Source organism: Streptomyces sp. NPDC046909 (assembly GCF_040644695.1).
GTDB lineage: Bacteria > Actinomycetota > Actinomycetes > Streptomycetales > Streptomycetaceae > Streptomyces.
Genome location: NZ_JBEYXC010000002.1, coordinates 258,889 through 371,768, shown reverse-complemented (window position 1 = coordinate 371,768; position 112,880 = coordinate 258,889). Strand labels below are relative to the sequence as shown.

Annotated in this window: 107 protein-coding genes (2 of these 107 only partly in view); 58 read left to right on the top strand and 49 right to left on the bottom strand. The window is 71.4% G+C overall.

What is annotated here, in order from left to right; genetic code table 11:
- From ABZ928_RS05890 to ABZ928_RS05865, 6 genes are all read left to right on the top strand, one after another.
- Positions 1-1,584: the 3' portion of a fumarate reductase/succinate dehydrogenase flavoprotein subunit gene (locus ABZ928_RS05890; protein WP_361515270.1), read on the top strand. It extends 366 nt beyond the left edge of the window; the window shows 1,584 of its 1,950 coding nt (coding positions 367-1,950); the start codon falls outside the window, past its left edge; the stop codon is at positions 1,582-1,584.
- Complete coding sequence (locus ABZ928_RS05885) at positions 1,581-2,330, top strand: succinate dehydrogenase/fumarate reductase iron-sulfur subunit (protein ID WP_361515269.1); 750 nt, start codon at positions 1,581-1,583, stop codon at positions 2,328-2,330. The genes ABZ928_RS05890 and ABZ928_RS05885 overlap by 4 nt, the downstream gene beginning before the upstream one ends.
- Positions 2,331-2,653: 323 nt before the next feature.
- Positions 2,654-3,421 carry a GNAT family N-acyltransferase gene (locus ABZ928_RS05880; protein WP_361515268.1) on the top strand — a complete coding sequence of 256 codons (768 nt, stop codon included), beginning with the start codon at positions 2,654-2,656 and terminating at the stop codon, positions 3,419-3,421.
- Positions 3,421-4,290, top strand: coding sequence for a lysophospholipid acyltransferase family protein (locus ABZ928_RS05875; RefSeq protein WP_361515267.1), 870 nt, complete (start codon positions 3,421-3,423; stop codon positions 4,288-4,290). The genes ABZ928_RS05880 and ABZ928_RS05875 overlap by 1 nt, the downstream gene beginning before the upstream one ends.
- Positions 4,287-4,688 (top strand): AraC family transcriptional regulator, encoded by a 402-nt coding sequence (locus tag ABZ928_RS05870; protein WP_361515266.1) that lies wholly within the window; start codon positions 4,287-4,289, stop codon positions 4,686-4,688. The genes ABZ928_RS05875 and ABZ928_RS05870 overlap by 4 nt, the downstream gene beginning before the upstream one ends.
- Before the next feature lie 48 nt (positions 4,689-4,736).
- Positions 4,737-5,147 (top strand): VOC family protein, encoded by a 411-nt coding sequence (locus ABZ928_RS05865; RefSeq protein ID WP_361515265.1) that lies wholly within the window; start codon positions 4,737-4,739, stop codon positions 5,145-5,147.
- 36 nt (positions 5,148-5,183) lie between these two features.
- On the opposite strand, the gene ABZ928_RS05860 is transcribed toward ABZ928_RS05865, so the two are convergent.
- The gene (locus ABZ928_RS05860) at positions 5,184-7,514 is read right to left on the bottom strand and encodes an excinuclease ABC subunit UvrA (protein ID WP_361516129.1); all 2,331 of its coding nucleotides are present in this window, start codon (positions 7,512-7,514) and stop codon (positions 5,184-5,186) included.
- 473 nt (positions 7,515-7,987) lie between these two features.
- Between ABZ928_RS05860 and ABZ928_RS05855 the strand changes: the two genes are divergently transcribed.
- On the top strand, positions 7,988-9,553 hold the full coding sequence (locus tag ABZ928_RS05855; RefSeq protein ID WP_361515264.1) for a hypothetical protein: 1,566 nt from the start codon (positions 7,988-7,990) through the stop codon (positions 9,551-9,553).
- On the top strand, positions 9,550-9,960 hold the full coding sequence (locus ABZ928_RS05850; protein ID WP_361515263.1) for a hypothetical protein: 411 nt from the start codon (positions 9,550-9,552) through the stop codon (positions 9,958-9,960). Before ABZ928_RS05855 ends, ABZ928_RS05850 begins: the two co-directional genes overlap by 4 nt.
- Before the next feature lie 18 nt (positions 9,961-9,978).
- On the opposite strand, the gene ABZ928_RS05845 is transcribed toward ABZ928_RS05850, so the two are convergent.
- Positions 9,979-11,019, bottom strand: coding sequence for an LLM class flavin-dependent oxidoreductase (locus ABZ928_RS05845; RefSeq protein WP_361515262.1), 1,041 nt, complete (start codon positions 11,017-11,019; stop codon positions 9,979-9,981).
- A gap of 213 nt (positions 11,020-11,232) precedes the next feature.
- Between ABZ928_RS05845 and ABZ928_RS05840 the strand changes: the two genes are divergently transcribed.
- Together ABZ928_RS05840 and ABZ928_RS05835 are read left to right on the top strand one after the other, a co-directional pair.
- On the top strand, positions 11,233-11,607 hold the full coding sequence (locus tag ABZ928_RS05840; protein WP_361515261.1) for a hypothetical protein: 375 nt from the start codon (positions 11,233-11,235) through the stop codon (positions 11,605-11,607).
- 209 nt (positions 11,608-11,816) lie between these two features.
- Positions 11,817-12,179: a metalloregulator ArsR/SmtB family transcription factor gene (locus tag ABZ928_RS05835; RefSeq protein ID WP_361515260.1), complete on the top strand. Its 363-nt coding sequence runs from the start codon at positions 11,817-11,819 to the stop codon at positions 12,177-12,179.
- A 2-nt stretch (positions 12,180-12,181) separates the two neighbouring features.
- Here ABZ928_RS05835 and ABZ928_RS05830 read toward each other — a convergent pair whose 3' ends face one another.
- Both ABZ928_RS05830 and rpmF read right to left on the bottom strand, forming a co-directional pair.
- On the bottom strand, positions 12,182-13,351 hold the full coding sequence (locus tag ABZ928_RS05830) for a GTP-binding protein (protein WP_361515259.1): 1,170 nt from the start codon (positions 13,349-13,351) through the stop codon (positions 12,182-12,184).
- 4 nt (positions 13,352-13,355) lie between these two features.
- Positions 13,356-13,526 carry a 50S ribosomal protein L32 gene (gene rpmF / locus ABZ928_RS05825; RefSeq protein WP_361515258.1) on the bottom strand — a complete coding sequence of 57 codons (171 nt, stop codon included), beginning with the start codon at positions 13,524-13,526 and terminating at the stop codon, positions 13,356-13,358.
- A gap of 112 nt (positions 13,527-13,638) precedes the next feature.
- Here rpmF and ABZ928_RS05820 point away from each other — a divergent pair, with 112 nt between their 5' ends.
- Positions 13,639-14,154 carry a hypothetical protein gene (locus tag ABZ928_RS05820; RefSeq protein WP_361515257.1) on the top strand — a complete coding sequence of 172 codons (516 nt, stop codon included), beginning with the start codon at positions 13,639-13,641 and terminating at the stop codon, positions 14,152-14,154.
- A 23-nt stretch (positions 14,155-14,177) separates the two neighbouring features.
- On the opposite strand, the gene ABZ928_RS05815 is transcribed toward ABZ928_RS05820, so the two are convergent.
- Genes ABZ928_RS05815 through egtA form a run of 5 tightly spaced genes read right to left on the bottom strand, consistent with a single transcriptional unit; the run spans position 14,178 to position 18,768 of the window.
- Complete coding sequence (locus ABZ928_RS05815; protein ID WP_289925238.1) at positions 14,178-14,393, bottom strand: dodecin; 216 nt, start codon at positions 14,391-14,393, stop codon at positions 14,178-14,180.
- Positions 14,394-14,436: 43 nt separating this feature from the next.
- Positions 14,437-15,399, bottom strand: a complete 963-nt coding sequence (gene egtD, locus ABZ928_RS05810) for an L-histidine N(alpha)-methyltransferase (protein WP_361515256.1) — start codon at positions 15,397-15,399, stop codon at positions 14,437-14,439.
- Positions 15,396-16,172, bottom strand: coding sequence for an ergothioneine biosynthesis protein EgtC (gene egtC, locus ABZ928_RS05805; protein WP_361515255.1), 777 nt, complete (start codon positions 16,170-16,172; stop codon positions 15,396-15,398). Before egtC ends, egtD begins: the two co-directional genes overlap by 4 nt.
- A complete protein-coding gene (gene egtB / locus ABZ928_RS05800) occupies positions 16,172-17,482 on the bottom strand; it encodes an ergothioneine biosynthesis protein EgtB (RefSeq protein ID WP_361515254.1) in 1,311 nt (436 codons plus the stop codon). Before egtB ends, egtC begins: the two co-directional genes overlap by 1 nt.
- Positions 17,479-18,768: an ergothioneine biosynthesis glutamate--cysteine ligase EgtA gene (gene egtA / locus ABZ928_RS05795; protein ID WP_361515253.1), complete on the bottom strand. Its 1,290-nt coding sequence runs from the start codon at positions 18,766-18,768 to the stop codon at positions 17,479-17,481. Before egtA ends, egtB begins: the two co-directional genes overlap by 4 nt.
- A gap of 276 nt (positions 18,769-19,044) precedes the next feature.
- Here egtA and ABZ928_RS05790 point away from each other — a divergent pair, with 276 nt between their 5' ends.
- The gene (locus ABZ928_RS05790; RefSeq protein WP_361515252.1) at positions 19,045-19,860 is read left to right on the top strand and encodes a TIGR02452 family protein; all 816 of its coding nucleotides are present in this window, start codon (positions 19,045-19,047) and stop codon (positions 19,858-19,860) included.
- Here the strand turns inward: ABZ928_RS05790 and ABZ928_RS05785 are convergent.
- The 4 genes from ABZ928_RS05785 to ABZ928_RS05770 form a co-directional block, all read right to left on the bottom strand.
- A complete protein-coding gene (locus tag ABZ928_RS05785; RefSeq protein ID WP_361515251.1) occupies positions 19,845-20,291 on the bottom strand; it encodes a type II toxin-antitoxin system PemK/MazF family toxin in 447 nt (148 codons plus the stop codon). The genes ABZ928_RS05790 and ABZ928_RS05785 overlap by 16 nt on opposite strands.
- Before the next feature lie 38 nt (positions 20,292-20,329).
- The gene (locus ABZ928_RS05780) at positions 20,330-21,814 is read right to left on the bottom strand and encodes an SPFH domain-containing protein (RefSeq protein ID WP_361515250.1); all 1,485 of its coding nucleotides are present in this window, start codon (positions 21,812-21,814) and stop codon (positions 20,330-20,332) included.
- Positions 21,815-21,947: 133 nt separating this feature from the next.
- Entirely contained in the window at positions 21,948-22,166 is a 219-nt protein-coding gene (locus tag ABZ928_RS05775; RefSeq protein WP_361515249.1) for a hypothetical protein, read from the bottom strand.
- Between the two features lie 26 nt (positions 22,167-22,192).
- Complete coding sequence (locus ABZ928_RS05770; protein WP_361515248.1) at positions 22,193-23,617, bottom strand: amidase; 1,425 nt, start codon at positions 23,615-23,617, stop codon at positions 22,193-22,195.
- 248 nt (positions 23,618-23,865) lie between these two features.
- On the opposite strand from ABZ928_RS05770, the gene ABZ928_RS05765 reads away from it, so the two are divergent.
- Positions 23,866-25,245, top strand: coding sequence for a glycoside hydrolase family 43 protein (locus ABZ928_RS05765; RefSeq protein WP_361515247.1), 1,380 nt, complete (start codon positions 23,866-23,868; stop codon positions 25,243-25,245).
- Between the two features lie 19 nt (positions 25,246-25,264).
- On the opposite strand, the gene ABZ928_RS05760 is transcribed toward ABZ928_RS05765, so the two are convergent.
- From ABZ928_RS05760 to glyA, 6 genes are read right to left on the bottom strand one after another with little or no spacing between them, the layout of a single operon-like run.
- Positions 25,265-26,644: an L-serine ammonia-lyase gene (locus ABZ928_RS05760; protein WP_361515246.1), complete on the bottom strand. Its 1,380-nt coding sequence runs from the start codon at positions 26,642-26,644 to the stop codon at positions 25,265-25,267.
- Positions 26,641-27,234 carry a sarcosine oxidase subunit gamma family protein gene (locus tag ABZ928_RS05755; RefSeq protein WP_361515245.1) on the bottom strand — a complete coding sequence of 198 codons (594 nt, stop codon included), beginning with the start codon at positions 27,232-27,234 and terminating at the stop codon, positions 26,641-26,643. The genes ABZ928_RS05760 and ABZ928_RS05755 overlap by 4 nt, the downstream gene beginning before the upstream one ends.
- Positions 27,224-30,085 carry a 2Fe-2S iron-sulfur cluster-binding protein gene (locus tag ABZ928_RS05750; protein ID WP_361515244.1) on the bottom strand — a complete coding sequence of 954 codons (2,862 nt, stop codon included), beginning with the start codon at positions 30,083-30,085 and terminating at the stop codon, positions 27,224-27,226. Before ABZ928_RS05750 ends, ABZ928_RS05755 begins: the two co-directional genes overlap by 11 nt.
- Positions 30,082-30,408: a sarcosine oxidase subunit delta gene (locus ABZ928_RS05745; RefSeq protein WP_361515243.1), complete on the bottom strand. Its 327-nt coding sequence runs from the start codon at positions 30,406-30,408 to the stop codon at positions 30,082-30,084. Before ABZ928_RS05745 ends, ABZ928_RS05750 begins: the two co-directional genes overlap by 4 nt.
- Positions 30,409-30,423: 15 nt before the next feature.
- Complete coding sequence (locus tag ABZ928_RS05740) at positions 30,424-31,674, bottom strand: sarcosine oxidase subunit beta family protein (protein WP_361515242.1); 1,251 nt, start codon at positions 31,672-31,674, stop codon at positions 30,424-30,426.
- Complete coding sequence (glyA, locus tag ABZ928_RS05735) at positions 31,671-32,972, bottom strand: serine hydroxymethyltransferase (protein WP_361515241.1); 1,302 nt, start codon at positions 32,970-32,972, stop codon at positions 31,671-31,673. The genes ABZ928_RS05740 and glyA overlap by 4 nt, the downstream gene beginning before the upstream one ends.
- A gap of 114 nt (positions 32,973-33,086) precedes the next feature.
- Here glyA and ABZ928_RS05730 point away from each other — a divergent pair, with 114 nt between their 5' ends.
- The gene (locus ABZ928_RS05730; RefSeq protein WP_361515240.1) at positions 33,087-33,740 is read left to right on the top strand and encodes a GntR family transcriptional regulator; all 654 of its coding nucleotides are present in this window, start codon (positions 33,087-33,089) and stop codon (positions 33,738-33,740) included.
- Positions 33,741-33,764: 24 nt separating this feature from the next.
- On the opposite strand, the gene ABZ928_RS05725 is transcribed toward ABZ928_RS05730, so the two are convergent.
- Positions 33,765-34,265 (bottom strand): PaaI family thioesterase, encoded by a 501-nt coding sequence (locus tag ABZ928_RS05725; protein WP_361515239.1) that lies wholly within the window; start codon positions 34,263-34,265, stop codon positions 33,765-33,767.
- Positions 34,266-34,358: 93 nt separating this feature from the next.
- Between ABZ928_RS05725 and ABZ928_RS05720 the strand changes: the two genes are divergently transcribed.
- Positions 34,359-34,826 (top strand): helix-turn-helix domain-containing protein, encoded by a 468-nt coding sequence (locus ABZ928_RS05720; RefSeq protein ID WP_361515238.1) that lies wholly within the window; start codon positions 34,359-34,361, stop codon positions 34,824-34,826.
- An 18-nt stretch (positions 34,827-34,844) separates the two neighbouring features.
- Here the strand turns inward: ABZ928_RS05720 and ABZ928_RS05715 are convergent, their stop codons facing one another.
- The 3 genes from ABZ928_RS05715 to ABZ928_RS05705 form a co-directional block, all read right to left on the bottom strand.
- The gene (locus ABZ928_RS05715; protein ID WP_361515237.1) at positions 34,845-35,867 is read right to left on the bottom strand and encodes a TolB-like translocation protein; all 1,023 of its coding nucleotides are present in this window, start codon (positions 35,865-35,867) and stop codon (positions 34,845-34,847) included.
- Positions 35,868-35,960: 93 nt separating this feature from the next.
- The gene (locus ABZ928_RS05710; protein ID WP_361515236.1) at positions 35,961-37,223 is read right to left on the bottom strand and encodes an MFS transporter; all 1,263 of its coding nucleotides are present in this window, start codon (positions 37,221-37,223) and stop codon (positions 35,961-35,963) included.
- 25 nt (positions 37,224-37,248) lie between these two features.
- Positions 37,249-38,103 (bottom strand): glycosyltransferase family 2 protein, encoded by an 855-nt coding sequence (locus ABZ928_RS05705; RefSeq protein ID WP_361515235.1) that lies wholly within the window; start codon positions 38,101-38,103, stop codon positions 37,249-37,251.
- A gap of 333 nt (positions 38,104-38,436) precedes the next feature.
- On the opposite strand from ABZ928_RS05705, the gene ABZ928_RS05700 reads away from it, so the two are divergent.
- The 8 genes from ABZ928_RS05700 to ABZ928_RS05665 all read left to right on the top strand — a co-directional run bounded on the left by ABZ928_RS05700 (position 38,437) and on the right by ABZ928_RS05665 (position 49,616).
- Complete coding sequence (locus tag ABZ928_RS05700) at positions 38,437-39,789, top strand: exopolysaccharide biosynthesis polyprenyl glycosylphosphotransferase (protein ID WP_361515234.1); 1,353 nt, start codon at positions 38,437-38,439, stop codon at positions 39,787-39,789.
- Between the two features lie 23 nt (positions 39,790-39,812).
- A complete protein-coding gene (locus ABZ928_RS05695) occupies positions 39,813-40,868 on the top strand; it encodes a Gfo/Idh/MocA family oxidoreductase (protein WP_361515233.1) in 1,056 nt (351 codons plus the stop codon).
- 36 nt (positions 40,869-40,904) lie between these two features.
- The gene (locus tag ABZ928_RS05690) at positions 40,905-41,885 is read left to right on the top strand and encodes an NAD-dependent epimerase/dehydratase family protein (protein WP_361515232.1); all 981 of its coding nucleotides are present in this window, start codon (positions 40,905-40,907) and stop codon (positions 41,883-41,885) included.
- A complete protein-coding gene (locus ABZ928_RS05685) occupies positions 41,882-43,024 on the top strand; it encodes a DegT/DnrJ/EryC1/StrS family aminotransferase (protein WP_361515231.1) in 1,143 nt (380 codons plus the stop codon). Before ABZ928_RS05690 ends, ABZ928_RS05685 begins: the two co-directional genes overlap by 4 nt.
- Entirely contained in the window at positions 43,021-43,710 is a 690-nt protein-coding gene (locus tag ABZ928_RS05680; protein WP_361515230.1) for a NeuD/PglB/VioB family sugar acetyltransferase, read from the top strand. The genes ABZ928_RS05685 and ABZ928_RS05680 overlap by 4 nt, the downstream gene beginning before the upstream one ends.
- On the top strand, positions 43,707-44,825 hold the full coding sequence (locus ABZ928_RS05675; RefSeq protein WP_361515229.1) for a DegT/DnrJ/EryC1/StrS family aminotransferase: 1,119 nt from the start codon (positions 43,707-43,709) through the stop codon (positions 44,823-44,825). Before ABZ928_RS05680 ends, ABZ928_RS05675 begins: the two co-directional genes overlap by 4 nt.
- A gap of 97 nt (positions 44,826-44,922) precedes the next feature.
- Complete coding sequence (locus ABZ928_RS05670; RefSeq protein WP_361515228.1) at positions 44,923-48,495, top strand: DUF4082 domain-containing protein; 3,573 nt, start codon at positions 44,923-44,925, stop codon at positions 48,493-48,495.
- 74 nt (positions 48,496-48,569) lie between these two features.
- Positions 48,570-49,616: a glycosyltransferase gene (locus ABZ928_RS05665; RefSeq protein ID WP_361515227.1), complete on the top strand. Its 1,047-nt coding sequence runs from the start codon at positions 48,570-48,572 to the stop codon at positions 49,614-49,616.
- Between the two features lie 17 nt (positions 49,617-49,633).
- Here the strand turns inward: ABZ928_RS05665 and ABZ928_RS05660 are convergent, their stop codons facing one another.
- The gene (locus ABZ928_RS05660; protein WP_361515226.1) at positions 49,634-50,299 is read right to left on the bottom strand and encodes a hypothetical protein; all 666 of its coding nucleotides are present in this window, start codon (positions 50,297-50,299) and stop codon (positions 49,634-49,636) included.
- A gap of 119 nt (positions 50,300-50,418) precedes the next feature.
- Between ABZ928_RS05660 and ABZ928_RS05655 the strand changes: the two genes are divergently transcribed.
- Both ABZ928_RS05655 and ABZ928_RS05650 read left to right on the top strand, forming a co-directional pair.
- Positions 50,419-52,395 carry an O-antigen ligase family protein gene (locus ABZ928_RS05655; RefSeq protein ID WP_361515225.1) on the top strand — a complete coding sequence of 659 codons (1,977 nt, stop codon included), beginning with the start codon at positions 50,419-50,421 and terminating at the stop codon, positions 52,393-52,395.
- Entirely contained in the window at positions 52,392-53,309 is a 918-nt protein-coding gene (locus tag ABZ928_RS05650; RefSeq protein ID WP_361515224.1) for a glycosyltransferase family 2 protein, read from the top strand. The genes ABZ928_RS05655 and ABZ928_RS05650 overlap by 4 nt, the downstream gene beginning before the upstream one ends.
- Here the strand turns inward: ABZ928_RS05650 and ABZ928_RS05645 are convergent.
- From ABZ928_RS05645 to ABZ928_RS05605, 9 genes are all read right to left on the bottom strand, one after another.
- A complete protein-coding gene (locus ABZ928_RS05645; protein WP_361515223.1) occupies positions 53,288-54,079 on the bottom strand; it encodes a glycosyltransferase family 2 protein in 792 nt (263 codons plus the stop codon). The genes ABZ928_RS05650 and ABZ928_RS05645 overlap by 22 nt on opposite strands.
- Before the next feature lie 11 nt (positions 54,080-54,090).
- Complete coding sequence (locus ABZ928_RS05640; protein ID WP_361515222.1) at positions 54,091-55,149, bottom strand: hypothetical protein; 1,059 nt, start codon at positions 55,147-55,149, stop codon at positions 54,091-54,093.
- Positions 55,146-56,633, bottom strand: coding sequence for an oligosaccharide flippase family protein (locus ABZ928_RS05635; protein ID WP_361515221.1), 1,488 nt, complete (start codon positions 56,631-56,633; stop codon positions 55,146-55,148). The genes ABZ928_RS05640 and ABZ928_RS05635 overlap by 4 nt, the downstream gene beginning before the upstream one ends.
- Positions 56,596-57,465 carry a chain length determinant protein gene (locus ABZ928_RS05630; RefSeq protein WP_361515220.1) on the bottom strand — a complete coding sequence of 290 codons (870 nt, stop codon included), beginning with the start codon at positions 57,463-57,465 and terminating at the stop codon, positions 56,596-56,598. The genes ABZ928_RS05635 and ABZ928_RS05630 overlap by 38 nt, the downstream gene beginning before the upstream one ends.
- Before the next feature lie 51 nt (positions 57,466-57,516).
- Positions 57,517-58,650: a UDP-N-acetylglucosamine 2-epimerase (non-hydrolyzing) gene (wecB, locus tag ABZ928_RS05625; protein WP_361515219.1), complete on the bottom strand. Its 1,134-nt coding sequence runs from the start codon at positions 58,648-58,650 to the stop codon at positions 57,517-57,519.
- Positions 58,651-58,653: 3 nt separating this feature from the next.
- Positions 58,654-59,913 carry a nucleotide sugar dehydrogenase gene (locus ABZ928_RS05620; RefSeq protein ID WP_361515218.1) on the bottom strand — a complete coding sequence of 420 codons (1,260 nt, stop codon included), beginning with the start codon at positions 59,911-59,913 and terminating at the stop codon, positions 58,654-58,656.
- Positions 59,913-60,683, bottom strand: a complete 771-nt coding sequence (locus ABZ928_RS05615; RefSeq protein WP_361515217.1) for a WecB/TagA/CpsF family glycosyltransferase — start codon at positions 60,681-60,683, stop codon at positions 59,913-59,915. Before ABZ928_RS05615 ends, ABZ928_RS05620 begins: the two co-directional genes overlap by 1 nt.
- Positions 60,680-61,840 carry a hypothetical protein gene (locus tag ABZ928_RS05610; RefSeq protein WP_361515216.1) on the bottom strand — a complete coding sequence of 387 codons (1,161 nt, stop codon included), beginning with the start codon at positions 61,838-61,840 and terminating at the stop codon, positions 60,680-60,682. Before ABZ928_RS05610 ends, ABZ928_RS05615 begins: the two co-directional genes overlap by 4 nt.
- Positions 61,841-62,109: 269 nt before the next feature.
- Entirely contained in the window at positions 62,110-62,709 is a 600-nt protein-coding gene (locus ABZ928_RS05605; RefSeq protein WP_361515215.1) for an acyltransferase, read from the bottom strand.
- A 233-nt stretch (positions 62,710-62,942) separates the two neighbouring features.
- On the opposite strand from ABZ928_RS05605, the gene ABZ928_RS05600 reads away from it, so the two are divergent.
- The 3 genes from ABZ928_RS05600 to ABZ928_RS05590 all read left to right on the top strand — a co-directional run bounded on the left by ABZ928_RS05600 (position 62,943) and on the right by ABZ928_RS05590 (position 67,255).
- Positions 62,943-65,276, top strand: coding sequence for an MMPL family transporter (locus ABZ928_RS05600; protein ID WP_361515214.1), 2,334 nt, complete (start codon positions 62,943-62,945; stop codon positions 65,274-65,276).
- Positions 65,277-65,381: 105 nt separating this feature from the next.
- Complete coding sequence (locus ABZ928_RS05595) at positions 65,382-66,578, top strand: sensor histidine kinase (protein WP_361515213.1); 1,197 nt, start codon at positions 65,382-65,384, stop codon at positions 66,576-66,578.
- Entirely contained in the window at positions 66,575-67,255 is a 681-nt protein-coding gene (locus ABZ928_RS05590; protein WP_361515212.1) for a response regulator transcription factor, read from the top strand. The genes ABZ928_RS05595 and ABZ928_RS05590 overlap by 4 nt, the downstream gene beginning before the upstream one ends.
- Positions 67,256-67,283: 28 nt before the next feature.
- Here the strand turns inward: ABZ928_RS05590 and ABZ928_RS05585 are convergent, their stop codons facing one another.
- Positions 67,284-68,198, bottom strand: coding sequence for an amidohydrolase family protein (locus tag ABZ928_RS05585; RefSeq protein WP_361515211.1), 915 nt, complete (start codon positions 68,196-68,198; stop codon positions 67,284-67,286).
- A gap of 133 nt (positions 68,199-68,331) precedes the next feature.
- Here ABZ928_RS05585 and ABZ928_RS05580 point away from each other — a divergent pair, with 133 nt between their 5' ends.
- The gene (locus ABZ928_RS05580) at positions 68,332-68,814 is read left to right on the top strand and encodes an SRPBCC family protein (protein WP_361515210.1); all 483 of its coding nucleotides are present in this window, start codon (positions 68,332-68,334) and stop codon (positions 68,812-68,814) included.
- An 88-nt stretch (positions 68,815-68,902) separates the two neighbouring features.
- On the opposite strand, the gene ABZ928_RS05575 is transcribed toward ABZ928_RS05580, so the two are convergent.
- On the bottom strand, positions 68,903-69,196 hold the full coding sequence (locus ABZ928_RS05575) for a hypothetical protein (RefSeq protein WP_361515209.1): 294 nt from the start codon (positions 69,194-69,196) through the stop codon (positions 68,903-68,905).
- A gap of 83 nt (positions 69,197-69,279) precedes the next feature.
- Positions 69,280-70,299: an alcohol dehydrogenase catalytic domain-containing protein gene (locus tag ABZ928_RS05570; protein ID WP_361515208.1), complete on the bottom strand. Its 1,020-nt coding sequence runs from the start codon at positions 70,297-70,299 to the stop codon at positions 69,280-69,282.
- A 174-nt stretch (positions 70,300-70,473) separates the two neighbouring features.
- Here ABZ928_RS05570 and ABZ928_RS05565 point away from each other — a divergent pair, with 174 nt between their 5' ends.
- From ABZ928_RS05565 to ABZ928_RS05520, 10 genes are all read left to right on the top strand, one after another.
- On the top strand, positions 70,474-72,189 hold the full coding sequence (locus tag ABZ928_RS05565) for an IlvD/Edd family dehydratase (protein ID WP_361515207.1): 1,716 nt from the start codon (positions 70,474-70,476) through the stop codon (positions 72,187-72,189).
- Between the two features lie 95 nt (positions 72,190-72,284).
- Positions 72,285-73,076 (top strand): SAM-dependent methyltransferase, encoded by a 792-nt coding sequence (locus ABZ928_RS05560; protein ID WP_361515206.1) that lies wholly within the window; start codon positions 72,285-72,287, stop codon positions 73,074-73,076.
- 282 nt (positions 73,077-73,358) lie between these two features.
- Positions 73,359-74,405 (top strand): LacI family DNA-binding transcriptional regulator, encoded by a 1,047-nt coding sequence (locus tag ABZ928_RS05555; protein WP_361515205.1) that lies wholly within the window; start codon positions 73,359-73,361, stop codon positions 74,403-74,405.
- Between the two features lie 67 nt (positions 74,406-74,472).
- A complete protein-coding gene (locus tag ABZ928_RS05550; protein WP_361515204.1) occupies positions 74,473-75,810 on the top strand; it encodes an ABC transporter substrate-binding protein in 1,338 nt (445 codons plus the stop codon).
- Positions 75,811-75,821: 11 nt separating this feature from the next.
- Entirely contained in the window at positions 75,822-76,763 is a 942-nt protein-coding gene (locus tag ABZ928_RS05545) for a sugar ABC transporter permease (protein ID WP_361515203.1), read from the top strand.
- Complete coding sequence (locus ABZ928_RS05540) at positions 76,760-77,578, top strand: carbohydrate ABC transporter permease (RefSeq protein ID WP_361515202.1); 819 nt, start codon at positions 76,760-76,762, stop codon at positions 77,576-77,578. Before ABZ928_RS05545 ends, ABZ928_RS05540 begins: the two co-directional genes overlap by 4 nt.
- A 42-nt stretch (positions 77,579-77,620) precedes the next feature.
- Positions 77,621-79,672: a beta-galactosidase gene (locus ABZ928_RS05535; RefSeq protein WP_361515201.1), complete on the top strand. Its 2,052-nt coding sequence runs from the start codon at positions 77,621-77,623 to the stop codon at positions 79,670-79,672.
- Positions 79,673-79,719: 47 nt separating this feature from the next.
- Positions 79,720-80,517 (top strand): SGNH/GDSL hydrolase family protein, encoded by a 798-nt coding sequence (locus ABZ928_RS05530; protein ID WP_361515200.1) that lies wholly within the window; start codon positions 79,720-79,722, stop codon positions 80,515-80,517.
- 17 nt (positions 80,518-80,534) lie between these two features.
- Positions 80,535-81,089: a PadR family transcriptional regulator gene (locus ABZ928_RS05525; protein ID WP_361515199.1), complete on the top strand. Its 555-nt coding sequence runs from the start codon at positions 80,535-80,537 to the stop codon at positions 81,087-81,089.
- Between the two features lie 17 nt (positions 81,090-81,106).
- The gene (locus ABZ928_RS05520) at positions 81,107-82,396 is read left to right on the top strand and encodes a CoA transferase (protein WP_361515198.1); all 1,290 of its coding nucleotides are present in this window, start codon (positions 81,107-81,109) and stop codon (positions 82,394-82,396) included.
- Here the strand turns inward: ABZ928_RS05520 and ABZ928_RS05515 are convergent.
- Together ABZ928_RS05515 and ABZ928_RS05510 are read right to left on the bottom strand one after the other, a co-directional pair.
- Positions 82,368-83,759 (bottom strand): amidohydrolase family protein, encoded by a 1,392-nt coding sequence (locus ABZ928_RS05515; RefSeq protein ID WP_361515197.1) that lies wholly within the window; start codon positions 83,757-83,759, stop codon positions 82,368-82,370. The two genes, ABZ928_RS05520 and ABZ928_RS05515, sit on opposite strands and share 29 nt — an antisense overlap.
- On the bottom strand, positions 83,756-84,739 hold the full coding sequence (locus ABZ928_RS05510; protein WP_361515196.1) for an enoyl-CoA hydratase/isomerase family protein: 984 nt from the start codon (positions 84,737-84,739) through the stop codon (positions 83,756-83,758). Before ABZ928_RS05510 ends, ABZ928_RS05515 begins: the two co-directional genes overlap by 4 nt.
- Before the next feature lie 78 nt (positions 84,740-84,817).
- On the opposite strand from ABZ928_RS05510, the gene ABZ928_RS05505 reads away from it, so the two are divergent.
- Genes ABZ928_RS05505 through ABZ928_RS05490 form a run of 4 tightly spaced genes read left to right on the top strand, consistent with a single transcriptional unit; the run spans position 84,818 to position 88,857 of the window.
- Entirely contained in the window at positions 84,818-86,398 is a 1,581-nt protein-coding gene (locus ABZ928_RS05505; protein WP_361515195.1) for a methylmalonyl-CoA mutase family protein, read from the top strand.
- Positions 86,398-86,802: a cobalamin B12-binding domain-containing protein gene (locus tag ABZ928_RS05500; RefSeq protein ID WP_361515194.1), complete on the top strand. Its 405-nt coding sequence runs from the start codon at positions 86,398-86,400 to the stop codon at positions 86,800-86,802. Before ABZ928_RS05505 ends, ABZ928_RS05500 begins: the two co-directional genes overlap by 1 nt.
- A 55-nt stretch (positions 86,803-86,857) precedes the next feature.
- A complete protein-coding gene (locus ABZ928_RS05495; RefSeq protein WP_361515193.1) occupies positions 86,858-87,814 on the top strand; it encodes an LLM class F420-dependent oxidoreductase in 957 nt (318 codons plus the stop codon).
- Positions 87,811-88,857 carry a CoA transferase gene (locus ABZ928_RS05490; protein ID WP_361515192.1) on the top strand — a complete coding sequence of 349 codons (1,047 nt, stop codon included), beginning with the start codon at positions 87,811-87,813 and terminating at the stop codon, positions 88,855-88,857. Before ABZ928_RS05495 ends, ABZ928_RS05490 begins: the two co-directional genes overlap by 4 nt.
- On the opposite strand, the gene ABZ928_RS05485 is transcribed toward ABZ928_RS05490, so the two are convergent.
- Positions 88,834-89,832 carry a ferredoxin--NADP reductase gene (locus ABZ928_RS05485; protein WP_361515191.1) on the bottom strand — a complete coding sequence of 333 codons (999 nt, stop codon included), beginning with the start codon at positions 89,830-89,832 and terminating at the stop codon, positions 88,834-88,836. The two genes, ABZ928_RS05490 and ABZ928_RS05485, sit on opposite strands and share 24 nt — an antisense overlap.
- A 128-nt stretch (positions 89,833-89,960) precedes the next feature.
- Between ABZ928_RS05485 and ABZ928_RS05480 the strand changes: the two genes are divergently transcribed.
- From ABZ928_RS05480 to ABZ928_RS05465, 4 genes are read left to right on the top strand one after another with little or no spacing between them, the layout of a single operon-like run.
- The gene (locus tag ABZ928_RS05480) at positions 89,961-91,385 is read left to right on the top strand and encodes a class I adenylate-forming enzyme family protein (protein WP_361515190.1); all 1,425 of its coding nucleotides are present in this window, start codon (positions 89,961-89,963) and stop codon (positions 91,383-91,385) included.
- A complete protein-coding gene (locus tag ABZ928_RS05475) occupies positions 91,363-92,289 on the top strand; it encodes an acyl-CoA dehydrogenase family protein (RefSeq protein WP_361515189.1) in 927 nt (308 codons plus the stop codon). Before ABZ928_RS05480 ends, ABZ928_RS05475 begins: the two co-directional genes overlap by 23 nt.
- On the top strand, positions 92,276-93,364 hold the full coding sequence (locus ABZ928_RS05470; protein ID WP_361515188.1) for an acyl-CoA dehydrogenase family protein: 1,089 nt from the start codon (positions 92,276-92,278) through the stop codon (positions 93,362-93,364). Before ABZ928_RS05475 ends, ABZ928_RS05470 begins: the two co-directional genes overlap by 14 nt.
- A 1-nt stretch (position 93,365) precedes the next feature.
- Complete coding sequence (locus tag ABZ928_RS05465) at positions 93,366-94,142, top strand: enoyl-CoA hydratase/isomerase family protein (RefSeq protein WP_361515187.1); 777 nt, start codon at positions 93,366-93,368, stop codon at positions 94,140-94,142.
- Here ABZ928_RS05465 and ABZ928_RS05460 read toward each other — a convergent pair.
- Together ABZ928_RS05460 and ABZ928_RS05455 are read right to left on the bottom strand one after the other, a co-directional pair.
- The gene (locus tag ABZ928_RS05460; protein ID WP_361515186.1) at positions 94,139-94,699 is read right to left on the bottom strand and encodes a GNAT family N-acetyltransferase; all 561 of its coding nucleotides are present in this window, start codon (positions 94,697-94,699) and stop codon (positions 94,139-94,141) included. The two genes, ABZ928_RS05465 and ABZ928_RS05460, sit on opposite strands and share 4 nt — an antisense overlap.
- A gap of 58 nt (positions 94,700-94,757) precedes the next feature.
- Entirely contained in the window at positions 94,758-95,525 is a 768-nt protein-coding gene (locus tag ABZ928_RS05455) for an SDR family NAD(P)-dependent oxidoreductase (RefSeq protein ID WP_361515185.1), read from the bottom strand.
- A 116-nt stretch (positions 95,526-95,641) separates the two neighbouring features.
- On the opposite strand from ABZ928_RS05455, the gene ABZ928_RS05450 reads away from it, so the two are divergent.
- Positions 95,642-96,790 carry a thiolase family protein gene (locus tag ABZ928_RS05450; RefSeq protein WP_361515184.1) on the top strand — a complete coding sequence of 383 codons (1,149 nt, stop codon included), beginning with the start codon at positions 95,642-95,644 and terminating at the stop codon, positions 96,788-96,790.
- Here ABZ928_RS05450 and ABZ928_RS05445 read toward each other — a convergent pair.
- From ABZ928_RS05445 to ABZ928_RS05435, 3 genes are all read right to left on the bottom strand, one after another.
- Positions 96,783-97,817 carry a dihydrodipicolinate reductase gene (locus ABZ928_RS05445; protein WP_361515183.1) on the bottom strand — a complete coding sequence of 345 codons (1,035 nt, stop codon included), beginning with the start codon at positions 97,815-97,817 and terminating at the stop codon, positions 96,783-96,785. The genes ABZ928_RS05450 and ABZ928_RS05445 overlap by 8 nt on opposite strands.
- Positions 97,814-98,635 (bottom strand): acyl-CoA thioesterase domain-containing protein, encoded by an 822-nt coding sequence (locus ABZ928_RS05440; protein WP_361515182.1) that lies wholly within the window; start codon positions 98,633-98,635, stop codon positions 97,814-97,816. The genes ABZ928_RS05445 and ABZ928_RS05440 overlap by 4 nt, the downstream gene beginning before the upstream one ends.
- Before the next feature lie 87 nt (positions 98,636-98,722).
- The gene (locus ABZ928_RS05435; protein ID WP_361515181.1) at positions 98,723-99,391 is read right to left on the bottom strand and encodes a TetR/AcrR family transcriptional regulator; all 669 of its coding nucleotides are present in this window, start codon (positions 99,389-99,391) and stop codon (positions 98,723-98,725) included.
- A 124-nt stretch (positions 99,392-99,515) separates the two neighbouring features.
- On the opposite strand from ABZ928_RS05435, the gene ABZ928_RS05430 reads away from it, so the two are divergent.
- The 3 genes from ABZ928_RS05430 to ABZ928_RS05420 are packed head-to-tail and all read left to right on the top strand — an operon-like array spanning position 99,516 to position 102,465.
- Complete coding sequence (locus ABZ928_RS05430) at positions 99,516-100,514, top strand: acyl-CoA dehydrogenase family protein (RefSeq protein WP_361515180.1); 999 nt, start codon at positions 99,516-99,518, stop codon at positions 100,512-100,514.
- Positions 100,498-101,673 (top strand): acyl-CoA dehydrogenase family protein, encoded by a 1,176-nt coding sequence (locus ABZ928_RS05425; protein WP_361515179.1) that lies wholly within the window; start codon positions 100,498-100,500, stop codon positions 101,671-101,673. The genes ABZ928_RS05430 and ABZ928_RS05425 overlap by 17 nt, the downstream gene beginning before the upstream one ends.
- Positions 101,674-101,682: 9 nt before the next feature.
- Positions 101,683-102,465, top strand: coding sequence for an enoyl-CoA hydratase (locus ABZ928_RS05420; RefSeq protein WP_361515178.1), 783 nt, complete (start codon positions 101,683-101,685; stop codon positions 102,463-102,465).
- Here the strand turns inward: ABZ928_RS05420 and ABZ928_RS05415 are convergent.
- The 5 genes from ABZ928_RS05415 to ABZ928_RS05395 form a co-directional block, all read right to left on the bottom strand.
- On the bottom strand, positions 102,462-103,217 hold the full coding sequence (locus ABZ928_RS05415; protein ID WP_361515177.1) for an acyl-CoA dehydrogenase family protein: 756 nt from the start codon (positions 103,215-103,217) through the stop codon (positions 102,462-102,464). The genes ABZ928_RS05420 and ABZ928_RS05415 overlap by 4 nt on opposite strands.
- 3 nt (positions 103,218-103,220) lie before the next feature.
- The gene (locus ABZ928_RS05410; protein WP_361515176.1) at positions 103,221-104,324 is read right to left on the bottom strand and encodes an acyl-CoA dehydrogenase family protein; all 1,104 of its coding nucleotides are present in this window, start codon (positions 104,322-104,324) and stop codon (positions 103,221-103,223) included.
- Positions 104,321-104,737 (bottom strand): nuclear transport factor 2 family protein, encoded by a 417-nt coding sequence (locus ABZ928_RS05405; protein WP_361515175.1) that lies wholly within the window; start codon positions 104,735-104,737, stop codon positions 104,321-104,323. Before ABZ928_RS05405 ends, ABZ928_RS05410 begins: the two co-directional genes overlap by 4 nt.
- Positions 104,734-105,294, bottom strand: coding sequence for a carboxymuconolactone decarboxylase family protein (locus ABZ928_RS05400; RefSeq protein ID WP_361515174.1), 561 nt, complete (start codon positions 105,292-105,294; stop codon positions 104,734-104,736). The genes ABZ928_RS05405 and ABZ928_RS05400 overlap by 4 nt, the downstream gene beginning before the upstream one ends.
- Positions 105,295-105,381: 87 nt before the next feature.
- Complete coding sequence (locus ABZ928_RS05395) at positions 105,382-105,846, bottom strand: pyridoxamine 5'-phosphate oxidase family protein (RefSeq protein ID WP_361515173.1); 465 nt, start codon at positions 105,844-105,846, stop codon at positions 105,382-105,384.
- Between the two features lie 136 nt (positions 105,847-105,982).
- Between ABZ928_RS05395 and ABZ928_RS05390 the strand changes: the two genes are divergently transcribed.
- The 7 genes in view from ABZ928_RS05390 to ABZ928_RS05360 are tightly spaced (at most 28 nt apart) and all read left to right on the top strand, a layout consistent with a single transcriptional unit that may run on beyond the window.
- On the top strand, positions 105,983-107,437 hold the full coding sequence (locus tag ABZ928_RS05390; RefSeq protein ID WP_361515172.1) for an aldehyde dehydrogenase family protein: 1,455 nt from the start codon (positions 105,983-105,985) through the stop codon (positions 107,435-107,437).
- A 28-nt stretch (positions 107,438-107,465) separates the two neighbouring features.
- Entirely contained in the window at positions 107,466-108,854 is a 1,389-nt protein-coding gene (locus ABZ928_RS05385) for an ABC transporter substrate-binding protein (RefSeq protein ID WP_361515171.1), read from the top strand.
- A 9-nt stretch (positions 108,855-108,863) separates the two neighbouring features.
- Positions 108,864-110,975 carry an ABC transporter permease gene (locus ABZ928_RS05380; protein WP_361515170.1) on the top strand — a complete coding sequence of 704 codons (2,112 nt, stop codon included), beginning with the start codon at positions 108,864-108,866 and terminating at the stop codon, positions 110,973-110,975.
- Positions 110,976-110,979: 4 nt separating this feature from the next.
- Positions 110,980-111,666, top strand: a complete 687-nt coding sequence (locus ABZ928_RS05375; RefSeq protein ID WP_361515169.1) for an ABC transporter ATP-binding protein — start codon at positions 110,980-110,982, stop codon at positions 111,664-111,666.
- Positions 111,663-112,370 carry an ABC transporter ATP-binding protein gene (locus tag ABZ928_RS05370; RefSeq protein ID WP_361515168.1) on the top strand — a complete coding sequence of 236 codons (708 nt, stop codon included), beginning with the start codon at positions 111,663-111,665 and terminating at the stop codon, positions 112,368-112,370. Before ABZ928_RS05375 ends, ABZ928_RS05370 begins: the two co-directional genes overlap by 4 nt.
- The gene (locus tag ABZ928_RS05365; RefSeq protein ID WP_361515167.1) at positions 112,367-112,762 is read left to right on the top strand and encodes a hypothetical protein; all 396 of its coding nucleotides are present in this window, start codon (positions 112,367-112,369) and stop codon (positions 112,760-112,762) included. The genes ABZ928_RS05370 and ABZ928_RS05365 overlap by 4 nt, the downstream gene beginning before the upstream one ends.
- Positions 112,728-112,880, top strand: the 5' portion of a protein-coding gene (locus tag ABZ928_RS05360) for a hypothetical protein (RefSeq protein ID WP_361515166.1). 165 nt of this gene lie beyond the right edge of the window; the window shows 153 of its 318 coding nt (coding positions 1-153); the start codon lies at positions 112,728-112,730; its stop codon lies off the right edge, out of view. The genes ABZ928_RS05365 and ABZ928_RS05360 overlap by 35 nt, the downstream gene beginning before the upstream one ends.

Below are 112,880 nucleotides of genomic sequence, written 5' to 3'. Positions count from 1 at the left end.
AACGTCCACCGGCTCGCGCAGATCTCCGTCGAGATCATCGACCAGTGTGTGGCGCAGGGCGTGCCGTTCGCGCGGGAGTACGGCGGGCTGCTCGACACGCGGTCCTTCGGCGGCGTACAGGTGTCGCGGACCTTCTACGCCCGGGGGCAGACGGGGCAGCAGCTGCTGCTGGGGGCGTATCAGGCGCTGTCGCGGCAGATCGCCGCGGGGAACATCGAGATGCATCCGCGGACCGAGATGCTGGACCTGATCGTCGTGGACGGGCGGGCCCGGGGGATCGTCGCGCGGGACCTCATCACCGGGAAGATCGACACCTACTTCGCTGACGCCGTCGTACTCGCGAGCGGCGGTTACGGCAACGTCTTCTACCTGTCGACGAACGCCATGAACTCCAACGCCACCGCCGTGTGGCGGGCGCACCGGCGCGGCGCGTACTTCGCCAACCCGTGCTTCACACAGATCCACCCGACGTGCATCCCGCGCACCGGCGATCATCAGTCCAAGCTGACGCTGATGAGCGAGTCGCTGCGCAACGACGGCCGGATCTGGGTGCCGAAGGCCAAGGGCGACGAGCGTCCGGCGAACAAGATCCCCGAGGACGAGCGCGACTACTACCTGGAGCGCATCTACCCGTCCTTCGGCAACCTCGTGCCGCGTGACATCGCCTCGCGTGCCGCGAAGAACGTGTGCGACGAGGGGCGCGGGGTCGGGCCCGGCGGGCAGGGCGTCTATCTCGACTTCGCCGACGCGATCAAGCGGATGGGGCGCAAAGCCGTCGAGGCCAAGTACGGCAACCTCTTCGACATGTACCAGCGGATCACCGACGAGGATCCGTACAAGGTGCCGATGCGGATCTATCCGGCCGTGCACTACACGATGGGAGGGCTGTGGGTCGACTACGACCTTCAGACGACCGTCCCCGGTCTGTTCGCGATCGGTGAGGCCAACTTCTCGGACCACGGGGCCAACCGGCTCGGTGCCTCCGCGCTGATGCAGGGTCTGGCGGACGGGTACTTCGTCCTTCCGGCGACCATCAACGACTATCTCGCCCGCAACCCGCACCAGAGCGCGGTGACCGACGAACACCCCGTCGTGCAGGAGGTGTTGGCGGAGACGGAGGACCGACTCAACCTGCTCCTCTCCGTCGACGGTGACCGTACGCCGGACTCCTTCCACCGTGAAGTCGGCGAGCTGATGTGGGAGTTCTGCGGCATGGCCCGCACCGACGCCGGGCTGCGCAAGGCGCTGGAGCGGATCCCGCAGATCCGCGAGGAGTTCTGGCGGCGCATCAAGGTGCCCGGTACCGGCGAGGAGTTCAACCAGTCGCTGGAGAAGGCGAATCGCGTCGTCGACTACCTGGAGCTCGCCGAGCTGATGTGCCTCGACGCGCTGCACCGCGCCGAGTCCTGCGGCGGGCACTTCCGCGAGGAGTCCCAGACCCCGGACGGCGAAGCGGCCCGCCGGGACGAGGAGTTCGCCTATGCGGCCGCCTGGGAGTTCGCCGGCACCGGTGACGCGCCCGTCCTGCACAAGGAAGACCTGGTCTTCGAGTACGTCCACCCCACCCAGCGGAGCTACGCATGAAGCTCAAGTTGCGCGTCTGGCGGCAGAAGAACGCCGACGCCGAAGGCGCCATGTCCACGTACGAGGTGGACGGCATCTCCTCCGACATGTCCTTCCTGGAGATGCTCGACACGCTCAACGAGGAGCTCATCCTGCGGGGTGAGGACCCCGTCGCCTTCGACCACGACTGCCGGGAGGGGATCTGCGGGGCGTGCTCGCTCGTCATCAACGGCGACGCGCACGGGCCGGAGCGGACGACCACGTGTCAGCTGCACATGCGGTCCTTCAAGGACGGCGACACGATCGACGTCGAACCCTGGCGGGCGTCGGCGTTTCCGGTGATCAAGGACCTGGTCGTGGACCGGTCCGCGTTCGACCGGATCATCCAGGCCGGGGGGTACATCACCGCGCCGACCGGTGCGGCGCCGGAGGCGCATGCGACGCCGGTGCCCAAGCCGGACGCCGACTTCGCGTTCGAGCACGCGGAGTGCATCGGGTGCGGGGCGTGTGTGGCCGCCTGTCCCAACGGGGCGGCGATGCTGTTCACCTCCGCCAAGGTCAACCACCTGAATGTGCTGCCGCAGGGGGCGCCTGAGCGGGAGACGCGGGTGCTGGACATGGTGGCGCAGATGGATGAAGAGGGGTTCGGGGGCTGCACGTTGGCGGGGGAGTGCGCGACTGCTTGTCCGAAGGGGATTCCGCTGGTGTCCATCACCGGGATGAACAAGGAGTGGCTGCGGGCCACGCGGAAGGCTGCCAAGCGGTAGCGCCGTAGAGGGATTGTCCGTCGGCGGCCGCGGGCAGTCGGTGGCTGGTCGCGCAGTTCCCCGCGCCCCTGTCGGGGCGCTTCAGTAGACGTTCGCTGATCAGTGCGGACGGGCGGGGTCGGGGGTGGTGCTCCCCGGCCCCGTCTCGCGTGTGTGGGCAAGTCGTCCTGACTCGGCCCCGGCGTTCAACAAGCCCACATCCCGGCTCCCGCCCCCGGTCACGCACCGGCCAGACGGCATCGGAAGAACAGGTACGCGCAGGCCCTACCCGACCGGCCTGTTCTTCCGCTCAGGCCGAACCGGCCCGTGACCTGGAGTGCGCCATGACCGTCGTATCCGCTCTGGACTCCCCGCCCCGCTCCGCCGCTCCGACCCGCTACACCGTCACCCTCGCCCGCGACGAGGCCGACGTGCGTGCCGCTCAGCGGCTGCGGCACGACGTGTTCGCCGGTGAGATGGGCGCCCTGCTGACCTCCCCGCAGCCGGGCCACGACATCGACCCCTTCGACGCCTACTGCGACCACCTCCTCGTCACCGACACGCTCACCGGACAGGTCGTGGGGACGTACCGGCTGCTGCCGCCGGAGCGTGCCGCGGTCGCCGGGCGGCTGTACTCGGAGAGCGAGTTCGATCTGGGCCGGATCGACGCGCTGCGGCCCGGGCTCGTCGAGGTCGGGCGGTCGTGTGTGCACCCCGACCACCGGGACGGGGCCGTCATCGGGCTGATCTGGGCCGGGATCGCCCGCTACATGGTCGACCGCGGCCACGAGTGGCTGGCAGGCTGCTGCTCGATCCCCCTCGCCGACGGCGGCGCGTTCGCGTCCGCGACCTGGGACCGGGTGCGGGACAAGTACCTGGCCCCGGAGGAGTACCGGGTACGACCGCTGCTGCCCTGGGTCCCGGGCCAGGCCCCCGCCGGCCGCAGCGAACTCCCCGCCCTGCTGCGCGGCTATCTCCGGCTCGGTGCCTGGGTGTGCGGGGAGCCCGCGCACGACCCGGACTTCGGGGTCGCCGACCTGTACGTGCTGCTGTCGATGCGCCGGGTCAACCCGCGCTATCTGCGGCACTTCCTCTCCCTCGTACCGGCCTGATGAGCGTCTGGCTGCCCAGCGCGCCCTGCACCCCGGGGGCGTGTGTGGAGCCGACGGGGCCGGGCACGGCCGTACCGCGTGCCGTGCTGCGGCTGGCGGCGGTCCTGACCCTGGTGCTGGGCGGGGTCGTGCTGTCGCCGCTCGGCGGGCTGATCCCCGCCGGGCCGGTGAGGCGGTGGTGCCGGTGGATCGTACGGGCCGCAGGGGTCCAGGTCCGTATCACCGGCGCCGCCGCGCCCACCGGCGGACTGCTGCTCGTCGCCAACCACATCTCCTGGCTGGACATCCCGCTGCTGGCCGCCGTGCGCCCGGCGCGGATGCTGGCCAAGCGGGAGATCCGGCAGTGGCCGGTGGCGGGCGCGGCGGCCTCCCGGGGCGCCCTGTTCATCGACCGCGACCGGCTGCGCGCCCTCCCCGACACGGTGGCCCGGATCACCCGGGCCCTGCGCGCCGGGCAGGCCGTCGCGGTCTTCCCCGAGGGCAGCACCTGGTGCGGCCGCGCCCAGGGCACCTTCCGGCGGGCCGTCTTCCAGGCCGCCCTGGACGCCCGGGTCCCCGTCCAGCCCGTGCGCCTGCGCTACCGCCTGGCGGGCGGCGCGGACAGCACCGCGCCCGCCTTCGTCGGCGAGGACACCCTCCTCGCCTCGGTGTGGCGGGTGGTGTCGGCACGGGGGCTGGTCGCCGAGGTGGAGGTGCTGGACGTCATCCCGGCGGGCCGCCACCCCGACCGGCGCTCACTCGCCCGGGCCGCCCAGCCGACGGTCTCGCCCCAACCGGGCTGGATCCACTCGGCGCTGGTCGCCCAGACGAATGTGATGGCCGCATCAGATGACGTGCTGGCGGCGTCAGATGATGTGATGGCGGCGTGAGCCGCGCCACAGAAGAGACCAACCGCCGGATGCTGCGGGCCCGGGACGCCATGGACCGGGCCTACGACCAGCCGCTGGACGTTCCGGCCCTGGCCCGGATCGCCCATGTGTCCCCGGCCCACTTCACCCGCACCTTCCGCGCCACGTTCGGCGAGACACCGCACCGCTATCTCCAGCGCCGCCGCGTCGAGCGGGCGATGTTCCTCCTGCGCGAGACCGACCGCAGCGTGACCGACATCTGCTTCGCGGTCGGCTTCGGCAGCCCGGGCACCTTCAGCCGCACCTTCCACGACATCGTCGGCCGCTCGCCGCGCGACTACCGCAAGAAGGCCGAACCGGTGGCCGTACCGACCTGTTTCACCAAGGCGTGGACGCGGCCGAGCGCTCCTGCGGACTGAGCAGTTTTGGATAAGTTTCCGTCCGTCACGCTCGCTAGCGTGGGGGGCATGTTCACAGGGATCACACACTCACAGATCTACGTCCTCGACCAGGACGAGGCCCTCGACTTCTACGTCGGCAAGCTCGGCCTGGAGGTCCACACCGACGCCGACCTCGGCTTCATGCGCTGGCTCACCGTCAACGTCCCCGGCCACCCGGACCGGCAGATCCTGCTGGAGCGGCCGGGTCAACCCGCGCTGTCCGAGGAGACGGCGGCCCAGGTCCGCGAACTCCTCACCAAGGGGGCCGTGGGCGGCCATCTCATCTTCAGCACCGACGACTGCCGCAAGACCTGCGAGACGCTGCGCGGCCGGGGCGTCGAGATCACCGACGAGCCCACCGAGCGGCCGTACGGCATCGACTGCGGCGTCCGCGACCCGTTCGGCAACAGCATCCGCTTCACACAGCCGAACGAGTAGAGCGCGGGGGTCGAGCCCGGAGGCCCCGACCCGGGATCAGCGGACGTGCGCGGCGAGATACTCCGCCGTCGCGCTGCCCGCCGCTCGGGCCACCTCCGCCGGCGGCCCCGCCGCCACGATCCGCCCGCCCGCGTCCCCGCCGCCCGGGCCGAGGTCGATCACCCAGTCCGCGCCCGCCACGACGGACATGTCGTGCTCGACGACGATCACCGTGTGTCCGGCGTCGACGAGGCCGTGCAACTGGCGCATGAGGACCTCGACGTCGGCGGGGTGCAGACCGGTGGTCGGCTCGTCGAGGAGGTAGAGGGTGTGGCCGCGGCGGCCGCGCTGCAACTCGCCGGCCAGCTTGATGCGTTGGGCCTCGCCGCCGGAGAGTTCGGTGGCGGGCTGCCCGAGGCGCAGATAGCCGAGGCCCACGTCGAGGAGGGTGCCGAGGGCGCGAGCGACGGCCGGGGTGGCGGCGAAGAACTCCGCCGCGCTCTCCACCGTCAGATCCAGCACCTGCGCGATGTTCCGTCCCCGGTACGTCACTTCGAGGGTGGCGGGGTTGTAGCGGGCCCCGCCGCAGTCCGGGCAGGGCGCGTAGGTGCTGGGCAGGAACAGCAGCTCGACGCTGACGAACCCCTCGCCCTGACAGGTCTCGCAGCGCCCGCCCGCGACATTGAAGGAGAACCGGCCGACACCGAAGTCGCGTTCCCGCGCCGCCTCCGTGGCCGCGAACTCCTTGCGCACGACGTCGAAGAGGCCCGTGTAGGTCGCCAGGTTGGAGCGCGGGGTGCGTCCGATCGGCTTCTGGTCGACCGAGACCAGCCGGCCCACGCCCGCCGACTCCTCGGTGATCTCCCCGATGAGGGTGGACTTCCCGGAACCCGACACGCCCGTCACGGCCGTGAGGACGCCCAGCGGGAACTCGGCGGTCACTCCGCGCAGGTTGTGCCGGGTGACGGGGCCGATCTTCAACTGGCCGCCGGGCGCCCGTACTTCGCGTACGGGAGCGGGGGAGCGGTCGAAGAGGAAGCGAGCCGTCGCCGACTCCTCGACCGCGGCCAGCTCCGCCACCGGCCCGCTGTGCAGCACCTCGCCGCCGTGCTCCCCGGCCCGCGGGCCCACGTCGACCAGCCAGTCCGCGCCCCGCACCACATCGAGATGGTGCTCCACCACGAACACCGAGTTGCCCGCCGCCTTCAGCCGCTCCAGGACCGTCAGCAGCGCCTCGGTGTCCGCCGGGTGCAGTCCGGCGGACGGCTCGTCGAGGACGTACACCACGCCGAACAGCCCGGAGCGCAGCTGGGTCGCGAGGCGCAGCCGCTGGAGCTCACCGGCGGAGAGGGTGGGGGTGGCGCGGTCGAGGCTGAGGTAGCCGAGGCCGAGTTCGAGGACGGGGGCGATACGGGACCTGAGGTCGTCGGTGAGGACGCGGCTGGTCTCGTCGTCGGCCGTCAGATGGCCCATGAGGTCGGCCAGCGGCAGCCCGGCCAGCTCGGCGATCGTCCGGCCCGCGAACGTCACCGCCAGCGCCTCGGGCCGCAGCCTGCCGCCCCCGCACACCGGGCAGGGCGCACTGCTCAGAAACCGCTCCGCCTTCGCCCGCAGCGTCGGGCTCTTGGAGTCGGAGAAGGTCTTCATCACATACCGGCGGGCGCTCATGTACGTGCCCTGGTAGGGCCGTTGGATGCGATCGGCGTCCCGCACCGGGTGCACGGTGACCACCGGCTGCTCGTCGGTGAACAGGATCCACTCCCGCTCCTCGGCGGGCAGTTCGCGCCAGGGCCGGTCCACGTCGTACCCGAGCGTGTCGAGGATGTCCCGCAGGTTCTTCCCCTGCCAGGCCCCGGGCCACGCGGCGATCGCGCCCTCCCGGACCGACAGCGACGGGTCCGGGACCAGCGACTCCTCGGTCGTACGGTGCACCCGCCCGAGCCCGTGACACTCCGGGCACGCCCCGGCCGCCGTATTGGGCGAGAACGCGTCCGACTCGAGCCGTTCGGCGCCCGGCGGATAGTCACCGGCGCGGGAGAACAGCATCCGCAGCGAGTTGGAGAGGTTGGTGACCGTGCCGACGGAGGAGCGGGACGTCGGCGCGGACCGCCGCTGCTGGAGCGAGACGGCGGGCGGCAGGCCGGTGATCTCCCCGACCTTCGGCGCCCCGACCTGATGGATCAGCCTGCGGGCGTACGGCGCGACGGACTCGAAGTACCGCCGCTGCGCCTCCGCATAGATCGTCCCGAACGCCAGCGACGACTTCCCCGACCCGGACACCCCCGTGAACACCGCCAGCACATCCCGCGGGATGTCGACGTCCACACCCTTGAGGTTGTGCTCTCGGGCGGCGCGGACACGGACATACGGGTCGTGGGTGGTGTGCATGAGGGGGAGCTCCACCTTCCTGAGTATTTTCATATCGACTGAAATTGACGCTGTGAAGATCGCGCTCGGCCGGGATCCTATGGGTCCGGTACCGGGAAGCGTCGCAGAGGACCGCCTGTGCAGTTCATGGCGCCCTCTCGGGGGAGGACGTCGGGGTGGGGACTTCCACACAGGAACGCCGAGAACGCTACTTTCAGGCCATCTCGGTTCACTCGGATGCGACACCGGCCACGACACCCGACCAGCCCAAGGCAGGACCGGCCCGGAGGAGGGGCAGGGGCAGGGGAGAACGTAACCCGCCCACGGAAGCGACCAGACGACTCTGCGCGGCCGCGCACGCCCGCCCGGATCGGCTGGAGCCGGTCACCAGGGTATGGCGGCACCTGAATACTCATGGCTGGGGCCTGGACTCGGTGCGCGCGCTCATGGCCGACGAACGTCCGCGGCGGGGCAGACCGGCGACGTGTCCGCCCTTGGGTGAGCCACTCGCCCGCTGGGCGATCGGAAAGGTACTCCTGTCGCGCCTGCGCGTGGTGCCTTCCTACGGCTTCGACCTCGCTCCCGTCCTGGCCCATTGCCTCGCGGCTCGCAGGCAGTGGCGCGTGCGCCGTACCGTGCTGGCGCTCGGCCTGGGCTGGATCGCGTACCGCTTCCCGTTGGGCGTGGCGCTGTGGACGTTCACTGTCGTGCTCGCGTTGCTGGTCACCCGGCCTCCGCGGCGCACACTGTGGCGCTCGCGACGCCGCTGGCTGAGCCGGGCCTGGGGCGGTGTACTCGTACTGGTGCTGCTCCCGCTGCTGGTCATGACGCTCCCGCCCACCACCCCTGCGGGAGTGGAGACCCTGGGCGCTCTGGTGTACGCCACGCTGGCCTACCTGGGCGTGCGGACCGTGGACCGGTTCGTCGCGCTCGTCTACGCGCTGCTCTGTGACCGGGGCGGTCGCAGCCCGTGGACGGGACCACGACTGCGCGGCCGGATCGCCGCCGTGGAGCGCGCACAGCACGGCGACGCCCTCCCGTACGAACTCCAGGCGGGGTACTGGCGGTTCATCGGAGCCGGTAACGCCCTGTGGCGCCGGTCCACGATCAGTATCAAGATCCAGGGCGAGAAGGACGACGAGGACGACGACGTCCGCAAGGACTTCGTTCCTTTCAGTCCCGACGAGTTGCTCACGGCCGTGAGCGAGGACCTGGAGGATCTCCGGATCGCCGTGCACCCGTTCCAGCCACTGCCGTGCGAGGTTCGCTACGTCCGTGGCGGCCCTTCCCGGCGCTGGGCTCGCCTGCCGAAGAGGTCCGTCGGGGACGAGGCCGGCGAGGATGCCGTGTGGGGGCGGGCTCCGGACGAGAAAGGCTCGGGGATCGTCGTCCGCCGGTACCTGTCCGCGCAGGTCCGCACCTGGTCCGGCCAGCTGGTCATCACCGTGCTGGCATCGGCGGTGATCGAGGGTCAGGAACTGCACTTCGTCATACGCCCGCATGTCCTGCCACCCCTCTTCGACGAGGTCGACGAGTCCGGGGACCCCGAAGTCCTGTGGAGGTTCGCCACATTTGCGCAGGTCCCGGTTCAGGCTGTGTGCGATCTCGTGGCTCTCGGGTACGGGTGGTGGCGCTTCCTGAAGTGGTGGGCGCGGGAGAACGAGGCGACGGTGGCGGGCGAGGAGCTGGCCCAGGTGCCGAGGCGGCCGCTGCCGGTGAGCCTGCGAGAGCGGTACTCGCCCGTCTATACGGACGACATGCATGTGTCCGAGGACGCGATACGGCATGTGGCGATCGTCCAGCAGTCCATGTTCTCCACGGTCGAGGAGTTCCTCGAACTCCAGGGAGTCGACGTCACGGACTTCAGACGTCAGGTGCAGAAGATCATGACGATCATCCACGCCGGCGACAACAACATCATCCAGGCGGTCACCGCGGGACGGGATGTCCACGACGTACAGCAGAAGGCGGACTCCGCGCAGGACCGGCAGTCGGGTCGGCAATCGGATGACGACGAGGACGAGAGCGACAAGGCGACGGAGAAGGGTGACGAGAAATGAACCGATTTCGGCGCGAGGGCGGTTGGCGCAGCAGGGCGGGCCGGCGGCAGGTCTCGTCGAACACGACGGCGGGCGACAACAGCAACGTCCAGTCGGTGACGGCAGGCAGGGACGCCAGTCGGATCAGCCAATCGGTGACGCAGTCTTCGGGTGGCGATCGGGCGATGGCTGAACTCCGCGCCAGTCTCAGGGAGTTCCGGGACGCTCTGTACCGGCTCGACGCCGGCGAGGACCGGGATGCCGGCCTGCGCGCGGCCGACCGCATCGAGCGGGCGCTCGGTGACCCTGAGGGTGGGCGCGACACCATCGAGAGCGCGGCCGACACGATCGGTGTGATGGGCCGGACCGTGGCGGCGCTGGCTGGCGCGGCGACCGCCGTGCAGCAGGCCGTGGCGGCACTGTTCTGACGCCCGGCCCGGCGCACCCTACGCGGAAGGGGGAATCCCTGCCCCGCCCACGATCCGGGCCAGCCGCCGGTAGGAGTCCAGCAGCGCGTCGCGGTCGTACGAGCTGGTCGTGATCAGCAGCTCCTGTGCGCCCGTCTCCTTCAGCACCGTCTCCAGCTCGTGGGCGACCTGCTCCTCGGTGCCCGCGATGTGGCCGGTGAGGCCGGACTCGTAGAAGCCGCGTTCCTTGGCGGTCATGGTGAGGCCCTCGACGCGCTCGGCGGGCGGCAGCGGGGGGAAGGTGCCGTGGGTGCGGGAGTACGCCATCGACCAGGCCTCCGGGATCAGCAGCCGCCGGGCCTCCTCCGGGGTGGCGGCGACCGCGACCGTGCCGGAGATGACGACGTAGGGTTCCGCGGCCCAGGGGGAGGGGCGGAAGAGGGCGCGGTACCGGTCGATGCCGCGTTGCATCTTCTCGCGGTCGCGGAGGTCGCCGATGACCATGGGCAGGCCCGCGCGGGCCGCGATCGTGGCGCCCTCGCCCATCGCGAGGACGAACGGCGGCACCGTCAGGCCCTCCGCCGGGCGGGCGTGCACACCGGTCGGGTCGGTGCCGCGGAACCAGCCGAGCAGCTCGTCGAGCTGGCCGGCGAAGTCGTCGGCGTCGTCCTTGCCGCGTCCCAGGGCCCTGCGCACACCGTCGGTGAAGCCCACCGAGCGGCCGAGCCCCATGTCGATCCGGCCCGGGAACAGGGACTCCAGGACGCCGAACTGCTCGGCCACCACCAGCGGCCGGTGGTTGGGCAGCATCACGCCACCCGTCCCGACCCGGATCGTCCGGGTCGCCCCGGCCACCGCGGCGGCCAGCACGGTCGGCGCGGAACCGGCCACACCGGGGACGCCGTGATGCTCCGAGACCCAGAACCGGTGGTACCCGAGCTCCTCCACCTCCCGCGCGAACCGCACGGTGTCGCGCAGCGCCTCGGCGTTCGAGCGGCCCTCACGGGTACGGGAACGGTCGAGGACGGAGAAGCGGACGGCTTCTCCGGCGGGGCGGGTCGTCGTCGGTTCGGTGGTCACCTTCTTCTGACGTCCTGCGTGGTGATCAATATTCCTGCGTCGCGAACGCTTCAGCGACCGCCCTCGAACGGTCTGCTCGCGCCGTTGTTCGGTCGTCAGAGGTCAGTCCCAAAGAGTCGCCGCCGACGCGTGGGCCGCGTGCGTAGGGTCCGGGCACCGAGGCGGGCCGAGAGCCGAGGGCCGCCGCAGTCAACGGCAGACAAGGGAGGCGCAGTGGCGAGTGTGGAAGTGTCGCTGAAGGAAATGATGGCCGGGGTCGAGGGATCGCTGGGGGCCGCCGTGGTCGACTACACCAGCGGAATGGCGCTGGGCACGCTCGGCGGGGGCAAGGATCTCGACCTGACCGTCGCCGCGGCCGGGAACACGGATGTCATCCGGGCCAAGGTGCGCACCATGGAGCAGCTGGGGCTCAAGGGGCAGATCGAGGACATCCTGATCACGCTGGACCGCCAGTACCACCTGATCCGTCTGATCACCGGCCGCACGGGCAACGGGCTGTTCCTCTATCTCGTCCTGGACAAGGCCCGTTCGAACCTGGCCATGGCCCGCCACCAGCTCAAGCGGGTCGAGCAGGCCATCGAGATCTAGCGCGCCCCGGAGCCCCGGCGGCGACGCACGCCCGTCATGTGAAGACTTCTTCAAGTCACCACATCAGCATGATTCCAATGTGCGTTCGTGCCGGGCCCGCGGAGTGAAGGATCGACCTCCGAGGGCGGCCTGCGGCGCGGTGGGGTCTCCGGACCCCGCCGCGCCACGGCGGCCGCGCTCTTCACCCACCCGACCAGGAGCGAGCACCCATGCAGGCCCCCCTCTACCAGGTCAAGGCAGAGTTCTTCCGCATGCTCGGCCACCCCGTGCGCATCCGGGTGCTGGAGCTCCTCCAGTACGGTCCGGTGTCCGTGCGGGACCTGCTGGCGGACATCGAGATCGAACCGTCCAGCCTGTCGCAGCAGTTGGCCGTGTTGCGGCGCTCCGGCATCGTGGTCTCCATGCGGGAGGGCTCCACCGTCCGCTACGCGCTCGCCGGGGGAGACGTCGCCGAACTCCTGCGCGCCGCCCGCCGTATCCTCACCGAACTCCTCACCGGCCAGAACCAGCTCCTCGCCGAGCTCCAGGAGGCCGACGCCCCGGCGCGGCAGCCCCTGCACACCAACAGGTGACGTCAGTGCGCCGCTACGGCGTGCTCGTGCTCGCAGGCGTCGTCGATGCCGTAGGTGTCCCATGCCGGGAAGGGGTCGACGGCCGGGATGTCCTCTCCGGGAGCCAAGAGGCAGGCCGTGAGCGCCCGGTGGAGGGCCGACGGCTCCAACCGTGTGCCGATGAACACCAGTTCCTGCGCGTAGGGCGCCTCGTCGTCCCGTGCCGCCGACGGCTCGAAGCGGGCCACCGCGCCGGCCTGCGACCACAGGCCCGTCACCTGCGGGCGGCTGGCCAGGGTGAAGAACCCCTTCGAGCGCAGGACGCGGCCGTACGCTCCGCCGTCCATCTCCTCCGTCACGAACGTCCACAACCGGCCCGGGTGGAAGGGGAGTTCGGAGCGGAAGACGGTGGAAGAGACGCCGTACTCCTCGGTCTCCGGGACGTGCTCGCCGTTGAGCTCCTGGACCCAGCCCGGTGCCTGCTGGGCCCGGTCGAGGTCGAACAGCCCGGTGCCCAGGACCTGTCGGAGGTCCACCCGGGCGTGGCGGGCGTCGACGATCCGGGCGACGGGGTTGAGGCGGCGCAGTGCCGCCCGCAGCCGGTCGGCGGTGTCCGGGTCCACCAGGTCGAGCTTGTTGAGCACGATGACGTCCGCGAACTCGACCTGGTCGACGAGGAGATCGCTGACCGTGCGCTCGTCGTCCTCGAAGGGGGCCAGACCGCGCTCGGCGAGTTCGTCCCCGCGGTCCAGCTCGGGCAGGAAGTTGGCGGCGTCGACCACGGTGACCATGGTGTCGAGGCGGGCGACGTCCCCGAGTGTGGCGCCGTCGTCACGGGCGAAGGCGAAGGTGGCCGCCACCGGCATGGGTTCCGAGATGCCCGAGGACTCGATGAGGAGATGGTCGAAGCGGCCCTCCCGGGCCAGCCGGTCCACCTCCTCCAGCAGGTCGTCGCGGAGGGTGCAGCAGATGCAGCCGTTGGTCATCTCGACCAGGCGCTCCTCGGTCCGCGACAGCGCGGCCTCGCCGCCCCGCACCAGGGCGGCGTCGATGTTGACCTCGCTCATGTCGTTGACGATCACGGCGACCCGCAGGCCCTCGCGGTTGGCCAGGACATGGTTGAGCAGGGTGGTCTTGCCCGCCCCGAGGAATCCGGACAGGACGGTGACCGGGAGACGGTCGTACGACGGCACCGGCTCAGCCCTCGGGACGCAGCAGGCCGCGCTCGTACGCCTTGACCAGGTTCTGCGGTACGAGGTGGCGCGCGCCGTCGATCGTGACGGGCACCAGCGACGGGGTGGCCGCCTTCCACTGGGCGCGGCGGTGGCGGGTGTTGCTGCGGGACATCTTCCGCTTGGGGACAGCCATGGCAGGGACCTCCTCGATGGGACGGCGGGCGGGCACCGAGGACGCTACATGAAAATGGATCCCATTAACAATTGGCCGTGGGTGAGGGAAGGGCTCGTCGTAAGGTGGGCGCGTGACCGACAGCAGCAGGCGGCCCCTCGCCGTGTTCGACCTGGACAACACCCTCGCGGACACCGCCCACCGGCAGCGTTTCCTGGAGGAGAAGCCCCGCGACTGGGACGGGTTCTTCGCCGCCGCCCCCGCCGACCCGCCGATCCCGCAGGGCATCGCCCTGGTTCTGGAGCACGCCCGGGAGTGCGAGATCGTCTACCTCACCGGGCGGCCCGAGCGGTGCCGGCGGGACACCCTCGACTGGCTCGCCGCGCAGGGGCTGCCCGAGGGCCGCGTCCACATGCGGCGGGACGCAGGGCGGGCGGGCGGGGGCAGAGGTGACCGCAGGCCCGCCCGGCGCACCAAGCTGGAGATCCTCCGCCGCCTCGGCCGCACCCGGGAGATCCGGGTGCTGGTGGACGACGACGAGCTGGTCTGCCAGGACGCCGAACAGGCCGGATTCACCGTCGTACGGGCGCGCTGGACCGCCCCTTCCGCCGCGCTGCGAACCGCGCAGGAGCGGGAGGGGCGGACCTGAGGGCCGTCAGGATCCGAGGACCGTCAGTCGGACTCCTCCAGGCGGAAGCCGACCTTGAGCCCCACTTGCCAGTGCGCGACCTGACCGTCCTCGATCTGACCCCGCACCTGTGTCACCTCGAACCAGTCGAGATTGCGCAGGGTCTGCGAGGCACGGCCGATGCCGTTGCGGATCGCCTGGTCGACTCCGTCGGGCGAGGTGCCGACGATCTCGGTCACCCGATAGGTGTGATTCGTCATGGATCCACCGTGCCCCAGGTGACGGCGGAGCGCGAGCCGTCCGTCACCGCACCCTGCTCAGCGACAGCGCGAACCGGCCTTCCTCGTCCGTCCACCAGTGGGCCAACTCCATTCCGGCGGCGGACAGTTCCGCCCGCACGCCGTCCTTCCGGAACTTCGCCGAGATCTCGGTGTGCAGCTCCTCGCCCGCCGCGAAGTCGACGGCGAGGTCCAGCGCGGGGATCTTCACCGTCTGCGAGACCCGGGAGCGCAGCCGCATCTCGATCCACTCGTTCTCCGCGTCCCACAGCGCCACATGGTCGAAGGCGCCGGGGTCGAAGTCGGCGCCCAGTTCACGGTCGACGACGGTCAGGACGTTCTTGTTGAACTCCGCCGTCACGCCCGCCGCGTCGTCGTACGCCCTGACCAGCACCTTCTCGTCCTTGACGAGGTCCGTGCCGAGCAGCAGGGCGTCGCCGGGGGAGAGCAGGGCGCGGACCGAGGCGAAGAACTCCGCGCGCTCGGCGGGCAGCAGATTGCCGATCGTGCCACCGAGGAACGCCAGCAGCCGGGGTCCCGGCGTCTCGGGCAGGGCGAGTTCGGCCGTGAAGTCGGCGATCAGGGCGTGCACGTTCAGCCCGGGCCGCTCCTCGATCAGCGCGTGTCCGGCCTGGGTGAGGGCGCTCTCGCTGACGTCGACGGGCACGTACGTGTGCAGTCCGGTCAGCGCGTCGATGACGTACCGCGTCTTCTCCGAGGAGCCCGAGCCCAGCTCGACCAGGGTGCGGGCGCCGGAGGCCGCGGCGATCTCGGCGGCGCGCGCGACGAGGATCTCCCGCTCGGCGCGGGTCGGGTAGTACTCGGGCAACTCGGTGATCCGGTCGAAGAGTTCGCTGCCGTGGGCGTCGTAGAACCACTTCGGCGGGAGGGTCTTCGGGGTGTGGGTCAGGCCGCGCAGGACGTCGGCGCGCAGGGCGGCCTCCGTGGCGTCCTCGGGCAGGGTGCGGGTGAGAAGGAACGGGCTCACGTGCGGGGCTCCTTCAGTGGTTCCACGGACGGTTCCTTGAGCGGGGTGAGCAGCACGTCCGTGCGGCTCGCCGCGAGCAGCGTGCGGTCGGGGACCTCCTGCCAGTGCGGATCGTCGTCGTAGGGCTCGGAGGCCACGACCGTGCCCCGGGGGCAGGTCAGGTACCAGAGGGTGTCGCCCCAGGTGGTCGCGGCGATCGACTCGCCGTTGGTGAGAAGGAGGTTGAGGCGGGAGCCGGGGGCCGCCTCGGCGACCCCCAGGACCGTGTCCGCCAGCGCCTGGCCCTCCTCGTCACCGGCGCGCAGCCGGGCGAGGACGAGGGCCCAGACGAACGCCGAGTCGTTGCGGGCCTCCATCGCCAGCAGGTCGGCGGCGGGGATCGTGTCCGTCAGGGGCGCCAGGGAGCGCGGCCAGCCCTTGACCGCCCCGTTGTGGCTGAACAGCCACGGGCCGCTCGCGTACGGCGCCGCCGCGGCCTCGGCGTCCGCGCCCGCCAGAGTGGCGTCCCGGACCGCCGCGAGCAGCGCCGGGGCGCGGACCACCCGGGCGAGATCGGCGAAGGACTGGTCCGCCCAGATCGGCCCGGCCCGCCGGTAACGCGCCGGCACCGGGTCGCCCTCGGCGTACCAACCGACGCCGAAACCATCGGCGTTGACCGTGCCGTACCGCTGCCGTCGGGGCGCCCAGGACTGCCGGTACAGGCTGTGCGGGGGCGCCACGAGGAGTTGGCCGAGCGGCTCCTCGGGGCCCAGGTACGCCAGATGACGGCACATCAGACGCCCTCCGCGGAACGGGCGGTGCGGAAGCCGGAGAAGATCTGCCGCCGGATCGGGTAGTCCCAGTTGCGGAACGTCCCCCGGCAGGCCACCGGGTCCACGGCGAACGAACCGCCGCGCAGCACCTTGTACTCGGGGCCGAAGAACACCTCCGAGTACTCCTTGTACGGGAACACCTCGAAGCCCGGGTACGGCAGGAAGTCGCTCGCCGTCCACTCCCACACGTCACCGATCAACTGGCGTACCCCCAGCGGCGATTCACCCTCCGGGTAGCTGCCCGCCGGGGCCGGGCGCAGATGCCGCTGGCCCAGGTTGGCGTGCTCGGGACCCGGGTCGGCGTCGCCCCACGGATAGCGCGTCGAGCGGTCGGAGACGGGGTCGTGGCGGGCGGCCTTCTCCCACTCGGACTCCGTGGGCAGCCGCCGCCCGGCCCAGCGGGCGTACGCGTCGGCCTCGTACCAACTGACGTGCAGCACCGGCTCGTCGGGCGGTACGGTCTCGGTGACGCCGAAGCGGCGGCGCAGCCATCGGTCGCCCTCGCGGCGCCAGAACAGCGGGGCGTCGATGTCGTGCTGCCGGATGTGCGCCCAGCCGGCCGGCGCCCACCACCGGTCGACCCGGTAGCCGCCGTCCTCGATGAACTCCTGGTAGGCCTCGTTGGTGACCGGGGCCGTGTCGATCCAGAACGGCGCCACCTCCCGCCGGTGCGCCGGGCGTTCGTTGTCCAGCGCCCACGGCTCGGTGGAGGTGCCCATCGTGAACGGGCCGCCGGGGACCAGGACTTCGGCCGGGCCGGCGGACAGCGGCGCCGGAGCCGGGTCGGGGGCGGTCAGGGCCTGGGGGCCCCTGCGGAGCTGATGGGTGATCAGCATCGTCTCGTCGTGCTGCTGTTCGTGCTGCGCGACCATCCCGAAGGCGAAGCCCGCCTCCGTCAGCCGCGTTCCGTCGAAGGCGGCGCCCTCCAGCAGGTCCAGGACCCGGCCGCGCACCTCCGCCGCGTACCGGCGGGCCTCGTCGGGCGGCAGCAGCGGCAGCCTCGGCCTTTCGGAGCGCGGGTGCTCGAAGGCGTCGTACAGGCCGTCGATCTCGGGACGGATCGCCTCCCGCCCCCCGACGGACCGCAGCAGCCAGATCTCCTCCTGGTTGCCGATGTGCGCGAGGTCCCACACCAGCGGGGACATCAGCGGCGAGTGCTGCGCGGTCAGGTCGGGGTCCTCCACACAGCTGGTCAGCAGTGTGGTGCGGTCGCGGGCGGTGGTCAGGGTGGTGAGTGCCCGGACGCGGAGCGCCTCGGTGTCGTCGGTCATCGGCCGATGTCCTTCCCGTGCAGGCGTTCCAGCAGATCGTCGGCGGGGCAGCGGCCCTGGAGGACATAGCGCTCCAGATACGCCGTCACGGCACCGGTGACCTCGGCGGTGGCGCCGAGCCGGGGCAGGGCGTCGAGGGCGGCCGTGAAGCACTCGACGGCCACGTCGCGCAGCTCCGGGTCGGCGAGGCCGGTGCGGGCCGCGTCGAGCCACAGCGGGTTGTGCGGCGCGGGCAGTCCCAGTGCCCGCTCCGCGAGGGGCTTCACCGCCCGGTAGGCGGTCTCGGCGGCCTCGGGGTCGTCGAACAGGGCCGTCGTCACGGCGAGCGGCACGATCCAGCCGTCGTCGCCGGGCTGCGCGTCGATCATCCGCAACTCGATGTGACCACGCGGTCTGACCGGCGGGAACAGGGTGGTGATGTGGTAGTCGAGATCCTCCCGGGTCGGCGGCCTCGGCGTACCGGAGCGGGTCCACTCGCGGAACGTCATGTCGTCCGGGACGTCCCACGCCCGGCCGTCCTGCCGGACGCACATCACCGGCGCGTCCAGCACATGCCGCGCCCAGGCCTCACGCGGGTCGCCGTCCAGCGGGGGAGCGCCCGCGCGGCCCGCGCCGATCTCCATCCACAGCAGCTGCCGGGTGGAGACCCAGCCGGTCGGTTCCCGCCCGACGAGGGGGGAGTTGGCGAACGCGGCGACCAGGACCGCGCCCAGCTGGTGCGAGAGCCACCAACGCCGGCCGTGCCCGAGCGGGCCCGGCTCCTCGTACCCGGCGTCCAGGCACACCTGCACGGACGCCGAGGTGCACATCATGGCCCGCCCGGCCGGGCCCGTGCGGTCGAGGCAGGCCTCCATCGCGTCGTAGCGGGGCTCGTGCAGATAGCGGCGGGGCGAGTGCCAGGGATCGTGGCCGACGCCGACGAGGCCGAGATCGTGCCCGGCGAGCGTCCTGCGGACGGCGTCGAGGTCGGCGGAGACGGTACCGATGCACTCCATCAGGGAGGCGGCGGGGGGCGAGCTGAGCTCCAGCTGGCCACCGGGCTCGACGGTGAGCGCCGACCTCAGGGGCACGGTCTCCAGTGCGGCATAGGCCGCTGCGAGTCGTTCGGGTGTGACGGGGAGCTGCGGTATGCGCAGCTCGTGGACGAGCCATTCCACCTCGACCCCCACCGTGCGGGGCGGTCCGGTCTTGAAGCAGATGCCCCTGACCAGGGCCTCCACCTCGGCGGCGGACAGAGCGGTGCGGGGCTCCGTACAGTCGCTACAGTCGGTAACCGAATCGGACATGTCGGGATCCTCCTGAGATTCCACCATGCCACCGAGCCGGGTGTGGTCGGCCCGGTCGGCATAACTCGTCCCACCCAAAACCCTCGAAGCGATTCGCACAAGGGTGCACATCGTCGCAATCGGGGCCGAAGATCGCCGTTTCCTGAGCGTTCTCCGGGTGTTTCGAGGCCGGGAAACTCCGTTGCACCGTATGACCAGCATCGCCCACGATGCCTGCATGAGCACGACGGGGGAGCGCGCACGGCGCGCGCTCGCGGCGCCTACGGGGGTGGCGCCATGAGCGCGCGCCTGCGCGGCATCGCACAGCAGACGCAACAGATCGTCGAGACGGGGTCCTATCGCGCGCCTGACGGACGCGAGGTGACCATCGCGGCGGAGACCGAGGCCGCACGGGCCGGTACCCGCATGTACGGGCCGGGGCCCGTTCCGGTGCCGTCCTGGGCGCCGGCCGCCCTGTCCGTCGAGGTCACCGGCGAGAGCAGCCTGGAGGCCGCCCGCCGGCTCGGCGGCGTCGTGGCGGTCCTGAACTTCGCCTCCGCCCGCAACCCGGGCGGCGGCTTCTTCAACGGCGCCCAGGCCCAGGAGGAGGCCCTGTGCCGGGCCTCCGCGCTCTACGCGTGCGTGCGGGAGACCCGGGACTTCTACGACCACCACCGCGCCCACCGCGACGCCTTCTACACCGACCGTGTCATCCACTCACCGGCCGTGCCCGTATTCCGGGACGACCGCGGCCGTCTGCTGGACGAGCCGTACTTCGCCGGGTTCCTGACGGCGGCCGCGCCGAACGCGGGGGTCATACGGCGTACGACGCCCGACCGCGTCCCCGAGGTCCCGGCGGCCCTCGCCGTCCGCGCCGAGCGGGTGCTGGAGGTCGCGGCGGCCGAGGGGTACCGGCGGCTGGTGCTGGGCGCGTGGGGCTGCGGGGTGTTCCAGAACGATCCGGCGCAGGTGGCAGGGGCCTTCCACGCGCTGCTGGGGCCGGGCGGACGGTTCGCGTCGGCCTTCGAGCACGTGGTGTTCGGGGTCCTGGACCGCACCAGGGACGCGGGGACGCTCAGAGCCTTCGAGAAGGTGTTTCAGGTCCAGCCGTAGCGCTCGTGCAGCCGCTGCCGGACCAGGTTGAACCGGCCGCGGTCCAGCGCGCACGCCTCGCGGCGCATACCGTCCTCGTGCAGCCGCAGGACGCGGTCCACGTCCACCCAGGAGTCGCGGCCCGACTTGTCCCAGGGCCCGCTGCCGATCGCCACCCACTCGCGGTCGCCGTCGTGCCGCTTGCTGGACAGCTGCACGGCGAGGAAGGTCCCGCCCGCCTCCCTGGCCACCACCAGCACGGGCCGGTCCTTGCCCCGCCCGTCGTTCTCCTCGAAGGGCACCCAGGTCCACACGATCTCCCCGGGGTCCGGGTCACCGTCGTGGGCGGGCGAGTACTCGGTGCGCACGCGGCCCACCTCGCGGGGGTCGGCCTCGACGGTCGCGGTGGGGCCGAAGCGGCCGGGGACGTTCTCATCGGTAAACGCAGTCACGGGGGCACCTTAAGGGGTGCCCCCGTGAGCGCTGTCGGCTAGTTCTCCTCTACGGGTACTTTCTGCGACGGAGGCGGCGACGCGAGCCCGTTCAGGGACGAAGTCCCGGCCGGCGCCTGCCCGTTCTGGTTCATGGACGCCAGCAGCTGACGGGCCAGACCCAGCCCGGTGCCGCCCATGGTGAGCGCCTTGGCGAACATGTCCGCCACCCCGTCGGCGCCGTTGAGCACCACCATGTTGTCGACGTTGCCGAACGCGGACGCGCCCGCCTGGACGATCTCCGGCCAGTTCTCGGCGAGTTGCTGCGCGACCACGGCCTCCTGGTTCTCGGCGAGAGCCGCGGCCCGCGCCTTGATGGCCTCCGCCTCCGCGAGACCCCTGGCCTTCGTCGCCTCGGCCTCCGCCAGACCCCTGGCCTGGGCGGCAGCGGCCTCCGCCTCACCGGTGGCCCGCGTCGAGGCGGCCGTCGCCGCGCCGCGCGCCTTGGTGGCCTCGGCCTCGGCGCTCGCCGCGGCCTTGACCCGGGTAGCCTCGGCGACGGCCGCCAGCTCGGTCTCCTTCGCCTTGGCCTCGGCCCCCGAGATCCGCGCGTCGCGCTCGGCCTCGGCCAGCGTGCGCTTCTCGTACGCCTTGGCGTCCGCGGGCTTGCGCACATCCGCCTGGAGCTGCTGCTCCCGCCGGTGCGCCTCCAGTTCGGCGACCCGGGTCTCCTGGACGACGACCTCCTGCCGGGCCGCCGCGTCGGCGAGCGGTCCCGCCTGCTGGGCCTTGGCGGCGGCCTTGTCGCGCTCGGCCTGGTAGCCGGCCTGGAGGATCTCGCTGTCCCGGGTGGCCTCCGCCATCCGCGCGAACGACTGCTGCTCGGCCTCGGTGGCCAGCCGGTTCGCCTCCGCCTGGGCGATCCGCGCGTCCCGCTGGACGGCGGCCGCGTGCGGCATCGCCAGGTTCTGGATGTACCCGGTCGGGTCCTCGATCTCATGGATCTGAAGCGAGTCCACGATCAGACCCAGCTTCTCCATCTCGGTGCCGCACGCGGCACGCGTCTGCCCGGTCAGCTTCTCCCGGTCGCGGATCATGTCCTCGACCGTCAACCCGCCCACGATGGACCGCAGATGGCCGGCGAACACGTTGTGCACCCGCTCCGCCATCAGCTTTTGCTGGTCGAGGAAACGGCGCCCCGCGTTGGCGATCGACACGAAGTCGTCGCCCACCTTGAAGATGACCACGCCCCGCACCTTGAGCGGAATGCCCTGGTGGGTCACACAGTCCACGTGCAGCTCGGTCTCGTTGAGGTCGAGCGAGAGCTTGCGCACCGCCTGCACACCCGGCAGCACCAGGGTGCCGCGCCCCGTGACGATGCGGAACCCCATGCCTTCCTCAAGGCCCTCGGTCCTGTGCTTGGAACCGGAGATGATGAGCGCCTCGTTGGGCTCGGCCACCCGCCACATCATCTTGAACACACCGATCAGCGCGAGGAGAGCCACTACGGCGATCCCCGCAACGACGCCGATGACCATCGGCATTCGCCCCCTTTGCATGGTGCCCTTTCGGCACCGAACGAAGGGAGTGTGCGCCTCGCCGACGGCCAGGTACAGACCCTTGCGGATCCTTGTCGCAACCTTGACGCATACGGCTCTCACCTGCGAAGGAGCATGCTCAACTGTCGTACGCGGCCTGGACGTAGACGGTCCTCGGCGCCTGGTACTCCACCACCATCACGAGGGTGCCGCGCTCGATACGGTCCGTGCCGGTGGCCGCGTAGGCGAGAAAGTGCTCGGCGCCGCCGCGCACCCGGACGATCACCTCGCCGACGAGCCCGGGCCCGACCGTTCCGGTGACCCGCCCCATGAGCCCGACCATCGACGCATCGTCCATGGTCACAGGGTAAGCGCCGAACACCGTCACACGGCCGGGGAATCCGTCGCCGGTACCGTGCCCGGCCACACCTCGTGCCAGCGCAGCTCCGCCTCCAGCTGCGCGGCCAGCGAGAGGAGCAGCGGCTCGCTGTTCGCGGGGCCGAGCAACTGCGCCCCGACCGGCAGCCCTTGACCGACGAACCCGGCGGGGACGTTGACCCCGGGCCACCCCAGCACGTTCCACGGCCATGCGTAGGGACAGGCGGCGATCATCGCGCGGTCGGTGGCCAGCCCGCTCAGGTTCAGCATCGCGCCGACGCGGGGCGGGGGAGCGGCCGTGGTCGGCGCGAGGATGACGTCGTACGACGTGAAGAAGCCGCCGATACGGCGGTGCAGGACCGCCTCCGCACGCCGTGCCGCCCGCAGCGGGGCCCCGCCGAGCAGCCGGCCGAGCCGGGCCGCGTCCCGGGTGCGCCGGTCCAGCAGCGCGGGGAAGGGCGCCTCGCCGACCCGCTCGGCCAGACCCACCGTGGCGCGCGGGATGAAGGTGAGCCCGATCTGCCCGTACGGCGGGTCGGCCTCCTCGACCGTGTGCCCCAACGCGGCGAGTTTCTCGGCGAGTTCGACGACCTTCGCCCGCACCTCGGGCTGGAGCCGCGCGGGCAGCGCGGTGAACGGCGGCTTCAGGGCGAGCGCGATGCGCAGCCGGCCCGGGTCGCGCCCGACCGCGGCGGAGGCGTCGACCGCCGGCGGCCGGTGCGGGTCGAGATCGTGGTTGCCGCTCGCCGCGTCCAGCAGGAGCGCGGCGTCGGCGACCGTGCGGGCGAGCGTGCCGTTGACGGTGATGCCCTGGAAGGACTCGCCGCGCGGCCAGGTGGAGATACGGCCGCGCTGCGGCTTGATGCCGATGAGATGGGTCCAGGAGGCCGGGATGCGCACCGACCCGGCGCCGTCCGAACCGAGCGCGGCCGGAACCAGCCCGGCGGCGACGGCGGCGGCCGAACCGCCCGAGGAGCCGCCCGGGGTGTGCTCGGCGCTCCACGGATTGCGGGTCGTGCCGAACGCGGGCCCCTCGGTGAAGGGCCACTGCCCGAACTCGCAGGTGTTGGTCTTGCCGACGACGATCGCCCCGGCCGCCCGCAACCGCCGTACGGCCTCCCCGTCCCGGGCCACCGGCGGGAAGTCCCCCTGGCAGCCGAACGCGGTCGGCTCACCCGCCACGTCCATGTCGTCCTTGACGGCGACGGGTACGCCGAGCAGCGGCCTGCGCACTCCGGCGGCCAACTCCTTGTCCGCGGCGTCCGCTTCGGCGAGGGCGGCCTCGGCGCGGACGACCCGGAAGGCGTTGAGGGTGGACCGGGTGGCGTCGATCCGCTCCAGGGCCCGCTCCACCAGGGCCCGGGCGGTCACCTCCCCGTCGGCCAGCGCGCGGGCGGACTCCGCCAGACCTGCGGCACGGTCGAGCGTCATGGGAACTCCTCCGCTTCCGGGAGCGCTTGGTCTACCGAACGGTAACCTGTGGAAGCGCTGTCCCGGAACGCCCCTGGCAGGGACGGTGGTTCAGGCCGCCGCACAGCTTTCTCCCAGCTCCCGCCAGGTCGTGCGCAAACCATTGACGCGATTCCGCCTCACCCCTACCTTCTGATCGACTTTCCGAACCTGGTTCGGAATCTCGAACGCTAGAGCCGCGTTGTTCGTCCGCCCGAGGAGAGCCGTCCGTGACCACACGATCCCCCATGCCGTCCCGCCGTACCCTGCTGCGCGCGCTGGCCGCCCTGCCCGCCTCGGCCGTCCTCATGGGCGAACTCCCCGGCGCCGCCTACGCCGCCGCCCCGGCGAGCGGCTCCGCGACCCGCTACACGATCGTGCCGTTCCTCAACAGCGACGACGGCACGGTGAACGTCTACCAGTCGGACGACGCCCTCGACTTCCGGCTGCTCCAGTCCTCCGCGTACACGCCGCCGAGCAACAGAATCCGCGACGCCAGCGTCTTCAAGCACACCGACGGCTACTACTACATCACCTACACCACCCACACCTGGCAGGACGTCAGCACCACCATCGGCTTCGCCCGCAGCTCCGACCGGGTCAACTGGACCTTTCTGTACGACTACACGGTCCCGATCACCAGTCTGTCCCGGGCATGGGCGCCGGAGTGGTTCGTCGACAGCGACGGCAGCGTCAACGTCATCGTGTCCTGCTCGCTCACCAGCGACGAGTGGATCTTCACGCCGTATCTGCTGAAGGCGACCAACACCGCGCTCACCGCCTGGAGTTCACCGGTGGCGCTGTCCGGGATCGGCTCGAACCACATCGACACCTTCATCGTGAAGATCGGCTCGACCTATCACGCGTTCACCAAGAACGAGACGACCAAGTACATCGAGTACGCGACGGCCACCGCGCTCACCGGCCCCTACACGATCTCGAAGACCGGCGACTGGGCGGGCTGGGGCAGCTACCGCGAGGGCCCGGCCCTCGTGCAGCTCGACAACGGCGGCTGGCGGCTGTTCTTCGACGGCTACGGCGACGGCAACTACTACTACAGCGACAGCTACGACACCTTCGCCACCTGGTCGGCGCCGGTCGCGCTGCCCGCGATCTCCGGCACGGCACGCCACTTCACGGTCATCAAGGAGACGGTGTCCGGCGGCCCGACCCTGGCCAAGAACGTCACCCGCTCCTTCCAGTCGGTCAACTACACCACCCGCTACTGGCAGACGCAGTCGTCCCTCCTCAACCTGCCGGTGGTGACGAGCTCCAGCACCTCGGCCGAGAAGACGGCGTCGACCTTCACCGTCGTCGCGGGCCTCGCCGACTCCAACGGCTACTCCTTCCGCGACTCCTCCGGCAACTACCTGCGCCACTACAACTACCGCGCCCGCTTCGACGCCAACGACGGCACCACCACCTTCGCCAAGGACGCCACGTTCATCGCCCGCACGGGCACGGCGAGCGGCTCGATCCGCTTCGAGTCGTACAACTACCCCGGCTACTACCTGCGCCACTACAACTACCAGCTGAGGGTGGACCGTTCGGACGCCACGACCACCTTCCGCCAGGACAGCTCGTTCACGCCGGTGACGGCCTGGGCCTGAGCCGCTCCCTCAGGGGCTCTCAGCACTCGACGACGTTGAGGGCGAGACCACCGCGGGCGGTCTCCTTGTACTTGTCCTTCATGTCGGCGCCGGTCTCCCGCATGGTCTTGATCGCCTGGTCGAGCGACACATGGTGGGTGCCGTCGCCGTGCAGGGCCATGCGGGCCGCGGTGATGGCCTTCAGGGAGGCCACCGCGTTGCGTTCGATGCAGGGGATCTGGACCAGGCCGCCGACCGGGTCGCAGGTCAGCCCGAGGTTGTGCTCGATGCCGATCTCAGCGGCGTTCTCGACCTGTTCGGGAGTGCCGCCGAGGATCTCGGCCAGCCCCGCCGCGGCCATCGAGCACGCGGAGCCGACCTCGCCCTGGCAGCCGACCTCGGCGCCGGAGATCGAGGCGTTCTCCTTGAACAGCACACCGACCGCGGCGGCGGTCAGCAGGAAGCGGACGACGCCGTCCGACCCGGCGCCGCGCACGAAACGCTCGTAGTAGTGCAGCACCGCCGGGACGATGCCTGCCGCCCCGTTCGTCGGGGCGGTCACCACCCTGCCGCCCGCCGCGTTCTCCTCGTTGACCGCCAGCGCGTACAGCGTCACCCACTCCATGGCGTGCAGGGAGTCGGTCTCGGCCTCGGTGTCCGCGGCCACCAGCTTCTCGTGCAGGGCGGCCGCCCGGCGGCGCACCTTCAGCCCACCGGGCAGCACCCCGCCGTGCGCGGTGCCCCGGCGCACGCACTCCTGCATCACCGACCAGATGTGCAGGAGACCGGAGCGGACCTCGTCCTCGGTGCGCCAGGTCAGCTCGTTCGCCATCATGATCGAGCTGATCGGCAGCCCGGTGGCCCGGGTGTGGGCCAGCAGCTCGGCACCGGTCGTGAAGGGGTAGCGCACCGGGGTGGTGTCCGGGACGATCCGCGGGCCGTCCGCCGCGCTCTCGTCCACGACGAAACCGCCGCCGACGGAGTAGTACGTACGGGTCGCCAGCCGGCGCCCGTCCCGCGCCGTGGCCTCGAAGGTCATGGCGTTGGCGTGGAAGGCCAGCCGCTTGCCGCGGTGCAGGACGACGTCCTCGTCGACCTCGAAGTCGATGATGCGCTTGCCCAGCAGCCGCAGGCCCCGCGTCTCCCGGACCCGGTCCATCGTCGGCTCGGCGACGGCCGGGTCGACGAGCTCGGGCACCTCGCCCTCAAGGCCCAGGACCACGGCCTTCACACTGCCGTGCCCGTGCCCGGTGGCGCCCAGCGAGCCGAACAGCTCGACATGGACGTGGCTCGTCTCCTCCAGCAGGCCGTCCTGCTCCAGGGCGTACGCGAAGGAGTGCGCCGCCCGCATCGGGCCCACGGTGTGGGAGCTGGAGGGCCCGATGCCGACCTTGAACATGTCGAAGACGCTGATGGTCATCCGGTGTCGCCCCGGAACTCCGTGCAGGCGTCGATCAGCCAGGTCGCCAGATAGGACGCGAACGACGCGCGGACCAGCAGCCGGACCTCGGACGCCCCCTCGCCGCACACCACGAGGGTGACCGGCGCCTGTGCCACCAGCGTCGTCAGACACGAGCCGACGGGGGTCGCCCGGGCGTCCAGGTCGATGGCACAGCCCTGGGCGAGGACCGTGCGCACGAGGTCCCCGGACAGGGCGAGCGTGGTGCGCTGCGCCGAGACGTCGGTGACGGTGGCGAACTCGTCGCCGATGGCCGACCGCAGCAGGGCGGCGAGTTCGGCGCCCCGCCCGTCGGGCACCACCAGGAGCCATTCGTCCGGGCCCATCCACAACACCTCGATGTCGCCGGAGAGTTCGGCGCGCAGCGGGCCGGGCAGGGTGACACCCAGGGCGGACTCCACGGCCCCCGCCGCGGCGCTGCCGGGCGCCACCCGCAAGGTGAGCTGGGTCAGGTAGGGCAATTCCCGCACCTCCACTCCGGCCGGCAGGCGGTCGAAGTCGTCCTGCCAGTCGGACAGCGGGCTGAAGCGGGCGGGCGTCTCAACCGTCACGGCGAGCCCCCTCCTTGTCGAAGAGCACGGGTTCGGTCACGGTCACCGGGACGGTCCGGCCGTCCAGCGGGACGTAGAGGGTCTCGCCGATCCGCCGGGTGCCCGAGCGCACCAGGGCCAGGGCGAAGGTGCGCCGGAGGGCGTCGCTGCGGTAGCTGGAGGTGACATGGCCCAGCATCGGGACCGGGGGCGCCGGGATCTCGCTGGTGGAGATGATCTGCGCGCCCTCGGGGAGCAGCACGTGCTCGTCGACCGGCAGCAGGCCCACCAGCTGCTTGCGGTCCTCCCGCTGGTTCTCCACGCGGGTGAAGGACCGCTTGCCGACGAAGTCCGGCTTCTTCTTCGACACGACCCACGACATGCCCAGGTCCTGCGGCGTGACCGTGCCGTCGGTGTCCTGCCCGATGATCGGGTACGCCTTCTCCGCGCGCAGCACGTGCATCGTCTCGGTGCCGTACGTCGTGAGACCGAACGCGTCCCCGGCCGCGACGAGCGCCTTCCACACCGTGATCCCGTACCAGGCGGGCACGTTGACCTCGTAGGCGAGTTCACCGGAGAAGCTGATGCGGCACACCCGCGCCTCGACCCCGGCGACGGTGGTGTCCTTCCACGACATGAAGGGGAAGGAGTCGTTGTCGACGTCCAACTCCGGCGCCACGAGGGCCAGTACGTCGCGGGAGCGCGGGCCGACCAGGGGGATCGTCACCCAGTGCTCGGTGACGGAGGTGAGGTGGACGCGCAGTTCGGGCCACTCGGTCTGGAGCCACTCCTCCATCCACTCGAAGATCTTGGCCGCGTTGCCGGTCGTCGTGGTCAGCAGGAACTCCTGCTCGGCCACCCGGATCACGGTGCCGTCGTCGATGGCCATGCCGTCCACGCCGCACATCACGCCGTAGCGGACCCGGCCCACCTTCAGGGTGCTCATCAGGTTCGTGTAGAGCCGGTCCAGCAGCACCCCGGCGTCCGGGCCCTGCACATTGATCTTGCCGAGGGTGGAGCCGTCCATCATCGCGACGCCGGTGCGGGCGGCCCGGCACTCGCGCAGCACGGCCTCTTCCATGGTCTCGCCGGGCCGGGGGTAGTACCAGGGGCGCTTCCACTGGCCGACGTCCTCGAACAGGGCGCCCTGCTCGACATGCCAGGGGTGCAGCGCGGTCACCCGGACCGGGTCGAACAGCTCGCCCCGGTTGCGGCCGGCGAGGGCGGCGAAGGCGACCGGCAGGGCGGGCGGACGCAGCCGCATGGTGCCGAGGTCGGCGACGTCCACGCCGAGCGCCTCGGCGACGATGCCCGAGGTCATCACGCCCGAGGTGCGGCCCTGGTCGTGGGCGGTGCCGATCGTCGTGTACCGCTTGACGTGCTCCACCGACCTGAGGCCCGCGCCGGTCGCCCGCAGCACATCGGCGACGGTGGCGTCGCGTTGCAGGTCCACGAACTGGACGGAGCCGTCCTCGGCATCCTGCGGGCTCGGCACCCGCCACAGCACCCGGGTGGGCGCCCCGTCCGGGAGCGGGGAAGGCGTCGGCAGAGTGATCGTCCCGCCGGTCCCGCCGATCGCCGACAGGGCCTGCCGGGCGGCGTCCGCTCCGTCGGCGAGGCAGCCGGAGAGGGTGAACGTGCCTGCGGCCGAGCCCGCCGTACGGACGCCGTCCGGCGCCCGGTCCGGGACGAAGGCGCCGATCCCGGCGTCGTAGCGCAGGGTGCCGCGGGCCTGGCTGAACAGGGCCACCGCCGGGTTCCAGCCGCCGGAGACCAGCAGCAGATCGCAGTCGACGCCCTGCCGCTCGCCGAGCCGCCCGTCACGGAAGGCGGCCACATGGGCGCGGGTGACGCGCTCGATGCCGCTGGTGCCGGTGACGACATGGCCCGCGCGGACGCCGATGCCGCGTTCGGCGCAGGCGGTGCGCCAGTGCTCGGGCACCTCCTCGCGCGCGTCGAGCACGGCGGCGATCTCCACGCCCGCGTCGGCCAGTTCGAGGGCGGCCGGGTAGGCGCTGTCGTTCGTGGTGAACAGGACGGCCCGCTGTCCGGGAAGGACGCCGAAGCGGTTCAGGTAGGTGCGGGCCGAGCCGGCCAGCATGATCCCGGGCCGGTCGTTGTTGTCGAAGGCGACCGGACGCTCGTAGGCACCGGTGGCGTACACGACCTGCCGGGAGCGGATCCGCCAGATCCGCTGCCGCGACACATGGGCGGGGGCGGCGGCACCGAGGTGGTCGGTGCGCTTCTCCAGGGCCAGGACGAGTCCGTCGTCGTAGTGGCCGAAGGCCGTGGTGCGCGTGAGGATCCGTACGTCGGCGAGGCCGCCGAGTTCCGCGACGACCGCGTCGACCCATGCCGTCGCCGGTGCGCCGTCGAGGAGCTCCTGGGCGCCGAGCAACGAGCCGCCGGGCTCGGGGAGTTCGTCGACGACGATCACCCGGGCCCCGGAACGGGCGGCCGTCAGGGCGGCGGCCAGTCCTGCCGGTCCGGCGCCGACGACGAGGACGTCGCAGTGGGCGTGCATGGTGTCGTAGCGGGCGGTGTCCGGCTCGGTGCTGAGCCTGCCCTGGCCGGACAGACCACGGGCGACGAGACCGTCGTACAGCTCCACGGTGGTGGCCGTGAGCATGGGCTCGGGGAAGGGGACCTCGATCTGGACCAGCGCGTTGGGTTCCTCGGCTCCGGCGGCCAGGAATCCGCGCGGGCGGCCGTGCTTGATGCTGTCGGCCACGTGGTGCACGCCGTGGGCGAGCAGGGCGGAGGCGAGGGTGTCGCCGGGGTGGCCGGTGTAGGCGGTGCCGTCGAAGGTGAAGGAGAGGGTGGTGGCGCGGTCGACGCGGCCGTGGCCGGGGGCTCGGTGCGGGGTGCTCATCGACGGGCCTCCTGGCTCTGCGCGGTGGACGCGGCGGACGCGGTGTTCTCGGGGGTGGGGCGCTTCGCACCGATCTCGTAGACCGCGAGGAACTCGTGGGTGACGGTGTCGCGCAGGGCGTTGAACCAGCGGCGGCAGCCGGCCGAGTGCACCCACCGCTCGGCGAACGGCCCCTTGGGGTTGTCGCGGAAGAAGACGTACTGGGCCCACTGCTCGTCGTCGAGGGCGTACGGGTTCTCGGGGTAGGCGACGTGCGCCTGACCGCCGTAATGGAACTCGATCTCCTCGCGGTCGCCGCACCAGGGGCAGGTGATGAGCTGCATGTCGGTACTCCTTGGCTAATGGGCGACGGCGGCGGCGCCGTGCTCGTCGACGAGGGCACCGGTGGTGAAGCGGTCGAGGGTGAACGGCGCGTTGTAGGGGTGCGGTTCGCCGGTGGCGACGGTGTGCGCGAAGCACCAGCCGACGCCCGGGGTGGCCTTGAAACCGCCGGTTCCCCAGCCGCAGTTGAGGTAGAGGTTCTCGACGGGGGTCAGGCCGACGATGGGGGAGGCGTCGGGGGTCGTGTCGACGATGCCGGCCCAGGTGCGCAGCATGTGGGCGCGGGCGAAGACGGGGAACAGCTCCAGGGCGGCGGCCATCTGACGCTCCAGGATGTGGAACGCGCCGCGCTGGCCGTAGCCGTTGTAGCTGTCGATCCCGGCGCCCATCACCAGCTCGCCCTTGTGCGCCTGGGAGACGTACACATGGACGGCGTTCGACATCACCACGGTCGGGTGCACGGGCTCAAGCAGTTCGGACACCAGGGCCTGGAGCGGATGGCTCTGGAGCGGCAGCCGCAGACCGGCCATCGCGGCCAGCACGGAGGAGTGTCCGGCGGCGGCGAGCGCGACCTTGCCGGCGGCGATGTCGCCGCGCGTCGTCCGCACCCCGCGTACCCGTCCGTCGGCGATGTCGAGGCCGGTGACCTCGCAGTCCTGGATCAGATCGATGCCGTACGCGTCGGCCCTGCGGGCGAAGCCCCAGGCCACGTAGTCGTGCTTGGCGATGCCCGCGCGGGGCTGGTAGGTCGCGCCGAGGACGGGATAGCGCACGTCCGGGGAGATGTTGACGATGGGGCAGACCTTGGCGACCTCGTCCGGCTCCAGCCACTCCGCGTCGACGCCGTTGAGCTGGTTCGCGTAGACGCGGCGCCTGCTGTCGCGGACGTCCTGGAGGCTGTGGGCGAGGTTGAGGACACCGCGCTGGCTGAAGAGGATCGGGTAGTCGAGGTCCTCTTCGAGGGTCTCCCACAGCTTGAGGGAGTGCTCGTAGATGCCGGAGCTCTCGTCCCACAGGTAGTTGGAGCGGATGATCGTGGTGTTGCGGGCCATGTTGCCGCCCGCGAGCCAGCCCTTCTCCAGGACCGCGATGTTGGTGATGCCGTGGTTCTTGGCCAGGTAGTAGGCGGTGGCCAGGCCGTGTCCGCCGCCGCCGACGATCACGACGTCGTACGACCGCTTGGGCTCGGGGTTGCGCCACAGGAAGTCCGGGTGGTCCGGGAGGGCGTCACCCGGTGTGGCGGGGGCGTTGAAGCGCGGGCGGGTCACTGGGCAGCCTCCTCGGCCACGGACTGCGGGACGGCGGGGTACAGCGGGAACCGGTCGGTGAGGGCCTCGACGCGGCGGCGCAGTGCGGTGGCGGCCTCGTCGTCGAAGCCGGGCAGCAGGGCCGTGGCGACGATGTCGGCGACCTCGGTGAACTCCTCGGCCCCGAAACCGCGGGCGGCCAGCGCCGGGGTGCCGATCCGGACGCCGGAGCTGATCATCGGCGGGCGCGGGTCGAAGGGGACGGCGTTGCGGTTGACGGTGATGCCGATCCGGTGGAGCCGGTCCTCGGCCTGCTTGCCGTCGAGTTCGGAGTGGCGCAGGTCCACCAGGACGAGATGGACGTCCGTGCCCCCGGTCAGCACGCTGACCCCGGCCGCCTTCGTGTCCTCGGCGAGCAGCCGCTCGGCCAGGATCGCGGCGCCTTCCAGGGTGCGGCGCTGACGGTCGGCGAACTCCGGCTGCGCGGCCATCCTGAACGCGACGGCCTTCGCCGCGATGACATGTTCGAGGGGGCCGCCCTGCTGGCCGGGGAAGACCGCGGAGTTGATCTTCTTGGCGAGTTCGGCCGTCGACAGGATCACCCCGCCGCGGGGGCCGCCGAGCGTCTTGTGGGTGGTCGTGGTCACCACGTGCGCGTGCGGCACGGGGGACGGGTGCAGTCCGGCGGCGACCAGGCCCGCGAAGTGCGCCATGTCGACCATCAGATAGGCGCCGACCTCGTCCGCGATCCGCCGGAACTCCGCGAAGTCGAGCTGCCGGGGGTACGCCGACCAGCCGGCCACGATCAGCTGGGGCCGGTGCTCCTCGGCGAGCTTGCGGACCTGCGCCATGTCGACGCGGTGGTCGTGCTCGCCGACCTGGTAGGCCGCCACCTTGTAGAGGCGCCCGGAGAAATTGAGCCGCATGCCGTGGGTGAGGTGGCCGCCGTGCGCCAGGTCGAGGCCCAGGATCGTGTCGCCGGGCTGGAGCAGGGCGGCCATGACGGCCGCGTTGGCCTGGGCGCCGGAGTGCGGCTGGACGTTGGCGGCCTCGGCGCCGAACAGCTCCTTGACGCGGTCGATGGCGAGCCGCTCGATGACGTCGACGTGCTCGCAGCCGCCGTAGTAGCGGCGGCCGGGGTAGCCCTCGGCGTACTTGTTGGTCAGCACCGAACCCTGGGCCTGCATGACCGCGAGCGGAGCGAAGTTCTCGCTCGCGATCATCTCCAGCGTGCCGCGCTGCCGGGCCAGCTCGTCGGCGACCGCCGCGGCGACCTCGGGATCGAAGTCGTCGAGCTGAGCGCTGAGCACCGTCGTCATGCGAACTCCCTGGTGAGCGACTAACACACGACTGATATATCAATGTTCTGCTGCGCTACAGTAAGAGCGAGGCTGAGGCCCGTCAAGGGCCGGTTATCCGAGGGAGGGTGCGGCGTGACGTCTTCGACCGTCGCCGGTCAGGGCCAGGGCACGCTGGCCGAGCAGGCCTACAGCGCCGTCTCGGAGCGCCTGGTCACGCTCCGGATCCGCCCCGGGGAACCCATCAACGACGACCGCGTCGCGGCCGAACTCGGCTTCGGGCGCACCCCGGTCCGCGAGGCGCTCAAGCGCCTGGAGCACGAGCGGCTCGTGGTGTCGTATCCGCGGCGCGGGACCTTCGCCACCGAGGTGCAGATCGCCGACCTCGGGCACATCTCAGAAGTGCGCCAGCAGCTCGAACCGCTCGCGGCGGGACTGGCCGCGCAGCGCGCCGGCGACAGCGACCGTGAGGAACTCAACCGGCTGCTGGGGGAGTTGGCGGACGCGTCCGACGGCGGCACGGACCTGATCCGGCTCGACAGGAACGTGCACCGCGCCATCTACGCGGCGACGCGGAACCCCTACCTGGAGGACACCCTCGTCAGGTACGACAACCTGGCCACCCGGATCTGGTGCCTGTTCCTCGACCGGCTGCCGGGTCTGGCGGGCCATGTGCACGAGCACGGGCCGCTGCTGCGCGCCATCATCGACCGGGACGCGGAGAAGGCGTCGGCGTTGGCCGCGCGGCATGTGGAGGGGTTCGAGACGGCGATCCGGGCGCTGATCTGAGCCGTTCGGTGTCTGCGCGGACTCTCAGGGCTTGGTGGCCGGCACCGGGAACAGCATGCAGCTGCTGGTGGCGTGGGCCAGCAGACGGTCCTCGGCGTCCAGCAGTCTGGCCTCGGCGAGCGCGGTCTGGCGGCCCCGGCTGATGATCGTGCCGATGGCCCGGACCCGGCCCGTGTCCGAGGTGATCCGCTTCAGGAACTTCACGGTCAGGTCGAGCGAGGTGTAGCCCATGCCGGGCGGCAGCGTGGACTGCACGGCGCACCCCGCCGCCGAGTCGAGGAGGGTGGCGTAGACGCCACCGTGCACGCTGCCGATCGGGTTGTAGTGCTCCTCGCCCGGTGTGATCGAGAAGACCGCCCTGCCCTCGTCCACCTCGTCGAGGGTGAAGTCCAGGGTCGCCCCGATGGGCGGCTTGGGCAGATGGCCCGCCTGTACCTCGCGCAGGAACTCGAGCCCTGAGGCGCGTCCCACGGCGGCGGCGGTGATCGAGGGGTCGTCCCACTCGTAGGTGCGTGACCGTCCCATGGCGTGGCGTCCTCTCGGCTGGCTTCGTTGATTGAAGCTAGCCCGCGGCGCCTCTGACTGTCAAAGGAGAAGCCAGCCCCTAGCATGGGGGACATGGAGTGGCTCGATGTCAGCACGGAGAACTGTCCCGTCCAGCGCACGCTCGATCTGGTGGGGGAGAAGTGGACCCTGCTGATCGTGCGGGACGTCGCCTGCGGTGTGCGCCGGTTCGACGACTTCCGGCGGCACATCGGGCTGTCGGAGGCGGTCCTGAGCGACCGGCTGCGCAAGCTGACCGGGGCGGGCATTCTGACGACCGTCGCCTATCAGGAACCGGGGAGCCGGTCCCGGAACGAGTACCGGCTGACCCGCAAGGGGTGGGACCTGTGGCCGGTGCTGGTGGCGCTGCGGCAGTGGGGCGACGCGTACGCGGCGGACCCCGAGGGGCCGGTCATGGACATGCGGCACGCCGAGTGCGGGGCGCCGGTCCGGGCTGTCGTCGAGTGCCCGGAGGACCGGGTCGCCCTCACACCGAGGGAGGTCATCGCCCGGCCAGGGCCGGGGGCGCGGCGCAGGGTGTGAGGCGCAGGGTGTGAGGCGTTACAGCGGCGCCGGGGACGAGGCGCCGGCGATCAGCAGTCGGGGCGTGCCCGTGCCGTTCGCGGGGACGCTCCACAGGTCGCTGCTGCCCGTCCTGCCCTCGGTGGGCAGGGCGTAGGCGACGGTCCTGTCGTCGAGCCAGGTCGCCTGGTCGTCGACGCTGTGGCGTTCGGCGAGCGGGGTCTCGCGCAGGGTGCGCAGATCGAGGACGTACTCGCGCCACAGGTCCGTACGGGACAGCACCCGCTTCTTGAAGGCGACGCGGGTCTCGTCGGGGGAGAGGGACGGGCACTCGACGTTCTCGATGAGCGTGGTCACCGTCTGCCGCGAGATCGAACCCCGCACCAGATACGTCTTGCTCGCGGTGTTGAGGGTCGCGTAGAAGGTGTCGTCGTCGGAGGCGAAGGTGACGCCCCAGAAGTTGACGTCCGCGGCCTTGTAGGACTTGCCGTCCAGGGTGATGGCGAACGTCTCCAGGCTGGGGATCAGCTTCATCGTGCGGGTGTCCAGGATCGACGTCCGGGTGGAGAAGAACGCGGACGCGTACGACTCGCCGGAGACGAACACCGTCCAGGCGGCGAACCGGCCGCTGGGCGAGACCCGGGCCCGGCTGGGGGTGCCCGCGAGGGCGTACGTGTGCCGGGTGCGCAGGTCGGCGTCGAGGAGCAGGGCGCGGTTGTTCTGCTTGAGGATGCCGGTGTCGGACTGGAGGCAGACGCCGGTGCCCGCCGCCGCGTAGAAGCGGGCGCACTTCAGGTCCGAGGCGGTCCGTCCGCCCCCGGGGTCGGCGGAGGGGACCGAGGCGACGGCGGTGCGGTGCGGGCCCGCGGTCGCGTTGACGAAGGTCAGACGGTTCTTCTGGCTGAGCGTCAGCTTGCCGGAGCTGACGGTGGGGTCGCCCTTGCGCGGCTGGTCGGCCCGGTCCGCGCGGTCGGCGGCGTGCAGGACCATGCCGGTTCCCACGCCCGCGAGGACCAGGACCGCCGCGACGAGGACGAGCAGGCGGCGGCGGAGCGAAGTCATCTGGATCCCTGTGGTTCGTCGTGTGGTGGGTGGTTCGTCGTGCGGTGCGGTGCTGAGTCGTGTTGCGTGGTGGTCGGTCGTCCGGCGCCGTGGTCATCGGGGGTCGCGGGCCGGTCGCAGCACCAGGCCCGCGACGGCGGCGCAGCACAGCAGGCCGATCGCCGAGCCGGCCAGCGCCGGGCCGTAGCCCCAGATCGTCCAGGCGGCGCCGAAGGCCAGCGAGCAGCAGAACCGGGCCAGCGCCTGGCTGGTGCCGACGATGGCGAGGCCGCTGGCGCGCAGATGCTCGGGCACGATGCCGGCGAGCGCGGCCGGGAGCACCCCGTCGGTGGCGGCGTAGAACACGCCGTGCAGGGCGAGGACCAGGAACGGCAGCGCCGGTGTGGCCGGGGCCCACACCAGCAGGGCGTAGCCGGTGAGCAGCGCCAGGTGCCCGGCGAGGAACACGGTGTGCCGCCCGATCCGGTCGGCGAGCGCGCCGGCGGGTACGGCCAGCAGCAGGAAGACGACGGCGGTGCCGAGCGGCAGCAGCGGGAACCAGCCTTCGTCGAGGCCCGCGCGCCGTTGCAGGAGCAAGTAGACGAACGCGTCGCTGACGGTGGTCAGACCGAGCAGCGCGGCACACCCGGCGAGCGCCCGCAACCGGGGCAGGCGCAGCAGGGCGAGCGCCTCGGCGGGGCGGACCGGCGGCTGGCGGTCCACCTGGTCGACGGGTGCCGTGCGCTCCTTGCCGGGTACGAACAGCACGAGCACCACCACGCCGAGCACGGCCACGCAGGCGCTCACGCCGAACACGGCGTCGTAGCCGTCGGCCGCCGCGTTGAGGATGAGGAACGCGGTCAGCGGGCCGAGCATCGCGCCGGTGGTGTCCATCGCCCGGTGCACGCCGAAGGCCCGGCCCTGGCGTTCGGGGGGTGTCGAGAGGGAGATCATCGCGTCGCGCGGTGCGGTGCGCAGGCCTTTGCCGGTGCGATCGAGGGCGAGGAGCGTGCCGAGTGCGCCGATGCTGCTCGCGAGCAGGAGCAGGGGCTTGCAGAGCGCGGAGAGGCCGTAGCCGAGGCCCGCTATCAGCTTGTGGCTGCGTATCCGGTCGGCGAGGTGACCGCCGGTCAGCTGGACCAGCGCGCTGACGCCGTTGTAGACGCCGTCGAGGGCGCCGAAGCCCAGCGGGCTGAAGCCGAGCGTGGTGACGAGGTAGAGCGGCAGGACGGCGGTGACCATCTCCGAGGAGATGTCGGTGATCAGGCTGACCGTGCCCAGCACGAGCACGACCGGGGCGACCTTGGGCCGCGAGCCGCGTCTTCGGCCCTGCTCGGTCTCCGCCCCGGCGGGCGCGGAGCGGTCGGTGAGGTACATGTCCAGGACTCCAGATGCGGTGCGTTCAGTTCTGCCGGCTGCTCTCGTCCCGTAGCCAGGTCCCGAAGTCCTGGGCCCGGATGGCCTTTTGGGCCTTCCGGCGGGCGACGACCGCCGCGGCGACGAAGACCACGACCGCCGGGAGGAGCCTCGGGTCCGCGCGGAGCAGCGCGAGGAGATCCGCCTTGCTCGTACGGGCCGTGGCGTCCTCCGGGGTCCGATGCTGCTCGACCTGTGCGGTGGACACCGCGGCGCGGATCCGTCGTTTGATCAAATCCGGCCAGGTTTTGGGCGGTTGGACGACGACCCCGGCCGACCCCACCACGAGCCGCTCCTCGGGGCTGAACGCCAGCGACGCGGCGAGGTCGTCCGCCATCAGCGGCGGCAGCGCGGTGATACGGGAGTGCCCGGCCTTGGAGACCGCGATGACCCCCCGCCCGAACAACCCCTCGCGCACCGCCGGGAGTCGCCGCCACACCCGGTAGTAGGCGCGCACCCGCCAGGCGCACGCATCCAGCGGAATCCGCCGTTCAGGGGCGGTGGCGAGGATGCCCGAAGTGCCGTCCTCCAGAGGCTCGGTGAGCGCTTGTACGTCCGCTCCCGTGATGACGACATCGGCGTCCACGTAGACCCGGGGAAAGCCGCGCGCGTGATCGTCCCCGGCGCGCAGGGCGGCGTGCTTGGAGGGCGTGGGGATCTCCACGACCCGTACGCGCGGGCCCCGGGCGGCCGCGATCTCCGCGGTGCCGTCCGTGCAGCCATTGCATACAACCACGATGTCGGTGTCGTTTCCGTGGGATTCGGAATCGGCCAGAAGTGAATCAAGGAGCCGGGCGATGACTTGCGCCTCGTTGTGGGCCGGGATCACGATGCTCGTCACCTGGGCAGTATGCAGTCGATGTCAGTAATGCGACGTGTGTTTCGTCCAACTGTTCCCGTGACTGTGTTCGGTGGTCTAGATTGATGCCCGCCGAACCGGTTTGGGTGGGGAAGGGGAGGCACGAGCCAACATGTAGGGGACATGCGGCGGTTGGGGAACCGCTGAGGCTTCTTTCTTTCATCTACCGATGCGTTGGGGGCGTATCGGTGTTCGGTCAGGGGTAACCGCGCACGTGGTGGGGGGCGCATGACCATTGAGGTCACGCATGAGCAACTGGTTGTGGAACGCAGAGCTCCGCAAGGGCGCCGAAGACCTTGGGAGCAGAGATACCGAATGGTCCTGCTGGTCGCGGACGGCCTCGCCGCCGTTGCCGCGGCCTTCTTGATCCACGCGGCGTACGGCCGCTGGGCGGTGGCCCTGGTGCTGCCCCCGGTGTGGATCGTGGCCATGGCCGCCCATCGCTCCTACGACCGCAGGGCCTTGGGGCTGGGCACCGAGGAGTACCGACGGGTGCTCCGGGGGGCCGTCGCGCTGCCGGCGCCGGCCCTGGCCCTGTACTGGCTGTTCACCCATGATTCGGGCCTCCTTCATGACATGACCATGGCTGCGATACCGGCCGCCGCGCTCGCTCTCCTGGTCCGGTACACGCTGCGCCGCAGACTCCACCGGCGCTGGGCCCGCGACCGCGGCCGCAGCGCGACCCTCCTGGTCGGTCCCTCGCACGGCATCGTCGCGCTGGTCGCCGTACTGCGGCGCGGCGGGGCCCAGGAACTGCGGGCCGCCGGGGTGTGCCTGAGCGATCCCGAGAACGCGGCCGAGGTCCGCCGCCTGGGACTCCCGGTCCTCGGCGGCGTCGACACCATGGACGACGTCATCCGGGCCCTGGGCATCGGCACCGTCGTGGTGCTGCCCGCACCCGAGTTCGACGCCTCCGTCGTGCGCCGCATGTCCTGGACGGCGGCCGTGCAGGGCGTCGACTTCCTGCTGGCCCCCGTACTGGCCGATGTGTCCGCCGCCCGGCTGACCGTACGGTCCGCCAACGGGGTACCCCTGGTCCGGGTCCAGGCACCCAACCTCTCCCGGACCTCCCGGCTGCCCAAGGAACTCCTCGACCGCTCGCTCGCGGCGCTCCTCCTGGCGTTCCTCGCCCTGCCCATGCTGGCGATCGCCCTGATCGTCCGCCTGGACAGCTCGGGACCGGCCCTCTTCCGGCAGCAGCGGGTGGGCCGCTACGGCGACCACTTCACCATGTTCAAGTTCCGTACGATGCGCCCGGATTCGGAGGCGCGCAAGGCGGACCTCGAACACCTCAACCAGAACAGCGACGGCCTGCTGTTCAAGGTGAAGGAGGACCCCCGCATCACCCGGGTCGGCTCCTTCCTGCGCCGCAGCTCGCTCGACGAACTCCCGCAGCTGATCAATGTGATCGGCGGCCACATGTCCCTCGTCGGACCCCGCCCCCCGCTGCCCGAGGAGGTGGACGAGTACCCGCCGGAGGTCAAGCGGAGGCTGCTCGTGAAACCGGGCCTCACCGGCCTCTGGCAGGTGAGCGGCCGCTCGGACCTGCCCTGGGACGAGGCCGTCCGACTCGATCTCGCATACGTGGACAACTGGTCGACCAGCCTCGACCTGACCATCTTGGCGCGCACCGCCACCGCGGTGGTGCGCGGAACGGGGGCCTACTGATGGCGCACGGGAAGAGGAACCAAGTGACGGACAGCACCGATCCGTTGGGAGTCGCCGTCGTCGGCGCGGGCTACTGGGGACCCAACCTCGTCCGCAACTTCCAGGCCAGCGACCGCTTCCGGCTGCGCTGGCTGTGCGACCTCGACGTGGCACGCGCCCAGCGCGTCCTCGGCGGCTACTCGACCGTCCAGCCCACCGCGGACTACGCGGCCGTCCTCGCCGACCCCTCCGTGCACGCCGTCGCCGTGGCCACCCCCGCCGGCACCCACCTCGACATCGCCCTGGCCGCCCTGCGCGCCGGGAAGCACGTCCTGGTGGAGAAGCCCCTCGCGGCGACCTACGCCGACGGCCTGCGGCTGGTCGCGGAGGCCGAGGAACGCGGTCTGACCCTGATGTGCGACCACACCTACTGCTACACGCCCGCCGTGGGCCGCATCCGGGACCTGGTCCACTCCGGCGAACTCGGCGAGATCCACTTCGTCGACTCGGTCCGCATCAACCTCGGCCTGGTCCAGAAGGACATCGACGTGATGTGGGACCTCGCCCCGCACGACCTGTCGATCCTGGACTTCATCCTCCCGGACAACGTCGAGCCGGTCGCCGTCGCCGCCCACGGAGCCGACCCGATCGGCGCCGGACAGGCCTGCGTCGCCTATCTGACGCTCACCCTCAACACCGGGGCCATCGCCCACGTGCACGTCAACTGGCTCTCCCCGACCAAGGTCCGCACCACCATGGTGGGCGGCGCCAAACGCACCCTCGTGTGGGACGACCTCAACCCCCTTCAGCGGGTGGCCGTCTACGACCGGGGCGTCGACCTGGCCTCGCCGCAGGAGATCGGCGCGGACGAACGCCGGGACATGCTCGTCTCGTACCGCTCCGGCGACATGGTCGCGCCCGCCATCGGCGAGAAGGAGGCGCTGCGCAGCATGGTCGAGGAGTTCGCCGACTCGATCACCGAGCGCCGGGCCCCGCTGACCGACGGCCGGGCGGGCCTGCGGGTGCTGGACATTCTCGAGGCGGCGTCCCGGAGCCTCGAATTCAAGGGCGCGGTCGTCGGACTGCGCGCCGGGCGCTGACAGAACCGATTCGCTGAGAAGTTCGCTGAGAAGGAAGTGCAGTTGAGCAGCGTACGAGGCAAGAAGATCTTGGTCACCGGGGGAGCGGGCACCATCGGCTCCAACCTCGTCGACCTCCTCGCCGAAGGCGGCGCCCGCGAGATCGTCGTACTCGACAACTTCGTGCGCGGACGGCGCGCCAACCTCGCGAAGGCCCTGCCCAGCGGTGTCGTCGAGGTCGTCGAGGGCGACATCCGGGACGTCGAGACCGTCAAGAAGGTCACCGAGGGCGCCGACCTGGTGTTCCACCTCGCCGCGATCCGCATCACCCAGTGCGCGGAGGAGCCGAGGCTCGCCAACGAGGTGCTGGTCGACGGCACGTTCAACGTCCTGGAGGCGGCGGCCCAGGCCGGTGTCGCCAAGGTCGTCGCCTCCTCGTCGGCGTCCGTCTACGGCATGGCCGAGACCTTCCCGACGACCGAACGCCACCACGCGTACAACAACGACACCTTCTACGGTGCCGCGAAGGCCTTCAACGAGGGCATGCTGCGCAGCTTCCACGCCATGTACGGCCTGGACTACGTGGCGCTGCGCTACTTCAACGTCTACGGCCCCCGCATGGACATCCACGGCCTCTACACCGAGGTGCTCATCCGCTGGATGGAGCGCATCGAGGCCGGTGAGCCGCCGCTCATCCTCGGCGACGGCACCCAGACCATGGACTTCGTCGACGTCCGCGACATCGCCAGAGCCAACGTCCTGGCCGCCGAGTCGGACCTCACCGACGAGGTGTTCAACATCGCGTCCGGCACGGAGACCTCGCTGCGCGAGCTCGCCGACGGTCTCCTGGAGGCGATGGGCGCGACCGGCCTGGAGCCGGTGCACGGGCCCGCCCGCAGTGTGAACTCGGTCGTACGGCGGCTCGCCGACACCTCGCAGGCCGCCGAACGGCTCGGGTTCACGGCCGACATCGACCTGCGCACCGGCCTGAGCGATCTGGTCCAGTGGTGGCGTGCCGAGCGGGAGGCCGCCAAGTGAGCGGCACCGACCGAATCCCCGTGATGATCCCCTGGCTCGGCGAGGAGGAGGCCAAGGCCGCCTCCGACGCCGTGCTGTCCGGGTGGGTCGCGCAGGGCCCCCGGGTCGCCGAGTTCGAGCGGGCCTTCGCCGAGCGGGTGGGCGCCGAGCACGGCATCGCGGTCAGCTCCTGCACGACCGCCCTGCACCTGTCCCTCGTCCTCCTCGGCCTCGGCCCCGGCGACGAGGTCGTCGTGCCCTCACTGTCGTTCATCGCCACCGCCAACGCCGTACGGTACGTCGGTGCCGAGCCGGTGTTCGCGGACGTCGACCCCGCCACCGGCAACCTCACGCCGGCCACCGTGGACGCGGTCCGCACGCCCCGCACCAAGGCCGTCCTCGCCGTCCACCAGGGCGGAGTCCCGGCCGATGTGCACGCCCTGCGCGCCGCCTGCGCCGAGTGGGACCTGCCGCTCGTCGAGGACGCGGCCTGCGCCATCGGCTCGACGGTGGGCGGCAAGCCGGTCGGGCACGGGGCGCTGCTCGCCGCGTGGTCCTTCCACCCCCGCAAGCTCGTCACCACGGGCGAGGGCGGCATGATCACCACCGACGACGCCGAGTGGGCGGCCCGGCTGCGCAGGCTGCGCGAGCACGGCATGAACGCCTCGGCGGCCGACCGCCACGCGAGCAACAAGCCGGTCCTGGAAGCCTACTTGGAGGTCGGCTTCAACTACCGGATGACCGACGTCCAGGCCGCGATCGGCCTGGTCCAGCTCGGCAAGCTCGACGCCATGATCGCCCGGCGGCGTGAACTGGCCGCCCGCTACGACGCGTTGCTCGCCGACGTCCCCGGACTCACCCCGGTGCGCGATCCCGCGCACGGGCAGAGCAACTTCCAGTCCTACTGGGTGCTGCTGGACGAGGACTTCCCCGTCGACCGCGACGACCTGCTCGCCGCGCTCGCCGACGCCGGGGTCTCCGCCCGGCGCGGAATCATGGCCGCCCACCTCGAACCCGCCTACACGGACCACCCCGCCGTGCCGCTGCCCGTCACCGAGCGGATCACCCGGGACTCGCTGATCCTGCCGCTCTTCCACACCATGACCGAGGCCCAGCAGGACCGGGTCGTGGCGGCACTGCGCGAACAGGCCCGCAGATGACCGGACTTGTCATCGTCGGGGCGGGCGGCTTCGCCCGGGAGACCGCCCAGGCCGTCCGGGACGCGGGCGGCTTCGAGCTGCTCGGGCACCTGGACGACAACCCCGGTCTGCACGGCACCGAGGTGGACGGGGTGCCCGTCCTCGGCGGCGGCGACCTCGTGCACGAACTGACCGAGGCCCGCGTGGTGATCTGCGTGGGCAACCCCCGGGACTACGCGGCCCGCGCCCGGCTGGCCCGCAGGTTCGACCTGCCCCCGGACCGGTACGCCACGGTGATCCACCCGACGGCCGCCGTCTCGGCGACCTCCGAGATCGGCCCCGGCTCGGTCCTCCTCGCGCACTGCGTCCTGACCGCCGCCGTCACGGTGGGCGCCCATGTCTCGGTGATGCCGCACGTCGTCCTCACCCATGACGACGTCGTCGAGGACTACGCCACGCTCACCGCCGGCGTCCGCCTCGGCGGCGGCGTGCGGCTGGAGACCGGCGCCTATGTCGGCTCCGGGGCGCTGGTCAGGGAGGGCGTGACGGTCGGCGCCTGGTCGCAGATCGGGCTGGGGAGCACGGTGCTCGGCGACATACCGCCGGGTGAGGTCTGGGTGGGGAGCCCGGCCCGACGACTGCGCGCGGCCGGAGCGCCCGCGCGGGACGAACTAGCGACACGAACAGTGGGGGGACCGCTGACATGAACCAGATCCCGCTGGTGGACCTCAAGGCGGCACACGCCGAGGTCGCCGACGAGGTACGGACCGGCTTCGACCGGGTCCTGGCCGACACCGCGTTCGTGGGCGGCGAGGAGGTCCGCCGCTTCGAGCGCGAGTACGCCGACTTCGGCGAGGTCGCCCACTGCGTGGGCGTCGCCAACGGCACCGACGCCCTCGAACTCGCCCTGCGCGCGAGCGGGGTAGGCCCCGGTGACGAGGTCGTCGTACCCGCCAACACCTTCATCGCCACCGCCGGTGCCGTGGCCAGGACCGGCGCCACGCCGGTCCTCGCGGACTGCCTGCCGGACACGTATCTCCTCGACCCGCAGGCCGCGTCGGACGCGGTCGGCCCGGCCACCCGCGCGGTCGTCCCCGTGCACCTGTACGGCCAGATGGCCGAGGTGACCGAGCTCGCGGCCCAACTCCCCGACCACGTGAAGGTCGTGGAGGACGCCGCGCAGTGCCAGGGCGCGAGCCGCGACGGCCGCACCCCGGGCAGCGGCGGCATCGCGGCCACCAGCTTCTACCCCGGCAAGAACCTCGGCGCCTACGGCGACGCGGGCGCCGTCCTCACTGACCACGAGGACCGCGCCGACCTCGTCCGAGCGATCGCCAACCACGGCGGCATCGCCAAGTACCGCCACGACGTCCCCGGGTTCAACAGCAGACTGGACGGACTCCAGGCCGTCGTCCTGCGGGCCAAGCTCGCCCGCCTCGCGGCCGGCAACGCGGCCCGACGAGCGGCCGCCGCCCGCTACGACACCCTGCTCGACGGCCTCGCGGCCACCGGCCGGGTCGTACTCCCCACAACGGACACGGGCAACGTCCACGTCTGGCACCTGTACGTCGTGCAGGTCGACGGAGCCGACCGCGACGACATCGTCGGCAAGCTCAACGCCGAGGGCATCGGAGCCGGGGTGCACTATCCCGCGCCCGTCCACCTCACCCCCGCCTACCGCCATCTCGGCCACACCCGGGGCGACTTCCCGCACGCCGAGCGCACGGCGGACCGGATCCTGTCGCTTCCGCTCCACCCGCATATCACCCCCGACCAGCAGCAACGCGTCGTCGACACCCTCGCCGACGCGCTCCGCGGCTGACTGGTCCCCGTATCACGCTCCACCCCCACGTCACGGGGCGCTCCTGCACAGCCGCTGAGAGGTACACATGAACAGATGGAGGAGACGGATCCGGGGCGTGCGCCTCGCCGTCGCAGCAGCACTGATATGGGCGGTGCTGCCGCAGGCCGTGCCTGCCCAGGCTGCATCCGATCCGTGCGGAACGGGCTCCAATCCGATCGTCTGCGAGAACTCCAAGACGGGCAGCCCGAAGTCCGACTGGTTCTCGCCCAACGCCTACGGTGACATCAAGGGCTTCTCCACCAAGGAGAGCGTCCAGGCCGGTGACACCGTCCAGTTCAAGATCCAGTCGCCCGTCTCCTACCGCGTGGAGATCTACCGGCTCGGCTGGTACGGCGGCGACGGGGCGCGTCTGATGTCGACCGCCGCCCAGGCGGCGGTGACGTACCCGGCCAACTACACGGCCAACCCCGCGAGTTGCACCACCAAGGCGAGCACCGGGCTGGTCGACTGCGGCAACTGGCCCGTGACCGTGACCTGGACGGTGCCCAGCGACGCCGTCTCCGGCCTGTACATCGCCAACCTCACCCAGACGGACGGCGACGGCCTCATGCCGTACCCGTTCGTGGTCCGCAAGGACTCCAGCACCTCCGACATCGTCGTGCAGACCAGCGACCAGACCTGGCAGGCGTACAACGACTACGGCGGCCAGGACCTCTACGGCGGCACGGGCCCCGCGCCCGACGGCCGTGCCTACGAGGTCAGTTACAACCGGCCGCTGGACATCGGCGGCGACAACGGCATCTACGGCTCCGAGTTCATGATGCTGTCCTGGCTGGAGCGCAACGGCTACGACGTCAGCTATCTGTCGGGCGTGGACGTGTCGGTCAACGGCGGCACCCTGCTGAAGAAGCACAAGGTGTATCTGTCGTCCGGCCATGACGAGTACTGGACGCAGAGCCAGTACTCCAACGTCCTCGCGGCCCGCAAGGCCGGTGTGCGGCAGGCGTTCTTCAGCGGCAACGAGGTGTTCTGGCAGACCCGGCTCGCCCCCAGCATCGACGGGACGAGCACATCCAACCGCACCATGGTCTGCTACAAGATGACCAAGATGGCCCAGAACAACGGCGTCGCGGACCCCAGCGGCACCTGGACCGGCACCTGGATGGACCCGACCAGCACCCAGTACGGGCAGGCCTACCAGCCGCCGAACATCCTCACCGGCTCCATGTTCCAGGTGAACGGCTACCGCGCCGACGCGATCACCGTCCCCGGCTCGTACGGCAAGAACCGGCTGTGGCGCAACACCTCCATCGCGAACCTCACATCGAGCCAGACCGCCACCTTCCCGGCGGGCACCCTCGGCTACGAGTGGGACAGCGACATCGACAACAGCACCAGACCCGCAGGCGCGATCCATCTGTCGTCCACGACGGTCGACATCGAGGACGGCAAGTACCGCCTGGACTGGGGCAACATGTACGGCAACGGGACGGCGACGCACAATCTCGTCGAGTTCCGCGACCAGGACTCCGGGGCCCTGGTGTTCGGGGCGGGGACCGTGCAGTGGTCATGGGGGCTCACCAACATCCCGACGTACGACCCCGATGACACGGTGGTCACCGAGGACACCCGGATGCAGCAGGCGACCGTGAACGTCCTCGCCGACATGGGCGTGCAGCCGCTGACCCTGCAGAGCAACCTCGTCTCCGCGACCGCCTCCACCGACACCACCGGACCGGCCGTCACCGTCACCAGCCCGGCCTCCGGGGCGACCGTCCCGGCGCTGAAGCCGGTCACCATCAAGGGCACCGCCACCGACTCCGGCGGTGTGGTGGCCCGGGTCGAGGTGTCCACGGACGGCGGCTCCACCTGGCAGGCCGCGACCGGCCTGACGTCCTGGACCTACAGCTGGACCCCGACCGCCCCCGGCTCCGCGAACATCAAGGTCCGCGCGGTCGACGACAGCGTCAACATCGGCTCGGTCACCACCATCCCGATCACCGTCGGCCCCCAGGCCTGCCCCTGCACCGTCTGGCCCGCCACCGCGGTGCCCGGCACCGTCAACGCGGGCGACGGCAGCTCCCTGGAGCTCGGCGTCAAGATCCGTACCACGGTGGCCGGTTCGATCACCGGCATCCGCTTCTACAAGTCGCCCGCCAACACGGGCACCCACACCGGCAGCCTGTGGAGCGCCTCCGGCACCCGCCTGGCCACCGGCACCTTCACCGGCGAGACGGCCTCCGGCTGGCAGCAGCTCAACTTCGCCACCCCGGTCACCGTCAAGGCCAACACCACCTATGTCGCCTCGTACTTCGCCCCCAACGGCGGATACTCCTACGACGGCAACTACTTCGGCTCCAGTGACGCGGGCCTCGCCCCGCTCACCGCGCTGAAGACCGGCACCGACGGCGGCAACGGCGTCTACCGCTACAGCTCGACCAGCGCCTTCCCGTCCTCGGCGTCCTCGGGCAGCAACTACTGGGTCGACGCGGTCCTGGACACCTCCACGGCCAGCACGACCCCGCCCACCGTCACCTCGACCTCCCCGACCTCCGGGGCGACCGGCGTGGCGATCACCGCAGGGGTGTCGGCCGTCTTCAGCTCGGCCGTCGACACCGAGAACCTCACCTTCACGCTCAAGGACCCGAACGGCACCACCGTCCCGGGCGCCGTGACGCTGCCGTCGTCGAACAAGGCGACGTACACCCCGTCGACGGAACTGGCCCTGAACACCACCTACACCGCGTCCGTGCAGGCCTCCGACCTGTGGGGCAACGCCATGGCGGACCCGGTGACCTGGTCCTTCACCACCAGTTCCACCCCGCCCGCGGTGACCTGCCCGTGCACCCTGTGGAACTCCGCCACGGTGCCGGCCACCACGGACATGACCGGCGACACCAACTCCCTTGAGCTGGGCACCCGGTTCACGTCCTCCACGAGCGGCTGGATCACCGGTGTCACCTTCTACAAGGGCGCCGGCAACACCGGCACCCACACCGGCAGCCTGTGGTCGGACGACGGCACGCTGCTCGCCACCGGCACCTTCACCGGTGAGACGGCGACCGGCTGGCAGACGATGACCTTCGCCACCCCGGTGGCCATCACCGCCGACACCAAGTACGTCGTCTCCTACCACGCGCCCAACGGCCACTACGCGGTGGACGGCGGGTACTTCGCGTCGGCCCACCAGTCCTATCCGCTCACGGGCACCGCGGACACGACCACGAGCCACAACGGTCTGTACCGGTACGGCAGTGACACGGCCTTCCCCAACGGCTCCTACGGATCCGCGAACTACTGGGTCGGCCCCGTCTTCACCGCCGAGGACCCGAGCGCGGCCCTGACGACGGTGATCTCCTCGGAGGTGACCGCGCCGCTCCTGACGCACACCGCCGACGCGGCCGATCCGCTCGTCACGACCGTGTCCGCCAAGGCCGCGGTGTCGTCGGTCAAGGCGACGCTGACGATCCTGCCGGGCGCCAAGGCGAAGGCCGCCAGGAAGCTCCATGTCACGGCCATCGCCTCCTACGACCGGGCCACCCGCAAGGTGACCGTCCATCTGTCCAGCCCGCTGCCGGACGGCACCCGGTTCAGGATCACGGTCACGGCCCGGGACAAGCACCACGACAAGGTGAAGTCCAAGAGCTGGACCCTGACCAGCAAGACCAAGCTCAAGAAGAAGAACTGACCGACCACAACCCACCGTCGAGGGGCTCCCGCCGCCGTGCGGGAGCCCCCTGACGGGGATTGGCTTCCCCACCGATGAGCACCGTCAGTGTCGTGATCCCCTGCTACAAGTACGGCGACTTCCTCGCCGACTGTGTCAGCAGCGTCCTGGACGAGCAGGAGGGCGTCGACGTCCGGGTCCTCATCATCGACGACGCCTCGCCCGACGACTCGGCGGAGACCGCGCACAAGCTCGCCGCCGCCGACCCGCGCATCGAGGTCCTCGTCCACGAGACCAACAAGGGCCACATCGCCACCTACAACGAGGGCCTCCTGGAGTGGGCCGACGGCGACTACGTCGCCCTCCTCTCCGCCGACGACCGGCTGGTCCCGGGCGCCCTGGTGCGGGCCGCGGCCCTCCTGGACGCCCACCCCGAGGCCGGCTTCGCCTACGGGCGCCCGCTGCGCTTCCAGCACGGCGGCCCGCTCCCCAAGGCCCGTACGCGGAGCACCGGTTCGGTCGTCTACCCGGGTCACTGGTGGCTGGAGCGGCGCTTCCGCGAAGGCACCGGCTGCATCACCTCGCCCGAGGTCGTCGTCCGCACCAGCCTCCAGCGGAAGATCGGCGGCTACGACCCGGCCCTTCCGCACGCCGGCGACATCGAGATGTGGATGCGGCTCGCCTCCCACGCCGACGTCGGCTACATCCGCGGCGCCGACCAGGCCTTCTACCGCGTCCACGGCAAGAACATGTCCACCGTCGACTTCGGCGGGCAGCTCGACGACCTGCGCCAGCGCCTGGTGGCCTTCGACTCGGTCCTCGCCAAGTGCGGCGACCGGCTGCCCCAGGCCGACCACCTCGCTGTACAGGTCCACACCCGGCTCGCCCGCTTCGCGCTGCGCCGGGCCTACCGGGCCTACGACCGGGGGCGCACCGACGTCGTACCGGTCGACGAGTGCGTGGCCTTCGCCGAGCAGTGCCTGCCCGGATACCGGGCGCTGCCCGAGTACCGCGCGCTGCGGCTGAGACGGCGGATCGGTCCCGAGGCCATGCCGTATCTCCAGCCGCTGGTGTGGTCGGCCGTCGCCGAGCGCGGGCGGGAGTGGCTGTGGTGGGAGTCCTGGAAGCGCCGCGGCCTCTGATGACCCAGCAGCTCCCCTCAGTCGGCCACCGGGACCGGACCGGCGTGCCGGCGCGGTGCCGCCGAGGCCCGCTTCCGGCGGCGCAGCGCGTACCGGTCGAACCACAGCGCGCCGACGACACCGAAGGCCAGGCCCAGCAGGCCCGCGCCGGCCAGCCCCCGGCTCTTGTCGCCCTGCACGGCGGCGGCGCTCGGGGCGACCAGCACCGAGGCGGTGATCCGCGCGCTCTCGGGCACGCCCTGGGCCGTCTGCAACTCCTCGACGTGCCGGGTGTAGACATCGATGATGCGGCTGACCGCCGACACGGCCGCCTCGGAGCCGGACGCCTGCGACTGCACCTGCAAGGAGGGGATCAGATAGCGGGGCGTCGCGCTGGTACCGCTGTTGCGGGGCACGAGATGGTACGTCCCCCGGACGCCCGCCGCCCTCAACTCCTTCTCCCCGGCGGGGGATCGCAGCTGCTGCACGACGCCGTAGGAGACCACGGCGAGCGGCGGCTGGAGATTGGTGTACTGGTTGGGCTGGTTCTGTGTCACCGGCGGCTTGAGCACGACCACCGCGGAACCGGTGAACTGCGGTGCGGGGCGGACGACTTGGTATGCCAGGCCGGCCGTCAGGAGCAGTGCGGCCACCACCACGTACCAGCGGCGGAGCAGAGCGTCGGCGACGTTCCCGGGCGACATACGAGTTCCTTCCGTCACCCCAGATACTGTCAGCACGCGCGGCACGATGCCACCGAATGGAGGGATGGTTCATGAGCCTTGGTGAAATATGGGCCATTCTCCGCAGACGTTGGTATTTCATGGTGCCTTTCACCCTGATGAGCCTCATCGGCGGCGGCTATCTGTACGCGACGGTCCCCGTCTCCTACCAGTCGCAGAGCTCGGTCGCGCTCCTCGACTCCTCGGCCGTCGCCCGCCTCGCCCCCACCTTCGGCAACCCCATCTCGAACGCGGGCGGTTCGCTCATCGTCACCGCCGACGTACTGATCAGAACCCTCGAATCGAGCGACGCGGCAAAGGAGTTGCACGGCCGGGGGGTCACCGATCCGTACACGGCGGGCTTCGCGCCGGGCAGCGAGAGCCCGCTGCTCGTATTGAGCGTCACGGGTACCGACCGGGCGAAGGTCCTCAAGGAGACCAACACCCTGACCACCTTCGCCGGTGAGCAGCTCACCGCGCTCCAGGCCGCCGCGAAGGTTCCGCCCGAGTACCTCGTGCAGACCGCCCCCGTCGTCCTGCCGCAGACTCCGGTCGCGAAGGAGAAGAGCCGCTACCAGGGGCTCGCGGCCGTCATCATCCTGGGTGTCGTCAGCGCGTTCCTGCTGTCGATCCTGATGGAGGGCGTCGCGGTCGTACGCCGTCGGCGGCACACCGTGAAGAGCGCCGCCCCCCGACGGCGGTCCGCCCGGGGCGCGCTGCGGAAGCGGGCGGGTCTGCTCAGCCGGCGGGTCGACGCCACCGCGGTCCTCACCGTCTATCTGGTGCTGGCCTTCTTCATCCCGTCGAACCTCGCCCTGCCCGCGCTCGGCGGCGTCGGCACCCCGGCCAACGTCTTCGCCCTCCTCGGCCTGCTCTGGTACCTCGCGACCTGGCTCGGCGGCCGCATCCTCCCGGCGCCGGGGACCAGGCTCGCCCGGGTCGCCATGTGTGTGCTCGGGGTGGCCGTCCTGGCGGCGTACATCGCGGACGCGGGACGCGAGGCCTCGCACCAGGAGGTCCTCGGGGCCGACCGCGGGCTCATCGGGTTCCTGGTGTGGGTGTCGCTCGTCGTCCTGGTGTCGGCGGGGGTGCAGGAGCGCGGCCGGCTGGACGTGCTGATGCGCCGCGTGGTCGTCATGGGGGCCGTCGTCGCCCTGATCGGCTTCTACGACTTCTTCATGGCCACCAACATCGCGGACTCCATCCACATCCCCGGGCTCCAGACCAGCGTCGCCCAGATCACCGCCATGGACCGCGGCTCCTTCACCCGGCCCCGCTCCACCACGGCCCAGCCCCTGGAGTTCGGCGGCATGCTGGCCATCCTGCTGCCGTTCGCGATCCAGCAGGCCGTCGACCCGGTACGCCGTCACGCGCGCGTGTGGCGCCGCTGGGGGCCGGTCATGGTGATCGGCGGCGCGCTGCCCCTGACGGTGTCCCGGACCTCGATCATCGGTCTGCTGCTGGTCGCCCTGGTGATGGTGCCTCGCTGGAAGCCGGCCCGGCGCTGGGCGGCGATCGGGGTGATGACGGCCTCCGTGGCGGTCTTCAAGGTGCTCATCCCGGGACTGATCGGCACCATCACGGCCCTGTTCGCCTCGTTCCTGTCCAACTCCGACAGCAGCACCCAGGCCCGTACGGTGAAGTACAGCGCGATCGTGCCCTATCTGAAGGAACACCCGCTGTTCGGGCGGGGCTTCGGCACCTTCACCCCCGACCTGTACTTCTTCACCGACAACCAGTACATGCTGACCGCGGCCGAGATGGGCCTGCTCGGCATCGCCGCCCTGTTCACGCTGTTCATCGTCGGCGTCCACCACGGCGGCGCGATCCGGCGCCTCGCCCGGACCGACGCCGACCGCGAGCTGGGGCAGGCGTTCTTCGCCTCGTCGCTGGTCGCCCTGGTCATCAGCGCCACCTTCGACTCGCTCAGCTTCCCCATGTTCGCCGGCCTGTTCTTCCTGCTGCTGGGCGCCGGGGGCAGCTACCTGGGCTTCGTCCGGCGCGAGGCCGCCGCTGCCGCCGTCGTCACCGCCCCTCGCGAGGAAGCCCGGCTTCCCGAACTCGTGGAGTCCCGATGAGCCCCGTCGCCGTCATCGTCGTCACCTGGAACAGCGCCTCGGTGCTCCCCGGGTTCCTCGCCGCGCTCGACGAGGGCATGGCGGGCCTGGACTGGCGGCTGGTCGTCGCCGACAACGACTCCGCCGACGACACCGTCGGAACCCTGAAGATCCTGGCCCCCGCCGCCCAGGTCGTGCAGACGGGCCGCAACGCCGGGTACGCGGCCGGGGTCAACGCGGCGCTGGCCGCCGTCGACGCCCATGAGACCGTACTGATCTGCAACCCCGACATCCGCATGCGGCAGGGCTGCGCCAAACGCCTCGTCGACAGTCTCGGGGACGGCGTGGGGATAGCGGTTCCCCTGCTGTACGAGGAGGGCCGGGACACGCCCCACCACTCCCTGCGCCGCGAGTCCAGCGTGTCCCGAGCGCTGGGGGAAGCCGTCATCGGCAACCGGCGGGCCGGGCGCTTCCCCCGCCTCAGCGAGCTCGTCACCGACCCGGCCGCGTACCGCCGGCCGACGCGCGCCGACTGGGCGACCGGCGCGCTCATGGCCGTATCGGCCGACTGCCGTGCCGCTTGCGGGCCTTGGGACGAGTCCTTCTTCCTCTACTCGGAGGAGACGGAGTACTGCCTGCGGGCGCGGGACCTGGGACACGCCACGCAGCTGGAGCCGACCGCCGAGGCCGTGCACCTGGGCGGCGACTCGCAAGTCTCGCCGTGGCTGTGGTCGTTGCTCACGCTCAACCGCGTGCGCCTGTACAGCCGCCGCCACGGGACCGTCTCGACGGCCTGCTTCCGAGCGGCCGTTCTGCTGCGCGAGACCTCACGCGCCGCCCTCGGCCGGAAGGCCAGCCGCGCGGCGGTGGCGGCCCTGCTCAAGCCGGGCGCGCTCCGGGTGACGCCGGGACCTCAGGCGGACCAAGTCGTGTAGAAGCTCTCGGGGTTGACCAGGTACCGCACGGTGGCGTGCGGTACGTGGCGCACGCTGTGGCCGCGGCTGTACCGGTACACCAGCTCCCAGTCCTCCCGCGGCAGCACCTCCGGAGTGCGCCGCAGCCGGCTGAACCGCAGCGCCCCCGTGCGCCGGGCGACGAACGCGTTGGTGTCCAGGAAGGACTCCCGGGCGGCCCGGCGGCGGTCGAACGGCACGGACAGGACGTCCCGTTCGGTCCCGTCGGGCAGCACCCGGCGCAGTGCCGTGTAGACGCCGTCCGGACCGCCGGGGGACTCCAGGACCGCCAACGCCCGTTCCAGATGGTCGGGTTCCCACAGGTTGTCGTCGTCGAGGAACGCCACGTACCGCGACCGGGTGAGACGGATGCCCACATTGCGCACGACACCCGCCACGCCGGTGTTGCGCGCCAGCGAGACCGCGAACAGCCGGGGATCGGCCGGGAGTTCAGGGAGCCCGGCGCCATCGTCGACCACGATCACCACCTGGTCGGTGACCGTCTGGGCCAGCGCCGAGCGGACCGCCGCCCGCAGTGCGTCGGGGCGGCCGTGGGTGGCGATGACCGTGGCGACGAGCGCGGCGGGAGGGGCGGCGGTGCCGGCCGCGAGGCGGCGGGTCTCCGCGTTCTCCAGGCGGCGCAGCCGCAGCGCGGACGGGGCGAGGAGGACCTTGTTGCGGAGCTCGAAGAGGACGAGCCAGCCGAAGGCGCGCTTGAGGAGCTCCCAGGGAGCGCGGGCGATGCGTCGCATGACTCTCTTCCTCATCCGGCCGGTTCGGGGGTGACCGGGGTGCCGTCGGACATCCGGTTGCCGCGCCAGACGTTCCCCGCGCCACCGGCGTTCCACGCGGTGACCGGCCCGTAGTAGCCGGAGTTGGGGTGGTACCGCGTGGAGAAGACGTTGTCCGTGACGGTGATCCCGGTGGCGCCCTCGCCGCCCCCGTAGAGGGCGTAGGCGCCGCCGCCCAGCAGGTTGTTGTCGACGACGGTGTTGGAGACATGGCCGGTGTCGGCGAACAGACCGACGCTGGCGGACGCGCCCCGGTCGACGGCGACCGGGTTGAGCAGGGTGTTGTGCCGGATGATCAGCTGGCCCGTGTTGCCGCCGCCGCTGATCACCGCGTCCGTGTGCTGCCACTCGCCGCCGTTGTTGCGGAAGGGCACCAGGCCGTGGACGTAGTTGTCGTGGAGGTTGCCCTGGCCCATGGAGAGGGCGTTGCCGAAGACGGAGATGTCGCACCAGCCGACCTCGATGGAGCTCGACCCCATGTTGGAGACGGCGTAGTCCACACCGCCGTTGTCGGGGCCCTTGCCGGGGACGGCGGTGATCGTGCTGTGCAGGATCCGCAGGCCGCTGAAGCCGGGACGCAGATTGACCCCCCACCAGTTGGTCGAGGTGATCCTGGTGTCGATGATGGTCACGTTGTTCGCGTAGATGTCGAGCGAGCCGGTGATGTCCTGCCCTTTGATGACCGCCCCGTCGGTCCTGACGCTGATGTTCCCGGCGGAGCGCGCCTTGAGGGAGACACGGGGCCCGGTGTTCCCGGCGTCGGGGAAACCGGCCGGCTGGGGTGCCGGTGCCGTCGTGCCGGCCGGGGGCGAGGGCTTGGGGCGGTGCGTGGACGAGGCCGACTCCGAGGCCGAGGGCGAGGCGCTCGACGGGGTGGGACCGGGAGCGGCCGCGCCGGCGGAACTCCGAGCGGGCGCGGGGGAGTCGGCGCCCCAGGACCCCTTGGCGGACGATCCGGTGTCGCCGCCCGAGGAGCAGGCGGCGGTCAGTAAGACGGCCAGACCGGCGAGCGGGCGGCGGAGCCTTGTCATACGGAGACCTCTGTCCGGGAACCGAGCAGGAACCGACGGCTGGGCAGGACGCACACCACGTACGCGGCCAGGGCGGCCACGCCGACGACGCACAGGGCGAGGGCACCGTCGCCGAGGAGCCACTTCGCGGCGACGATCACCAGGGCCATCACGGCACCGGCGAAGAACGGCCAGGCGCAGGCGCGGGCGATGTCGACGAGCCTGATCCCGGCGCGGCTCAGCGCGTAGAGGAACACCGGGACGACGAGCCCGACGGCCACCACGACATGTCCCTGGGCGACACCGACGATGCCGCCGTGGCGGGCGCCGACGATCAGGACGGGGATGAGCGCGGCGACCCACAGGCCCTGGACCAGGATGAGCGAGCGGCGCTGACCGACGGCGACGAGACAGTCGTAGGCCAGTTCGCAGCCGATGCGGACCAGGCCCAGGGCCATCAGCCAGGGCAGCGCCTCGGCGGCGGGCAACCACGTGGCGCCGTAGACGAGTTGGACGACCGGGCCCGCGAGGCCGCCGAGCAGGACGCACAGCGGGACGGTGCCGGTGACCAGTACGGCCAGGGCGCGGCTGAAGCCCTGTGCCAGGGCCTGCGGAGAGTCGGCGAGCCGGGAGAACCCGGCGAAGGAGACCCGGCGGGCCGCCTCGGAGATGACCCGGACCGGCCAGCCGGACATGTTGAACGCCAGGACGTAGAAACCAAGGGCGGTGCCGCCGAGGGCGGAGCCGACGACCATGGTGTCCACGTTGACGACGGCGAGCGCGAGAAGGCTCGCGCCGGCCAGCGGGAGCCCGAACTTCAGCAGCGCACGGGCCTGTCGGGGATCCCAGCCGAACCTGAGCATGCCGGGGACGGCCAGGGCGAAGCCGGCCAGGGCGGCGACGTTGCCCGCGACCGCGCCGACCGCGAAGCTCATCGCCCCCCAGCCGGCGAAGGCCAGCACCAGGGTCACGGCGGTGCTGAGGACGAAGTTGGCCGCGTCGATCACCATCCGCCTGCCCTGCGCGAACTCCCGGGTCAGGACACCGGCGGGCACATGGGCCACCGCGTCGATCACCAGGCACACGCACATCACCCGCAGCACGCCCGTGGCACCGGGTGAACCGAGCGCGCGGGCCACCGCAGGGGCCGACACGAAGAGCGCCACGTACAGCAGACCGCTGGACAGCGTGCTCAGCGTCAGCACGGTCGGGGCGAAACGGCGCGGGTCGCCCTCCCAGCGGACCATGGCCAGGCTGACGCCCAGTTCGTTCGCGGAGAGCAGGACCAGCAGCACGGTCTGGGCGATGCCGTAGACACCCCACTCGGCGGGGCCCAGGGCGAAGCGCGCCAGGATGATGCCGGTGGCGAAGTTGCCGAGGCGCATCACCACCGTGTTGATCAGGCTCCAGCGCGCCGCCGAACGGACCTTGCGGCCCAGGGAGGGGGCAGTGGGTCTCTCGCCCGGCTCAGCGGTCTCGCTGTCCGGAGCGCGAACGCTGTCCATGAGTCGACTCCTCCTCGAGCGGCTCGGCGGTCATGACGGACCGCGCCGCCCTCGGTTCGCCGACGGATCTGTTCTCGGTGGATCGCGACCAACTGGGCGGCGTCCGCAGGGCGATGGTGCGTTCCGCGACCGGCTCCTCGGGCTCGGAGACCGGCTGCCCGGACTCCTCACGCGCGACCGAGGTCTCCGTCGACGGCTCCGCCGACGGTCCGGCCGCCGGCTCCGCAGAGGCGCGCGGCCGACGCCTCGCCTCCACGTAGAACACCGCGACCAGGCTCAGCACCAGCCCGAGGGCCCCGGCCATGACCATGTACTGGAGCCGGGTCTTGGTCTGCGCGATCGGGTTCTGCGGGGACACGATCGTCGTCATGCGGATCATGGCCTTGTCGTCCACCGACTGCTGCTGCTGGAACTCCTCCAGGCGCTCCTCGGCGTACTTGGTGAGGATCTTGTCCGAGGCGAGGACCGCCGCCTTGTCCGTGCCGGTGACGGTGAGCCACATCAGCGGCCCCTGCGCGTTGTCGGCGAGCTTGGCCTCGAACGTGCCCTTGGCGCCACGGGACTTGAGCTCCCGCACGGACACGTCGGAGTTGAGGTTGCGGGCCAGGCTGTCGGCCATGCCGGTGAGCGAGGTCTGGGTGCTCAGGAACGGGTTGCCGTCGTAGGCCACGGTGGCCTTCTGGGAGTTCAGAAGGACCACCGTGCTCTGCGACTGATAGGTGACCGGAACCACCACGGCCACGGCGACCGTCAGACCGACGGCCAGCAGCAGCCCGGGCAGCAGGACGTACCAGCGCCTGCGCATGACCCGGAAGATCTCAGCGAGATCCATGACGGTCCCCCCTAGCGACCAGATGTTCGACGAGCATATGTTGCAAGCGGATCATATGAGGAGGGTCTGGTCCGTGGGTCTCGGCTGGTCGGTGGGTCTCGGGCGGCTGCTCGCGGTGCCTCCTTCCAGCAGCACATCGGCGATGCGCTCGCTGGCACGGCCGTCCCAGAGTTCGGGGCGGCGCGGCGCGGGAGGCTCGTCCAGCACCCGGTGCACGGTGGTCACGATGCGCGCCGGATCCCGGCCCGCGAGGACGTTGGTGCCCTCCTCGACCGTGATGGGCCGCTCGGTGTTGTCCCGCAGGGTCACACAGGGCACACCCAGCGCGGTGGTCTCCTCCTGTACGCCGCCCGAGTCGGTGAGCACGACGCGGGCGGAGTCCTGGAGGGCGATGAAGTCCAGGTACCCGGCGGGCGGTACGAGCCGGATGCCGCCGGGGACCCCGATGCCGGCCAGCTTCTCCGCCGCGCGCGGATGCACGGGCAGGACGAGCGGGAGACGGCCGGCGATCTCGCCGAGGGCCTTGAGGAGCCCGGCGAGGACCTCCGGGTCGTCCACGTTGGCGGGCCGGTGCAGGGTGACCAGGCCGAACTCGCCCCTGGTCAGGCCGTATCGGTCGAGGACGTCCGAGGCTCGCGCCCGGTCCAGATTGGCGAGCAGCGTGTCGATCATGACGTTGCCGACGAGGTGGACCTGGTCCTCCCGGTAGCCCTCCGCACGCAGGTTCACCACGGCGTCGGGGGAGGGGGCCAGCAGATAGTCGCTGACCCGGTCGGTGGCGACCCGGTTGACCTCCTCCGGCATGCTCCAGTCGCGGCTGCGCAGCCCGGCCTCGACATGCGCGAGCAGCGGCCCGGCCTTGGCGGTGACCAGGGCGCAGGCCAGCGTGGAGTTGATGTCGCCGACCACGACGACGAGGTCCGGGGACACCTCCTCCAGGAGCGGCTCGAACGCGGTCATCACGCGCCCGGTCTGCTCGGCGTGGCTGCCGGAGCCCACGCCGAGGAAGCGGTCGGGCGGCCGGATGCCGAGGTCGGCGAAGAACACGTCGTTCATGGCCGGGTCGTAGTGCTGGCCGGTGTGGACGAGGAGCACCTCGGCGCCCCGGCGCTCCAGGGCGTCCATCACCGGTTTGATCTTCATGTAGTTGGGGCGGGCCCCGGCGACGCAGACGATGCGCGGCATGGTTCAGAGCACCTCGATCGTCGGTCCCGACGGCAGCCGGCGGCGGCAGTCCAGGACGAAGGGGGCGTGTTCGGCGACGAGTTCGTAGTCGAAGCCGTCGTGGTCGGTGAGCAGGACCACCACATCGGCGGCCGCCAGCTCCTCCGGCGTGGGCTCGACCCGCACCAGCCGGCTGTCCACCGGCAGGCTCTCCACCACATGCGGATCCGCCGCCCTGACCTGCGCCCCCGCGTCCAGCAGGAGTTGGGAGACGCGCAGCGCGGGCGACTCACGGGCGTCGCCGGTGTTCTTCTTGTACGCCAGACCGAGCAGCAGGATCCGCGAGCCGTTCACGGAACGGCGTCGGGCGTTGAACAGGTCGCTGACGCGCCGCGCCACGTACTCGGGCATGTGGTTGTTGATGTCGTTGGCCAGCTCCACGAACCGGAAGCTCTGGCCGAGTTCGCGCTGCACCCGCCAGGACAGATACGAGGGGTCGATCGGCAGGCAGTGCCCGCCCACCCCCGGTCCGGGCGTGAACTTCATGAAGCCGAACGGCTTGCTGGACGCGGCCTCGATGGCCTGCCACACGTCGATGTCCAGATGGTGCGCGAACATCGCGATCTCGTTGACCAGCGCGATGTTCACATGCCGGAAGGTGTTCTCCAGCAGCTTGGCGAGTTCGGCCTCCTTGGGCGAGCCCACCGGCACCGTGGTGTCGACGAGTTCGTCGTAGAAGTCCTGAACCGCCTTGAGGGAGGCCGGGTCCACGCCGGAGACGACCTTCGGGGTCTCCTGGAAACCCCACACGGCGTTGCCCGGGTCGATGCGCTCCGGGCTGTAGCCGAGATGGAAGTCGGCGCCCGCCGTCAGTCCGGATCCGTCCTCCAGGATCGGCGCGAACAGCTCCTGGGTGGTGCCGGGATAGGTGGTCGACTCCAGGACCACGGTGGCCCCGGGGCGCAGATAGCGGGCGAGGGTCTCCGCCGACTCCTTGATGTACCGCAGGTCGGGCGTGCCCTCGTGCAGCGGGGTCGGCACGGTCACCACGGCGACGTCGAAGCCCCCGCAGTCGCGGGCCGAGTCGCTCGGGCGGTAGGTGCCGTTGTCCAGCGCCGCCCGGATCCGCTCGGAGGAGACGTCCTCGACGAAGGACTCACCGGCGGCCAGGCTCTTGATCCGGCGGGTGTCGACGTCGTAGCCGATCACCTCGTGGCCGACCTCGGCGGCGCGGATGGCCAGCGGAAGGCCGACGTAACCCTGTCCGACCACGACGACACGCATCAGTGACTCCTGTTCGCGGCAGCGGCCAGTGGGGTGGGCCGGATGAACTCCCGTGCCGTCATGAGAAGGAAGGCGGCATTGGTGGTGAGGTAGCGCCGGCCCAGCCGGCGCGGTTCCTGAAGCGCCCGGTAGAGCCATTCGAGGCCCATCCGCTGCCAGCGGGCGGGGGCCCGCCTGGTGATCCCGGCGAGGATGTCGAAGGACCCGCCGACGCCGTGCACGACCCGGGCGCCGGTCCGCTCGCCGTAGGCGGCGGTGAAGATCTCCTTCTTCGGCGAGGTCATGCCGAGGAAGAGCATCCGGGCGCCGCTGCGGGCGATTGCCTCCGCGATGTCCTCCTGCTGGGAGTCGTCGAAGTAGCCGTTGCGGCTCCCGGCGACCTTCAGTCCGGGGAAACGGTCCGCCACCCGGCGCAGCATCTCCTCCAGCACCTCCTCCTTGGCGCCGAGGAAGTACACCGAGATGCCTTCCGTCTCCGCCTCGGCCAGCAGCCGCAGGAACAGATCGATACCGGCGACCCGTTCCGGCAGGGGGGCGCGCAGCACCCGCCCGGCCCAGACCACGGCCTGTCCGTCGGCGACCACGAGATCGCAGCCGGAGACGGCCTCGGCGAGCCGAGGGTCGCGCCGCATGTTCACCAGCTTCGCGGCGTTGACCACGCCGATCTCCAACTGGCTGCCCTCGCGCACCGCTCGCAGGCAGCGCTCGACGGTCTGGTCCATGGTCAGCGGGTCCAGCTCGACCCCGAACAGAGTCAGACGCTCCGTCATATCCGGCCCCCCTGCCAGGCGTAGAGCATCCAGCCGAACTCGTACGGCCGGCACTCCCGGTCCACGGACAGCGGGCGGTACACCCGGTCCAGGGCCTTGAGCCGCAGGTTCGGGGCGACTCGGGTGCCGAGACCCCGGGCGGCGCGTACGGCCTTCTTCGGGTCGCCCCGGTAGACCTTGCGCCAGGTCGCGCCCAGCTCGTCCAGGATCAACGGCTCGTGTCCGGCGCCCAGTTCGGGCACCTCCGTCATCCAGCGCAGCCCCTTGCGGATCGCCGCGCCGAAGTCGCCGCCGCCCGCGTCGGTGAGATCGAACAGCGCGGTCGGCGCCATCGCGTGCTGATGGACGCTGTAGACCGGATAGCCCTCCACGACACCGCCGGTGCGCGCGTCGTAGTGCCACCACCACTGCCCGCCCTCGCCCTGGAGTTCGCAGATACGGGCCGCGCACGCCTGGGACGCGGCCAGCGCCACCGGATCCCCGGCGTGGTCGCTGGCGTGGGCGCGGGCCAGGGCCTGAAGGGGGTACGTCTGGTCGGCGAAGCAGCTCACATGCGCCCGGTACCAAGGCACGAGGCCGGGCCCGGTGGCGTGCGGGAAGAGCGGGCTGTCCCCGATCCGGGCCCGCAGCAGCCGGTCGCGGGCCGCGCTGAAACGGTCCTCCACATCGACCGTGTCACGGGCCGCCGCCAGTGCGGAGAGCACCCATGCCGCCTCGACGGTGTACTGGGGGTGCCCCGGCTCGTCGAGGGCCTGGACGCGCGCGAGGGCGTCGGAGAGCTTGGGGTGCCCGGTCTCGGCGGCGGCCCACGCGATGAGCGCCGCGTCCCCGAGGTTGGTCACCGCGGGCAGCGACTCGATCAGCAGCCCCGTGAACTCCTGGGCGGTCCGCCCCGCGAGCACCGCGCGCTGCCGGTCCTCCGGGAGGAACTCGACGCCCAGCGCGGTGATCGCCGCGTACCGGGTGCTGGTCCCGCGTCGCTCCAAGGTCCAGGAGCCGTCGTCGGCTTTGCGTCCGGACATGGTGAAGGAGAAGGCCTCACCACCCGGCAGCAGCATCGACGGAAGCCCCAACTCGGCCACCGAGAGCAGCCGTTGGGCGAGCGAGAGCAGCGGCGGTTCCTCATGTCCGAGGGCCGCCAGACGTGTCATGGTCATCTTTTGGGCACACCAACCCCCCTGTGGGTCCTGTTCTGCGCAGACTGGTGATCGCCGTGGCACACTGCGGCACGGCGGAAGGCGGACGGAATTCAGGCGCGGGAGTGGACGTGGCTCCTGGCCGCAGGCATAGCTGTCCCCACCCCGTAACCCCCCCTGGGTACTACCGGTTCGTGTGCTTATTGTGCTTGGTCTGCACACATCACACACACGTTATGCCTGTAGATGTTCGATGTTTTGCGTTTTTAGGGAAACGGCGCAAACACGCGTCATGCACGCTCGATGAGCACGCCGTCCTTCTCGTCGTGGAGCGCGCCCGTCTCGGGGCACTCCCACACGCCCGACTCCCCTTCCAGAGCGGTCAGTCGCACCCCCGCGCGGCCGACCCAGCCGATCCGCCGCGCCGGCACACCGGCCACGAGCGCGTGGTCCGGAACGTCCTTGGTGACCACGGCACCTGCGGCGACGAGCGCCCAACGGCCGATGTGCACCGGTGCCACACACACCGAACGGGCCCCGATCGAGGCCCCCTCCGCGACCGTCACCGCGACGGCCTCCCAGTCGCCGCCGCGCTTCAACTTGCCCTCGGGATCGACGGACCGCGGGAAGTAGTCGTTGGTGAAGACGGCCGCCGGACCGACGAACACGCCGTCGGCGAGCACCGCCGGTTCGTATACCAACGCGTAGTTCTGCAACTTGACGTTGTCACCGATCCGCACCCCCGGACCGACGTACGCCCCGCGGCCCACGATGCATCCGCTGCCCAGCCGGGCGTCCTCGCGTATCTGGGCCAGATCCCAGACCGTCGTCCCGTCGCCGATCGTGGCCGTCTCGTCGACCTGGGCGGTCGGCTGGATCCTGGAGGTCATCGGGGCGGAACCCTTCCTCGGAGAGGGATGGCGGCACACGCGCCTTCACGTGATCACCATACTTACGCCGCACCATCCGGAGAAAGGATTCCGCCAAGGGGCGTGTACTGCGGATTCAGTAGGCGCTCCTCCCGCTGCGGTAGCCGACAGTGCCAGTAGGCGGACGACGACGGCGGGGGCCGGTCGGGGAGAGCCTGTGGGGACTGGTTCGAGCGGATGTGGAGTTCCCTGACGTGGCTACCTTTCTCTGGCGACTGGGCCGACTGGCCTTCCGGCGGCGCGGATACGTCGCCCTGATGTGGCTGGCCGTACTGGCCGCCGTCGGGCTGGGCGCCCTCCAGGCACCGGGCGCCACCGACGAGGAGTTCTCGATGCCGGGCATCGAGTCGCAGAAGGCGTACGACCTGATGCAGGAGCGCTTCCCCGGCGCCGCCGCCGACGGGGCCACCGCGCGGGTCGTCTTCGTCGCCCCCGACGGGCGCAAGGTCACCGCCGATGCCGAGAAGGCGGCGATCGAGGACGCCGTCGACGCCCTCGGCGACGGCTCCCAAGTGGCCGGTGTCGCCGACCCCTTCGAGGCGAAGGCGGTGAGCAAGGACGGCTCGACGGCGTACGCCACCGTCACCTACAAGGTGACGTCGAACGACGTCACCGACGCCAGCCGTACGGCGGTGGAGAAGGCCGCCGACCAGGCGCGGGAGGCCGGACTGACCGTGGAGACGGGCGGCTCCGCGCTGGACAGCGGCGCCGGAGCCGGCGGTGTCGCCGAGATCATCGGCATCGCGGTCGCCGCCGTCGTCCTCCTTGTCACCTTCGGCTCGCTCGCCGCCGCGGGCCTGCCGCTGCTGACGGCGATCCTCGGGGTCGGCCTGAGCATGTTCACGATCACGGTGCTGTCCGACGCTCTCGGGCTGTCCACCAGCACCGGCACCCTCGCGATGATGCTGGGCCTCGCCGTCGGCATCGACTACGCCCTGTTCGTGGTCTCCCGCTACCGCGAGGAGCGCGCCAAGGGCCACGCCCCGGAAGAGGCGGCCGGGCTCGCGGTCGGCACGGCCGGATCGGCGGTGGTCTTCGCGGGCCTGACCGTGGTCATCGCGCTGGCCGGGCTGACCGTCGTCGGCATCCCGATGCTGACCAAGATGGGGCTGACCGCCGCCGGTGCCGTCATCGTCGCCGTGGTCATCGCGCTGACCGTGGTGCCCGCGCTGCTCGGGTTCTGGCCGAACGCGGTGCTGCCCCGCGCGGCACGCAAGGGCACCGAGCGGGTCGGGAAGGCGGGGGCTCGTGGCCGGGTCCTGCTGGTGAAGCGCGTCGTCGCCGGGAAGAAGGCGGTCACGGGCAGGCGGGTCCGGACCGGCGACCGTACGACGGCGGGCCCGAGCGAGAGCGACAACCACGGCACCCGCTGGGCCCGCTTCGTGCTGCGCCGACCGATCCCCGTCCTGCTGCTCGGCGTCGTGGGCCTCGGCGCCCTCGCGATCCCCATGACCCAGCTGGAACTCGGCATGCCGGGCGACGAGGCCAAGTCCACCTCCACGACCGAGCGCCGCGCCTACGACGCCCTCGCCGAAGGCTTCGGCCCCGGCTTCAACGGGCCCCTCACGATCGTCGTCGACGCCAAGGGCAGCACCGACGCCGAGGCCACGGTGAGCACGGTCAACCAGGAGATCGCCGGGACCGACGGCATCGTCTCGGTCAGCACGCCCCGCTTCAACAAGGCCGGGGACACGGCCGTGTTCACCGCGACCCCGGCCACCAGCCCGACCGACGAGAGGACCAAGACCCTCGTCAAGACCATCCGCGGCGAACGCCCCGGCATCGAGTCGGCGGTCGAAGGCACCACCTTCGAGGTCACCGGCACCACCGCGCTGAACATCGACATCGCCGCGAAGGTCCAGTCCGCGCTGGTGCCGTATCTGATCACCGTCGTCGGCCTGGCCGTCGTCCTTCTGCTGATCGTCTTCCGGTCCCTCCTCGTCCCCCTCAAAGCGGCCCTCGGCTTCCTGCTCTCAGTGCTGGCGGCGCTCGGCGCGGTCGTCCTGGTCTTCCAGCAGGGCCACGGCGCGGGCCTCTTCGGGGTGGAGCAGACCGGGCCGATCATGAGCCTGATGCCGATCTTCCTGGTGGGCATCGTGTTCGGCCTCGCCATGGACTACGAGGTCTTCCTGGTCACACGGATGCGCGAGGCGTACGTCCATGGCGAGCCGGCCGAGAAGGCGATCGTCTCGGGGTTCCGGCACAGCGCCCGGGTCGTCGTGGCCGCCGCGCTCATCATGATCGCCGTGTTCGCGGGCTTCATCGGCGAGAGCGACTCCATGATCAAGATGATCGGCTTCGGCCTGGCCACCGCCGTGCTCCTGGACGCCTTCGTGGTCCGGATGGCCATCGTGCCCGCGGTGCTCGCGCTGCTGGGGGACCGGGCCTGGTGGCTGCCGAAGAGGCTGGACCGGTGGCTGCCGAACGTCGACGTGGAGGGCGAGGCCCTCACCCGGCGCCCGGACGCCGAGACCAGGGCCGGTGACCCCGACCCCACCCAGGACGAGCCCGTCGAGGCGCGCGTCTGAGAGGGAGTCCCGGCCGTCCCAGGGCTGCCCGTGGCCGAGGTCACGGGCAGCCCGTACGCCTTGTGTCGTCCACCATGGGCACAGACCCTTCACCCGGAGAGACAGATGACCAGCAGCGCGGAGCGCAGGCACGCCGTCACGGACATCATCCTTGCCCTGGGCCTGCTCGGCTGCGTGACCCTCGGTGCCTCGATCACCATCCCCGGCATCAGCCAGCCACGCCATGAGTGGCCCGCCGAGGTCCTGGCGGCCGTCTCCTGTCTCGCCCTGCTCAGGTCGCGCGCCCACCCGCGCGCCTCTCTTGTCGTGGTCACCGGCTGCACGGTGACCACCGTGGCCCTGGGCTACCTGCTGACACCCCTGTTGCTCGCGCCTCTGATGATCGCGCTGTTCCGGGTCGCCGCCAGCACCGATGCCCGGACCGCGCGCATCTACGGTGCCGCCACGACGGCAGTGATCGTCATCGCCGCGGTGTCCGACCGGCCCACCGGCGAGATGATCCTGCTGCGCACCGTCGGCCCCGTGCTGTGGCTGATGCTGCCCCTGGTCGGCGGCAGCCGGGACCGGCTGCGCCGCGCCCACACCGAGGCGATCCAGGCCCGCGCCGCCTACGCCGAGCACACCCGCGAGGAAGAGGCCCGGCTGCGGGTTGCCGAGGAGCGGCTGCGGATCGCCCGCGAACTCCACGACGCCGTCGCCCACCACATGGCCGTCGCCAACGCCCAGGCCGGAACCGCCCGCCACCTCGCCCCCACCCACCCCGAACAGGCGATGAAGCTGCTCGACGAGCTGACCGCCACCACGTCCTCCGCACTGCTCGAACTCCGCGCCACGGTAGGGGTGCTGCGGCAGATCGGCGACGACCCCGACGGCGACTCCCTGGAACCCGCCCCCGGCCTGGACCGCCTCCCCGAGCTGATCGCGGCCTGCGAGACCGCCGGAGTCGAGGTCACCGTCAGCACCGAGGGCGAGCCCCGGCCGCTGTCACCGGGCGTGGACCTGACCGCGTACCGGATCATCCAGGAAGCCCTCACCAACGTCACCAAACACGGCGTGGACAAAGCGGCCACCGTCCGCCTGACCTACTCCGACTCCCGGCTGCTGATCTCGGTCACCAACGACGGGGCGGCCGCCGCGTCATCGGTCCCCGGCGGCGGTTACGGTCTGATGGGCATGCGGGAGCGTGCCCACTCCATCGGTGGCGATCTGCACGCCGGCCCCCGCCCCGGGGGCGGCTTCGCGGTCGAGACCGCGCTGCCGCTGCACCCGCTCGCCCCGGACGAAGACGAGGCACCCCTTTGAGCATTCGCGTCCTGCTCGCCGACGACCAGGCCCTCCTGCGCGGCACGTTCCGGCTGCTGATCGACTCCTGCCCCGACATGGAGGTGGTCGGCGAGGCCGCCGACGGCCAGGAGGCGCTGAACCTCGCGCGCGTCCACCGCCCCGACCTCGTCCTGATGGACATCCGCATGCCCGGCACGGACGGCCTCGCCGCCACCGCCGCGATCTGCGAGGACCCCGGCCTGTCCGGCACCCGGGTCCTCGTCCTCACCATGTTCGAGACCGAGGAGTACGTCGCCCAGGCGCTGCGCGTCGGAGCCAGCGGGTTCCTCGGGAAGTACGTCACCACCGACGAGCTGCTCGCCGGCATCCGCACGGTCGCCGCCGGCGAGGCCCTCCTCTCGCCCGCCGCCACCCGCGCCCTCATCACCCGCTTCCTCACCGCCCCGGCCCCGGGCGCGCTGCTCGCACCCCCGGAGCGCCTCGACGACCTCACACCCCGCGAACGCGAGGTCACCGCGCTCGCCGCCCGCGGCAGGTCCAACGACGAGATCGCCGAGGAGCTCGTCCTCAGCGTCCTGACCGTCCGCAGCCACATCCAGCGCTCCCTGACCAAGCTGGGCGCCCGCGACCGCGCCCAACTCGTCGTCATCGCCTACCAGACGGGACTGGTGCGGCCCGCATCCCCGCAACCGTGATCTCCGCAACCGTGACGGAACGCCGGACTCACAGCCCGAACAGCTGCGCCGCGTTGTCGTGGCACACCGCCCGCAGCCACGCCTCCCCGAGGTCCAGCCGCTCCAGGGCGTGCAGCTGGTGCACATACGGATAGGGGATGTTGGGGAAGTCGGTGCCGAGCAGGACGCGGTCCCCGAGGCCGCTCAGCCGGGACCGGGCGGCCGGGCCGGGGAAGGGCATGAAGCCCTCCGTGAAGTCGGTGAACGCCATGGTGGTGTCCAGCCGCACCTCCCCGTACCGCTCGGCGAGGCCGAGGAACTCCTCGTACTCGGGCATCCCCATGTGCGCGACGATCAGCCGCAGCGAGGGATGGCGGGCCAGCACTTGTGCGATCGGCCCGGGGCCGGTGTGCTTGCCGGGCGCGGGCCCGGAACCGCAGTGGATCACCACGGGGATCCCCGCCTCGGCCAGCAACCCCCAGGCCCCGTCGAGGAGTCCGTCCGCCGGGTCGTAATCACCCACCTGCACATGTGCCTTGAAGACGCGCGCACCCGCCTCGACGGCCTCCCGGACATACGTCTCGACGCCCGGCTCGGGATAGAGGGTGGAGGTGTGCAGACAGTCGGGGGTACGCCCGGCGAAGTCGGCCGCCCAGCCGTTGAGCCAGCGGGCCATGCCCGGCTTGTGCGGGTAGAGCATCGCCGTGAACGCCCGCACCCCGAACTCCCGCAGCAGCGCGGCCCGTTCGGCTTCTTCCTTGCGGTAGGTGATGGGCCATTCGAGCCCGCCCGTCAGCGGACCGAGCCCGTCGAAGTACTCCCAGACCTTGTGCAGGACACGCTCGGGCATGAAGTGCGTATGGACATCCACCAGCCCGGGAAGACCGAGTCGCTCCCAGAACCGGCGGACCTCGGCGGCCTCCTCGGCGGAAGCGGTCGTCGACGCCGTGCGGTGATGGTTCATGGCCCCACGATCACCGCTGGTGACGGGCTGAGTCCACTCCCGCGCACGGGGCGGCCGTGAGGGATCGGTCACCCGGGTGAGGGCCGCCGCACGCGGGTACCCGGCGTGGACGACCCGCAGCAAGGAGGCACCTATGAGCACGGTGAAGGAAGCGGTGGACGTGGAGGTTCCCGTCCACACGGCCTACAACCAGTGGACGCAGTTCGAGGAGTTCCCCCAGTTCATGGAGGGCGTCGAGGAGGTACGCCAGCTCGACGACCGGCACAACCACTGGACCACCAGGATCGGCGGTGTGCGGCGCGAGTTCGACACCGAGATAGTCGACCAGATGCCGGACGACCGGATCACCTGGCGTGTCGTCGACGGCGACACCGACCAGCGCGGATCGGTCAGGTTCCAGCGCCTGGACGACACGCACACCCGGGTGGAACTCACGATGGACGTCCAGCCCTCCGGCGTCGCCGAGAAGAGCGCCGACATGCTCGGGGTTCTCGACCGCAGGATCAAGGGCGACATGCGGCGCTTCAAGGAGTACATCGAGCGCCGGGGCGGCGAGACGGGCGCCTGGCGCGGACGCATCCGGCCCGAGGACCCGGGCACGCCGCACATGCCGTGAGCCACCCGCCCCGAGACGCCCGCGCGAACAGGGGCCCCGAACGCCCCGGGTGACCGCACCGGCGGTCCGCCCGGGGCGGCGGCGCGGCTCAACGCCCGGCGTGCGGCCCGGACCAGCGGCACAGCAGCCGGAAGGCTTGCAGCAGGGTCACCGGCCACAGCACGGCGAAGGCCCAGAGCACCCCGGGGTCCGAGGTGCGTGTCCCCACCACCATCAGGAAGACCGAGGCCGCCCCGAACAGCGCCACGGCCAGCGGCAGCCACGGGTCCCGCCCGCGCACCCGGGCCGCGCCGACCCGGCGGTCGCGCCGCATCTCGGTCTCGATGTGCTTGAGGACAAGGCGGTCTCGGAGCGAGAGCCGCGCGCCGGGGCCTTCGTACATCGCGGCCTCCTGGGTCTGCGGCGATGGCCCACGAGTACCCGGCGGCGGCACGGCGAACCGCGCACCGGCCCCGGGCAGGGCGCTCACCGCCCGGGCCGGGGATCCACATGGATCTTGGGACCGGGCCCCGCCCCGGCCGGGCGCTCGCCCGCCAGTACGGCACCGACCTCGTCGAGACCCACGGTGGCGGCGACCAACGGCCGGGGGTCCACCGACCCCTCGGCGTAGGCGCGGATCGTGGCGTCGAGGCCGGGGGAGGCGGACAGCACACCGACCGCCGTCACGTCCTTCAGGAGCAGCGTGCGATGGTCGAGCCGGCTCGGCTCCCCGGCCAGCCCGATGTACACGACCCGCCCCGTCGGCTCCACCAACTCCAGCGCCCGGTTGGGCAGATGGGGCGCGTTCGAGGCGTCCACGACCGAGTCGTACGGCAGGTCCGGGACCGCCCCCTCCGGCCACACGTGCGCGAAACCCAGGTCCCGCGCGAACGCCAGCGACTCCTCGGTACGGCCCATCAGATGCACCTCCGCCCCCGCGGCCCTCAGGAACATCGCCACCAGCAGCCCGATCGTCCCCGGCCCCAGCACCAGCGCCCGGTCCCCGGCACCGGGCGCGGCGGCCCGTGCGGCGCGCAGCGCGTTGCCGCCCGGCTCGACCAGCGCGCCGAGCACGGCGTCGACCGAGTCGGGCAGGGCGTGCAGGGAGGAGGCCGGTACGGCGAGCCGCTCCGCCAGCGCGCCGGGCTGCGCCCCGCGGATGCCGACCTCACGCCGCTTCTCGCACACATGCCCGCGCCCCCGCAGACAGCGCCGGCAGGTGCCGCAGCCCAGCATCGTGTCGCCCATGACCCGGCGGCCGAGCCAGCCGGCGTCGACCCCGTCACCGACCTCCGTCACCCGCCCGGCCCACTCGTGCCCGAGGCGCATCGGGTACGCGGAGTGCCCCTGGTGGAGATAGGCCATCTCACCCGTGAAGAACTCCACGTCGGTCCCGCACACCCCGACCCGCTCGACCTCGACGACGACTTCACCGGGTCCCGCCACCGGCGCCGGGAGCTCCTGGACCTCGTACGCGCCAGGGGCGGTGAGGACGAACGCGCGCATCAGATCTCCAGGGTTGAGGGGCTTGCCCCGCCCAGCGCCGACAGCCCACAAGTCGGCCGCTGTCGGCGCCTGTTGAGCCGTCCGAGCCGGGGTCTGTCGATGCGTCGGAGGTCTGCGTACGCTGCATGACGTTCCGAACAGTAGACCGCCGTACCGACTGTTGGAAGGGACTCGATGAAGAGGCTCCGCAGCGCGGACTGGTACGCGGGTCAGGACCGCAACGCCTACATCCACCGGGCGTGGATGCGGCGGGGCGTGCCCGGCGACGCCTTCACCGGCCGGCCGCAGATCGCCATCGCCAACACCGCCTCCGACCTGACCCCTTGCAACGCCCATCTCAACGAGGTCGCGGCCTCCGTGCGCGACGGCGTGCACGAGGCGGGCGGCATTCCGTTGAACCTGCCCGTGGTGTCGCTCGGCGAGACCAACGTCCGCCCCACCGCGATGCTCTGGCGCAACATGGCCGCGATGGCCACCGAGGAGATGCTGCGGGCCAACCCCATCGACGGCGTCGTCCTGCTGGGCGGCTGCGACAAGACGATCCCGTCGCTGCTCATGGCCGCCGCCTCGGTGGACCTGCCCGCCGTCGTGGTGCCCGGCGGCCCGATGCTCACCGGGACCTTCCGCGGCACTCCGCTGGGCTGCGGCACCGATGTGTGGCGGCTGTCGGAGGAGGTACGGGCGGGCACGCTGTCGCACGAGCAGTTCACCCGCTCCGAGTCGGCGATGATCCGCAGCCGCGGCCACTGCAACACGATGGGCACCGCCTCCACCATGGCGCTGGTGGCCGAGGCCCTGGGCACGGTGATTCCCGGCACCGCCGGAACGCCCGCGCCCGACAGCCGGCTGCTGGAGGCCGCGCACCGCACCGGCCGGCTCGCGGTCGCCATGGTGGACGCCGACCGGCGGCCGGCCACCTTCCTGACCGAGGCGTCCTTCCACAACGCGATCGTGGCGCTGGCGGCCGTCGGCGGTTCCACCAACGCCGTCGTCCACCTCCTCGCCATCGCGGGCCGACTGGGCGTCGACCTGTCCCTGGATGACTTCGACCGCATCGGTTCCCGGGTGCCGGTCCTGGTGGACCTCCAGCCGGCCGGCCGCTTCCTCATGGAGGACTTCCACCGCGCCGGGGGACTCCTCGCGGTCCTGCGCGAGGTCCAGGACCTCCTCGATCCCGACGCCCTGACCGTCACCGGAGAGCCCCTGGTCGACCATCTCGGCGACGCGCCGATCTGGGACGCCGAGGTCATCCGTACCCGCGCGAAGCCCCTGGTCGCCGAGGGCGGCATCGCCGTACTTCGGGGCAACCTCGCCCCGGACGGCGCCCTCGTCAAACCGGCCGCCGCCTCCCCGCATCTCCTCAAACACCGCGGCCGTGCCGTCGTCTTCGACTCCATCGAGGACTTCCACGCCCGCGTCGACGACCCCGGCCTCGACGTCGACGCCGACTCCGTCCTCGTCCTGCGCGGCTGCGGACCCAAGGGCTACCCGGGCATGCCCGAGGTGTCGAACATGCCGCTGCCGAAGAAACTGCTCGAACAGGGCGTCCGTGACATGGTCCGGATCTGCGACGGCCGGATGAGCGGCACCGCCTACGGCACCGTCGTCCTGCACGTGACCCCGGAGGCCGCCGCCGGCGGACCGCTCGCGCTGGTGCGCACGGGCGACTTCGTCGTCCTCGACGTCGAAGCGCGCCGCATCGACATCGACGTACCCGCCGAGGAACTCGCCCGCAGAACCCCCACCAAAGCCACCGTCTCCGGTTACGCCAGTCCGCGCCGCGGTTGGGAGCGCCTGTACGTCGACCATGTACTTCAGGCCGACACCGGGGCCGACCTGGACTTCCTGGTCGGATCGAGCGGGTCCGAGGTGACCCGCGAGTCGCACTGAGCGCTCCCGCCCCGACCGCCGGCCGGCAGCGCTTGACGTACCGGCCCGCCAGGCGGTGAGGTGTGCCCAGGGTCAGATCAACTCCGGGAGTTCCCATGCCACTTGACGCCAAGCTCATCAACAGCGACGTACCGCATTCCGCCCGGATCTGGAACTACTGGCTGGGCGGCAAGGACTGCTACGAGATCGACCGGCTGGTCGGCGACCAGATCGTCGAGGCGAATCCGCAGATCCTCGACATAGCCCGGGCACAGCGGGCCTTCCTCGTCCGTACCGTGGAACACCTCGTCCGCGAGGTGGGCATCCGGCAGTTCCTGGACGTCGGCACGGGACTGCCCACCGCCGACAACACCCACGAGGTCGCCCAGCGCATCGCCCCCGAGACGCGGATCGTCTACGTCGACAACGACCCGGTGGTCCTGGCCCACGCGGAGGCCCTGCTCACCAGCTCCCCCGAGGGTGCCACGGCCTACATCGACGCCGACATCCGCGACCCCGAGTCCATCCTGGAGGCGGCCGCCAAGACCCTGGACTTCACCGAGCCCATCGCGCTCGTGCTGCTGGGGATCACGGCCCACATCGTCGACGACACGGCGTACGACATCGTCGGACGGCTCGTCGACGCCCTGCCCTCGGGCAGCTACCTCGTGCTCTGCGACGACACCGAGGTGCTCGACCCCGAGGCGATGCGCGTCATGATCGAGCAGTGGAACGAGGCGGGCGACAACCCCCGCGTCAACCGCAGCCCCGAGCAGCTGGCCCGCTTCTTCGACGGCCTGGAGCTGGTCGACCCCGGTGTGGTGACGGTGTCCCGCTGGCGCCCGGGCCCGGCCGGTGCCGAGGGCCCTGAGGTCGACGACTTCGGCGGCGTGGGCCGTAAGCCGTAACACCGGCGGCGGTGAGACCAACGGGCTCCCGGCCGCCGACCGCCGGGAGCCCGTCCGGTACTTCCCCGACTGTTGTTCGGTGGCCGCGGCCGCCTGGATGGCGCGCCGCCCTTCTTTCTCGCGGACATCCCGTACGAATCTCCTGAACATCCCGCACGACCATTGACGCGCCCCCGGGCCGCCCCGACACTGGCATGACTACGTAGTCACCCAAGCCATGGGACGGCGACTTCACCTGGGTGACTACGTAGTCCAGGCAGTCGCCCAGCCAAGGGGAGCGCCATGACAACTCCGGCCGGTTCCGGTCGTCGGCGGCGTGGTCCCGGCATGACCGAGGTCGCCCGGGCCGCGGGCGTCTCCCAGAAGACCGTGTCCCGGGTCGTGAACGGCGAGCCGCATGTCAGCCCGGAGGTGCGCGACCGTGTGCTCCGGGTCATCAAGGAGCTGGACTACCGCCCGAACAACGCGGCGCGCGCCCTGCTCCTCGGCCGCTACCGGCGCATCGGCGTCGTCTCCCTCGGCACCGCCCTCTACGGCCCGTCCACCCTGCTCATCGCGCTGGAACGGGCGATGCAGCGGGCGGGTTACTCGTTCGCCCTGGCCAGCACCCTGGAAGGGCAGCGCGCCTCGGTCGCCGTGGAGGCGCTCCTCGAACAGGGCGTCGACGGCATCGTCCTGTCCGAGCCCATCGACGACGGCACCCCGCTCTCACTGAGCGCGCAGGTGCCCGTTGTCAGCCTCGGCGAGGGCGTCGAACTCGCCCACGGGGTGGGCGCGGTGGTCGGCGCCGACGGCGTCGCGGGCGCCCGGGCCGCCACCGAGCACCTGCTCTCCCTGGGCCACCGCACCGTCTGGCACATCCCCGGACCGCAGAACTGGTTCGCGGCCCGTGACCGGCTGCGCGGCTGGCGCGAGGCGCTCACCGCCGCCGGTGCCCCCGAACCGCCCCTGCCCGTCGAGGGCGACTGGACGCCCGCCGCCGGATACGCGGCAGGCCGCCAGCTCGCCCAACTCTCCGATGTCACCGCCGTGTTCGCCGCCAACGACGACATGGCGCTCGGCGCCCTGCGGGCCTTCGCCGACGCCGGCCGGGCCGTCCCCGGTGACGTCAGCGTCGTCGGCTACGACGACATCCCCGCCGCCGCCTACCTCACCCCGCCACTGACCACCGTCCGGCACGACACGGCGGCGGTCGCCGACCACGCCGTGGACGTACTGATCGCCATGATCGAGGGCCGGCCGGTCTCACCCGAACACGTCGGCCCGGCAGTCGAGTTGACCGTACGGGACTCGACCGGACCGGTGCGCAGCCGCACGCCCGCGTCCTAGCCCTCGCCCCCCGGGCAGCCGCTTGCCCGCCCCCTTCCTTGTAGCCGCACCACGTGAGGAGTCACGTGTGTACCCATCACCCCTGCCCCGCCGCGCCCTGCTCCGGGGTGCCCTCGGCCTCGGCACGGCCGCCGCACTCACCGCCTGTGGCGCCGGCACCGCCACCGTCCGCACCTCCGGTGACGTGACCCTGTCCCTGTGGACCCATGACCCCGGATACGAGGCCTTCTTCCGCAAGGGCATACCCGAGGCCGACCGGCTCACCGACTTCCGCTACCGCCTCGACGTCACCCGCGCCGGACCCGGCGACCTCGTCACCAAGCTGCTCGCCCAGGCCGTGGCGGGACGCGGCACCCCCGACACGGTCGGCTTCGAGATCGGCAGTTTCCCCCGCATGCTGCGCGGCGACATCGCCCCGCGTCTGCTGCACGACCTCACCCCCGACCTGGCCGCCGTGCCCGGCCTGAAGGACGACCTGCTGCCCGCCCGCCTCGCCCCCTTCAGCAAGGACGGCAAGGTCTACGCCCTCGACTCGGACACCCCGATGGTCATCTACTACTACCGCGACGACCTCTTCACGCAGTGGAACCTCCCCACCGACACCGCGACTTGGGAGGAGTTCGCCGAACTCGGCGCCCGGGTCCACAAGGACCACGACGCCTCCCTCTGCGTGGTCTCCACGGTCGGCAGCGACACGGGCCAGGTCGTGCAGTCCTTCCAGATGCTGCTCTATCAGCGCGGCGGCGCCTTCTTCGACGCCGACGGAAACCTGGTGCTGGACTCGCCGGAGGCCGAGGAGGTGCTGACCTTCCTGTGCGAAGGGCTGCGCACCGGCTTCGTCATCGACATCTCCGACTACTACGGGGCCGCGATGCAGGCGGCACTGAAGGGGAACAAGGTCGTCGGACTGCCCATGGCCATCTGGTACAAGAACTACGGCCTGGTCCCCAACGTCCCCGAACAGAAGGGGAGATGGCGGGTCCGGGACCTGCCCCGGTTCGCGAAGGGCGGCGGGCGGACCGCCGCGCTCGGCGGCACCGGATTCGGTGTCGTCAAGGACAAGGCGAACACCGCCGCGGCCACCGACTTCCTCCTCAGCACCTGGCTCACCCACGAGGGGCAGGTCCGCCGCTTCACCGAGACCGGCTATCTGCCCACCCGCCGCTCCGTCTTCCAGGACCCGCGGCTCAACGCCACGCGGGACGAATTCTGCGGCGGACAACGGCTGTTCACCCTCTACCGCGCGCTGCTCCCGGACGTACCGGCCTTCTACCAGAGCCCCGACCAGTCGATCCTCTTCGACGTCCTCGCCGGAAACCTCCTGCGCGCCTACCGAGGCGATGTCACCCCACGCCAGGCACTCAAACAGACCGCGGCCGACTACCGCGACCAGGCCGGACGTTAGGAGGCCCCGACATGACCACCGTCGCAGCGGGCCGGGCCCGCACCGCCGACCAGCGCACCACCGGGACCGGGAGCGCCCACCGCCCCCGCAAGCCCTGGGCGCCCTACCTCTTCATCTCGCCCTTCTATCTCCTCTATGTCCTGTTCATGCTGGTCCCGATCGCGGTCTCGCTGTGGCTCAGCCTGACCGAGTGGGTCGGCCTCGGCGCCCCGCGCTGGGTGGGACTGCGCAACTACCGGCTGCTGTTCACCGACATCAGCTTCCACCGGGCCCTCGGCAACACGGCGATCTTCGTGCTCGTCGCGGTCTGCGTGGTCGTGCCCCTGGCGCTGCTGATCGCGCAGGCCCTCAACACCCGCGGCCTGCGCGCCCGTGACCTGTGGCGCACCGCCTACTTCGTGCCGATCGTCGTCTCCCCGATCCTCGTCGCGCTCATCTTCGGCCTGCTCTTCGACCGGCAGTTCGGCCTGATCAACTCGGTGCTGAAGGCCCTGTTCGGGACCGGCGGCACCGACTGGCTCGGCGATCCGAACCTCGCCAAGGTGAGCATCGCCCTGGTCATGCTGTGGCGCTGGACCGGCTATCTCACCGTGTTCTTCCTCGCCGGACTCCAGAACGTGCCACGGGAGTTGTACGAGGCGGCGGCGATCGACGGCGCCGGACGTCTGCGCACCTTCACCACGGTCACCCTCCCGGCACTGAAGCCGGTGACCGCGTTCGTCGTCGTCACCTCCTTCATCGGCGCGGCCCAGATCTTCGAGGAGCCGTACCTGCTGACCGGCGGCGGCCCGGCCGAGTCGACCCTCTCGGTGACGATGTTCATCTACCGGGCCGCCTTCCAGCGCCAGCAGTTCGGCTACGCGGCCGCCGCGGCCGTCGTCCTGTTCGTCCTCGTCTTCGGACTCAGCCAGCTCTTCAACCGACTCCTCGGCATCGGGAGGGCGTCCTCATGATGCGCACCCGCGTACCCCTCTACGGCGTACTCGTCCTGCTGCTCCTGGCCTTCCTGGCACCGCTGTTGTGGGCGCTGAGCGGCTCCTTCAAGCCGCGCGGCGACATCTTCGGCTACCCGCCCGAGCTCATCCCCGACCCGTTCACCCTCGACAACTACCAACGCCTGTTCTCCGGGCAGCCGTTCTGGCGCTGGTTCCTGATGAGCACGGTCGTCGCCCTCGTCGCCACCGCCGTCTCCGTGTTCGTCTGCGCGCTTGCGGGCTACGGCTTCGCCAAGTTCCGCTTCGCCGGGAAACGGCTGCTGTTCGGCGTCATGTTCAGCTCGCTGTCCATCCCGTTCGCGGTGATCCTCGTGCCGCTCTTCGTGATCCTCGTCAAGACCGGCCTGGGCAGCCCCTGGTTCGCGCTGATCGTGCCCTGGGCGGCGCCCGCGTTCGGGATCTTCATGATGCAGCAGTACATTGTGCAGTCCGTTCCGGACTCCGTCCTGGAGGCCGCCCGTATCGACGGGGCGAGCGAGTTCGGCATCTTCCGCACCATCGTGCTGCCCCTGCTGCGGCCCGCGCTCGGCGCGCTCGCCGTCTGGCAGTTCCTCCAGAGCTACAACAGCTTTCTGTGGCCCCTGGTGCTGGTCTCCGACAGCTCCCAGTACACCCTGCCGCTCGGCCTTCAGACCCTGTTCGTGTCGGAGCAACGGCAGTACGACCTCGTACTCGCCGGCGCCGTCATCGCCGTGGTCCCCGCGGTCGCCCTCTTCGTCGTCCTGCGCAAACAGCTCCTCGAAGGCCTGTCCACGGGAGCCGTCAAGGGCTGACATCCAAAACTGACGGCCACTCAACCACCGTATTGGAGAAGAATGTTCGACCTCCCCCGCCGGGTCCTGTTCGGCGCCGCCTACTACCACGAGTACCAGCCCCACGAGCGCCTCAAGGACGACCTCGACCTCATGGCCGAGGCCCGCTTCACCGTCATCCGCGTCGGCGAGTCGGTGTGGTCCACCTGGGAACCGGAGAACGGCCGCTTCGACCTCGACTGGCTGCGACCGGTGCTCGACGGCGCCCACGAGCGCGGCATCTCGGTGATCCTCGGCACCCCGACCTACGCCGTGCCCCCGTGGCTGGCCCGCCAGTACCCGGAGATCGCGGGGGAGCGGCGCACCGGCGAGCGCATCGGCTGGGGCGCCCGGCAGGAGGTCGACTTCACCCACCCGGCGTTCCGCTTCCACGCCGAACGGGTCATCCGGAAGATCGTCGAACGGTACGCCGACCACCCGGCGGTCATCGGCTTCCAGGTCGACAACGAACCCGGCAACGAACTCCTGCACAACCACGGCGTGTTCCAGCGCTTCGTCGACCAACTCCGCGCGCGCTACGGCGATGTGGAGACCCTCAACCGGGAGTGGGGCCTCGTCTACTGGTCGCACCGCCTGTCCACCTGGTCCGACCTCTGGACCCCCGACGGCAACGCCCAGCCCCAGTACGACCTGGCCTGGCGGCGCTTCCAGGCCGGGCTGGTCACCGAGTTCATCGCCTGGCAGGCGGACATCGTCCGCGAGTACGCCCGCCCCGGCCAGTTCGTGACCACCTGCATCTCCTACGACCGCCCCGCCGTTGAGGACGACAAGCTCACCGAGCCCCTCGACGTCACCGCGGGCAACCCGTACTACACGATGCAGGACGCCCTCGCACTCCCCGACGAGAACACCGCGGGCCAGGGCTGGACCACCAACGGCACCTGGGCCCTGTACCGCAGCGCCGACCGCATGTACGCCTCCCGCCAGGAACCCTTCCTGGTGACGGAGACCGACGCCCAGGCCATCGGCGAACCGTGGAACAACCGCCCGGCCTACGACGGCCAGTGGCGGCAGGCCGCCTGGGCGCTGATCTCGCGCGGCGCCTCGATGATCGAGTACTGGCACTGGCACACCCTGCACTTCGGCACCGAGACCTACTGGGGCGGCATCCTCCCGCACAACGGCAAGCCCGGCCGCGTGTACCGCGAACTCGCCGTGCTGGGGGAGGAGTTGGAGAAGGCGGGCGACCTGGTGGCCGCCCTCACCCCGGACGCCGACGTCGCCTTCCTCTACGACGGCCCCAGCAAATGGGCCCTCCAGGCCCAGCCGCCGCTGGCCCGCCCGGACGGAAGCGCGGACGGGAGGTCGTACGAGACGCTCTTCGACGCCTTCTACCGGGGTGCCTTCGACGCGGGACTCCAGTCCCGCATCCTCCACCCCGGCCAACTCCCGGACGCCGAACTGCCGTCCGTCCTCGTGGTGCCCGCCTTCTACGCGGCCGACGACGACACCCTCGACCGGCTGCGGACCTACGCCGAGCGGGGCGGCCACCTGATCGTGGGGCCCCGTACGGGATACGGCGACCCCGAGGCGAGGGCACGCACGGACGTCCAGCCCGCCCGGCTGGCGGACGCGGCTGGGGTGACGTACGACGAGTTCAGCAACCTGAGCGCCCCGCTGCCCGTGACCGGCACGGCCGCCCTCGCCCTCCCGCCCGAGGCGCGCGCCCTGCACTGGGTGGACGGGCTGCGGACGCGGGGCGCCGGGGAGCTGGCGACGTACGAGCACCCGCACTTCGGCCGCTGGCCCGCCGTCACCACCCACGCCCATGGCGCGGGCCGGATCACCTACGTCGGTACCGTCCCCGACCCGGCCTTCGCCCGCGCCCTGCTGACCTGGGCCGCCCCGGCCGACGACCCGCGCCCCGACCACCCGAGCGTCACCTCGACCACCGCCACCGCCCGTGACGGCCGCCGCGTGCGCTTCCTGCACAACTGGTCGTGGGAGACGGTGTCCGTCGCGGTGCCCGGCGGGGTGCGGGACGCGGTCTCCGGGGTCGTGTACGGCGATGCGGTCGAGCTCGGCCCTTGGGATGTGAAGGTGCTCCAGCTATAGTCAACAAAGTGAGTAGGTGAAGCGTTGGTCAGGTGAGGCGGTCGGGTGTGAACGGACCACTGCGATATGTCGCCCTCGGGGACAGCCAGACCGAGGGATGCGGCGACGGCGACGACGTACAGGGACTGCGCGGCTGGGCCGACCGGCTCGCCGAACACCTCGCGGAGGGCACGCCCGGTCTGCTCTACGCCAATCTCGCCGTGCGCGGCCGGCTCGCCGGGCAGGTGCGGGCCGAACAGCTCGCGCCCGCCCTGGAGTTGAAGCCCGACCTCGCCACCGTCGTCGCCGGCATGAACGACCTGCTGCGGCCGGCCTTCGACGCCGACGAGGTGGCGGGCCACCTGGAGGCGATGTTCGCCGCGCTCACCGCGCAGGGCGCCCGCGTGGCGACGGTGACCTTCCCGGACGTCGGCCGGATCATCCCGGTGGCCCGCCCCCTGGTCCCCCGGGTCCTCGCCCTCAACGACCGCATCCGGCGGGCGGCGGACCGGCACGGCGTCCTGGTCGCCGAGACCTCCCACCACCCGGTCGTGACCGACCCGCGGCTGTGGAGCCCCGACCGGCTGCACGCGAGCCCGCTCGGCCACGCCCGGATCGCCGCGGCGGTCGCCGACGCCCTCGGTCTGCCGGGCAGCGACGACAGCTGGACCCGCCCGCTGCCCGCCGATCCACGGGCCGCCTCGGGCCTGCGCGCGGTGGTCGCCGAGGTGCGCTGGGCCGGCTCCTTCCTCGGCCCGTGGCTCGTACGGCGGGTACGGGGCCGCTCGTCCGGGGACGGCCGCGTGGCCAAGCGGCCCGAGCTGACGCCGGTGCTGGGACCGGCTCGTACGCACTCCCTCGACTGATCAAATAGGTTGGGTCCATGGCTCTGCGCAACGCGGTGATGGCCGCGCTCCTGGAGGGCGAGGCCTCCGGATACGACCTCGCCAAGGGCTTCGAGGCCTCCGTCGCCAACTTCTGGATGGCCACCCCCCAGCAGCTCTACCGCGAACTGGAACGCATGGAGACCGAGGGACTCGTCTCCGCCCGGGTCGTCGAGCAGGAGCGCCGCCCCAACAAGCGCCTGTTCTCCCTCACCGACGCGGGCCTTGAGGTCCTGCGGTCGTACGTCGCCGCCGTGCCCGCGAAACCCACGGCCATCCGCGACGAGCTCATGGTCAAGGTGCAGTGCGTCGACATCGGCGACGCCGACGCCGTACGGGCCGCGATCGTCGAACGCGTGGAGCGGTCCACCGCCAAACTGGCCCGCTACGAACGGATGCGGGAACGGATGCTGGCCGGCCGCACCGAGGACGAGTACTTCGCCGAGGCCGAACGCATCGGGCCCTACCTCACCCTCCTCGGCGGCATCGCCTTCGAGCGCGGCAACCTCAAGTGGGGCGAGACCGCGCTGAAGCGACTCGATCAGCGTCCCTGAGGGAGGAGGGTGAGTGCATGGGTCCCTTGAGCGTGTCCGCGTCGGGGGAGGCCGCCACCCCCACTCCCCGCTGTCCCCACCTCGACTGGGCCGAGTCCGGCGCCATGGCACTCACCGGCCACGAGCACGGCCCCCCGCTCCTGCCGCCCGCCGGCCTGATGCGCCTCCTCCACGAACTCCGCCGCGCACTCCCCGTGGACCTCGACCCCGCCCTCCTCCTGGGCGCCCGCGCCGGAGCTGCGGGCCTCACCCGGCGCGGCCGGACCTCCGCAGGCGGCGCCACCCGACTCCTCCCCGCCGCCGACGGATGGTGCGCGGTCACCCTGGCCCGCCCCGACGACCTCGAACTCCTCCCCGCGATCCTCGGCCGGGCCGACATCCACGACCCGTGGGACGACCTCGCCGCCACCGCACGCACCACCAAGGCCCGTGAACTCACCGCGCACATCCGCATGTTCGGGGTCCCGGCCGCCGCACTGCCCACCCGGCCACCGCCACCACTGACCGAAGGCCCCCCGTTCCGCACCACCCGGATCGCCGACCCCGCCAAGAAGCCGCGCCTCGACCGACCCCTCGTCGTCGACCTCTCCTCCCTCTGGGCCGGCCCTCTCTGCGCCCACCTCCTCGGGCGAGCGGGCGCCCGGATCGTCAAGGTGGAGAGCACCCGGCGCCCCGACGGTGCGCGAGCGGGCAGCCCGGCCCTCTACGACTGGCTGCACGGCGGCCACGAGAGCGTCGCCGTCGACTTCACCACCGCCGAAGGGCGCGCGGACCTCGCCGAGTTGATCGATGCCGCCGATGTCGTGATCGAGGCGTCCAGACCCCGGGCGCTCGCCCAACTCGGGCTGGCCGTCGAGCGGTTGGAGCACCGGGCGGGCAAGGTGTGGGTCGGAATCACCGGTTACGGCAGGAGTCACCCCGACCGGGTCGCCTTCGGTGACGACGCCGCGGTCGCCGGAGGGCTCGTGGCGAGGTCGCAGGACGGCCCGGTGTTCTGCGGCGACGCGATCGCCGACCCGCTCACGGGAGTGGTGGCCGCCTTGGGTGCCTTCACGGCCCTGGCGCGAGGCGGCGGGGAGTTCATCGACGTGTCGATGCGCGATGTGGCCGCCGCCTTCGCCGGGACCCCCGAGGCGGAGCACGGTCCGCATCCGGTACGACGGGACGGCGACGGCTGGTCGGTGACCTGCCCGCTGCTCGGCCGCACCCGACCCGTGCTGCCGCCCCGCCCCCCTGCCCCGGAGGCACCCGCACCCGCGATGGGAGCCGACAACGCCCTCATCCGTGCACTACGCGCCCCGCGATGAGGGTGGCCCGCACCTGCCCGGCATCCGGCGCCCGCAGCGCCTCGCCCAACGGCCGGTCGAGGAGCACGAGGTCGGCGGGCAGCCCCGGCGCGACCTGCCTCGGCGGCCCTCCCGGATCGTGCAACGCGGAGAGCAGCCCGTCGAGGACCGTGGCCGCCGCGACCCGCTCGTCCGGCCCCAGCACCCGCCCCGAGATCGTCCGCCGCTCGACCGCCGCCCGCAGACCGGCCCACGGATCGGGGTCCCCGTACGGCGCGTCACTGCTCGCCGCCACCCGCACCCCCGCCCGCAACAGCCCGGCGTAGGGCCACAGGTCCCCCCGGTCCTCCGGTGCCACCCGCGCCCAGTAGTCGTCCCCGCGCCTGGCCACCAGCGTCGGCTGGGTGACGACGGTGATGCCGCGCGCCGCCAACTCCCCGGCCAGGGCCGCGTCGGCGACGGCACAGTGCTCGACCCGGTCACCCCGCATGCCCCCCGCCTCGTCCAGCGCGGCGAGGGTCAGCGCGAGGGCCACCCGGGTCACACAGTGCACGGCGACCGGGCGACCCACGGCATGGGCACGTCGTATCCGCAGGACGAGTGCGCCGAACTCCGGGAGTTCGTGATCGGCGACGACCAGCTTCACGGGTCCGACGCTCAGCCTGGGGTGGTCCGAAGCAGTGCTCTCCGCGGCCATCAGCAGGACGTGCTGGGGGAGTTCGCCCCGCCGCACCGCCTCCGCGACGACCTCGCCCGCGCCCGCGTCCGGAGTGGCGTCCGCGACATGGGTGACGCCGAGTCGGGCCAACCTCGCGCCCACCGCCCGCAGGGACGGCGGCCGAGCGCCGAGCGCCTCGCGCAGCCAGGCGTCGGCCCGCCACACCAGCCCACGCCCGATGTCGTCACCGGTGGCAACCCGGAGCCGGGCCATGCCGTCAGGCGTGTCTCCCCCCAGCCGTCGCAGCCCCGTCGAGTTGACCACCCACAACGCCCCGGAACGGTGCTGCACGCGCACCGGCAGCACCGGGTTCCAGACGTCCAGCGCATCCCGGTCCAGCTCCCCGTGGGCCACCTCGTCGTACCCGACCACCCGCACCCACCCGTCCTCGCCGGGAACCGCCCGAGCGATCAACCGGGACAGCCCCTCGCGCGCGACCCCGGACACGTCCACCGACGACTCCAGCGCCGCCATGGCCGCGAGATGCAGATGGTGATCGGCAAGACCCGGCAGCAGCGCACCCCCCTCACCCCGTACGACCAACTCCTCGCCCCCCGCCCGCAGCCGAGGCCCGACCTCCACCACGACACCCCCGCGCACCCGGCAGTCGACCAGTCCCGGCCACCCCCGCACGGACACGTCCCGCAGCAGTGCGTCGCCGCTCATGGCCGTCGGTCTCGTCCGTCGATCTCGTCCACCAGCCCCCACCGCAGCGCGGTCCCCGCGTCCACCCGTGCCCCGCTCAGCATCATCCAGGCCGCCCGCCACCGCCCGATCCGGCGCGGCACGCTCACCGTGCCGCCCGCCCCCGGCACCAGCCCCATCTCCACTTCCGGCAGCAGGAAGAAGGCGCCCGGCGAGGCCACCACACGCCTGGCGAAGGCGGCCATCTCGATGCCGGCGCCCACCGCCGCCCCCCGCACCCGCACGGTGACCCGGTCCCGCAGCCGGTCGACGAGCCGCCAGGGCGCCCGGTCGAGCCGTACGAGATACGCGGCCACGAGATCGCGGGCGGTGCCGAACTCGGCGAGGTCGCCGCCGCTGCAGAACACCGGCCCCGCACCCGCGAGTTCGACCTCACGGACCGTGTCGTCGAGGACGGCCAGCTCCAGGGCGTCGTAGAGCTCCTCGCGCATCCGGAAGTTGAACGCGTTCCGTCGCTCCGGGCGGTCGAGGAGGATCGACAGCCGGCCGGCGTCGCGGCTCAGGCGGACGCAGTCCGTGTCCGGTGGCGGGGTCGGCCGCGGGCCGCGCCCGGCCAGCCAGGACGCGAACTCCGTTCCGCCCAGCAGCATCGAGTACGCCGCGGCCTCCGCGGCCAGCCCGTCGAGCGTGCCGAGCGAGGGGGTCTGCCGCAGCAGCCGCCCCAGCGTGACCGTGGTCTGCGGGCGGTGCGCCCCGACCTCGGTCAGTGCGTCGTACGCCTTCCAAGGGTCCTCCACCGGTACCAACTCCAGGCGGCCGGAGTCCACTTGGGGGCCTGCCAGGGTCAGCGTCAGTGCCTGCACCAGTGGGGTCAACCGCTCCGGCGGCCGCCGTGTCGCGATCCCCACCGTGACGGTGAGGGAGTCGGCGACCTGGGCGGCGGCCTCTGCGACGCGCGCCGGATCGGCGCTGTGCCAGGCGTCGAGATCCAGCGGTTCCATGCCGCGAAGCGTAGACCGCATCCGATTCTCTGTGACGGTATTGGCATTCTCATTTTCTGCAAGTAGCGTATTCGAACGATGAATGACTTCGCCCAGACCTCCTCCGGCATCCCGCTCAAGCCGGTCTACGGACCGGCGGACCGGGTCGCCGAGCCGCCGGAACCCGGGGCCTTCCCGTTCACGCGCGGCAACTACGCCACCGGCTACCGGGGGCGGCTGTGGACGCTCCGGCAGTACTCGGGATTCGGTACGGCGGAGGAGTCCAACCGCCGCTACCGGTATCTGCTGGAGCAGGGCGGCACCGGACTGTCGGTGGCGCTCGACCTGCCCACGCAGTGCGGTTACGACTCCGACGACCCCGAGGTGAGCGAGGAGGTCGGCCGGGTCGGGGTCGCCGTCGACACCCTCGCCGACGCCGAGGTGCTCTTCGAGGGCATCCCGCTGGACCGGATCAGCACCAGCTTCACCATCAACGGGACGGCGGCGATCCTGCTCGCCTTCTACGTGGCCGCCGCCGAACGCCGTGGCGTGCCCCGGGCGAAGCTGACCGGGACCATCCAGAACGACATTCTCAAGGAGTACGCCTCCCGCGGCACGTGGATCTGGCCTCCGGAGCCGTCGCTGCGGCTGATCGCCGACACCATCGAGTTCTGCGCGGCCGAGGTGCCGCGCTTCAACGCGATCTCCGTCGCCGGCGCGCACTTCCGGGACGCGGGCGCCAACGCCGTGCAGGAGATGGCGTTCACGCTCGCCGACGGGGTGACGTACTGCGACACCGTGCTGGAGCGCGGGCGGATGACGATCGATCAGTTCGCCCCGCAGGTCTCCTTCTTCTTCTACACGCACGGCGATTTCTTCGAGGAGATCGCCAAGTACCGTGCCGGGCGCAGGCGTTGGGCGACCATCGTGCGGGAGCGGTACGGGGCCGGTTCCGACAAGGCCGCCATGTTCCGCTTCGGCTGTGTCGCCGGAGGCGCCTCGCTGTACGCGCCCCAGGCCCGCAACAACACCGTGCGCGTCGCCTACGAGGCCCTCGCCTCCGTCCTCGGCGGCGTCCAGTCGATGTTCACGGCCGCCTGGGACGAACCCTTCGCCCTGCCCAGCGAGGAGTCCGCGACCCTCGCCCTGCGCACCCAGCAGATCCTCGCCCACGAGACCGGCGTCGCGCGCGTCGCCGACCCGCTCGGCGGCTCGTACTTCGTCGAGGCGCTCACCGATGCCACCGAGGAGCGGATCGTGGAGATCATGGAGGACCTGGAGCGGCACGGGGGGATGGTCCGGGCCGTCGAGGACGGCTATCTGCAAGGGCTGATCGCGGACGAGGCCTACCGCGTGCACCGGGCGGTCGAGGCGGGCGAGCGGCCCGTCATCGGGGTCAACCGGTACGTCGACGAGGACGAGCCCGCCCCCGACATCGCCACCTACGAACTCGACGCCAAGGGGCGGGAGGTGCAGTTGAAGCGGCTCGCCCGCGTCAAGGCCGAGCGTGACCCGGCCGCTGTCCGGGCCCGGCTCGCGGCGCTGTCGAAGGCCGCCGAGGGCACCGACAACCTCATGGGCCCGCTGATCGACTGCGCCAACGCCTATTGCACGGTCGGGGAGATGGTCACCGCGCTCAAGAACGTGTGGGGCGAGTTCCGGCAGCCGGTGGTGTTCTGATGGGCACCACCCCTGCCCGCACCCGGATCCTCATCGCCAAGCCAGGGCTCGACGGACACGACCGCGGCGCCAAGATCGTGGCGCGGGCGCTGCGCGACGCCGGCTTCGAGGTCGTCTTCACCGGCATCCGTCAGCGGGTCGACGACATCGTGGCCACCGCCGTCCAGGAGGACGTGGCGATGGTCGGCCTCAGCATGCTGTCCGGGGCGCATCTGGCACTCACCGCCCGGACCGTGGAGGGGCTGAGGGCCGCGGACGCCGGGGACATCACGGTCGTCGTCGGCGGCACCATCCCGCCCGCCGACGTGCCGCGCCTGAAGGCCGCGGGCGCCGCCGCCGTGTTCCCCACCGGAACACCCCTCGACGTGGTGGTGGCGGACGTACGCGCCCTCACCTCGCCCTGACACCGGCACTGACATCTGGTGGCCCTGACATCTGGCCCTGACATCTGGAGGGAACGTGCGGATCGGAGTCATGATCGGGCCCGAGCGGGGCGACTCGGCGCGCAAGGCCGAGCGGATGCTCGCCGATGTGGAGTGGGCCGAGTCGGCCGGGATGAACACCGCCTGGATACCCCAAGTCCCCACGGACTTCGACGCGTTGACCGCCGTCGCGCTCATGGGCGCCCGGACCTCCCGGATCGAGCTGGGCACCGCCGTCGTCCCCCTCCAGGCCCAGCACCCCGTCGCCCTCGCCCGCCAGGCCCTCTCCACCCAGGCCGCCACCGGCGGACGGCTCGCCCTCGGCGTCGGCCCCTCGCACCACTGGATCATCAAGGACATGCTCGGCCTGCCCTACGAACGCCCGGCCGGTCTCACCCGCGACTACCTCGACGTCCTCGACGCCGCCCGCAACGGCCCCGGCCCGATCGACGTCGAGAACACCACCTACACCGTCCACAACCCCCTCGACCTCGCCCCCGTCGCCCCCCTCCCGGTCCTCCTCGCCGCCCTCGGCCCGGTCATGCTCGCCCTCGCCGGAGAGCGCGCCGACGGAACCGTCCTGTGGATGGCCGACGAACGCGCCGTCGCCGACCACGTCGTCCCCCGCATCACCCGCGCCGCCGAAGCGGCCGGACGCCCGGCACCCCGAGTCGTCGCCGGCATCCCGGTCTGCCTGTGCCGCCCCGACGAGGTCGACGCCGCCCGCGCCCGCGCCAACCGGATCCTCGGCGAGGCCGAGATCTCGCCCAACTACCAACGCCTGCTGGACTACGGCGACGCCCGGGACGTCGGCGACCTGTGCGCGGCGGGCGACGAGAAGGCGATCCTCCAGCGCTTCCGCCGGTTTGCCGACGCGGGCGTCACCGACCTCTCCGTACGCCTGCTGCCCCTCGGCGAGGGCCGCGACGAACTCGTCGCCTCCAAACGCCGCACCCGGGAGATGATCGCGAGCCTCGCGACGGAGCTGAGGTGACTCCCGGGCCGCTCGCGGGCCTGCGCATCCTCGAAGTCGGCCACATCCTCGCGGGCCCGTTCGCCACCATGCTCCTCGCCGACCTCGGCGCCGAGGTCACCAAGGTCGAACCACCCGGCGGCGACCTCTCCCGCCAGGTCGGCGACGCCTACTTCGCCAGCATCAACCGGGGCAAGCGCAGCATCTGCCTGGACCTGACGACCGATCAGGGCCAGGCGCGGCTCGGCGCATTGGCGGCTGACGCACACGCGCTCCTCGTCAACCTCAAGCCGTCGGTCATACGGCGGCTCGGGCTGACGTACGAGCGCCTGCGCCGGTACAACGAGCGGCTCGTCTGTGTTGCCGTCACCGGCTACGGCCTCGACGGCGGCGACGACCCCGCCTTCGACTACGTCATCCAGGCCGCCACCGGCGTCGCCGCCCTCACCGGCGATCCCGACGGACCGCCGACCCTGCCCGGCTACTCCTCGGCCGACAACTCCGCCGCCCTGACGGCCGCGTTGGGCCTGCTCGCCCAGATCGTGTCGGGACGCGGCGGCCAAGTCGAGGTGGCGCTGCGGGATGTGATGCTGGCTCAGCTCAACTACCGGGCCGCCGCCTACCTCAACGACGGGGTCGAGCCGCGCCGGCTGCCGAACGGCGCGCACTCCTACTACGTACCGGCCCAGCTGTTCCCCACGGCGGAAGGCCACTTGGCGCTGTTCATCACCCACGACGGCTTCTGGAAGACCTTCTCGGCGGAGGCCGGGATCGAGGGATTCCCGACCATGGCCGAGCGGGCGGAGCGCCGGGAAGAGGTCCTGGACGCCGTCACGCGGGCGTTGCACCGGGACACGGCCAAGCGCTGGGAGGCCCGGCTCCGGCCGCTCGGCATCCCGGCGGCCGCCGTCCGCACGCTCCCCGAGGCGCTGGACGCGACCCCGGAGATGATCGTGCGGGCCGGGGACTTCCGGCTGGTCGGAAGTCCCGTCAAGGTCGCCGGGTACATGCCCGAGTACGGGCCGCCGCCCGCGCTCGGCTCACTCGTAGTGGACGGTGACTGACCCCTCGTCGGGCACGCCCTGGCAGGTCAGCACATACCCGTCGGTGACCTCGTCCTCGGTCAGCGCGTCATTGACCCGCATGGTGGCGCTGCCCTCGGTGATCCGGGCCATGCAGGTGGCGCAGTTTCCGGCCTCGCAGGAGAAGGGCGGGGTGAACCCGGCGCGCCGGGCGCTCTGGAGCAGGGTCTCGTTCGGGTGCTTGGGGACGGTGGCGCGCCGGGCGCCGAGGACTATCGTCACCGTGCCCTCGTCCACCTGGCGTGCCACGGGCGGCGGCTTGGGAGCCCCGCCGAACCGCTCGATGAACACCCGCCCCGGACCCGGCAGCGCCGACTCCACCAGCTCCATGAAGAGCTCAGGCCCGCACACATACGCGTCCGCCTCGATGTCCGACCCGACGAACTCCCTTACGGCATCCGGGTTCAGGAGACCCCGCTCGGCGTCGAGATGACGTACGACCGTCAGCCGGCCCGGATACTGCGCGGCCAGCTCCATGAGCGCCGAGTCGAAGATCGCCGAGGTCCGGTCGCGGTCGGCGCAGAGCAGCCGGACCGGGCGGGCGGTGGTCGCCAGTGTGCTCTTGGCGAGGGAGAGGATCGGGGTGATGCCACTGCCGCCGCTGAAGCCGAGCAGTGGGGTCCCGGTCTCGGCGGGGCGGAGGCAGAACAGGCCTCGGGGCTGGGTGAGTTCGAGTTCGTCGCCCTCGACCACATGGTCGTGCAGCCAGTTCGAGACCTTGCCGCCCGGCACGCGCTTCACCGTCGTCATCAGCTCGGCGTCCGTCTCCGGAGCGCTCGACATCGAGTACGAGCGCAGCAGGTCCTTGCCGTCGACCCGGACCCGGAAGACACAGAACTGCCCTGCCTGATAGGCGAACGGGCCGTCGTGCGGGTCGAGGACGAAGGTCCGGGCGTCGGGGGTCTCCTGGACGATCTTGACGACGGTCGCACGCCGGAACAGGGCGGGGCTCGCCATGGACGCCCTCCTCGGGCTCTGGTATCAAGGTTCTAGCGAGATGAGAATACTATTCTCATCGAGTAGATGGGACCCTCTCGCAGATGGGGCCTCTCAACGGGCAGGGAAGTGACGGGCGGGGATGAGGAATGAGCGAACGGGCCGCGCTGGTCTTCGAGGACCGGGATTACACCCTGGCCGAACTGGAGGGCCTCGCGGACGGGCTGGCCGCGGAGCTGGCGCGCGGGGGAGTGCGGGCGGGCGAGCGGGTCGCGCTCATGTCGTCCAACCGGCCCGAGTTCGTGATCGCCGTCCAGGCCGTCTGGCGGCTCGGTGCCGCGGTCGTCCTGCTCAGCCCGGCCTGGAGACGGGGCGAGGTCGAGCACGCCCTGGAGGTCACCGCGCCGACGCACGCCGTCGGTGACCATTCGGTGCTGGCCGAACTGATGCCGATGCGGCACCTGGACGAGCCGATCACGCCCGGGGAAGGGCCCTCCACGGGCGAGAGAGCGTCCTTCGCGCGTGTCGGGCCGGACGTGGACGCCGTCCTGGTGTTCAGCTCCGGCACCACCGGTATGCCCAAGGCGGTACGGCACACCCACGCCTCCCTCGCCGCAGCCGTACGCCACTGGCGGGACGCCCTCCAGCTGACGGCGCGGGACCGGATCCAGATCGCCACCCCACCCTCGCACATCCTGGGCCTGCTCAACATCGTCACCGCGCTGGAGACGGGCGCCTGGCTCAGGCTCCACCGCCGCTTCGACCTCGACCGGCTCCTGGAGCACATCCAACTCGACCGCATCACCGTCGAGATGGCCGTCGCACCGATCGCGCTCGCCATCGCCTCCCACCCGAAACTGGAGTCGTACGACCTCTCCTCGCTCCGGTTCATCATGTGGGGCGCCACACCGGTCACCCCGAGCGTCGCCGAGACCGTCACCCGGCGCACGGGGGTCGGCTGGGTGCCCGCGTACGGGGCCAGCGAACTGCCCGTCATCGCCTGCAACCCGCTCGACGGCGCCCGCCTGGACACGCCGGGGCGGGCGGTGCCCGGGGTGGACGTGCGGGTGGTGTCCCTGGAGACCGGAGCGCCGGTCGCACCCGGCGAGAGCGGGGAGATCGAGGTCCGCTCCGACTCCCTCATGGCCGGCTATCTGCCCGCCGAGGCCACCGCGGAGGCCCTGCACGACGGCTGGTACCGCACCGGAGACGTCGGCAGTCTCGACGCCGACGGCTGGCTGCGGCTCACCGACCGCTCCAAGGAGATGATCAAGGTGCGGGCCTTCCAAGTCGCCCCCGCCGAGGTCGAGTCCGTCCTGCACGGGCATCCCGCGGTCGCCGACTGCGCGGTCTTCGGCGTCCCCGACGCGGCCGACGGCGAGGCCATCGTCGCGGCGGTCCGGGCCACCGGCCCGGTGTCGGCCGACGAACTCATCGCACTCGTCGGCGGACGTCTCGCCTCCTACAAACGCCCGAGCCATGTGGAGTTCGTGACCGAGATCCCCCGACTGCCCTCGGGCAAGGTCCTGCGCAGGGTCCTCAAGGAGCGCTATGGATGCACGTCTGACACCTGAACAACACCAACTCCGCGCGGCGGCCGCCCGGTTGGCCGACGACCTCGGCCCCCGCTCCGTCCTCGACCTCGACGACACGGACCGGATCGACCGCCTGGAGAAGGCGGTCGAGGCGACCGGCTGGCGGCGGCTGCGCTCGGACGGGGCGTCCGGAGTCGAAGTCGCCCTGGTGGTGGAGGAGTTCGGGCGCGGACTGGTCGATGTGCCGTTGCTGGGCCCCGTACTGGCCGACGACCTGGCCCCGGGGATCTCGGCGTCGACCGTGGTGGTGGACGGCGTGGCGCGGGACGCGAGGGGCATGCGGCGAGGCGTCTTCACCGAGGACGACCGCGTACTGGCCGCCGCTCTGGGCCCGTTGCTCCCGGCCGCCGACCTGACCCGCCACAGCGCCTCCGTCACCGGCCCGCCGGATCAGGTTGCCACGCTGACCGCCGAATCCCCGGCCCGCCGACGGGCGTTGGCGCTCGTGGCCACCACCGCCGACCTGCTCGGAACGTCACGCGGGGCACACGCACTCGCCGTCGACTACGCGCGGGTCCGTGAGCAGTACGGCAAGCCCATCGGCAGCTACCAGGCCGTCGCCCATCTCCTCGCCGAGGCCCTGGCGTTGATCGAGGGCTCGGTGAGCGTACTGCGCCACGCGGCGTGGGCGGTCGACGAGCTGCCACCCGAAGAAGCCGTACGGGCCGCCCGTATCGCCAAGCTCTACTGCGCCCGAGCCGCCCGTACCGTCTGCGAGACGGCGATCCAGGTGCACGGCGGCATCGGCAACACATGGGAGTGCCTCGCCCATGTGTATCTGCGCAGGGCCCTGACGTCCATCGAGCTGTTCCCCGTAAGCCTGGAGGAGATCACCGTGGGCCATGGCGACGCTGTGGGGGAGGCCGGCCGTGGACTTTCGTGACTCCCCGGAGGAGGCCGCCTTCCGCGAGCGGCTCCGCGCCTGGCTCACCGAACGGGCCGGTGAGTTCCCGACCTCGGGCGACGAGTACTGGGCCCGCCAGGGCGAGTGGCATCGCGCCCTGCACGCCGCCGGGTTCTTCGGCCTCTCCTGGCCCAAGGCATACGGCGGCCACGAACTCCCGCCCGTCTACGACGTCATCCTGGACGAGGAACTGGCCCGCGCCGGCACCCCGCCCCGCCCCAGCCTCGGCTACCTCGTCCAGGGCCTGGGCCGGCACGCCACCGAGGAACTCCGCCGCCGCTTCCTGCCCGGCATGATCGACGGCACCGAACGCTGGTGCCAGGGCTTCAGCGAACCGGGGGCGGGCTCGGACCTGGCGTCCCTCACCACCACGGCCACCCGGGACGGCGACCACTACGTCCTGCACGGCCACAAGATCTGGACCAGCTACTCCGACGTCGCCGACTGGTGTCTCCTCCTGGCCCGGACCGACCCCGACGTGCCCCGTCACAAAGGAATCTCCGCGTTCATCGTCGCCATGGACCAACCCGGCGTCGAACAGCGCCCGTTGACGATGATGAGCGGGGTGACGCGGGAGTTCGGGCAGGTCCGCTTCGACGGCGCGACCGTGCCCGCGGACCAGATGGTCGGCGCGCCGGGGGAGGGCTGGGCGCTCGCCATGACCGTCGTAGGACATGAGCGGGAGCCCTCGACGCTGGGCTTCTCGGCCCGTTACGGCAAGCTGGTGCGCGAGTTGGCCGACCGAGTGCAGGGGCCTCCGCCCCCCGAACTCGCGTGGGCCGTCGTGGAGACGGAGATGCTGCGCCTGCACGTACGCCGACGTCTGTCGGAGCAACTCGACGGTGTCTCGCACGGCCCCGAGGGTTCCCTGGACAAGCTCCTGATGACCTGGACGGAACAGACCGTCGGCCACGCGGCCCTTGCGGTCGGCGGCACCAGTGACCCGGATCTGCTGCACGCCTACCTTTACAGCCGCGCGCAGAGCGTCATGGGCGGTACGTCGCAGATCCAGAAGAACATCATCGCCGCGCGGATCCTGGGACTGGGAGCCTGACATGACGCAGAACCTGTACGGCATGCCGGAGGAGATCCAGGTCGAGGCCGACGGCCCGCTGCGGATCATCACCCTCAACCGCCCCGACGCCCTCAACGCCGTGAACGACCCCTTCCACACCGGCCTCGCCCGACTATGGCCCCGCCTCGGCGAGGACAGGGACGCCCGCGCCGCTGTCCTGACCGGAGCGGGCAAGGCCTTCTCGGCGGGCGGCGACTTCGCCTACCTCGACGAGATCAGACAGGACGCCGACCTGCGCGCCCGCACGATCGCGCACGGCCGGGACATCGTCCTCGGCATGGTCCGCTGCCGTGTCCCGGTGGTCGCGGCCGTCAACGGCCCTGCGGTGGGCCTCGGTTGCAGCCTCATCGCCCTCAGCGACACGGTCTACATCGCCGAGTCCGCCTACCTCGCCGACCCGCACGTCCAGGTGGGCCTCGTCGCGGCCGACGGCGGCCCCCTCACCTGGCCCCTGCACACCAGCCTGCTCCTGGCCAAGGAGTACGCCCTGACCGGCGCTCGTATCCCGGCCGAGAAGGCCGTGGCGATGGGCCTGGCCAACCACGTCACGGCCGACCCCCTGGCCGACGCCATGGCCTGCGCCAAACGGATCGCCGGACTGCCCAGACAGGCCGTCGAGAGCACCAAACGGCTCCTCAACCTGCACCTGGAGCGTGCCGTCCTAGCGACCCTCGACTTCGCGACGACGGCTGAGGAGCAGTCCTTCACGACGGAGGACTTCCGCACCACGCTGGCGCGGCTGACCGGCAACGATTAGGCGCCGGCGACGACCTTCGTGACCACCCAGTGGTGCTTGCCGATCTGCCGGGTGCGGCTGAAGCCGTGCTTCTCAAATAGCGCCACCGTGCCGTTGTGCAGGAACGACGAGGACGCGGACCGGCCCTCCGCGTCCTCCGGGTAGCTCTCCACCGCGCCGCCCCCGAGGCGCGCGATCTCGCGCAGGGCGCCGTCGAGGGCGGCCGCCGCCACGCCTCTTCGCCGGTGGGCCCTGTCGACGAAGAAGCAGGTGATCCGCCAGTCCGGGAGCGCTCGGAGCTCTTGCAGATAGACGCGCCGGTGCTTGATCCGGGGCAGTTCGTCGGTCGGCCCGAACTGGCACCAGCCCACGCAGACCGGGCCGTCGTACACCAGGGCGGCATGTGCCCGGCCCTCCCGGACCCGCAGCTCCTTCTCCGCCCGGCTCCGCTCCGGCGGCTTCTTGCCGCTCACGCCCTCGGAGTGGAAGGACATGCACCAGCAGCCGCCCCACACACCGTTGTGGCGCTCCACGAGGGACGCGAAGTCCGGCCAGGTGCTCGCGTCCAGCGGTCTCACTTCAAAGGCGTCCTTCGACACGGCGCCAGCCTCCCACAGGCCACTGACACCGGCCCCCTCACTTCGGCGGGAACCTCAACGCCCCGTCCAGCCGGATCACCTCGCCGTTGAGATAGTCGTTCTCGCAGATGTGCTGGACGAGCGCTGCGTACTCGGGGGACCGCCCCATCCTTCGAGGGTGCGGGATCTGAGGTCCCCAGTACGCCTCCAGCCGGTCGCCCGCCTGGCCGTAGGCGGGGGTCAGGAACGTGCCGGGCGCGATGGTGACGACGCGGACGCCGAGCGGGGACAGGTCGCGGGCGGCCACGAGGGTCATGCCGACGACTCCCCCTTTCGCGGCGGCATAGGGGAGCTGGCCGATCTGGCCCTCGTACGCGGCGATCGACGCGGTGTTGACGATGACCCCTCGGGCGCCGTCCTCGTCGACCGGCTCCTGCCGGGCCATGGCCGCCGCCGTGAGCCGCATGACGTTGAAGACGGCGGTGAGATAGATGTCGATGGTCTGCCGGAACCCGGCCAGGTCCAGCGGCTCCCCGTCCCGCCCGATGAGCCGCCCGCCGCTCGCGGGCCCGCCGTGCGCGTCCACGGAGATCCGCAGCGGCCCCAGCGTCTCCGCCTCGCCCACGGCCGTCCGTACGTCCTCCTCGCTGGTGGCGTCGGTGCGGACGTACCGCACGCCCAGCTCCGCCTCCAGCGCCTTGCCCTTGTCGTCCGCGAGGTCCGCGACGACGACCGCCGCGCCCGCCGCGTGGAGTCGGCGGACCGTCGCCTCGCCCAGACCTCCGGTTCCGCCGACCACGAGCGCGGACGACCCTGCTATCTCCATGACGGCTCCCTTGCGAGTCATGTTCTAGTTTTGCGAGAGTAGCATTCTCACCCGGGTTCTCATCCGGGTTGTCATCCGCGTTCTCACCCCGTGCCGTGACCGAGTTGGAGGCGTCCATGCCCGAGGCAGTCATCGTGTCCGCCCTGCGTACGCCCGTCGGTACCGCGGGCAGGGGCACCCTGCGCGACACCACGGCCTTCGACCTGGCCCACCACATCGTGGGCGCCGCGGCGAAGGGCCTCGACCCGGACCGCGTGGACGACGTGATCCTCGGGGAGGGCCTGTACGGCGGTGGTGTGATAGCCCGCCACGCCGCGCTGACCGTCGGGCTCACCTCGGTCCCGGGGCTCGCGTTCAACCGGCACTGCGCGGCAGGCCTCGCGGCGGTGGCGGGCGCGGCCGCGGGCATCCGGGCCGGCATGGACGAACTGATCATCGCGGGCGGCGTCAACTCCGCTTCCACGGCGCCCAAGTCGCGGTTCCGGATCGACGGCGAGTGGGCCGAGCCCTGGATGCCGCCCACCCACCCCGACCGCCCCGACGCCCCGAACGCCGACATGTCGCTCTGCATCGGCTGGAACGTCGCCCAGCGGGCCGGGATCTCCCGCGCCGACATGGACGCCTGGGCGCTGCGCTCGCACCGCAACGCCGTGCGAGCCATCGACGAGGGCCGTTTCGACGCCGAGCTCGTGCCCATCGAGACCCCGTACGGGCTCTTCTCCGTCGACGAACACCCGCGCAGGGACACGTCGTTGGAGAAACTCGCCGCGCTCAAGCCCCTGCACCCGGAGATCGAGGGCTTCAGCATCACCGCGGGCAACGCCTGCGGCGGCAACGACGGCGCGGCCGCCCTGGTCGTCGCGCGCGAGGAGACGGCGGCCGCCGAGGGCCTGCCCGCCCTGGCGACCGTCCGCGCCTGGGCCTCTGTCGGCGTCGACCCCGCCGAAACCGGCCTCTCCCCGGTCAAGGCCATCCCCAAGGCGCTGGCCCGCGCGGGCCTCACCACCTCCGACGTCGACCTGTACGAGATCAACGAGGCCTTCGCCTCGGTCACCGTCGCCGCCGTACGCCTCCTCGGCCTCGACCCGGACACGGTCAACGTCAACGGCAGCGGCTGCTCCCTCGGCCATCCCGTCGCCGCCACCGGCGCCCGCATGCTGGTCACCCTCGTCCACGAACTGCGGCGGCGCGGCGGCGGGATCGGGGTCGCGTCGATGTGTGCGGGCGGCGGGATGGGCTCCGCCATGGTGGTGGAGGTCAGCTGAGCGTCGCGGTGATCTGCGGCAGGTCCACCGTCGTGCGGATCCCGGGCTCCGCCGCGCACACGAACGGCACCGCGTTGACCGCGCGGTTCGCCGTGTACGACGGTGACACTTCGGCCATCCGCTCCAACGGCACCGGCAGCCGGATCCCGACGTCGAGCGGCGCGTCACCGTCGACCGTGACATGCCAGCCGGTGTCCCACAGATCCCAGGCCGGTACGAGATCGGCCGTGCAGTACCAGGTGGCACGGAAACGGAGGAGAGTACGACCCTCCCGCTTGCCGCACACCGTCAGGCGCTGCGCGGCCACCGTCCCCGCCGCCAACTCACCCGCCGCGATCCGGACATGCCGCCGTGCTGTCGCCAACTCGCCGCTCGCCTCAAGGGAGTCGAGCGGCAACGACAGCGCGTCGGCGACCAGCCGCAATGAAGGCCCGAAGCTGGTGCGTGCCCGGGAGAGCCGCTCCTCGGCGAACTCGGCGGGTGCGACTCCGAACCCCATCACCCCGAACAGCAGCTCCGGCGACGGGCGTTGCGACAGATCGGCGTACTCGTCGATGGCCACCCGCTCGACCCGCCGCGCGATCGACGTCAGGACGAGCGGCACCGCCTCGGTGATGAATCCGGGGCTGCTGCCCGTGCTGTGGATCGAGGTGCCACCGCGCTCGCACGCGGCCTCGACCCGCTTGCGCACATCGGGATCCATGCTCCCCGGATGATGGAACTCCCCGCGCGTGGTCACGATGTTCGCGCCCGACTCCAGCAGCCGGCACACCTCGTCGAGGTCGCACACGAGCGGCATGTACAGCACGCAGTCCGCCCCGAGGCCGATGATGTGCTCGATGTCCCGGGTGGCGGTCACGCCCGTCACGGCGTCCGGTCCGCACAACTCGCCCGCGTCCAGGCCGACTTTCGCGGCGGTGTGCACATGGACGCCTGCCAGTGACAGCTGCGGATGCTCGACCACCGCCCGCAGCGAGCGCGTGCCGATCGTCCCGGTGGCCCACTGGACGACCCGGTACGCGCTCACCCCGCCTCCCGGGCCAGCCGCAGCAACGCCTCCTGGGCGTAGGAGGCGACCAGGGAACCGTCCTCGGTCAGCACATCGCCCCGGCCGAAGCAGCGGCCGTGGGCGAGGATCGGGCTGTGCTGGCGCAGCAGAAGCCAGTCGTCGGCGCGGAACGGGCGGTGGAACCACACGGTGTGCGAGGTGACGGCCGACGTGAACGCCTTCTGCGCGTCGCGCTGGCCGATGCCGTCGAGCGGGCGGAGCGCGGTCCCGATGAGGGTGAGATCGGTGGCGTACGCCGTGAGGGCCGGGGCCAGTTCCGGATCGGCCGTCGGCATGCGCATCCAGAGGTCGAACTCCGGCGGACCGGGGTCGGTGGCGTCGAGGTCGGCCGCGGTGCGTGTCTCCCAGGGGAGGAGGTGCAGGTCGACGCGGTGTTCGGGGCCGAGGGCGGCGGGGACGGGTGCGGCGGTCTGGTGGCTCGGTCCGTCCTCGGCGGAGTGCAGGGAGACGGCGGCGGTGGCGACGACGCCGTGCTGCTGCCGGGCCACGACCGTCAGGGTCGCGAAGGTGCCGCCCACATGGTGGCGCTCCACCTCGTAGCGGACGGGTTCCTCGGGCCGTCCCGCCCGGGGGAAGAGGGCGTGCAGCGACTTGATGTCCTTGTCCGGGCAGCTCAGCCGCGCCGCCCGGACGGACTGGGCGAGCAACTGCCCGCCGAACAGCCGGTGATAGCCCAGTCGCTGGTTCCGGGCCTCGAACACCGTGCCGCCCGGGGGCGTGCGCAGATCGAGGCAGGAGAGCAGGTCGTCCCAGAGTTCACTCGTGGCAAGGGGCATGCCAGCGAGAGTAAAGGAGATTTACGTCGATGAGAATGGTGTTCTCAAGCGGCAGCGGCGGTTGCCGGCTCGGCGTGCAGCCGGTCGCTAGCTCAGGGTGAAGCCCTTCGCGCAGAACTCCCAGATCTCGTCCGCCGTGATCGGGTGCGAACCCGCCTGGCCGCTGGACTGCGCGTTGAACATGACGGTCTGCATGGTCAGGGCGGCTACCCGGCGCGGCTTGAAGCCAGGGCGCAGCAGGCCGGCCTCCTCCAGGTCCGTCATCAGATCGGTGAGGAGAGCGAGCAGCGGGGCGTTCGCGACCCGCATCTCGTTGGGGTGCGAGACCAGCAGGCGCAGTGCGAAGTCGGTGAACAGCGGGCGCTTGGCGGCCGGGTCGGGGCAGGAGTTCTCGAAGAGGGTCTGCACCGCGATCTTCAGGCGGTCCAGCGGGCTCGACTGCTCGGCCGCGGCGGTGCGCAGCTGCTCGGCCGACTTGCTCATGGCGTCCTCGAACAGAGCGAGCAGCAGTTCGTGCTTGCCGTCGAAGTGCTGGTAGAAGCTGCGCAGCGACTGCTTGGAACGGTCGACGACCTCCTGCACGGTGAAGTCGGTGGTGCCCTTCTCCGCCATGATCGCCTGGGCCGCGTCGAGGAACCGCTCCACCCGCTGCTCGGCCCGGCGCTTCGCGGCCTGGGTGGAACGCTCGACCGCACGCTGCTTCCAGGCCGGTTCTTCGGTCGGGGTGCTCAAGGGCTGGTCCGCCTTCTGTGCCATGGGGAGAACTTTACTGCAGTGTAGCGACAACAGGCCTGCGGCCAGGTTGGACGCCTGTGAGGGCTTTCGTGAGACTCTTAATTTCTCTCAGTGAGAATGTTATTCTCGCGCCGAGGAGGCCCCCATGCTGTTGGAGTTCGATGCCGAGCAGAGGCTGTGGCAGGACACCGTGCACAAGGCCGTACTGAAGGAGTGCCCACCGGCCCTGATCCGCCGGATCTCCGACGAGGGCGCCGACCCCGATCCGCTCTGGCGCGTCTACGCCGACCTCGGCTGGACCGAACTGACGGACCCGGCGGACGCCGTCGAGCTGGCGATCGTCCTGGAGGAACTGGGCCGCGCCACCGACCCCACGCCCTACCTCGCGACGATGACCCAGTTCGCCCCGCTCGCCCCGGAGTTCACCGGGCCGGGCCGCTCCGGCACCGCCGTGTACTCCGGGGTCACCGCCCGCGCGGACCACGGCGACTGGGTCCTGGACGGCGTCGCCCGCCACGTCCTGGACGGCGACCGGGCCGAACAGCTGGCCGTGGTGACCGCCGGAGGCGTGTTCGTCGTCCCCGCCGACGCGGTGACCGCCGTACGGTCCCCCGTCTTCGACCCCGTCCTGCACATCGCCGACGTCCTGTTCGACCACGTACGCGTCCCCGCCCGCGCCCGGTCCGCCGCCGACCCCGAACGTGCCCGCCACCACGCCCTGACCGGCCTCGCCCTGACCATGGTCGGCGCCTGCCGACGCGCCCTCGACCTGGTCCTCGACCACGCCCGCACCCGGCACCAGTTCGGCGCCCCCATCGGCTCCTTCCAGGCCGTGCAGCACAAGGCGGCCGATATGCACGTGGCCGTCGAACGCGCCCGCGCCCTCGGCTACTTCGCGGCGCTGACGATCGCCGAGGACGATCCACGGCGGCGGCTCGCCGCGTCCATGGCCAAGGCCGCGGCCGGTGAGTGCCAAGCCCTGGTGTTCCGGCACGCCGTGCAGCTGTTCGGGGCGATGGGACACACCTGGGAGAACGACCTCCAGTTCGCGATCAAACGGGCCAAGGCGGGCGAGCTGCTGCTGGGCGGTGCCGCCGAGCACCGGGCGCTGATAGCCGAGGAGTGCCATGCGACTGACCTTTGACCCCGACGTCGAGGCCTTCCGCGCCGAGTTCGCGGCGTTCCTGGAGGCCCACCTCCCCACGGAGGCCGAGGCCGGCGAGCGCTCCCGTTCCACGGGACATCTGCCCGAGTGGGCGCGGAGCTGGCAGCGCCTCCAGTTCGACGAGGGCTGGCTGCTGCCGGGCAACCCGCCGGAGTTCGGGGGCCGCAACGCGACCGTCATCCAGCAATACGTCCACATGGAGGAGCTGGCCCGGCGCCGTATCTTCCACAGCTTCAACCCGCAGGGCGTCGGCATCATCGCCGCCTCGCTGCTCACCTTCGGCACCGAGGAACAGAAGCGCCGCTGGGCCGTGCCCATCCTGCGCGCCGAACTCACCGCGGCCCTCGGCATGAGCGAGCCCGGCGCGGGATCCGACCTCGCCTCCCTGCGCACCCGCGCCGAACCGAGGGGCGACCACTTCCTCGTCAACGGCCAGAAGGTGTGGACCTCCGGCGCCCATGACGCCGACGTCCTGCTCACCTTCGTCCGCACCGACCCGGACGCCCCGAAGCACAAGGGCATCAGCGTCCTGCTGATCCCGACGGACAGCCCGGGCCTGACCCGCCGCCCCTTCGCCTCGTACACCAACCCCGAGGACAAGGACTTCAACGAGGTCTTCTTCGAGGACGTACGGGTGCCGGTGGAGAACCTGGTCGGGCCGCTGAACGAGGGCTGGCGGGTCGCGAACGGCTCCCTCGGCCACGAGCGCACCCTGATGTGGGTGAGCGAGGCCGAACGGCTCGGCGACATCGTGCGCGACTTCCGGCCCACCGGCCCCCTGGAGAAGGACTGGTACGCCACCCTGGTCATGGACGTCCAGGCGCTCCGCCTCCTCGGCTCGGCCGCCCTCTCCCGCGCCGCCCGCGGCGAACAGGACGTACCGGCCCTCTCGGTGCTGAAGGTCTTCGGCTCGGAGGCCTCGCAACGCGCCCTGGAGAAGGTCCTGGAGGCCGCAGGGCCCGACGGTCTGATCCATCCGGCGACCACGGCACCGGCGTACCACATGACCTACGACGACAACTTCGCCAGCTGGTTCCACCGCTACGCCCGCAGCTTCGGCGCGACCATCGCCGGCGGGACGTCCGAGATCCAGCGCACCATCATCGCCGAGCGCGTACTCGGCCTGCCCCGACGCTGAGGAGCCGCCGTGCACATCCTGTACGAGGTGAAGGACCGTATCGCGACCATCACCCTGAACCGGCCCGAGGTCGCCAACGCCCAGAACATGGCCCTCCTCGACGAACTCGACGCGGCGTGGACGCGGGCCGCGGAGGACGAGGAGGCCAAGGTCGTCGTCCTGCGCGCGGAGGGCAGGCACTTCTCCGCCGGCCACGACCTCAAGGACCGCTGGCCCGCCCCGAACGAGATCACCCTGGAGTGGATCTACCGCGCGGAGACCCGCCGCTACCTCGAATACACCCTGCGCTGGCGGAACGTACCGAAACCGACGATCGCCGCGGTGCAGGGGCGCTGTATAGCGGGCGGCCTGATGCTGTGCTGGCCCTGCGATCTGATCGTCGCGTCGGAGGACGCGCTGTTCTCCGACCCGGTGGTGACGATGGGCATCGGTGGCGTCGAATACCACGGCCACACCTGGGAGTTGGGGCCGAGGAAGGCGAAGGAGATCCTGTTCACCGGCCGCCCGCTCACCGCCGGGGAGGCGGAGAAGGTGGGCATGGTCAACCGGGTGGTGGCGCGGGACCAGTTGGACGCCGAGACCCGCGAACTCGCCGAACAGATAGCGAAGATGCCGGCGTTCGGCCTGCGGCAGGCGAAGCGGGCCGTCAATCAGACACAGGACGTCCAGGGCTTCTATGCGGCCATCCAGTCGGTGTTCGACGTTCACCAGACCGGGCACGGCAATGCGTTGAGCGTGAGCGGCTATCCGATCCTGGCGAAGCTGGACGAGATGAAGGAGAAACTGCGCTAGAGCTGAACCAGCCTCGGGGTTGCCCCCTCCGCCCGCAACCTCGCCCCCGCCTCCCGCGTCAACTCCCGTGCGCTGCCCAGCAGTCCGTCCAGAACCAGGGCCCGGCGCACATGGCAGTGCAGGGGGTGCTCGGCGGTGAAGCCGATTCCGCCCAGGACCTGCTGGCAGTGGCGGGCCGCCGTCAGTGCCGCCTCGCCCGCCGCCGCCTTCGCCAGGAGGGAGCCGAAGGGGTCGGTGGCGGCGACGAGGGTGGCTTCCGCGCCTTCCAGCGCCACCAAGGTCTCCGCGAGGCGGTGGCGTACCGCCTGGAAGGCCCCCAGGGGGCGGCCGAACTGGACCCTGTCGAGGGCGTGCGTCCGGGCGAGGGTCAGCATGGCCCGACCGGTGCCGAGCAGCCACCAGCCGAGGGCGCGGCGGCCCATGGCGAGGGGGAGCGGGTCACCTGAGGGGACGGTGCGCAGGGGCAGTTCGGGGTCGATCCCCGACCCCTCTCCGGCGTGATCCCACACCACCCACCTCCCGCCCGTGTACGGCAACGGGGGTGTGCCACCGCCCATCACGTCGTTGAGCAGTGAGGCGTGTGCTCCGGTCTCGCCGAGCAGGCCGAAGACCGTGCGGATCGCCAACTCCGGGTATTCGGCGAGGAGTTCGTGCCAGCCCAGTTCCGTCAGGGCTGCGTCCAGCGCCGGGCCCGACGTCGTCATGGTCTTGCGGAAGGTCTCTGTGAGCAGTTCCGACTCCGCCGCGTCCACGCCTCACTCCTTACCCAGGTCCAGCAACCGCCGCGCGATGATGTTCCGTTGGATCTCCGCCGTACCGCCGTAGATCGTGGCCGCACGCGAGTACAGGTACTCCGAGCGCCACGGCGAGTCCGTCAGCTCCAGCACTCCCGGCAGCAGGTCGCGTGCCGTGTCGAAGAGGCACTGTTCCGCCGTGGCCAGCAGCACCTTGTCGACGGAGGTCTCCGGGCCGAGCCTGGCCCCCTCGGCGAGCCGTCGCTGTGTGGCGTGGGAGCGGCAGCGGACCGTGTGGAGGGCGAGATACGCGGCGCCCAGCGCGGCGTCTTCGGGCTCCGAGGTCTCCTCCAGGAGGCGGTCCAGGCGGGTGTACAAGTGGGCCACGCGATGCCAGAAACAGGTCGAGCGTTCATGCGGGAGCAGGTCCATCGCCAGGCGCCAGCCGTCGCCGGGGCGGCCCAGCATCCGGTCGGCGGGGACGACCACGTCGTCGAAGAAGACCTCCGCGAACTCGTCGACGCCGTGCATCGTGCGCAGCGGGCGGACCGTGATGCCCTGGGTGTCCATGTCGACGAAGAAGGCGGTGATGCCGTCGTGGCCGGGTGCGGTGCGGGTGAGCAGGACGCAGCGGGCCGCGTACTGGGCGAGGCTCGTCCAGACCTTCTGCCCGTTGACCCGCCAGGTGCCGTCGTCCTGGAGGACCGCGCGGGTCGTCAGTGACGCCAGATCGCTTCCCGAGCCCGGTTCGGAGAAACCCTGGCACCACTGCTCGTCCCCGTTCAGGAGCAACGGGACCATGTCGGCGGCCAGTTCGGGAGGGGCGTACGCGATCAGTGTCGGGACGAGGACCTCGACCATCGAGTAGATGCCGGGCTCGGCCAGGCCGCGGGTGGCGACCTCCTCGCCGAGGACCGCGCGGAACACGGCCGGCCCGCCGAGCCCCCTCACCCCGGCGGGCCAGCCGTGGCGCATCCAGCCCGCGTCGAACAGGGCCTTGCGGACGCGCCCGAGTTGGGCGACCTGGGCGTCGAGCGAGTGGTCGGGGCCGGGGGAGAGGTCGTGCGTGTCGAGCCAGTCCCGCAGGGCGGTGCGGAACTCCTCGACGGTCGCGAAGGCGGTCATACGGCCGGGCGGTCGAAGGCGTGCGGACGGCCCGAGTCGTGGGCGCCGCTGCGGCGGATGAAGGTCATGGCGCGGGTGCGCAGCCGCCAGCCGTTCGGCGTGCGGACGTAGGTGTCGTTGTAGTAGCCGATGCGCAGGTCGTGCGTGGCGTGGTCGACGAAACAGAGGGGCTGGGTGCCGTTCGCCGTGTCCTCGCCCGTCTTCTCCACGAGTGGCGTCCCCGTGAGGAACAGGCCCTTCGGTGCCGCCGCGACCAGTGCCGGGAACTCCGTCAGGGGGTAGGTGTCGCCGAAGGCGCTGTAGGTGCCGTCGGGGGTGAAGACCGTGAGCAGGCCGTCGATGTCGCCGCGGGTGATGGTCACCGCGTAGCGGGCGAGGAGCTGCTGGATCTCCACGAGGTCGTCAGTGGTCATGGCCCTTCTTCTCCGTTCTCCTCCGAGGACTCCTCCGCGCCGGGCTGTACGCCGAACGTGTTGAACGCCATCGCCATCACGGCGTACGCCCCGACCGTGAACACCAGGTCCATCCGCTGGCGTTCGTCGAGGTGCTCGCCGAGCGCGTCCCACGTGCTGTCGGAGAGGGTGGAGCGCTCCTCCAGCTCCTCGACCGCCGCGAGGACCAGGTTGTCCAGCGGATCGTCCGCCTTGCCGCGCCCCGCCGCCTCGATCTCCGCCTCCGTCAGACCCGCCTCGCGCGCCAGTTTCGTGTGGTGGGCCCACTCGTAGGCGCACTCCCGGCGCGCCGCCACCCGCAGGGTCGCCACCTCGCGGACCCGGGGCGGCAGCGTCGAACGGAACAGGATGTAGACGCTGAAGGAGAGGAACGCCTGCGCGAGGTCGGGATGGCGGGCCAGCCTGGACATCGCCGGGCCGGCGCCCCGCTCGTTGCGCAGCCTCCTGGGGAGCAGCCCGGAGAGCGCCTCGCGGGTCCGGTCGTCCCACTCGTCGTCCGGCAGCGGGGGAAGGCGCATCTCCGTAACTCCCTTGGACTGGGGTGAGAATGGCATTCTCTCCGTACGGGCTGAAGGTTTCCATGGGGGCTGCGGGGGCGTCAACCATCAGGTACGGAGCTTGGCGAAGTCCCAACTCACGATCTTCTCGGGGCGGATCCTGAGCCACGCGTGCCGTCCGTCGTACTGGAAGGCCCGCCCGCCCGCGTACTTCTCCGCGAACAGCCGCTCAGGGGCCGCTAGTTCGTCGAGCGGCTCGCCCTTGCGCGGGACCTCGCCCACGACCTGCGCGCTTCCCAGCAGCTCCACGCCCCGCAGCCGCAGGAAGTCGAAGCCGCCGTCGTCGACGAGCACACTGATGTCGGGACGGTTGCCGATGTCAGCCCATCGTCGGCTCTTTGTCAGGGAGTTGAGCCACAATGCGGTCCCGTCCCACACGAACCACAGCGCGCTGGTGTGCGGGCGGCCGTCCGGCCCCGCCGTCGCGACCCGGCACACCGGCTGGGCGCGCAGAAAGGCGTCCCGCTCCTCGTCGGTCATGGCGATCTTCGTGCCCCTGCGTTGACCGGGCATGATTCCTCCCGCTCTTCGATGAATGCCTAATTCTCGTGCACGGATGGTTGCTTCTCCTCTAGTGAGAAGCTACTTTCCACCGCAGGCAGGGACGTGGCAAGCGGGCCCCTGCGTCACCCGGAAGAGATGGGGAGCCGTGAGTCTTTTCCATGAGGACCGGCTGTTGATCGACGGTGAACTCGTCCACGCGGGACGCGGCTTCGAGACCCTCGATCCGTCCACCGGAAAGGTGCTGGGCACCGCCTCCGACGCGCGCGCCGAGCATGTCGAGGCGGCCGTCGCCGCGGCCCGCCGGGCCTTCGACACCACCGACTGGGCGCGCGACCGCGCCCTGCGGCTGCGCTGTCTGCGCCGGCTCCACCAGGCGCTGACCGAGCACCGCGAGGAACTGCGCGAGCTGACCATCGCGGAGGTGGGCGCACCCCGCTCACTGACCCACGGCACCCAGCTCGACGAGCCGATCGAGCTGGTCAAGTGGTACGCCGACCTGCTGGAGCGCTACGAGTTCCGCGAAGAGCTCCCCTTACTGGAGAGCAGGGGCCGCCCGCACCGCCGCTGGGTGGAGAAGGAGGCGGCCGGGGTGGTCGCCGCGATCCTGCCGTACAACTTCCCCAACCAGCTGGCCCTCGCCAAGCTCGCCCCCGCCCTCGCCGCCGGCTGCACGGTCGTCCTCAAGGGAGCGCCCGACACCCCGTGGACCACGCTCGCCCTCGGCCGGATCATCGCCGAGGAGACCGGCATCCCGGCCGGCGTCGTCAACGTACTGACCTCGTCGGGCCCCGAGACCGGCGAGCTGCTCACCGCCCACCCCGGCGTCGACATGGTCACCTTCACCGGCTCCACCCCGGTCGGCCGGGCCGTCATGGCGGCCGCCTCGGCCACCCTGAAGAAGGTGTTCCTGGAACTCGGCGGCAAGTCGGCGATGCTCGTCCTCGACGACGCCGACTTCGCTCAGGCCGCCATGTTCGCCGCCTTCACCGTCTGCACCCACGCCGGACAGGGCTGCGGCATCACCTCACGGCTCCTGGTCCCGCGCGCCCGGCACGACGAGGCGGTCCAGCTGGTCACCGCGATGCTCGGCCGGGTGACGTACGGCGACCCGTCGGACCCGGCGACCCACATGGGCCCGCTGATCAGCGAACGGCAGCGGACCAAGGTGCACGGCCTGGTCGAACGTGCCGTCGCCGCCGGAGCCACCCTGGTCACCGGCGGTCGGCCCGCCGAGCGCGAGGGCTTCTTCTACGAGCCGACGCTCCTCGCCGACGTCGACCCGGCCTCCGAGATCGCCCAGGAGGAGATCTTCGGACCGGTGCTCGTCGTCATCCCGTACGACGACGAGGACGACGCCGTCCGGATCGCCAACGACTCCGTGTACGGCCTGTCCGGCGCGGTGCTCAGTGCCGACGACGAGCGGGCGATCAACGTGGCGCGGCGGATCCGCAGTGGCAGTTTCAGCATCAACGGGGGCATGTTCTTCGGCCCCGACGCCCCGTTCGGCGGCTACAAGCAGTCGGGCATCGGGCGGGAGATGGGTGTGGCGGGGCTGGAGGAATTCCTTGAGCTCAAGACGTTCGGCGTGCCGGCGCAGTAGCCGGGGACGGCACCTTGGAGGAGACCCCGTGAGAGTCCACGCGATCCCCGCCGCCCTGACGGCGGCCGTACTGCTCACCGTCGCCGGATGCGGCGGCCACGAAGACACCGCAGAGTCCGACGGCGGCGACGGCTCACCCACCGAAGCCGCACAGCAGGCGGCGTCCGGCGACTTCGGCGACCTGAAGGGCGTCTGCGGCGCAGGCGCGGCGAAGAGCTCGCCCGCGCAGGGCGTCACCGCCGACCAGATCGAGGTGGGTGTCTTCACCGACCTCGGCTTCACCAAGAAGTCCGAGTTCGTGGACGCCGCGAAGGTGTTCACCTCCTGGTGCAACGCGGCCGGCGGCATCAACGGCCGCAAGCTCGTCGCCACCACCCACGACACCAAGCTGATGGAGGTCCGCCAGCGCATGCTGGAGGCCTGCAAGGAGGACTTCGCGCTGGTCGGCGGTGGTGCGGCCCTGGACGCCCTCGGCGTCAAGGACCGCCTGGAGTGCACACTCCCCGACTTCCCCGCACAGGTCAGCCAGCTCCAGAACAACGGATCCGACCTCCAGCTCAACCCGACCGGCGGCGCCTCCTACAACCGCTACGCGGGCTACTACAACTGGCTCCTCAAAGAGGGTTACCCGGGCTCGGCGAAGGCCGTCGGCACCATCGGCGGCGACTCCCCGGTCACCAAGGTCATCAACGCCGAGGCACAGGAAGGCCTCCAGGCCGCCGGCGCGAAGATCATCTACAAGGACCTCTACCCCGCCACGGGCGTCTCCGACTGGACCCCGTACGCCCAGTCCATCAAGAGCAAGGGCGTCAAGGGCCTCATCTTCAACGGCGACTTCGTCCAGCTGTCCAAGCTGGAACAGGTCCTGACCGGCATGAACTACAAGCTCGACTGGATCGACGCCAACAACAACTCCTACGGCCCCGCCTTCCTCCAACTCGCGGGCTCCTCCCTCGACTTCCAGAACAACCTGGCCGACCTGGGCGGCGTGTACCCGCTGGAGAAGGCCGCCGGCAACCCGGCGACCCAGCAAGTGCTCGACCTGTTCAAGAAGTACGCCCCCGAGGCCCAGGTCACCCTGCCCGCCGTGCGCGGTTTCGCGGCCTGGCTGCTGTTCGCCAAGTCCGCCAAGAGCTGCGGCGACGCCCTCACCCGCACCTGCGTCTACGAGACGGCCCGCAAGGAGTCCGCGTGGAGCGGCGGCGGCCTGCTCGCCCCGGTCGACCTGACCACCTCCGACGCCGCGCTGACCTGCTTCAACATCGAGAAGGCCACCTCCAAGGGCTGGGAGCCGGCCGACTTCCAGCCGGACAGCGGCGCCTACCGCTGTGATGCCCCCGCCTACAAGTTCAAGGGGAACTACGGCAAGCCCCTCACCCTCGCCGACGTCGGCAAGAGCATGAGCGATGTGAAGTGACGTGAGCTGATGGAACAGTTCCTCACCTTCGGGATCGTCGGGCTGAGCACCGCCGCCATCTACGCGGTGATCGGCAGCGGACTGGTGCTCACCTACGTCACCACCGGCGTGTTCAACTTCGCGCACGGGGCGGCGGGCATGCTGGCGGCCTTCTGCTACTGGCAGTTCACCGTCGGCTGGGGGTGGCCGGTACCGGTCGCCCTGGCCCTGGTGCTGCTCGTGCTCGCCCCGGGCTTCGGCCTCGCCGTGGAACGGGTCCTGATGCGGCCCGTGCAACGCCTCGGCGAGGCCGAACGGCTGGTGATGACGGTGGCGCTGCTCAGCGGCGCCATCGCCGCCGCCCGCTGGATCTGGGACCCCAACGTCCCCCGCCCGCTCGGGGTGTTCTTCGCCGACCGCACCCCCTTCCACCTCGGCCCGGCCACCGTCACCTGGCACCAGGCCCTCACCATGACCGTCGCCGTGGCGGTCGCCGCGGGCCTCTGGTTCCTCCTCAACCGCACCCGCACCGGCGCCGAGATGCGGGCCACGGTCGACGACCGCGCCCTGGTCCAGCTGACCGGCGCCGACCCGGTCCGCGCCAGCCGCGTCGCCTGGATCCTCGGCACCCAACTCGCCGCGGTCGGCGGCATCCTGATCGCCCCGACCGTCGCCCTCGACGCCTCCCAGCTCTCCCTGCTGATCGTCAGCGCCTACACCGCCGCCGTCTTCGGGCGGCTGCGCAGCCTGCCGCTCACCTTCGCCGGCGCGATCGTCGTCGGCTGCCTGGAGAGCTACCTCACCGGCTACCTCCCGCAGAACGACTACCTGCCCGGCCTGCGCCTGGCGGCCCCCGCCCTGCTGCTCTTCCTCGCCCTGCTGGTCTTCCGGCACCCCCGCCTGCGCGGCCGGGACCGCCAGCTGGTCCCCGTACCGGCACCCACCCTGCGCGGCACGGCCGTCTTCGCCCTGGCGACCGTCGTGTTCGCGCTCGTCCTCGCCACCACGCTGGGCCAGGCAGACCTCGTCACCTACGGCCCGATCTTCTCCCTCGGCATCGTCGCCCTCTCCTATGTCCCCCTCGCCGGGTACGCCGGACAGATCTCCCTGTGCCAGCTGAGCATGGCCGGCATCGGCGCCGTCGTCTGGGGACACCTCGGCGCACACGGCGAGCTGTGGGCCCTGGTCGCGGCGATCGCGGTGTCGGCGGCGGCCGGGGCGCTCATCGCCGTGCCCGCGCTGCGGTTCTCCGGCGTCTATCTCGCCCTCGGCACGGCGGCGTTCGCGGTCGTCCTCGACCGCTGGATCTTCACCCTGCCCTCCTTCGAGGTGCTCGGCGTGCGCATCGCGCTCTTCGACCAGGGCTCGGTGGAGATGACCGGCCCCAGCCTCCTCGGCCAACACCTTGACTCCGAGGCCGAGTTGATGGTCCTGGCCGCGATCTGCCTCGGCCTCGCCTCCCTCGGTGTGGCCCGCCTGCGCCGCAGCGGCTTCGGACGCCGACTCATCGCCCTACGGGACAGCGAGGCGGCCTACGCCACACTCGGCGGCAACCTCCTGGTCACCAAGGTGCTGGTGTTCTCCCTCTCGGCGGGCATCGCCGGACTGGGCGGCGCGCTCTACGGCATGCAGCAACGCTCCATCACCGCCGAGCAGTTCAACCTCATCGCCGGACTGCCCCTCTTCCTGGTCGCCGTCATCGGCGGCCTCGGCGCGGTCGGCAACGGCCTCTTCGCCGGCACCGCCTTCGTCGGCCCCAACCTCCTGATCGGCCTGGCCTCCTGGACCCAGAACATCGTCAGCGTCCTGCCCGCCCTGGCCGGCATGGGCCTCGGCCACAGCCCCCAGGGCATCATCAGCCGGTTCCGCCAGGACTGGGAGCCCCTCGGCCGCGACCGCGTCGCCCTGCCCGCACTCCTCGGCGGCCTGGCGCTCGGCTGGGTCCTGAGACTGACCGACGCCATCAACGGCTGGACGTTCCTGCTCGGTTCACTCGCCCTCGCCTACGCCCTGCGCGCCTGTGCCGCCGCCCGCCGGGCCCCGAAGACCGATCTGGACGTCCCGGTCGAGTGGTGGGGCGTACGACGGCCCTGGCGACCGCAGGACGGGGAGGTGCTGGCCCGTGCCACTGCTCGAAGTTAGCGACGTGACCGTCGCCTTCGGAGGCAACCGCGCCCTGGACGGCGTAGGACTGCACGCCGAACGCGGCCGCGTCACCGGGCTCATCGGCCCCAACGGGGCGGGAAAGAGCACCCTGTTCGACGTCGTGTCCGGACTGCGCCGCCCCGCCACCGGCAAGGTCGTCCTCGACGGCCGCGACGTCACCCGCCTCGGCCCCGCCCGCCGCTCCCGGCACGGACTGGCCCGCACCTTCCAACGCCTGGAACTCTTCGGCCGGTTGACCGTCCGCGACAACCTCCTCGTCGCCGCGGAACTCGGCCCCGAACGCGGACGCGCCCAGGAGTGCACCGACGGCATCCTCGACCGCCTCGGCCTCACCGGCATCGCCGACACGAGCGCCGACACCCTGCCCACCGGAGTGGCCCGTCTGGTCGAGGTGGGCCGCGCCCTCGCCGTACGCCCCGGACTGCTGCTCCTCGACGAGCCCGCCGCCGGACAGGACGGAGAGGAGACCGAGCGCTTCGCCGCCCTGCTGCGCTCCCTCGCCGACGAGGGAACGGCCGTCGTCCTCGTCGAACACGACATGGGACTGGTGATGAGCGTGTGCGACGAGGTGTACGTCCTCGACCTCGGCAAGGTCATCGCCGTAGGGCCGCCCGAGGTGATCCGGAACGACGAGACCGTGCTGGCCGCCTACCTGGGGGACGCGTGAACGCCCTGCTCGAACTGCGCGCGATACGCGCCGCCCACGACGGCATCACCGTCCTGCACGGCGTGGACCTGACCGTCGCCGCGGGCCAGGTCGTCGCGCTGCTCGGCCCCAACGGCGCCGGGAAGACGACCACGTTGCGGGTCGCCGCCGGAATCCACCCGGCCCTCTCCGGCCACCTCCTGCTCGGCGGCCGGGACATGACCGGGGCCGACCCGCGCGACCTCGCCCGCGCGGGCGTCTGTCTGATCCCCGAGGGACGCGGTGTGTTCCCCAACCTCTCCGTCCGCGACAACCTGCTGATGATGACCTTCACCGGCCGCAGCCGCGAGGAGATCGAGGAGACCGCCTTCTCGCGCTTCCCCGTCCTCGCCCACCGGGCCGGACAGGCGGCCGGCACCCTCTCCGGCGGCGAACAGCAGATGCTCGCCCTCGCCCGCGGCCTGGCCACCGACCCCGCCGTGCTGCTCCTCGACGAACTGTCCATGGGACTCGCCCCGTTGGTCGTCGCCCGCCTCTACGAACAGGTCGCCGAGATCGCCCGGCAGGGCGTGGCCGTCCTGGTCGTCGAGCAGTTCGCGGCGGCCGTCCTGGGCCTCGCCGACCACGCCGCCGTCCTCGTGCGCGGCCGGGTCCAGCGGCAGGGCAGCCCCGACGACGGCCTGCGCGACGAACTGTCCGCCCTCTACCTGGGGAGTTCCGCATGACACCCATCGAGCCACCCACCGACTCCCGTGCGGATCGCTTCGTCCGCGAACTCGCCGAGCTCAGGATCCCCGACCCGGCCGCCACCCGCTCCGCCCTCTGGCTGCGCACCGGCGGCGCCCTCATGGTCGTAGGCCTCGTCCTCGCGCTGTCGGCGTACTTCGTCACCCACAACACCGAGAACCCCCTCGACCAGCGCGACGGCCTCGCCCTCGGCCTCGGCGGGATCGCCGCGACGGTCGTCGGCGCCGCCCTGTTCCTGCGCCACTCGCTCACCGGGTTCCTGCGGTTCTGGATGGCCCGCCAGTCCCACGACCTCGCCGTGCTCGCCGACCGCCTCCGCGAAAGGGACCTGAACCATGACCTCACCAGCACCGACGCTGCGCCCCGGTGACCAGCTGGCGGGCCCGGGAAGCACCACACGGGTGGTCGTGGTCCGAGCCCCCACCGACCGTCGGCCCGCGCTCACCTGCGGCGGCGCCCCGATGGTTCCGGCGGCCACCGCCCCGCCC

Bases quoted from the DNA above. Each gene is read 5' to 3' on its own strand.
- ABZ928_RS05885 (WP_361515269.1), top strand. From the start codon at position 1,581: ATGAAGCTCAAGTTGCGCGTCTGGCGGCAGAAGAACGCCGACGCCGAA.
- ABZ928_RS05880 (WP_361515268.1), top strand. From the start codon at position 2,654: ATGACCGTCGTATCCGCTCTGGACTCCCCGCCCCGCTCCGCCGCTCCG.
- ABZ928_RS05875 (WP_361515267.1), top strand. From the start codon at position 3,421: ATGAGCGTCTGGCTGCCCAGCGCGCCCTGCACCCCGGGGGCGTGTGTG.
- ABZ928_RS05865 (WP_361515265.1), top strand. From the start codon at position 4,737: ATGTTCACAGGGATCACACACTCACAGATCTACGTCCTCGACCAGGAC.
- ABZ928_RS05860 (WP_361516129.1), bottom strand. From the start codon at position 7,514: ATGCACACCACCCACGACCCGTATGTCCGTGTCCGCGCCGCCCGAGAG.
- ABZ928_RS05850 (WP_361515263.1), top strand. From the start codon at position 9,550: ATGAACCGATTTCGGCGCGAGGGCGGTTGGCGCAGCAGGGCGGGCCGG.
- ABZ928_RS05835 (WP_361515260.1), top strand. From the start codon at position 11,817: ATGCAGGCCCCCCTCTACCAGGTCAAGGCAGAGTTCTTCCGCATGCTC.
- rpmF (WP_361515258.1), bottom strand. From the start codon at position 13,526: ATGGCTGTCCCCAAGCGGAAGATGTCCCGCAGCAACACCCGCCACCGC.
- ABZ928_RS05815 (WP_289925238.1), bottom strand. From the start codon at position 14,393: ATGACGAATCACACCTATCGGGTGACCGAGATCGTCGGCACCTCGCCC.
- egtC (WP_361515255.1), bottom strand. From the start codon at position 16,172: ATGTGCCGTCATCTGGCGTACCTGGGCCCCGAGGAGCCGCTCGGCCAA.
- egtB (WP_361515254.1), bottom strand. From the start codon at position 17,482: ATGACCGACGACACCGAGGCGCTCCGCGTCCGGGCACTCACCACCCTG.
- egtA (WP_361515253.1), bottom strand. From the start codon at position 18,768: ATGTCCGATTCGGTTACCGACTGTAGCGACTGTACGGAGCCCCGCACC.
- ABZ928_RS05790 (WP_361515252.1), top strand. From the start codon at position 19,045: ATGAGCGCGCGCCTGCGCGGCATCGCACAGCAGACGCAACAGATCGTC.
- ABZ928_RS05780 (WP_361515250.1), bottom strand. From the start codon at position 21,814: ATGCCGATGGTCATCGGCGTCGTTGCGGGGATCGCCGTAGTGGCTCTC.
- ABZ928_RS05775 (WP_361515249.1), bottom strand. From the start codon at position 22,166: ATGGACGATGCGTCGATGGTCGGGCTCATGGGGCGGGTCACCGGAACG.
- ABZ928_RS05770 (WP_361515248.1), bottom strand. From the start codon at position 23,617: ATGACGCTCGACCGTGCCGCAGGTCTGGCGGAGTCCGCCCGCGCGCTG.
- ABZ928_RS05760 (WP_361515246.1), bottom strand. From the start codon at position 26,644: ATGACCATCAGCGTCTTCGACATGTTCAAGGTCGGCATCGGGCCCTCC.
- ABZ928_RS05750 (WP_361515244.1), bottom strand. From the start codon at position 30,085: ATGAGCACCCCGCACCGAGCCCCCGGCCACGGCCGCGTCGACCGCGCC.
- ABZ928_RS05745 (WP_361515243.1), bottom strand. From the start codon at position 30,408: ATGCAGCTCATCACCTGCCCCTGGTGCGGCGACCGCGAGGAGATCGAG.
- glyA (WP_361515241.1), bottom strand. From the start codon at position 32,972: ATGACGACGGTGCTCAGCGCTCAGCTCGACGACTTCGATCCCGAGGTC.
- ABZ928_RS05725 (WP_361515239.1), bottom strand. From the start codon at position 34,265: ATGGGACGGTCACGCACCTACGAGTGGGACGACCCCTCGATCACCGCC.
- ABZ928_RS05720 (WP_361515238.1), top strand. From the start codon at position 34,359: ATGGAGTGGCTCGATGTCAGCACGGAGAACTGTCCCGTCCAGCGCACG.
- ABZ928_RS05715 (WP_361515237.1), bottom strand. From the start codon at position 35,867: ATGACTTCGCTCCGCCGCCGCCTGCTCGTCCTCGTCGCGGCGGTCCTG.
- ABZ928_RS05710 (WP_361515236.1), bottom strand. From the start codon at position 37,223: ATGTACCTCACCGACCGCTCCGCGCCCGCCGGGGCGGAGACCGAGCAG.
- ABZ928_RS05700 (WP_361515234.1), top strand. From the start codon at position 38,437: ATGGTCCTGCTGGTCGCGGACGGCCTCGCCGCCGTTGCCGCGGCCTTC.
- ABZ928_RS05680 (WP_361515230.1), top strand. From the start codon at position 43,021: ATGACCGGACTTGTCATCGTCGGGGCGGGCGGCTTCGCCCGGGAGACC.
- ABZ928_RS05675 (WP_361515229.1), top strand. From the start codon at position 43,707: ATGAACCAGATCCCGCTGGTGGACCTCAAGGCGGCACACGCCGAGGTC.
- ABZ928_RS05665 (WP_361515227.1), top strand. From the start codon at position 48,570: ATGAGCACCGTCAGTGTCGTGATCCCCTGCTACAAGTACGGCGACTTC.
- ABZ928_RS05660 (WP_361515226.1), bottom strand. From the start codon at position 50,299: ATGTCGCCCGGGAACGTCGCCGACGCTCTGCTCCGCCGCTGGTACGTG.
- ABZ928_RS05655 (WP_361515225.1), top strand. From the start codon at position 50,419: ATGGTGCCTTTCACCCTGATGAGCCTCATCGGCGGCGGCTATCTGTAC.
- ABZ928_RS05650 (WP_361515224.1), top strand. From the start codon at position 52,392: ATGAGCCCCGTCGCCGTCATCGTCGTCACCTGGAACAGCGCCTCGGTG.
- ABZ928_RS05645 (WP_361515223.1), bottom strand. From the start codon at position 54,079: ATGCGACGCATCGCCCGCGCTCCCTGGGAGCTCCTCAAGCGCGCCTTC.
- ABZ928_RS05640 (WP_361515222.1), bottom strand. From the start codon at position 55,149: ATGACAAGGCTCCGCCGCCCGCTCGCCGGTCTGGCCGTCTTACTGACC.
- ABZ928_RS05635 (WP_361515221.1), bottom strand. From the start codon at position 56,633: ATGGACAGCGTTCGCGCTCCGGACAGCGAGACCGCTGAGCCGGGCGAG.
- ABZ928_RS05630 (WP_361515220.1), bottom strand. From the start codon at position 57,465: ATGGATCTCGCTGAGATCTTCCGGGTCATGCGCAGGCGCTGGTACGTC.
- wecB (WP_361515219.1), bottom strand. From the start codon at position 58,650: ATGCCGCGCATCGTCTGCGTCGCCGGGGCCCGCCCCAACTACATGAAG.
- ABZ928_RS05620 (WP_361515218.1), bottom strand. From the start codon at position 59,913: ATGCGTGTCGTCGTGGTCGGACAGGGTTACGTCGGCCTTCCGCTGGCC.
- ABZ928_RS05615 (WP_361515217.1), bottom strand. From the start codon at position 60,683: ATGACGGAGCGTCTGACTCTGTTCGGGGTCGAGCTGGACCCGCTGACC.
- ABZ928_RS05610 (WP_361515216.1), bottom strand. From the start codon at position 61,840: ATGACCATGACACGTCTGGCGGCCCTCGGACATGAGGAACCGCCGCTG.
- ABZ928_RS05605 (WP_361515215.1), bottom strand. From the start codon at position 62,709: ATGACCTCCAGGATCCAGCCGACCGCCCAGGTCGACGAGACGGCCACG.
- ABZ928_RS05595 (WP_361515213.1), top strand. From the start codon at position 65,382: ATGACCAGCAGCGCGGAGCGCAGGCACGCCGTCACGGACATCATCCTT.
- ABZ928_RS05585 (WP_361515211.1), bottom strand. From the start codon at position 68,198: ATGAACCATCACCGCACGGCGTCGACGACCGCTTCCGCCGAGGAGGCC.
- ABZ928_RS05580 (WP_361515210.1), top strand. From the start codon at position 68,332: ATGAGCACGGTGAAGGAAGCGGTGGACGTGGAGGTTCCCGTCCACACG.
- ABZ928_RS05575 (WP_361515209.1), bottom strand. From the start codon at position 69,196: ATGTACGAAGGCCCCGGCGCGCGGCTCTCGCTCCGAGACCGCCTTGTC.
- ABZ928_RS05570 (WP_361515208.1), bottom strand. From the start codon at position 70,299: ATGCGCGCGTTCGTCCTCACCGCCCCTGGCGCGTACGAGGTCCAGGAG.
- ABZ928_RS05565 (WP_361515207.1), top strand. From the start codon at position 70,474: ATGAAGAGGCTCCGCAGCGCGGACTGGTACGCGGGTCAGGACCGCAAC.
- ABZ928_RS05560 (WP_361515206.1), top strand. From the start codon at position 72,285: ATGCCACTTGACGCCAAGCTCATCAACAGCGACGTACCGCATTCCGCC.
- ABZ928_RS05555 (WP_361515205.1), top strand. From the start codon at position 73,359: ATGACAACTCCGGCCGGTTCCGGTCGTCGGCGGCGTGGTCCCGGCATG.
- ABZ928_RS05545 (WP_361515203.1), top strand. From the start codon at position 75,822: ATGACCACCGTCGCAGCGGGCCGGGCCCGCACCGCCGACCAGCGCACC.
- ABZ928_RS05540 (WP_361515202.1), top strand. From the start codon at position 76,760: ATGATGCGCACCCGCGTACCCCTCTACGGCGTACTCGTCCTGCTGCTC.
- ABZ928_RS05535 (WP_361515201.1), top strand. From the start codon at position 77,621: ATGTTCGACCTCCCCCGCCGGGTCCTGTTCGGCGCCGCCTACTACCAC.
- ABZ928_RS05525 (WP_361515199.1), top strand. From the start codon at position 80,535: ATGGCTCTGCGCAACGCGGTGATGGCCGCGCTCCTGGAGGGCGAGGCC.
- ABZ928_RS05520 (WP_361515198.1), top strand. From the start codon at position 81,107: ATGGGTCCCTTGAGCGTGTCCGCGTCGGGGGAGGCCGCCACCCCCACT.
- ABZ928_RS05515 (WP_361515197.1), bottom strand. From the start codon at position 83,759: ATGAGCGGCGACGCACTGCTGCGGGACGTGTCCGTGCGGGGGTGGCCG.
- ABZ928_RS05510 (WP_361515196.1), bottom strand. From the start codon at position 84,739: ATGGAACCGCTGGATCTCGACGCCTGGCACAGCGCCGATCCGGCGCGC.
- ABZ928_RS05505 (WP_361515195.1), top strand. From the start codon at position 84,818: ATGAATGACTTCGCCCAGACCTCCTCCGGCATCCCGCTCAAGCCGGTC.
- ABZ928_RS05500 (WP_361515194.1), top strand. From the start codon at position 86,398: ATGGGCACCACCCCTGCCCGCACCCGGATCCTCATCGCCAAGCCAGGG.
- ABZ928_RS05485 (WP_361515191.1), bottom strand. From the start codon at position 89,832: ATGGCGAGCCCCGCCCTGTTCCGGCGTGCGACCGTCGTCAAGATCGTC.
- ABZ928_RS05480 (WP_361515190.1), top strand. From the start codon at position 89,961: ATGAGCGAACGGGCCGCGCTGGTCTTCGAGGACCGGGATTACACCCTG.
- ABZ928_RS05475 (WP_361515189.1), top strand. From the start codon at position 91,363: ATGGATGCACGTCTGACACCTGAACAACACCAACTCCGCGCGGCGGCC.
- ABZ928_RS05465 (WP_361515187.1), top strand. From the start codon at position 93,366: ATGACGCAGAACCTGTACGGCATGCCGGAGGAGATCCAGGTCGAGGCC.
- ABZ928_RS05455 (WP_361515185.1), bottom strand. From the start codon at position 95,525: ATGGAGATAGCAGGGTCGTCCGCGCTCGTGGTCGGCGGAACCGGAGGT.
- ABZ928_RS05450 (WP_361515184.1), top strand. From the start codon at position 95,642: ATGCCCGAGGCAGTCATCGTGTCCGCCCTGCGTACGCCCGTCGGTACC.
- ABZ928_RS05440 (WP_361515182.1), bottom strand. From the start codon at position 98,635: ATGCCCCTTGCCACGAGTGAACTCTGGGACGACCTGCTCTCCTGCCTC.
- ABZ928_RS05435 (WP_361515181.1), bottom strand. From the start codon at position 99,391: ATGGCACAGAAGGCGGACCAGCCCTTGAGCACCCCGACCGAAGAACCG.
- ABZ928_RS05430 (WP_361515180.1), top strand. From the start codon at position 99,516: ATGCTGTTGGAGTTCGATGCCGAGCAGAGGCTGTGGCAGGACACCGTG.
- ABZ928_RS05425 (WP_361515179.1), top strand. From the start codon at position 100,498: ATGCGACTGACCTTTGACCCCGACGTCGAGGCCTTCCGCGCCGAGTTC.
- ABZ928_RS05410 (WP_361515176.1), bottom strand. From the start codon at position 104,324: ATGACCGCCTTCGCGACCGTCGAGGAGTTCCGCACCGCCCTGCGGGAC.
- ABZ928_RS05405 (WP_361515175.1), bottom strand. From the start codon at position 104,737: ATGACCACTGACGACCTCGTGGAGATCCAGCAGCTCCTCGCCCGCTAC.
- ABZ928_RS05400 (WP_361515174.1), bottom strand. From the start codon at position 105,294: ATGCGCCTTCCCCCGCTGCCGGACGACGAGTGGGACGACCGGACCCGC.
- ABZ928_RS05395 (WP_361515173.1), bottom strand. From the start codon at position 105,846: ATGCCCGGTCAACGCAGGGGCACGAAGATCGCCATGACCGACGAGGAG.
- ABZ928_RS05380 (WP_361515170.1), top strand. From the start codon at position 108,864: ATGGAACAGTTCCTCACCTTCGGGATCGTCGGGCTGAGCACCGCCGCC.
- ABZ928_RS05365 (WP_361515167.1), top strand. From the start codon at position 112,367: ATGACACCCATCGAGCCACCCACCGACTCCCGTGCGGATCGCTTCGTC.